The organism is Pseudomonas sp. Mn2068 (assembly GCF_049319725.1).
GTDB classification, from domain to species: domain Bacteria; phylum Pseudomonadota; class Gammaproteobacteria; order Pseudomonadales; family Pseudomonadaceae; genus Aquipseudomonas; species Aquipseudomonas gingeri.
The window spans coordinates 55,384-157,506 of record NZ_JBMOUG010000016.1 but is presented as its reverse complement, the minus strand read 5'-3'; the positions used below and the strand labels follow the sequence as shown (position 1 = coordinate 157,506).

The 102,123-nt window shown below is 63.2% G+C and carries 101 protein-coding genes (1 of these 101 only partly in view); 23 read left to right on the top strand and 78 right to left on the bottom strand.

Annotated elements, in window-relative coordinates; all coding sequences use genetic code 11:
• The 7 genes from ACL9RJ_RS27940 to ACL9RJ_RS27910 all read left to right on the top strand — a co-directional run.
• On the top strand, positions 1–228 hold a 228-nt coding region (locus tag ACL9RJ_RS27940), incomplete at its 5' end, for an OprD family outer membrane porin (RefSeq protein WP_422765864.1).
• A 209-nt stretch (positions 229–437) separates the two neighbouring features.
• On the top strand, positions 438–1,262 hold the full coding sequence (locus tag ACL9RJ_RS27935; protein ID WP_177088450.1) for an NAD-dependent epimerase/dehydratase family protein: 825 nt from the start codon (positions 438–440) through the stop codon (positions 1,260–1,262).
• A 36-nt stretch (positions 1,263–1,298) separates the two neighbouring features.
• The gene (locus ACL9RJ_RS27930) at positions 1,299–2,186 is read left to right on the top strand and encodes a glucurono-1,5-lactonase (RefSeq protein ID WP_422765863.1); all 888 of its coding nucleotides are present in this window, start codon (positions 1,299–1,301) and stop codon (positions 2,184–2,186) included.
• 81 nt (positions 2,187–2,267) lie between these two features.
• A complete protein-coding gene (locus tag ACL9RJ_RS27925) occupies positions 2,268–3,239 on the top strand; it encodes a TRAP transporter substrate-binding protein (protein ID WP_017124373.1) in 972 nt (323 codons plus the stop codon).
• 74 nt (positions 3,240–3,313) lie between these two features.
• A complete protein-coding gene (locus tag ACL9RJ_RS27920) occupies positions 3,314–3,841 on the top strand; it encodes a TRAP transporter small permease (RefSeq protein ID WP_103032909.1) in 528 nt (175 codons plus the stop codon).
• Complete coding sequence (locus tag ACL9RJ_RS27915; protein ID WP_017124374.1) at positions 3,842–5,122, top strand: TRAP transporter large permease; 1,281 nt, start codon at positions 3,842–3,844, stop codon at positions 5,120–5,122.
• 66 nt (positions 5,123–5,188) lie between these two features.
• Positions 5,189–6,118 (top strand): EamA family transporter, encoded by a 930-nt coding sequence (locus ACL9RJ_RS27910; protein WP_017124375.1) that lies wholly within the window; start codon positions 5,189–5,191, stop codon positions 6,116–6,118.
• Between the two features lie 7 nt (positions 6,119–6,125).
• Here the strand turns inward: ACL9RJ_RS27910 and ACL9RJ_RS27905 are convergent, their stop codons facing one another.
• Positions 6,126–7,055 carry a DUF808 domain-containing protein gene (locus ACL9RJ_RS27905; RefSeq protein WP_042934615.1) on the bottom strand — a complete coding sequence of 310 codons (930 nt, stop codon included), beginning with the start codon at positions 7,053–7,055 and terminating at the stop codon, positions 6,126–6,128.
• Between the two features lie 128 nt (positions 7,056–7,183).
• Here ACL9RJ_RS27905 and ACL9RJ_RS27900 point away from each other — a divergent pair, with 128 nt between their 5' ends.
• On the top strand, positions 7,184–7,792 hold the full coding sequence (locus ACL9RJ_RS27900; RefSeq protein ID WP_017124377.1) for a TetR/AcrR family transcriptional regulator: 609 nt from the start codon (positions 7,184–7,186) through the stop codon (positions 7,790–7,792).
• Positions 7,793–7,814: 22 nt separating this feature from the next.
• Here ACL9RJ_RS27900 and ACL9RJ_RS27895 read toward each other — a convergent pair whose 3' ends face one another.
• Complete coding sequence (locus ACL9RJ_RS27895; protein ID WP_042934616.1) at positions 7,815–8,255, bottom strand: GlcG/HbpS family heme-binding protein; 441 nt, start codon at positions 8,253–8,255, stop codon at positions 7,815–7,817.
• 264 nt (positions 8,256–8,519) lie between these two features.
• Here ACL9RJ_RS27895 and gcl point away from each other — a divergent pair, with 264 nt between their 5' ends.
• The 8 genes from gcl to ACL9RJ_RS27855 all read left to right on the top strand — a co-directional run bounded on the left by gcl (position 8,520) and on the right by ACL9RJ_RS27855 (position 18,013).
• Positions 8,520–10,295, top strand: a complete 1,776-nt coding sequence (gcl, locus tag ACL9RJ_RS27890; protein ID WP_042934617.1) for a glyoxylate carboligase — start codon at positions 8,520–8,522, stop codon at positions 10,293–10,295.
• Positions 10,296–10,425: 130 nt separating this feature from the next.
• Entirely contained in the window at positions 10,426–11,208 is a 783-nt protein-coding gene (gene hyi / locus ACL9RJ_RS27885; protein ID WP_177107071.1) for a hydroxypyruvate isomerase, read from the top strand.
• A gap of 40 nt (positions 11,209–11,248) precedes the next feature.
• A complete protein-coding gene (locus tag ACL9RJ_RS27880) occupies positions 11,249–12,139 on the top strand; it encodes a 2-hydroxy-3-oxopropionate reductase (RefSeq protein ID WP_422765862.1) in 891 nt (296 codons plus the stop codon).
• 221 nt (positions 12,140–12,360) lie between these two features.
• On the top strand, positions 12,361–13,656 hold the full coding sequence (locus tag ACL9RJ_RS27875) for a glycerate kinase type-2 family protein (RefSeq protein WP_422765861.1): 1,296 nt from the start codon (positions 12,361–12,363) through the stop codon (positions 13,654–13,656).
• Complete coding sequence (gene pyk, locus ACL9RJ_RS27870; protein ID WP_422765860.1) at positions 13,646–15,061, top strand: pyruvate kinase; 1,416 nt, start codon at positions 13,646–13,648, stop codon at positions 15,059–15,061. Before ACL9RJ_RS27875 ends, pyk begins: the two co-directional genes overlap by 11 nt.
• A 117-nt stretch (positions 15,062–15,178) precedes the next feature.
• Complete coding sequence (locus ACL9RJ_RS27865) at positions 15,179–16,051, top strand: urea transporter (RefSeq protein ID WP_177064851.1); 873 nt, start codon at positions 15,179–15,181, stop codon at positions 16,049–16,051.
• Positions 16,052–16,098: 47 nt separating this feature from the next.
• Positions 16,099–16,923: an ion transporter gene (locus ACL9RJ_RS27860; RefSeq protein WP_017124385.1), complete on the top strand. Its 825-nt coding sequence runs from the start codon at positions 16,099–16,101 to the stop codon at positions 16,921–16,923.
• A 91-nt stretch (positions 16,924–17,014) separates the two neighbouring features.
• Positions 17,015–18,013, top strand: coding sequence for a sulfate ABC transporter substrate-binding protein (locus tag ACL9RJ_RS27855; RefSeq protein WP_017124386.1), 999 nt, complete (start codon positions 17,015–17,017; stop codon positions 18,011–18,013).
• 83 nt (positions 18,014–18,096) lie between these two features.
• Here the strand turns inward: ACL9RJ_RS27855 and ACL9RJ_RS27850 are convergent, their stop codons facing one another.
• From ACL9RJ_RS27850 to ccmA, 11 genes are all read right to left on the bottom strand, one after another.
• Positions 18,097–18,735, bottom strand: coding sequence for a DUF5666 domain-containing protein (locus ACL9RJ_RS27850; RefSeq protein WP_017124387.1), 639 nt, complete (start codon positions 18,733–18,735; stop codon positions 18,097–18,099).
• Positions 18,736–18,934: 199 nt separating this feature from the next.
• A complete protein-coding gene (locus tag ACL9RJ_RS27845) occupies positions 18,935–19,327 on the bottom strand; it encodes a hypothetical protein (RefSeq protein WP_017124388.1) in 393 nt (130 codons plus the stop codon).
• A gap of 10 nt (positions 19,328–19,337) precedes the next feature.
• Positions 19,338–20,537 carry a c-type cytochrome biogenesis protein CcmI gene (gene ccmI / locus ACL9RJ_RS27840; protein ID WP_177088478.1) on the bottom strand — a complete coding sequence of 400 codons (1,200 nt, stop codon included), beginning with the start codon at positions 20,535–20,537 and terminating at the stop codon, positions 19,338–19,340.
• Positions 20,534–21,004: a cytochrome c-type biogenesis protein gene (locus ACL9RJ_RS27835; protein ID WP_178991514.1), complete on the bottom strand. Its 471-nt coding sequence runs from the start codon at positions 21,002–21,004 to the stop codon at positions 20,534–20,536. The genes ccmI and ACL9RJ_RS27835 overlap by 4 nt, the downstream gene beginning before the upstream one ends.
• Positions 21,001–21,537 carry a DsbE family thiol:disulfide interchange protein gene (locus tag ACL9RJ_RS27830; protein ID WP_177060452.1) on the bottom strand — a complete coding sequence of 179 codons (537 nt, stop codon included), beginning with the start codon at positions 21,535–21,537 and terminating at the stop codon, positions 21,001–21,003. Before ACL9RJ_RS27830 ends, ACL9RJ_RS27835 begins: the two co-directional genes overlap by 4 nt.
• Positions 21,534–23,507, bottom strand: coding sequence for a heme lyase CcmF/NrfE family subunit (locus ACL9RJ_RS27825; RefSeq protein ID WP_177088653.1), 1,974 nt, complete (start codon positions 23,505–23,507; stop codon positions 21,534–21,536). Before ACL9RJ_RS27825 ends, ACL9RJ_RS27830 begins: the two co-directional genes overlap by 4 nt.
• Positions 23,508–23,525: 18 nt before the next feature.
• Positions 23,526–23,981, bottom strand: coding sequence for a cytochrome c maturation protein CcmE (gene ccmE / locus ACL9RJ_RS27820; RefSeq protein ID WP_177088482.1), 456 nt, complete (start codon positions 23,979–23,981; stop codon positions 23,526–23,528).
• A complete protein-coding gene (gene ccmD / locus ACL9RJ_RS27815; protein ID WP_017124394.1) occupies positions 23,978–24,154 on the bottom strand; it encodes a heme exporter protein CcmD in 177 nt (58 codons plus the stop codon). Before ccmD ends, ccmE begins: the two co-directional genes overlap by 4 nt.
• Positions 24,151–24,909: a heme ABC transporter permease gene (locus ACL9RJ_RS27810; RefSeq protein ID WP_177088484.1), complete on the bottom strand. Its 759-nt coding sequence runs from the start codon at positions 24,907–24,909 to the stop codon at positions 24,151–24,153. Before ACL9RJ_RS27810 ends, ccmD begins: the two co-directional genes overlap by 4 nt.
• A 45-nt stretch (positions 24,910–24,954) precedes the next feature.
• Positions 24,955–25,623 (bottom strand): heme exporter protein CcmB, encoded by a 669-nt coding sequence (gene ccmB / locus ACL9RJ_RS27805; protein WP_177117861.1) that lies wholly within the window; start codon positions 25,621–25,623, stop codon positions 24,955–24,957.
• The gene (gene ccmA, locus ACL9RJ_RS27800) at positions 25,620–26,291 is read right to left on the bottom strand and encodes a cytochrome c biogenesis heme-transporting ATPase CcmA (RefSeq protein WP_167331617.1); all 672 of its coding nucleotides are present in this window, start codon (positions 26,289–26,291) and stop codon (positions 25,620–25,622) included. Before ccmA ends, ccmB begins: the two co-directional genes overlap by 4 nt.
• 159 nt (positions 26,292–26,450) lie before the next feature.
• Here ccmA and ACL9RJ_RS27795 point away from each other — a divergent pair, with 159 nt between their 5' ends.
• Entirely contained in the window at positions 26,451–28,022 is a 1,572-nt protein-coding gene (locus ACL9RJ_RS27795; RefSeq protein WP_422765859.1) for a flagellar hook-length control protein FliK, read from the top strand.
• Positions 28,019–28,348 (top strand): EscU/YscU/HrcU family type III secretion system export apparatus switch protein, encoded by a 330-nt coding sequence (locus ACL9RJ_RS27790; RefSeq protein ID WP_017124399.1) that lies wholly within the window; start codon positions 28,019–28,021, stop codon positions 28,346–28,348. Before ACL9RJ_RS27795 ends, ACL9RJ_RS27790 begins: the two co-directional genes overlap by 4 nt.
• Positions 28,349–28,483: 135 nt before the next feature.
• Here the strand turns inward: ACL9RJ_RS27790 and ACL9RJ_RS27785 are convergent, their stop codons facing one another.
• From ACL9RJ_RS27785 to ACL9RJ_RS27470, 64 genes are all read right to left on the bottom strand, one after another.
• Positions 28,484–28,876 (bottom strand): DUF2802 domain-containing protein, encoded by a 393-nt coding sequence (locus ACL9RJ_RS27785; protein ID WP_017124400.1) that lies wholly within the window; start codon positions 28,874–28,876, stop codon positions 28,484–28,486.
• Positions 28,877–29,359 carry a chemotaxis protein CheW gene (locus ACL9RJ_RS27780; protein WP_017124401.1) on the bottom strand — a complete coding sequence of 161 codons (483 nt, stop codon included), beginning with the start codon at positions 29,357–29,359 and terminating at the stop codon, positions 28,877–28,879.
• Positions 29,360–29,435: 76 nt separating this feature from the next.
• The gene (locus ACL9RJ_RS27775) at positions 29,436–30,302 is read right to left on the bottom strand and encodes a CheW domain-containing protein (RefSeq protein WP_177088490.1); all 867 of its coding nucleotides are present in this window, start codon (positions 30,300–30,302) and stop codon (positions 29,436–29,438) included.
• An 84-nt stretch (positions 30,303–30,386) separates the two neighbouring features.
• Positions 30,387–31,175 carry a ParA family protein gene (locus tag ACL9RJ_RS27770; RefSeq protein WP_017124403.1) on the bottom strand — a complete coding sequence of 263 codons (789 nt, stop codon included), beginning with the start codon at positions 31,173–31,175 and terminating at the stop codon, positions 30,387–30,389.
• A gap of 52 nt (positions 31,176–31,227) precedes the next feature.
• The gene (motD, locus tag ACL9RJ_RS27765; protein WP_017124404.1) at positions 31,228–32,115 is read right to left on the bottom strand and encodes a flagellar motor protein MotD; all 888 of its coding nucleotides are present in this window, start codon (positions 32,113–32,115) and stop codon (positions 31,228–31,230) included.
• Positions 32,116–32,126: 11 nt separating this feature from the next.
• Entirely contained in the window at positions 32,127–32,867 is a 741-nt protein-coding gene (locus tag ACL9RJ_RS27760; RefSeq protein ID WP_017124405.1) for a flagellar motor protein, read from the bottom strand.
• Positions 32,867–34,006, bottom strand: coding sequence for a protein-glutamate methylesterase/protein-glutamine glutaminase (locus ACL9RJ_RS27755; RefSeq protein ID WP_177088492.1), 1,140 nt, complete (start codon positions 34,004–34,006; stop codon positions 32,867–32,869). Before ACL9RJ_RS27755 ends, ACL9RJ_RS27760 begins: the two co-directional genes overlap by 1 nt.
• Positions 34,007–34,058: 52 nt before the next feature.
• A complete protein-coding gene (locus ACL9RJ_RS27750; protein WP_422765858.1) occupies positions 34,059–36,332 on the bottom strand; it encodes a chemotaxis protein CheA in 2,274 nt (757 codons plus the stop codon).
• A gap of 14 nt (positions 36,333–36,346) precedes the next feature.
• A complete protein-coding gene (locus ACL9RJ_RS27745; protein WP_017124407.1) occupies positions 36,347–37,135 on the bottom strand; it encodes a protein phosphatase CheZ in 789 nt (262 codons plus the stop codon).
• 22 nt (positions 37,136–37,157) lie between these two features.
• Positions 37,158–37,529 carry a chemotaxis response regulator CheY gene (locus ACL9RJ_RS27740; RefSeq protein WP_003183998.1) on the bottom strand — a complete coding sequence of 124 codons (372 nt, stop codon included), beginning with the start codon at positions 37,527–37,529 and terminating at the stop codon, positions 37,158–37,160.
• 174 nt (positions 37,530–37,703) lie between these two features.
• A complete protein-coding gene (fliA, locus tag ACL9RJ_RS27735) occupies positions 37,704–38,444 on the bottom strand; it encodes an RNA polymerase sigma factor FliA (RefSeq protein WP_017124408.1) in 741 nt (246 codons plus the stop codon).
• Positions 38,441–39,274: a flagellar synthesis regulator FleN gene (gene fleN, locus ACL9RJ_RS27730; RefSeq protein ID WP_017124409.1), complete on the bottom strand. Its 834-nt coding sequence runs from the start codon at positions 39,272–39,274 to the stop codon at positions 38,441–38,443. The genes fliA and fleN overlap by 4 nt, the downstream gene beginning before the upstream one ends.
• A gap of 121 nt (positions 39,275–39,395) precedes the next feature.
• Complete coding sequence (flhF, locus tag ACL9RJ_RS27725) at positions 39,396–40,724, bottom strand: flagellar biosynthesis protein FlhF (protein ID WP_017124410.1); 1,329 nt, start codon at positions 40,722–40,724, stop codon at positions 39,396–39,398.
• Between the two features lie 11 nt (positions 40,725–40,735).
• The gene (gene flhA, locus ACL9RJ_RS27720) at positions 40,736–42,865 is read right to left on the bottom strand and encodes a flagellar biosynthesis protein FlhA (protein WP_017124411.1); all 2,130 of its coding nucleotides are present in this window, start codon (positions 42,863–42,865) and stop codon (positions 40,736–40,738) included.
• 131 nt (positions 42,866–42,996) lie between these two features.
• The gene (gene flhB / locus ACL9RJ_RS27715) at positions 42,997–44,136 is read right to left on the bottom strand and encodes a flagellar biosynthesis protein FlhB (protein WP_103032651.1); all 1,140 of its coding nucleotides are present in this window, start codon (positions 44,134–44,136) and stop codon (positions 42,997–42,999) included.
• Positions 44,137–44,139: 3 nt separating this feature from the next.
• Positions 44,140–44,922, bottom strand: coding sequence for a flagellar biosynthetic protein FliR (gene fliR, locus ACL9RJ_RS27710; RefSeq protein WP_017124412.1), 783 nt, complete (start codon positions 44,920–44,922; stop codon positions 44,140–44,142).
• A gap of 1 nt (position 44,923) precedes the next feature.
• The gene (locus ACL9RJ_RS27705; protein WP_017124413.1) at positions 44,924–45,193 is read right to left on the bottom strand and encodes a flagellar biosynthetic protein FliQ; all 270 of its coding nucleotides are present in this window, start codon (positions 45,191–45,193) and stop codon (positions 44,924–44,926) included.
• A gap of 21 nt (positions 45,194–45,214) precedes the next feature.
• Positions 45,215–45,967, bottom strand: a complete 753-nt coding sequence (gene fliP / locus ACL9RJ_RS27700) for a flagellar type III secretion system pore protein FliP (protein ID WP_017124414.1) — start codon at positions 45,965–45,967, stop codon at positions 45,215–45,217.
• On the bottom strand, positions 45,967–46,401 hold the full coding sequence (gene fliO / locus ACL9RJ_RS27695) for a flagellar biosynthetic protein FliO (RefSeq protein WP_017124415.1): 435 nt from the start codon (positions 46,399–46,401) through the stop codon (positions 45,967–45,969). Before fliO ends, fliP begins: the two co-directional genes overlap by 1 nt.
• A complete protein-coding gene (fliN, locus tag ACL9RJ_RS27690; protein WP_017124416.1) occupies positions 46,402–46,863 on the bottom strand; it encodes a flagellar motor switch protein FliN in 462 nt (153 codons plus the stop codon).
• Between the two features lie 57 nt (positions 46,864–46,920).
• A complete protein-coding gene (fliM, locus tag ACL9RJ_RS27685) occupies positions 46,921–47,889 on the bottom strand; it encodes a flagellar motor switch protein FliM (protein WP_017124417.1) in 969 nt (322 codons plus the stop codon).
• Positions 47,890–47,898: 9 nt separating this feature from the next.
• Complete coding sequence (gene fliL / locus ACL9RJ_RS27680) at positions 47,899–48,405, bottom strand: flagellar basal body-associated protein FliL (protein ID WP_177108742.1); 507 nt, start codon at positions 48,403–48,405, stop codon at positions 47,899–47,901.
• A 261-nt stretch (positions 48,406–48,666) separates the two neighbouring features.
• A complete protein-coding gene (locus ACL9RJ_RS27675) occupies positions 48,667–50,076 on the bottom strand; it encodes a flagellar hook-length control protein FliK (protein WP_178991578.1) in 1,410 nt (469 codons plus the stop codon).
• Between the two features lie 88 nt (positions 50,077–50,164).
• Positions 50,165–50,464, bottom strand: a complete 300-nt coding sequence (locus ACL9RJ_RS27670; protein ID WP_042934657.1) for an Hpt domain-containing protein — start codon at positions 50,462–50,464, stop codon at positions 50,165–50,167.
• Between the two features lie 89 nt (positions 50,465–50,553).
• Positions 50,554–52,260: an ATP-binding SpoIIE family protein phosphatase gene (locus tag ACL9RJ_RS27665; RefSeq protein WP_177088499.1), complete on the bottom strand. Its 1,707-nt coding sequence runs from the start codon at positions 52,258–52,260 to the stop codon at positions 50,554–50,556.
• A gap of 5 nt (positions 52,261–52,265) precedes the next feature.
• Entirely contained in the window at positions 52,266–52,571 is a 306-nt protein-coding gene (locus tag ACL9RJ_RS27660; RefSeq protein ID WP_042934623.1) for an STAS domain-containing protein, read from the bottom strand.
• A gap of 88 nt (positions 52,572–52,659) precedes the next feature.
• Positions 52,660–53,109, bottom strand: a complete 450-nt coding sequence (gene fliJ, locus ACL9RJ_RS27655) for a flagellar export protein FliJ (protein ID WP_017124423.1) — start codon at positions 53,107–53,109, stop codon at positions 52,660–52,662.
• Positions 53,110–53,115: 6 nt separating this feature from the next.
• Entirely contained in the window at positions 53,116–54,474 is a 1,359-nt protein-coding gene (gene fliI, locus ACL9RJ_RS27650) for a flagellar protein export ATPase FliI (RefSeq protein WP_017124424.1), read from the bottom strand.
• Positions 54,464–55,246, bottom strand: a complete 783-nt coding sequence (gene fliH / locus ACL9RJ_RS27645; protein WP_017124425.1) for a flagellar assembly protein FliH — start codon at positions 55,244–55,246, stop codon at positions 54,464–54,466. Before fliH ends, fliI begins: the two co-directional genes overlap by 11 nt.
• Before the next feature lie 10 nt (positions 55,247–55,256).
• Entirely contained in the window at positions 55,257–56,276 is a 1,020-nt protein-coding gene (gene fliG / locus ACL9RJ_RS27640) for a flagellar motor switch protein FliG (protein WP_017124426.1), read from the bottom strand.
• The gene (gene fliF / locus ACL9RJ_RS27635) at positions 56,269–58,053 is read right to left on the bottom strand and encodes a flagellar basal-body MS-ring/collar protein FliF (RefSeq protein ID WP_422765857.1); all 1,785 of its coding nucleotides are present in this window, start codon (positions 58,051–58,053) and stop codon (positions 56,269–56,271) included. Before fliF ends, fliG begins: the two co-directional genes overlap by 8 nt.
• A gap of 15 nt (positions 58,054–58,068) precedes the next feature.
• Complete coding sequence (gene fliE / locus ACL9RJ_RS27630) at positions 58,069–58,398, bottom strand: flagellar hook-basal body complex protein FliE (RefSeq protein WP_042934624.1); 330 nt, start codon at positions 58,396–58,398, stop codon at positions 58,069–58,071.
• A 134-nt stretch (positions 58,399–58,532) separates the two neighbouring features.
• A complete protein-coding gene (gene fleR / locus ACL9RJ_RS27625) occupies positions 58,533–59,924 on the bottom strand; it encodes a sigma-54-dependent response regulator transcription factor FleR (protein WP_177116452.1) in 1,392 nt (463 codons plus the stop codon).
• An 8-nt stretch (positions 59,925–59,932) separates the two neighbouring features.
• Positions 59,933–61,126: a sensor histidine kinase gene (locus ACL9RJ_RS27620; protein WP_177088501.1), complete on the bottom strand. Its 1,194-nt coding sequence runs from the start codon at positions 61,124–61,126 to the stop codon at positions 59,933–59,935.
• 128 nt (positions 61,127–61,254) lie between these two features.
• Positions 61,255–62,730 (bottom strand): sigma-54 dependent transcriptional regulator, encoded by a 1,476-nt coding sequence (locus ACL9RJ_RS27615; protein WP_017124430.1) that lies wholly within the window; start codon positions 62,728–62,730, stop codon positions 61,255–61,257.
• Between the two features lie 171 nt (positions 62,731–62,901).
• On the bottom strand, positions 62,902–63,198 hold the full coding sequence (locus ACL9RJ_RS27610) for a hypothetical protein (protein WP_017124431.1): 297 nt from the start codon (positions 63,196–63,198) through the stop codon (positions 62,902–62,904).
• Positions 63,199–63,211: 13 nt separating this feature from the next.
• On the bottom strand, positions 63,212–63,607 hold the full coding sequence (gene fliS, locus ACL9RJ_RS27605) for a flagellar export chaperone FliS (RefSeq protein WP_042934626.1): 396 nt from the start codon (positions 63,605–63,607) through the stop codon (positions 63,212–63,214).
• 130 nt (positions 63,608–63,737) lie between these two features.
• A complete protein-coding gene (gene fliD, locus ACL9RJ_RS27600; RefSeq protein ID WP_017124433.1) occupies positions 63,738–65,210 on the bottom strand; it encodes a flagellar filament capping protein FliD in 1,473 nt (490 codons plus the stop codon).
• Positions 65,211–65,292: 82 nt separating this feature from the next.
• Entirely contained in the window at positions 65,293–65,661 is a 369-nt protein-coding gene (locus tag ACL9RJ_RS27595; RefSeq protein ID WP_042934660.1) for a flagellar protein FlaG, read from the bottom strand.
• Between the two features lie 73 nt (positions 65,662–65,734).
• The gene (locus ACL9RJ_RS27590) at positions 65,735–66,586 is read right to left on the bottom strand and encodes a flagellin domain-containing protein (protein WP_042934627.1); all 852 of its coding nucleotides are present in this window, start codon (positions 66,584–66,586) and stop codon (positions 65,735–65,737) included.
• A 231-nt stretch (positions 66,587–66,817) separates the two neighbouring features.
• On the bottom strand, positions 66,818–67,090 hold the full coding sequence (locus ACL9RJ_RS27585) for a hypothetical protein (RefSeq protein ID WP_017124436.1): 273 nt from the start codon (positions 67,088–67,090) through the stop codon (positions 66,818–66,820).
• A complete protein-coding gene (locus ACL9RJ_RS27580) occupies positions 67,087–68,379 on the bottom strand; it encodes a motility associated factor glycosyltransferase family protein (RefSeq protein WP_017124437.1) in 1,293 nt (430 codons plus the stop codon). The genes ACL9RJ_RS27585 and ACL9RJ_RS27580 overlap by 4 nt, the downstream gene beginning before the upstream one ends.
• 80 nt (positions 68,380–68,459) lie before the next feature.
• Positions 68,460–69,386, bottom strand: coding sequence for a ketoacyl-ACP synthase III (locus tag ACL9RJ_RS27575; protein ID WP_017124438.1), 927 nt, complete (start codon positions 69,384–69,386; stop codon positions 68,460–68,462).
• Between the two features lie 230 nt (positions 69,387–69,616).
• Positions 69,617–70,669: a pseudaminic acid synthase gene (gene pseI, locus ACL9RJ_RS27570; protein ID WP_103032649.1), complete on the bottom strand. Its 1,053-nt coding sequence runs from the start codon at positions 70,667–70,669 to the stop codon at positions 69,617–69,619.
• Positions 70,662–72,167: a UDP-2,4-diacetamido-2,4,6-trideoxy-beta-L-altropyranose hydrolase gene (gene pseG / locus ACL9RJ_RS27565; protein ID WP_042934629.1), complete on the bottom strand. Its 1,506-nt coding sequence runs from the start codon at positions 72,165–72,167 to the stop codon at positions 70,662–70,664. Before pseG ends, pseI begins: the two co-directional genes overlap by 8 nt.
• On the bottom strand, positions 72,164–72,874 hold the full coding sequence (gene pseF, locus ACL9RJ_RS27560) for a pseudaminic acid cytidylyltransferase (protein WP_017124442.1): 711 nt from the start codon (positions 72,872–72,874) through the stop codon (positions 72,164–72,166). The genes pseG and pseF overlap by 4 nt, the downstream gene beginning before the upstream one ends.
• A complete protein-coding gene (locus tag ACL9RJ_RS27555; RefSeq protein WP_422765856.1) occupies positions 72,871–73,491 on the bottom strand; it encodes a pseudaminic acid biosynthesis-associated methylase in 621 nt (206 codons plus the stop codon). Before ACL9RJ_RS27555 ends, pseF begins: the two co-directional genes overlap by 4 nt.
• A gap of 33 nt (positions 73,492–73,524) precedes the next feature.
• Positions 73,525–74,694 carry a UDP-4-amino-4,6-dideoxy-N-acetyl-beta-L-altrosamine transaminase gene (gene pseC, locus ACL9RJ_RS27550; protein ID WP_422765855.1) on the bottom strand — a complete coding sequence of 390 codons (1,170 nt, stop codon included), beginning with the start codon at positions 74,692–74,694 and terminating at the stop codon, positions 73,525–73,527.
• A gap of 116 nt (positions 74,695–74,810) precedes the next feature.
• Positions 74,811–77,753 (bottom strand): TIGR00180 family glycosyltransferase, encoded by a 2,943-nt coding sequence (locus ACL9RJ_RS27545; RefSeq protein WP_017124446.1) that lies wholly within the window; start codon positions 77,751–77,753, stop codon positions 74,811–74,813.
• A gap of 54 nt (positions 77,754–77,807) precedes the next feature.
• Positions 77,808–78,542 carry a cephalosporin hydroxylase family protein gene (locus ACL9RJ_RS27540; protein ID WP_017124447.1) on the bottom strand — a complete coding sequence of 245 codons (735 nt, stop codon included), beginning with the start codon at positions 78,540–78,542 and terminating at the stop codon, positions 77,808–77,810.
• 20 nt (positions 78,543–78,562) lie between these two features.
• Entirely contained in the window at positions 78,563–79,633 is a 1,071-nt protein-coding gene (locus tag ACL9RJ_RS27535) for a class I SAM-dependent methyltransferase (protein WP_017124448.1), read from the bottom strand.
• Entirely contained in the window at positions 79,623–80,534 is a 912-nt protein-coding gene (locus ACL9RJ_RS27530) for an NAD-dependent epimerase/dehydratase family protein (RefSeq protein ID WP_083875273.1), read from the bottom strand. The genes ACL9RJ_RS27535 and ACL9RJ_RS27530 overlap by 11 nt, the downstream gene beginning before the upstream one ends.
• On the bottom strand, positions 80,486–81,712 hold the full coding sequence (locus ACL9RJ_RS27525; protein ID WP_017124450.1) for a methyltransferase domain-containing protein: 1,227 nt from the start codon (positions 81,710–81,712) through the stop codon (positions 80,486–80,488). Before ACL9RJ_RS27525 ends, ACL9RJ_RS27530 begins: the two co-directional genes overlap by 49 nt.
• Positions 81,709–82,269, bottom strand: a complete 561-nt coding sequence (locus ACL9RJ_RS27520; RefSeq protein ID WP_017124451.1) for a dTDP-4-dehydrorhamnose 3,5-epimerase family protein — start codon at positions 82,267–82,269, stop codon at positions 81,709–81,711. The genes ACL9RJ_RS27525 and ACL9RJ_RS27520 overlap by 4 nt, the downstream gene beginning before the upstream one ends.
• A complete protein-coding gene (gene rfbG, locus ACL9RJ_RS27515; RefSeq protein ID WP_017124452.1) occupies positions 82,266–83,348 on the bottom strand; it encodes a CDP-glucose 4,6-dehydratase in 1,083 nt (360 codons plus the stop codon). The genes ACL9RJ_RS27520 and rfbG overlap by 4 nt, the downstream gene beginning before the upstream one ends.
• Positions 83,330–84,103: a glucose-1-phosphate cytidylyltransferase gene (gene rfbF, locus ACL9RJ_RS27510; RefSeq protein ID WP_017124453.1), complete on the bottom strand. Its 774-nt coding sequence runs from the start codon at positions 84,101–84,103 to the stop codon at positions 83,330–83,332. The genes rfbG and rfbF overlap by 19 nt, the downstream gene beginning before the upstream one ends.
• 202 nt (positions 84,104–84,305) lie before the next feature.
• Positions 84,306–87,902, bottom strand: coding sequence for a glycosyltransferase (locus ACL9RJ_RS27505; RefSeq protein ID WP_017124454.1), 3,597 nt, complete (start codon positions 87,900–87,902; stop codon positions 84,306–84,308).
• Positions 87,903–88,022: 120 nt separating this feature from the next.
• Entirely contained in the window at positions 88,023–89,600 is a 1,578-nt protein-coding gene (locus tag ACL9RJ_RS27500) for a flagellar hook-associated protein 3 (protein ID WP_017124455.1), read from the bottom strand.
• A gap of 13 nt (positions 89,601–89,613) precedes the next feature.
• Positions 89,614–91,674, bottom strand: coding sequence for a flagellar hook-associated protein FlgK (gene flgK / locus ACL9RJ_RS27495; RefSeq protein ID WP_017124456.1), 2,061 nt, complete (start codon positions 91,672–91,674; stop codon positions 89,614–89,616).
• A gap of 10 nt (positions 91,675–91,684) precedes the next feature.
• Positions 91,685–92,959: a flagellar assembly peptidoglycan hydrolase FlgJ gene (gene flgJ / locus ACL9RJ_RS27490; protein ID WP_042934661.1), complete on the bottom strand. Its 1,275-nt coding sequence runs from the start codon at positions 92,957–92,959 to the stop codon at positions 91,685–91,687.
• A gap of 13 nt (positions 92,960–92,972) precedes the next feature.
• Complete coding sequence (locus ACL9RJ_RS27485) at positions 92,973–94,082, bottom strand: flagellar basal body P-ring protein FlgI (RefSeq protein ID WP_042934662.1); 1,110 nt, start codon at positions 94,080–94,082, stop codon at positions 92,973–92,975.
• A gap of 12 nt (positions 94,083–94,094) precedes the next feature.
• Positions 94,095–94,790, bottom strand: coding sequence for a flagellar basal body L-ring protein FlgH (gene flgH, locus ACL9RJ_RS27480; RefSeq protein ID WP_042934630.1), 696 nt, complete (start codon positions 94,788–94,790; stop codon positions 94,095–94,097).
• A gap of 53 nt (positions 94,791–94,843) precedes the next feature.
• Complete coding sequence (gene flgG, locus ACL9RJ_RS27475) at positions 94,844–95,629, bottom strand: flagellar basal-body rod protein FlgG (protein WP_042934631.1); 786 nt, start codon at positions 95,627–95,629, stop codon at positions 94,844–94,846.
• 46 nt (positions 95,630–95,675) lie between these two features.
• On the bottom strand, positions 95,676–96,416 hold the full coding sequence (locus ACL9RJ_RS27470) for a flagellar basal body rod protein FlgF (protein ID WP_042934632.1): 741 nt from the start codon (positions 96,414–96,416) through the stop codon (positions 95,676–95,678).
• A 327-nt stretch (positions 96,417–96,743) separates the two neighbouring features.
• Here ACL9RJ_RS27470 and ACL9RJ_RS27465 point away from each other — a divergent pair, with 327 nt between their 5' ends.
• On the top strand, positions 96,744–97,610 hold the full coding sequence (locus tag ACL9RJ_RS27465) for a hypothetical protein (RefSeq protein WP_017124462.1): 867 nt from the start codon (positions 96,744–96,746) through the stop codon (positions 97,608–97,610).
• Positions 97,607–98,329, top strand: coding sequence for a TylF/MycF/NovP-related O-methyltransferase (locus ACL9RJ_RS27460; protein ID WP_017124463.1), 723 nt, complete (start codon positions 97,607–97,609; stop codon positions 98,327–98,329). Before ACL9RJ_RS27465 ends, ACL9RJ_RS27460 begins: the two co-directional genes overlap by 4 nt.
• A gap of 91 nt (positions 98,330–98,420) precedes the next feature.
• Here ACL9RJ_RS27460 and ACL9RJ_RS27455 read toward each other — a convergent pair whose 3' ends face one another.
• On the bottom strand, positions 98,421–99,977 hold the full coding sequence (locus ACL9RJ_RS27455; protein ID WP_017124464.1) for a sigma-54-dependent phenylalanine hydroxylase transcriptional regulator PhhR: 1,557 nt from the start codon (positions 99,975–99,977) through the stop codon (positions 98,421–98,423).
• Positions 99,978–100,277: 300 nt separating this feature from the next.
• Here ACL9RJ_RS27455 and phhA point away from each other — a divergent pair, with 300 nt between their 5' ends.
• The 3 genes from phhA to ACL9RJ_RS27440 form a co-directional block, all read left to right on the top strand.
• The gene (gene phhA, locus ACL9RJ_RS27450) at positions 100,278–101,069 is read left to right on the top strand and encodes a phenylalanine 4-monooxygenase (RefSeq protein ID WP_017124465.1); all 792 of its coding nucleotides are present in this window, start codon (positions 100,278–100,280) and stop codon (positions 101,067–101,069) included.
• 102 nt (positions 101,070–101,171) lie between these two features.
• Positions 101,172–101,528 carry a 4a-hydroxytetrahydrobiopterin dehydratase gene (locus ACL9RJ_RS27445; protein ID WP_017124466.1) on the top strand — a complete coding sequence of 119 codons (357 nt, stop codon included), beginning with the start codon at positions 101,172–101,174 and terminating at the stop codon, positions 101,526–101,528.
• Positions 101,528–102,123: the 5' portion of an amino acid aminotransferase gene (locus tag ACL9RJ_RS27440; protein ID WP_017124467.1), read on the top strand. 601 nt of this gene lie beyond the right edge of the window; the window shows 596 of its 1,197 coding nt (coding positions 1–596); it begins with the start codon at positions 101,528–101,530; its stop codon lies beyond the right edge, outside the window. The genes ACL9RJ_RS27445 and ACL9RJ_RS27440 overlap by 1 nt, the downstream gene beginning before the upstream one ends.

The following is a 102,123-nucleotide window of genomic DNA, read 5'->3' as shown; positions in this document are numbered from 1 at the left end:
GGGCTGACCCTGATGAACCGCTATATCAGCGGCGACAACGTGCACATCGGCACGGTGACCGACGGCAAGGAATGGGGTCGCGAATCGGAGCTGGCCTATACCGTGCAGAGCGGCACCTTCCGCGACCTCAACGTGCGCTGGCGCAACTCCAGTATCCGCAAGAGCTTCAGCACCAACGAGTTCGACGAGAACCGCCTGTTTATCAGCTACCCGATTTCGTTGTTGTAGCCGATCGCTGCCGATTGATCGCTCCCGCGCTCCGCCGGGAAGCGATCATGCAGCTCGAAACATTTTGAAAAATCTACAGCCCGTGGTGGCCGCCGATCAAAGCGTCCATCGCATTGACAAAGCCGTTTCGCGCTGACGATAATCCAGACTCAATGTCGTACGACAACAGACGACAAAAATAACAACAAACATTCGACCAGGGCCACGCCATGACCTCAGCGACAACCACCCCGCAGCCCTTCAATCGTCTCCTGCTCACCGGTGCGGCCGGCGGCCTGGGCAAGGTCCTGCGCGAAAGCCTGCGGCCCTATGCCCGTGTCCTGCGCCTGTCGGATATCGCCCAGATGGCGGCGCCCATCGATGACCGCGAGGAAGTCCGGCCCTGCGACCTCGCCGACAAGCAGGCGGTGCACCAGTTGGTCGAAGGCGTCGACGCGATCCTGCATTTCGGCGGCGTCTCGGTGGAGCGCCCCTTCGAGGAAATCCTCGGGGCCAATATCTGCGGCGTCTTCCATATCTACGAAGCCGCCCGTCGCCATGGCGTCAAACGGGTGATCTTCGCCAGTTCCAACCATGTGATCGGCTTCTACAAGCAGAGCGAAACCATCGACGCCCACGCGCCACGGCGCCCGGACAGTTACTACGGACTGTCCAAGTCCTACGGCGAGGACATGGCCAGCTTCTACTTCGACCGCTATGGCATCGAAACCGTCAGCATCCGCATCGGTTCATCGTTCCCGGAACCGCAGAACCGCCGGATGCTCAGCAGCTGGTTGAGCTTCGACGACCTGACGCAACTGCTCGAACGCGCCCTGTATGCGCCCAATGTCGGGCACACCGTGGTCTACGGCGTCTCCGACAATCGTTATGTCTGGTGGGACAACCATCTGGCCGCGCACCTCGGCTACCAGCCACAGGACAGCTCCGAGCCGTTCCGCGCCAAGGTCGAGGCCCAGCCGGCCCCGGCGGCGGACGATCCGGCCATGGTCTACCAGGGCGGTGCCTTTGTCGCCGCGGGTCCTTTCGGCGACTGAGCCGACGAACCATCCTCTTCAGGGAACGGAGTGCCCATGGACGCAGAATTGATTCTCGACGCCCGCAACGCCACCGGCGAAAGCCCGGTGTGGAGCGTGCGCGAACAGGCGCTGTACTGGGTCGATATCCCGGCCCGTCGCCTGCACCGCTGGAGTGCCGGGACCGGACAGACCCACAGCTGGGAAACCCCGGAAATGCTCGCCTGCATCGCCCGCTGCAAGGACGGCAGCTGGATCGCCGGCCTGGAAAGCGGCCTGTTCAGGCTGCAGGCCGATGTCGACAACGGCCTGCACAGCCGGTTGCTGGCGCCGGTCCGGCATGCCAGCCCCGGCATGCGTTTCAACGATGGCCGTTGCGACCGCCAGGGGCGTTTCTGGGCCGGCACCATGCTCCTGGACATGAGCCAGGGCCGAGCGGTCGGCGCCCTGTATCGCTACGACGCCGGGCAACAGCAACCGCTCCAGGCCAGCCTGGACAACCTGATCGTGCCCAACGGCCTGGCCTTCAGTCCTGACGGCAAGACCCTGTACCTGTCCGATTCCCATCCGAGCGTGCAGCGCATCTGGGCCTTCGACTACGACACCGACAGCGGCACGCCGCATAACCGCAGGCTGCTCGTCGACATGAACCAGTACCCCGGCCGACCCGATGGCGCCGCCATGGACGTCGATGGCTGCTACTGGATCTGCGGCAACGACGAAGGCCTGATCCATCGGTTCACCCCTGACGGTCGCCTTGACCGTTCCCTGGCGGTGCCGGTGAAGAAACCCGCCATGTGCGCGTTCGGCGGCAGCGACCTGGGCACCCTGTTCATCACCTCGATCCGCCCCGTCGGCGACCTGCACGACCAGCCCCTGGCCGGCGGCGTGTTTGCCCTGCGCCCGGGCGTCCAGGGCCTGGAGGAACCGTTTTTCCACGCCTGATGCCTTGTGCCCGGGAGCGTGGATACCGAGCACTTTTGAACGAAGCAGCCAAAAAATAACAACAAGACGGAGAATCACCCCATGGACTTCAAACGCAAGCTTCTCATCGCCGCACTCCCCCTCGCCTTCAGCTTCAGCCACCTGGCCCATGCCCTGGAAATCAAGTTCGCCGACATCCACCCGGCCGGCTACCCGACCGTGGTCGCCGAAGAAAACATGGGCAAGGCCCTGGTCAAGGAAAGCAACGGCAGCCTGACGTTCAAGATGTTCGCCGGCGGCGTGCTCGGTTCGGAAAAGGAGGTGGTGGAACAGGCCCAGGTCGGTGCCGTCCAGATGGCCCGGGTCAGCCTCGGCATCGTCGGGCCGGTGGTACCGGACGTGAACGTGTTCAACATGCCCTTCGTGTTCCGTGACCAGGCCCATATGCGCAAGGTCATCGACGGCGAGATCGGCCAGGAGATCCTCGACAAGATCACCCAGTCCGAATTCAACCTGGTCGCCCTGGCCTGGATGGATGGCGGCACCCGCAACCTCTACACCAAGAAGCCGGTGCGCAGCCTCGCCGACCTCAAGGGCATGAAGATCCGCGTGCAGGGCAATCCGCTGTTTATCGAAACCATCAATGCCATGGGCGGCAACGGCATCGCCATGGACACCGGCGAGATCTTCAGCGCCCTGCAGACCGGAGTGATCGACGGCGCGGAAAACAACCCGCCGACCATGCTCGAACACAACCATTACCAGAACGCCAAGTACTACGCCCTGACCGGGCACCTGATCCTGCCCGAGCCGGTGGTGATGTCGAAGACCACTTGGGAAAAGCTCACCCCCGAGCAACAGGCCCTGGTCCGCAAGGTGGCCAAGCAGGCGCAACTCGAAGAGCGCGCGCTGTGGGACGCCAAGTCCGCCAGCAGCGAAGAGAAGCTCAAGGCCGCCGGCGTCGAGTTCATCGTCGTCGACAAGAAACCCTTCTATGAGGCCACCGCCTCGATCCGCGAGAAGTACGGCGCGCCCTACGCCGAGCTGATGACCCGCATCGAAGCGGTCGAGTAACCCCCTCCCCACCCCATGGAAGGCCCGACCGGCTGGCGCCCAGCGCCCGGGCCGGCGGGTAACGGTGACATCCGATGAAGAATCTTGTGCTGCAGATCAACGACCGGGTCTACATGGCCTGCATCTGGGTCGCGGGGCTGGCGATACTCGCCATCTCCCTGATCATTCCCTGGGGCATTTTTGCCCGCTACGTCCTCGGCACCGGCTCCAGTTGGCCGGAGCCCAGCGCCATCCTGCTGATGATGGTGTTCACCTTTATCGGTGCCGCCGCCAGCTACCGTGCCGGCGCGCACATGGCCGTGGCCATGCTCACCGACCGCATGAGCCCGGCCATGCGCTCGGGTGCCGCCCTCATCGCCCAGGTGCTGATGGCGACCATTTGCCTGTTCATGACGATCTGGGGTGCCAAGCTCTGCGCCTCGACCTGGAACCAGTTCATGAGCGCGCTGCCGACCTTGCGGGTCGGCATCACCTACATGCCGATTCCCGTGGGCGGCGCCCTGACGCTGATCTTCGTGCTGGAAAAACTCCTGCTGGGCGACCAGAGCCAGCGCCGCGTGGTGCGTTTCGACCTGGTCGAAGAAAACGAAGGGGCTGCCTGAATGGACGCGCTGATGCTGTTGGGCAGTTTTATCCTCCTGATCCTGATCGGCATGCCGGTGGCCTACGCCCTGGGCCTGGCCGCGCTGATCGGCGCCTGGTGGATCGATATCCCGTTCCAGGCCCTGATGATCCAGGTCGCCGGCGGGGTGAACAAGTTTTCGCTGATGGCGATTCCGTTCTTTGTCCTGGCCGGCGCGATCATGGCCGAGGGCGGCATGTCACGGCGCCTGGTGGCATTCGCCGGAGTCCTGGTGGGCTTCGTACGCGGCGGCCTGTCACTGGTGAACATCATGGCCTCGACCTTCTTCGGGGCGATTTCCGGCTCGTCGGTGGCCGACACCGCCTCGGTCGGTTCGGTGCTGATCCCGGAAATGGAGCGCCGCGGCTATCCCCGCGATTTCTCCACCGCCGTCACCGTCAGCGGTTCGGTGCAGGCCTTGCTGACACCGCCCAGCCACAACTCGGTGCTCTACTCCCTGGCCGCCGGCGGCACGGTGTCCATCGCCTCGCTGTTCATGGCGGGGGTGGTCCCGGGCCTGTTGATGAGCGCCTGCCTGATGGTGCTGTGCCTGATCTTCGCGAAAAAGCGCGGCTACCCCAAGGGCGAAGTCATTCCCCTGCGCCAGGCCCTGAAAATCTGCACCGATGCCCTGTGGGGCCTGATGGCCATGGTGATCATCCTCGGCGGGATTATCTCGGGGATCTTCACCGCCACCGAGTCGGCGGCGATCGCCGTGCTCTGGTCGTTCTTCGTGACCATGTTCATCTACCGCGACTACAAGTGGAGCGAGCTGCCCAAGCTGATGCACCGCACGGTACGCACGATCTCCATCGTGATGATCCTGATCGGCTTCGCCGCCAGCTTCGGCTACATCATGACCCTGATGCAGATCCCGGCGAAGATCACCACACTGTTCCTGACCCTGTCGGACAACCGCTATGTGATCCTGATGTGCATCAACGTCATGCTGCTGTTGCTCGGCACGGTGATGGACATGGCCCCGCTGATCCTGATCCTCACGCCGATCCTGATGCCGGTGGTCCTCGGCATCGGCGTCGATCCGGTGCAGTTCGGCATGATCATGCTGGTGAACCTGGGGATCGGCCTGATCACGCCGCCGGTGGGCGCGGTGCTGTTCGTCGGCTCGGCGGTGGGCAAGGTCAGCATCGAGAAGACCGTCAAGGCGCTGCTGCCGTTCTACGGCGTGCTGTTCCTGGTGCTGATGGCCGTCACCTATATCCCCGCGCTGTCGCTCTGGCTGCCGCACCTGGTGCTGTAAGTCGCCCCTCCCCCCGGGAGCCGCCACGCCGCGGCTCCCGATCCCGGTCAAGGAAAACCGCCTGTCATGTCCGCCTCCCCAACGCAGTCCCTCTCCACCGCACTGCCGCGCCCGCTCGCGGTACTGATTCTCGCCACCCTCGCCTGTGCCTTCGCCGGCAATCACATCGCCGCGCGGATCGCCTTCGACCACGACACCGGCCTGTTGCTGGCGATTCTCTGCCGTTCCGGCGTGACCTTGCTGGTGCTCGCCGGGCTGGTGTTCTGGCAGCGGGAAACCCTGAAGCTCAAGGCCGGGACCTGGCGCTGGCAATTGCTGATGGGGGTGCTGATCGCCGCGCAAAGCTTTTGTGTCTATTCGGCCGTGGCGCGGATTCCCGTGGCCCTGGCGTTGCTGGTGGGCAATACCGCGCCGATCCTGCTGGTACTGCTGAACTGGGCGCTCGGCGGACGTGCGCCGACCCGGCAGGCGATGCTGTTGATGGGCATGATCCTGATCGGCCTGGTGTTCGCCCTGGACGTGCCGCAGCGCCTGTCCAGCCAGGACAGCGGCGAAGCACAATGGCTGGAAGGGATACTGTTCGGCTTTGCCGCCGCCAGTGTCTTTGCCTGCGCCCTGTGGATAACCGAGCACAAGCTGTCCCAGGTGCGTGGCAGCGTGCGCAGCCTGCTGACCTTGCTGGTGGTGTTCTGCGTCACCGCACTGCTGGGCCTGAGCGAACTGCTGCCCGGTGGCATCAGCCTGCCGGGCGCGCCGACCGGCTGGTTGGCGCTGGGCTGCCTGGTGCTGCTCTACGGCCTGGCGTTTTCCTTGCTGTTCATCTGCGTGAGCCGCCTGGACATTGTGCGCAATGCGCCGGTGATGAACGTCGAACCGATCGCCAGCCTGCTGTTCGGCTGGCTGATCCTCGACCAGTTGCTGAGTCGCGGGCAAGTCATCGGCGGCTTGATCGTGGTCGGCGGGATCGTCCTGCTGACCTCGCGCAAGCCGGCCTGATTCCCTGTCAGCCGCGGGTTGCGCGCCAAAGCCTGGTGACCAGCGTCACCAGGGCCAGCACCACCGCCCCGGCGACAATCCCCACTACCGCATTGAGCAGCGTCGGCACCACCACCGCGAAGCCGCCGGTCGCCGCAGCCACACCCTCGATCCAGTGATGCAGCGCCGGTACGCCATGGGTGAGAATCCCGCCGCCGACCAGGAACATCGCCGCCGTGCCGATCACCGACAGGCTCTTCATCAGGTACGGCGCGGCACTCAGCACGCCACGCCCGAGACTGCGCTGCAAAGAGGCCCAAGCACCCTCGCCGGCCTTGCGACTCAGGTACAGGCCGCCGTCATCGAGCTTGACGATACCGCCCACCAGGCCATACACGCCGACCGTCATCACGATGGCGATGCCCGACAGCACCACTACCTGCTGCATCAGCGGCGCGTCGGCCACCGTGCCGAGGGTAATGGCGATGATCTCCGCCGAGAGAATGAAGTCGGTGCGCACCGCGCCCTTGATCTTGTCCCGCTCGAAGGCCACCAGGTCGGTCGCCGGATCGCCGATCGCCTGCACCAGCCGGACATGCCCGGCCTCGTCCTCGGCCTGGCTGTGGAGGAATTTATGCGCGAGCTTTTCGAAGCCTTCGAAACACAGGTAGGCACCGCCCAGCATCAACAACGGCGTCACCAGCCAGGGGGCCAGCGCACTGATCGCCAGGGCCGCCGGGACCAGGATCAGCTTGTTGCGAAACGATCCCTTGGCCACCGCCCAGACCACCGGCAACTCACGCTCGGCGCGCACCCCGGAGACCTGCTGGGCATTGAGCGCCAGGTCGTCACCGAGGACCCCGGCGGTTTTCTTGGCCGCCATCTTGGTCATCAGCGCGACGTCATCCAGTACCACCGCGATATCGTCGATCAAGACCAGCAAACTGCTTCCTGCCATGGTGCATTCCTCGGGAAAATTGCGTTGCACAGTGTGCCGTCGGGCGTCCCGGAGGGCAATCTTGAGACTCGCGCAAGCCCGGTGCTACCATGCCCAACCGCCCGGACAGGCAAGGAAAACCCTGGTTTATGAGCACCATCCGCGAACGCAACAAAGAACTGATTCTGCGCGCAGCCAGTGAAGAGTTCGCCGACAAGGGTTTCGCTGCCACCAAGACCAGCGACATCGCGGCCAGGGCCGGCCTGCCCAAGCCCAATGTCTACTACTACTTCAAATCCAAGGACAACCTTTACCGCGAGGTCCTGGAAAGCATTATCGAGCCGATCCTGCAGGCGTCGACGCCGTTCAACCCCGAAGGCGTGCCCGGTGAAGTGCTGGCCGGCTATATCCGCTCGAAGATCCGCATCTCCCGCGACCTACCGGCGGCCTCCAAGGTCTTCGCCAGCGAAATCATGCACGGCGCGCCGCACCTGAGTCCCGAGCAGGTGGAACAGCTCAACGCCCAGGCCCGGCACAATATCGAGTGCATCCAGAGCTGGATCGACCGGGGACAGATCGCCCCCATAGACCCCAACCACCTGATGTTCACCATCTGGGCCGCGACCCAGACCTATGCCGACTTCGACTGGCAGATCTCCTCGATCACCGGCAAGGCCAGGCTCGACGACAGCGACTACGAGGCGGCGGCACAGACCATCGTGCGCCTGGTGCTCAAGGGCTGCGAACCCGATCGATAATTGCCAGCCCCGGCAACCCCGGTCAGGCTGACACCCCGGCATCCGCCGTCAGCCCCAACGCCTCGATCGCACTGATCGCGCACTGCTCGTCGATATCCGACGTATCGCCACTGATCCCGAGGGCGCCGAGCACCTGCCCGGCCTGATCGCGGATCAGCACCCCACCCGGTGCCGGCACCACGCTGCCCTGCCCCAGGCTGTTCAACGCCGCGATAAACGCCGGCCGTTGCTGCGCATCCAGCGCCAGCAGGCGCGAGCCCTTGCCCAGGGCAATCGCGCCCCAGGCCTTGCCGATGGCGATCTGCGGCCGCAGCAGGCTGGCACCGTCCTCGCGCTGCAAGGTCACCAGATGCCCGCCACCATCCAGTACCGCAATGGCCAGCGGGGCCGCGGAAATCGTCCGTCCCGCCGCAATCGCCTGGCCGGCCAGGCTGACTGCGACTTTCAAGGTTAAAGCGCTCATGGGTGCCGTCCTCATGCTGTGTTGGGAAGCCTTTGACGCTCGCCGCAAGCGTCATTCGACCCAACAAATAGAGCACAATAATAAATATTTTTGTATACAATAATTTTGCAAAAGACGCTAAACATCGTCAAAACCTCAATTTCACGGGTTCCCGACGAACGCAGTAGCCGTTTGAGAAAATGGATTGACCTGCGCCGTTCGCCGTGAATACACTCGACGCAAAGCCACTTGTATACAATTACAAAACGTAAGAGGCACAAAATAATGAGCAAAATGAGAGCAATCGAAGCCGCCGTCCTGGTGATGCGCCGCGAAGGGGTCGATACCGCCTTTGGCATTCCCGGTGCCGCGATCAACCCTCTGTACAGTGCGCTGCAAAAAGTCGGCGGCATCGATCACGTCCTTGCTCGTCATGTCGAAGGTGCCTCGCACATGGCCGAGGGCTACACCCGGACGAGGGCGGGCAATATCGGCGTGTGCATCGGCACTTCAGGGCCCGCCGGCACCGATATGGTCACCGGCCTGTACAGCGCCAGCGCCGACTCGATCCCGATCCTCTGCATCACCGGCCAGGCTCCCCGGGCGCGCCTGCACAAGGAAGACTTCCAGGCCGTGGACATCACCAGCATCGTCAAGCCGGTGACCAAGTGGGCGACCACTGTCCTGGAACCGGGCCAGGTGCCCTACGCGTTCCAGAAAGCCTTTCATGAAATGCGTTCCGGGCGGCCCGGCCCGGTACTGATCGACCTGCCGTTCGACGTGCAGATGGCGGAAATCGAGTTCGATATCGACGCCTACCAACCACTGCCGCTGGCCAAGCCCGGTGCCACCCGTATCCAGGTGGAAAAGGCCCTGGCCCTGCTCGACCAGGCCGAGCGCCCGTTGCTGGTGGCCGGTGGCGGTATCATCAATGCCGACGCCAGCGAACTGCTGGTGGAGTTCGCCGAGCTGACCGGCATCCCGGTGATCCCGACCCTGATGGGCTGGGGCACGCTGCCCGACGATCATCCGCTGATGGTCGGCATGGTCGGGCTGCAGACCTCCCACCGCTATGGCAACGCCACCCTGCTCAAGTCCGACCTGGTGCTGGGCATCGGCAACCGCTGGGCCAACCGCCATACCGGTTCGGTGGAGGTCTACACCGAAGGTCGCAAGTTCATCCACGTCGACATCGAGCCGACCCAGATCGGCCGCGTGTTCACCCCTGACCTGGGCATCGTTTCCGACGCGGCCTCGGCACTGACGGTCTTTATCGAGGTCGCCCGCGAATGGCAGGCCGCCGGCAAGCTGAAGAATCGCAGCGCCTGGTTACGCGATTGCCAGCAGCGCAAGGCCAGCCTGCAACGCAAGACCCACTTCGACAATGTGCCGGTCAAGCCCCAGCGTGTGTATGAAGAGATGAACCAGGTGTTCGGCAAGGACACCTGCTACGTCAGCACCATCGGCCTGTCGCAGATTGCCGGCGCGCAGTTCCTCCACGTCTACAAGCCACGCCACTGGATCAATTGCGGCCAGGCCGGCCCCCTGGGCTGGACCATCCCGGCGGCCCTGGGCGTGGTCAAGGCCGATCCCGAGCGCAAGGTCGTGGCGTTGTCCGGTGACTACGACTTCCAGTTCATGATCGAGGAACTGGCGGTCGGCGCGCAGTTCAAGCTGCCGTATATCCACGTCGTGGTGAACAACTCCTATCTGGGGTTGATCCGCCAGGCCCAGCGCGGCTTCGACATGGACTATTGCGTGCAGCTGTCCTTCGACAACCTCAATGCCCCGGAACTCAACGGCTACGGCGTCGACCATGTGGCCGTCGCCGAAGGCCTGGGTTGCAAGGCCCTGCGCGTGTTCGAGCCGGGCCAGATCCAGCCGGCGTTGCGCAAGGCCCAGGAGTTGATCGAGGAGTTCCGGGTGCCGGTGATCGTCGAGATCATCCTCGAGCGCGTGACCAATATTTCCATGGGCACCGAGATCAACGCCGTCAACGAGTTCGAAGACCTCGCGCTGGTCGGCAACGATGCGCCGACCGCCATCGCGCTGCTCGACTGACCGACCTTGATTGTGGGAGCGGGCCTGCTCGCGAAGAAGGCATCGAGGCGGCCAAAAGCTTCGTCGGAATGCCGCCCGGGCCCGGCCCGCTCCCACGGGATCAACGCAAACCGTTCCACAGGAGACCACCATGCCGCGTTTTGCCGCCAACCTTTCCATGCTGTTCACCGAACAGGACTTCCTCGCCCGCTTCAAGGCCGCTGCCGATGCCGGCTTCAGTGGCGTGGAATACCTGTTCCCCTACGACTTCAGCTCCGCCGAGATCAAGGCGCAACTCGATGCCCACGGCCTGACCCAGGTGCTGTTCAACCTGCCGGCCGGTGACTGGGCCAAGGGCGAGCGCGGGATCGCCTGCCACCCGGACCGAGTCGACGAATTCCGTGGCGGGGTCGACCTGGCCATCGCCTATGCCCAGGTCCTGGGCAACACCCAGATCAATTGCCTGGCCGGGATTCGCCCGCAGGGTTTCGATGAGGCCTTCCTGGAAAAGACCCTGGTCGCCAACCTCCGATACGCCGCCGACAAGCTCCAGGCCGTGGGCATCAAGCTGGTGATGGAGGCGATCAACACCCGCGACATTCCCGGTTTCTACCTGAACACCACGGCCCAGGCCCTGTCGATTCGCGAGCAGGTCGCCAGCGCCAATCTGTTCCTGCAATACGACATCTACCACATGCAGGTGATGGAGGGCGACCTGGCCCGGACCCTGAGCAATCACCTCGGCGAAATCAATCATGTGCAACTCGCCGACAACCCCGGCCGCAACGAACCGGGCACCGGCGAGATCAACTACCGCTTCCTGTTCGAACACCTGGACCGCATCGGCTACCAGGGCTGGGTCGGCTGCGAGTACAAGCCGCTGACCACCACCGAGGCCGGGCTCGGCTGGTTGAAAACCCATAACGCGATCTGAACGCATCCCCCTATGACAAGTACGACAAGAGGATTTTCTCATGGCTAAAATCGGTTTTATCGGCACCGGCATCATGGGCCACCCCATGGCTTCGAACCTGCAGAAAGCGGGTCACAGCCTGTTCCTGTCCCAGCATCACGACGCCGCTCCGGCCGACCTCGTCGCCGCTGGCGCCGTGGCCCTGGCGAACCCGAAGGAAGTCGCCCAGGAAGCCGAGTTCATCATCGTCATGGTGCCGGACACCCCGCAGGTCGAAGACGTGCTGTTCCGCGCCGATGGCATCGCCGCCGGGGTCGGCCCGGGCAAGATCGTCATCGACATGAGTTCGATCTCCCCCACCGCCACCAAGGCCTTCGCCGCCAGGATCAATGAAAAGGGCGCGCAATACCTCGATGCGCCGGTGTCCGGCGGTGAAGTCGGGGCCAAGGCCGCGACCCTGAGCATCATGATCGGCGGCGACAGCCAGGCCTTCGCCCGCGCCCTGCCGCTGTTCCAGAGCATGGGCAAGAACATCACCCTGGTCGGCGCCAATGGCGACGGCCAGACCGCCAAGGTGGCGAACCAGATCATCGTCGCCCTGAATATCCAGGCGGTGGCCGAGGCGCTGTTGTTCGCCGCGAAGAACGGCGCCGATCCGGCCAAGGTGCGTGAGGCGCTGATGGGCGGCTTTGCCTCGTCGAAAATCCTCGAAGTCCACGGCGAGCGCATGATCAAGGGCACTTTCGATCCGGGCTTCCGCATCAGCCTGCACCAGAAGGACCTGAACCTGGCCCTGGCCGGGGCCCGCGAGTTGAACATCAATCTGCCCAACACCGCCAATGCCCAGCAGGTCTTCAGCACCTGCGCGGCCATCGGCGGCAACAACTGGGACCACTCGGCGCTGATCAGGGGCCTGGAGCATATGGCCAACTTCTCGATCCACGACAAATAAGCGCGCCCTGGAGATCGTTCCCACGCGCGGCAAAGAAATGCAGCCGGTGACGCTGTGGGAGCGGGCTTGCCCGCGAAGCTTTTGAAGCGGACGCGGAGCGTCCAGTGAGGCATTCCCACGCGGAGCGTGGGAACGATCAACGCGGTGCGTCCAGTGAGGCGTTCCCACGCAGAGCCGGGGAACAATCTCTGCACCCATAACAATAAATCCGGGAGCCCGCCATGTCGGTCGATCCGCAAGCATTCCTGCGTCAGTTGTTCGCCACGGCCATCGACGCCGCCCACCCGCAACAGGTACTCGAACCCTGCCTGCCCAAGGACCGTAGCGGTCGCGTCATCGTCATCGGCGCCGGCAAGGCCGCCGCGGCCATGGCCCAGGTGGTGGAGCGCTGCTGGCAAGGGGAAATTTCCGGCCTGGTCGTCACCCGCTACGGCCACGGCGCCCCTTGCGAGAAAATCGAAGTGGTCGAAGCCGCTCACCCGGTGCCCGACGCCGCCGGTCTCGCCGTCGCCAGGCGTGTCCTGGAACGGGTCAGCGACCTCGACGAAAACGACCGGGTGATCTTCCTGCTCTCCGGTGGCGGCTCGGCCCTGCTGGCACTGCCGGCGCCCGGCATCAGCCTGGCGGACAAGCAGTCGATCAACAAGGCCCTGCTCAAGTCCGGCGCGACCATCGGCGAGATGAACTGCGTACGCAAGCACCTCTCCGCCATCAAGGGCGGCCGCCTGGCCAAGGCCTGCTGGCCGGCCAGTGTCTACACCTATGCGATTTCCGATGTCCCGGGCGACGAGGCCACGGTGATCGCCTCGGGCCCGACCGTCGGCGACCCCAGCACCTCGGCCGATGCCCTGGCGATCCTCAGGCGCCATGCCATCGAGGTTCCGGCAGCGGTGCGCAACTGGTTGCAGAGTGCCGAGTCGGAAACCGTCAAGCCCGGCGATCCGTGCCTGTCCCGCAGCCATTTCCAGTTGATCGCCCGTCCCCAGCAATCCCTCGAAGCGGCCGCGGTAAAAGCCCGTCAGGCCGGCTTCAGCCCACTGATCCTCGGCGACCTGGAAGGCGAATCCCGGGAGGTGGCGAAAGTCCATGCCGGGATTGCCCGGCAGATCGTCCAGCACGGCCAGCCGCTGGCGGCCCCCTGCGTGATTCTCTCGGGCGGTGAAACCACCGTCACCGTGCGCGGCAATGGCCGTGGCGGGCGCAATGCGGAATTCCTGCTGAGCCTGACCGACAGCCTCAAGGGCCTTCCCGGGGTCTACGCCCTGGCCGGCGACACCGACGGTATCGACGGTTCCGAAGACAACGCCGGCGCCCTGATGACACCCCAGAGCTACAGCCGCGCCCAGGCCCTGGGCCTGAGCGCCGGCGACGAACTGGACAACAACAATGGCTACGGCTACTTCGCCGCCCTGGACGCGCTGATCGTCACCGAACCGACCCGGACCAATGTCAACGACTTCCGCGCCATCCTGATTCTCGACAGCGCCGCCCATGAGAGCCCCGAACATGACGCCTGACAAGAAAGTCAAAATCCTCGCCACCCTCGGTCCCGCCACCCGTGGCATCGACGATATCCGCGAACTGGTGGAAGCCGGGGTGAATATCTTTCGCCTCAACTTCAGCCATGGCGAGCATGCCGATCATGCCCGGCGCTTCGCGTGGATCCGCAGCGTCGAGCGCCAGCTCAATTACCCGCTGGGCATCCTGATGGACCTGCAGGGCCCGAAGCTGCGGGTCGGCCGCTTTGCCGAAGGCAAGGTGCAACTGGTCCGTGGCCAGGCCCTGCGCCTGGACCTCGACAGCACGCCCGGCGATCAATGCCGGGTCAACCTGCCGCACCCGGAAATCATCGCCGCACTGGAACCGGGCATGGACCTGCTGCTGGACGATGGCAAGCTGCGCCTGCGGGTCACCGGCAAGCACCGTGATGCCATCGACACCACGGTGCTCAATGGCGGCGAGTTGTCCGACCGCAAGGGCGTCAATGTCCCGCAGGCCCTGCTGGAACTGAGCCCGTTGACGCCCAAGGATCGCCAGGACCTGAGCTTCGGCCTGGAACTGGGCGTGGACTGGGTGGCCCTGTCCTTCGTGCAGCGTCCGGAAGATATCCGCGAGGCCCGCGAGCTGATCGGCGACCGCGCCTTCCTGATGGCCAAGATCGAGAAACCGTCGGCGGTCGAACGCCTGCGGGAAATCGCCGAACTGAGCGACGCGATCATGGTTGCCCGCGGCGACCTCGGCGTCGAGGTGCCGGCCGAAAGCGTGCCGCAGATCCAGAAGGACATCATCGGCACCTGCCGCCAACTGGGCAAACCGGTGGTGGTGGCGACGCAGATGCTGGAGTCGATGCGCTTCTCCCCGGCCCCGACCCGCGCGGAAGTGACCGATGTCGCCAATGCCGTGGCCGAAGGTGCCGATGCGGTGATGCTCTCGGCCGAAACCGCTTCCGGCGACTACCCGCTGGAGGCCGTGCAGATGATGAGCAAGATCATCCGCCAGGTGGAAAGCGGGCCGGATTACCAGACCCAACTGGATGTCAGCCGGCCGCAGGCGGAGGCGACGGTCTCGGATGCCATCAGCTGTGCGATCCGCCGTATCAGCCGCATCCTGCCGGTGGCCGTGCTGGTCAACTACAGCGAGTCCGGCGCCTCCAGCCTGCGAGCGGCGCGGGAACGGCCGGCGGCACCGATCCTCAACCTCACGCCGAATGTGCAGACCGCCCGCCGCCTGAGCCTGACCTGGGGTGTGCATTCGGTGGTCAACGACCGCTTGCGACAAGTGGATGAAGTCTGTTCGACGGCCCTGGAGATTGCCCAGGCCCAGGGCATGGCGGAGCGTGGCGACACCTTGCTGATCACCGCGGGCGTGCCCTTCGGACAGCCCGGCTCGACCAACTCGCTGCAGATCGAAACCTTGATCTGAGGTGCCTGCACCGGCCTTTTCGTGGGCAAGCCCACTCCTGCAAGGGCTGAACTGTGGGAGTGGGCTTGCCCACGAAGAGAATCTCCCTGCCACAAAAAGATTCCCTGACCCGCCACCATGCAATCGAACCCCTTCAACCCGCACTGTCCCGACTGGGCCACCGCCCTGCTCAACGGCTTCAGCCAGATCGTCCTCCAGCGTCACCCGCTCTGTGGCCTGTGCTGCCTGCTGGCGATCCTGGTCGGCGCCCCGAGCCTGCTGGGCGGTGCGTTGCTGGGCGGGCTCGCCGGCCTGCTCACGGCCCAGCGCCGTGGTTATCCGAAGGCCGAGCGCCAGGCCGGCCTCTACAGCTACAACGGCGTACTGCTCGGTTTGCTGATCAGCCTGCAATGGCCCTGGTCGGCATTGCTGCCACTGCTGATCGTCGCCGCCAGCGGCCTGAGTGCGATCCTGGTCCGGCATTGGCTGGCCTGCGTCGGCGAGCGCCTACCCGCCTACACCGCACCTTTCGTTCTGCTTGGCTGGGCGCTGCTGGCCTTCGCCACGCCCCTGCCGACGATCGGCGTACCCGCATTCGAACCGCAACTGTCCGACCTGCCACGCGCGACACTCAACGGCTTCGGCCAGATCATGTTCCTCGCCGAGCCACTGGCCGGCGCGCTGATCATGACCGGCCTGTTGCTGGCCAATCGGCAGGCTGCCCTCTGGGCCCTGCTCGGCAGTTGCACGGGACTGGCATTCAGCCTTTGTACCGAACCTTCTCCGGCGCTATCGGGACTGGGCGGCTACAACGCCGCCCTCGCCGCCCTGGCCTTGAGTGCGCAACCCCGGCAACCCTGGCTGACGCTGGCCGGCGTCGCCCTGGCGATCCTCCTGGCCGCGGGCTTCGGCCCCCTGGGCCTGGCACCGCTGACCGCCCCCTTTGTCCTGGCCTGCTGGCTGGCCCGGGCCGGCGCACGGGTGCTGCTCCCGGCCCGGCTTGCGCATTGACCGCGATTCCCCCACGCTTCCCACATTTACCGTTCGGGCAGCACCTCATGAACAGCAGCAACGACTGGCGCCAACGGCTCTATGTCATGGTTTTCCAAACCGATACCGTCGCCGGCAGGCGCTTCGACAAAATCCTCCTGCTGATCATCCTCGCCAGCCTGGTGGTGGTGATCCTCGACAGCATCGAAAGCGTCCACCAGAACTTCGCCGATGCCCTGGCCTATATCGAATGGGGCTTCACCCTGATCTTCGCGATCGAATACCTGGCGCGCCTCTATTGCTCGCCACGCCCCTTGCGCTACGCCTTCAGTTTCTACGGGCTGGTGGACCTGCTGGCGATCGTCCCGGGCATCCTGGCGATCTACTACAGCGACGCCCAGTACCTGCTGATCATCCGGATCATCCGGATGCTGCGGATCTTCCGGGTACTCAAGCTCAGCCCCTACCTGAAGCAGGCCCATTACCTGCTCGATGCCCTGCGTGGCAGCAAGCAGAAGATCCTGGTATTCCTGCTCGGCGTCTGCACCCTGGTGACCGTGTTCGGCACCCTGATGTACGTGATCGAAGGCCCGGAACATGGCTTCACCAGCATTCCGAAAAGCATCTATTGGGCTATCGTCACCCTGACCACGGTCGGCTACGGCGACATCGTGCCCAAGACAGCCCTGGGCCAGGTGATCTCGGCCCTGGTGATGATCACCGGTTACTCGATCATCGCCGTGCCCACCGGGATTTTCACCGCCGAGCTGGCCAGCACCCTGCGCGGCGAACAGCTCAAGCACGATTGCCCGGTGTGCCGGAAGAACAGCCACGAACCCGAAGCCTCTTTCTGCTCCCGGTGTGGCAATGCCCTTTTCCGAAAAATGGAATAAGCACAGTACTTTTTAATCTTTAAATGACTATGCCAGCGCCGTTATAGTCGCTGGCAAAATGCCCTCTCTCTACTCGAACAAGGAATGCGCAGTGAAAAAACTCTTTGGCGCCTCACTCCTGGCCGCCGGCCTGGCCTTCGGCAGCGTGGCCCAGGCCGCCCCGACCCTGCTGAACGTGTCCTATGACGTCATGCGCGACTTCTACAAGGACTACAACACCGCCTTCCAGAAACACTGGCAGGCCGAGCACAACGAGAACATCACCCTGCAGATGTCCTTCGGCGGTTCCAGCAAACAGGCGCGTTCGGTTATCGACGGCCTGCCGGCGGACGTGATCACCATGAACATGGCCACCGACATCAACGCCCTGGTGGACAACGGCAAGCTGGTACCGGACAACTGGGTCACCCGCCTGCCGAACAACAGCGCGCCGTTCACTTCGGCCACTGTGTTTATCGTGCGCAAGGGCAACCCGAAGGCGCTGAAGGACTGGCCGGACCTGCTCAAGGACGGCGTGCAGGTCATCGTGCCGAACCCGAAGACCTCGGGTAATGGCCGCTACACCTACCTGTCGGCCTGGGGTTATGTGCTGAAGAACGGCGGTGATGAAAACAAGGCCAAGGACTTTGTCGCCAAGCTGTTCAAGCAGGCGCCAGTGCTCGATACCGGTGGCCGCGCCGCCACCACCACCTTCATGACCAACCAGATCGGCGATGTGCTGGTGACCTTCGAGAACGAAGCGGAAATGATTGCCCGCGAGTTCGGTCGTGACCAGTTCGAAGTGATCTACCCGAGCGTCTCCGCCGAAGCCGAGCCACCGGTGAGCGTGGTCGACAAGGTGGTCGACAAGAAAGGCACCCGCGCAGCGGCCGAGGAGTACTTGAAGTACCTGTGGTCGCCGGAAGGCCAGGAAATCGCCGCCAACAACTACCTGCGTCCGCGCGATCCGGCGGTGCTGGCCAAGTTCACCGACCGTTTCCCGAAAGTCGACTTCCTCTCGGTGGAAAAGACCTTTGGCGACTGGCGCACCGTGCAGAAGACCCACTTCAATGACGGTGGCGTGTTCGACCAGATCTACAACGGCAAATAACGTTCAAACCGGGCAGCAAGGCCCACTCCCACGGTATCCCTGTGGGAGCGGGCTTGCCCGCGAAGGCAATCGAACAGGCCCCCCTACATCGGTGGCTTGACCCCGTTCTCCCCCGCCGAAATCCCTGCCGCCGTCAGCTTGCCGTCCGCCCCTTGCTGGGCAAACAACACCACCTTCACACCGGGCTTGAGCAGGCTGCGATCCCCCGGCACCAGGTTGACCACCGGCACATCGTCCGGCACCACCACCTTCTTCTCGCCGCCCTTGTAGCTGAGGGTCAGGGTCCGCCCATTGGCGACCTTCAACTCACCCACGCGACCATTGGTCATAGTGCTGCCCTGTGCCAGGTCGAATGGCCGGTGACCGTCACCCGTACCGGCCAGCTCCGGCGGGAAGACATGCACTTCCATCGCCGTCAGCGTGCCATCCGGACCGGGCATCGCCGCCGTGCCGATGTAACTGCCGGGCTTGATATCCGCCAGCTTCGCCAGCGTCACGCCGCGCACCTGGGTATCCTTGGTCAGGGCGACCGTGACATCTTCGTTGGCGAGGGTATGCACCTTGAGCGCATCGGCCTCGACCGCAGTGATCTCGCCGCGTACCGCGACCCTCTGGGCCGGGGCGTCGGCGGCCTGCGCCACGCCGACAGACATCAATACCGCCAGGCTCATCGCCGAGGCCAACGCACTGCGGCGGGCCGACTTGCCGAAAATCGATTTCATGGGAATTCAGGTTCCTTGGGTAGGGGCATCAACGGTTGCAGACTCAACAAGACCGTTATAGCGCCGATCAGCAGGCTCGGGGATGAAATATCACCGCCTCGGGTTCGACTTCCTCGCCAGGGGATATGTTTGCGGACATGGCCCGGGCCGATCCGCCGACAAGCCGGCCACGCTCGCCAGGATCAGCCACTGTGTCCTGTCACTGCCCGAACTGCTTGCTCAACCCCGGCGGCACGCCGTGGACATCGGTTTCTTCCCACGGTCCGTTGGGGCTGATGGAGCGGCTCCAGCCGTTGTCCCAGCGGTAGTAGGTGCGCTGGCGGTAGAAGGTGTTGGGCTGGCTGTCGAGTACGTAGACGCCCATCTGCCCATCCCAGTGGCTGCGGCCACCCGGTGGCGGGGCGAAGGTCGCCGAGGTGCTGGGGCGTGGCTTGGCCGGTGGGATCGGCTTGCCCGGCGTCGCCGGCGGATAGGGTTGGGTGGTCGGGCCGGAAGGCGGGATCGTCGGGCCGCTCGGTGGTGGCCGATGGACCGCACAAGCGCTCAACCCCAGGACCAGCGTTAACAGGGTGAGGCGGGCGATGGCGGTCATGGCGAATTCTCTATTTGTCCGGGCTGTCGATGGTCAGGTTCTGTTGCGCGGCGGTGCTGCTGGCCAACGGCTGGCTGCGCCCGATCCACTCGCCCGCCGTCGGCTGGCCGGCGCGGGAAATCCGTGCAACCAGTTGGACTTCAGGAAAGTTCGACAGTTTCAATTGCGGCATCATCGCGTCCGCATCGCCCAGTTCGACCGTGGCCGGCAGGTCGGCAACCGTCAGCCGCTTGGCCGCCAACGGCGCCGGCGGCCCCTGGGTCGCACGGGCGAAGACAAAGACGCTGTCGCCCGGCTGGACCTTGGCTTTCAGGTCCGCGGCCAGATCTACCCGCACCTTCAGCACAGCGGTCCTGGCAACGACGGCTTCGGCGACCTTGCCACCACCTTGCACCAGTTTTTCGCTGGCGCGGTCGATGCCGCCCTGCAACGCGGCGCGGGACTGATCTTCGGGTGGCAGTTGGGCCAGCAGGCGTTTCCAGTAGTCGATGGCCTCCTGGTAACGCTGGCCTTCGAACGCGGCAATGCCGAGCAGGCCCAGGCTGGTGACTTCCTTCGGGTCGGCCTTGAGGGCTTCGTCGGTCAGCGCCTGGACCTGCGGCGACCATTGCTTGCCATCGGCGAAGTACTGCGCCTGCGCCCACTGCCCCAGCAGCTCGGGCTGGCGACCGGCAAGCCTGACCGTGCGTTCGAAGATCTTCGCCGCCTCACCCGCGCGATCCTGGGCCATATAGGCGCGACCGAGGAAGTACAGCCCCTCGGCGGAGTCCGGCTGGGCCGCGACCGCCCGTTCCAGGCGCCGGGTCATGTCTTCCATGGACTGCGGTGCCTGGGCGAATTCGCGGGTCAGTTCGACTTTGTCGCTGGCGCCGAAATGCAGGTACAGCGCCAGCCCGAGCACCGGCACCAGCACCGCCGCCAGCAGCGGCAACGGCTTGCCCAGGCGCGAAACCCGCGCCGGCGCCACGCCCTCGGTATCGGCCAGCAATTCGCGGGCGGCCTCGGCACGGCCAGTGTCCATCTGCTGTGCCGTCAGTACGCCCTCCTCCTGCTGAGCCTGCAGCTCAGCCACGCGCTCCTGGTACAGCGCCACGTTCAGCGCGGTGCGATCTTCTTCCCGCTGGGCGCGGCGATCACGCAATACCGGGATCAGCAGGAAACTCAGGGCGATCAGTAACAACAGACCTGTAGCGAGCCAGAAATCAATCATTCGTGGTTTTTATCCAGCAGGTGGTCGAGGCGCTCGCGCTCCTCGGCGGAAAGCGCGTCCGGGGCTTCGCTGCGCTGGGCGCGGCGGCGACGGACGATCACGGCGATCACGACCAGGCCGCCCAGCAGCAGCCCGGCGGGACCGAACCAGAGCAACGCGGTCTTGCCGGTCAGGGCCGGCTTGTAGCGGACGAAGTCACCATAACGATCGACCATGAAATCGATGATCTGCTGATTGTCCTTGCCCTCGCCGAGCATGCGGAAGATCTCCCGGCGCAGGTCGGCGGCAATCGGCGCGTTGGAGTCGGCGATGTCCTGGTTCTGGCACTTGGGGCAGCGCAGTTCCTTGGTCAGGTCACGGAAACGCTCGCGCTCGGCATCGTTGGCGAACTCGTAGGTATCGATGGCGGCGTGGGCCACGCCGGTCAGGGCCAGGCCCAGGGCAATGGCGGCCAACCAGCGCTTCATGGCCGGGCCTCGTCCACCAGCGACTGGTAGACCGCCGCCAGTTGTTCGCGCCAGACCACTTCGTCGATCACCCCGACATACTTGTGGCGAATCACACCCTTGGCATCGATGAAGAAGGTTTCCGGCGCGCCATACACACCCAGGTCCAGGCCCAGGGTGCCCTGCTCGTCGCGAATATCCAGCTGGTACGGATTGTGGAAATCCTTCAGCCATTTCAGTGCCTCGGCGTTGTCATCCTTGTAGTTCACGCCGTAGATCTGCACGCCCTGCTGGGCCAGTTTGTTCAGGACCGGGTGCTCGACCCGGCAGGAAATGCACCAGGTCCCCCAGACGTTGACCAGCGCCGGCTTGCCATGCAGGTCGAGCTGGGTCAGGGTCTTGTCGCCCTGCACATTGGGCAGGGAAAACGCCGGGAACGGCTTGCCGATCATGGCCGAGGGCAACTCGGCCGGGTCCAGGTACAGGCCCCGATACAGAAACACCGCCACCACCAGGAACAGCGCCAGCGGCACTACCATTATCCAACGCTTCATGCAGTCGCTCCACTCATGCCCAGTGCTTCCCGCACACGGCTCTTGACCTTGACCCGATAACGCCGGTCCAGCGCTGCCAGCAAACCACCGAGGCCGGTCAGCAGGCCGCCGAACCAGATCCAGCGGACAAACGGCTTGACGTGCACCCGTACCGCCCAGGCGCCATCGCCCAGCGGTTCGCCGAGGGCGACATAGAGGTCACGGGTGAAACCGGCGTCGATCCCGGCTTCGGTCATCATCGATTGCTGCACGGTGTAGAGACGTTTCTCCGGATGCAGCACGGCGATTTCCTTGCCGTTGTCGATGACCCGGATAGTGCCTTTGTCCGAGGTGAAGTTCGGCCCCTCGAAATGCTTCGCCCCTTCGAAGAGAAAGTGATAACCGGCCAGTTCCATGGACTCGCCCGGCGCCAGGCGCAAGTCGCGTTCGGCGCTCTCCTGGCTCGACAGCACCACGCCCAAGGCGCAGACCGCGATCCCCAGGTGCGCCAGCTGCATGCCCCAGTAGCTGCGGGTCAGGCCCGGCAGGCCCTTGACCAGGCCTTTGTGGCGGGTCTTGTCGAGAATGTCGCGCACACCCGCCAGCAACACCCAGGCCGCCAGCAGGAAGGTCGCCAGCACCGCCCAGTTGAAGTCGCCGTAGACCACGCCCGCGACCACGGCCAGGGCCACGCTGCCCAGCAGGACCGGGGTCAGCATGCCTACCAGCCATTTCACCGGGGTGTCTTTCCAGCGCACCAGCACGCCGACTGCCATCACTACCATCAACAGCGCCATCAGCGGGATGAACAGTGCATTGAAGTACGGCGGGCCGACCGACAGCTTGGCCCCGCTCAGGGCATCGAGCACCAGCGGATACAGGGTACCCAGGAGGATCATCGACGCGGCCACCACCAGCACCAGGTTGTTGCCCAGCAGCAGGGTTTCGCGGGACCACAGGTTGAAGCCGACATGGCTTTTCACCACCGGCGCCCGCAGGGCGAACAAGGTCAGCGAACCGCCGACCACGAACAGCAGGAAGATCAGGATGAACACGCCGCGTGCCGGATCGGATGCGAACGCATGCACCGAGGTCAGCACGCCCGAACGCACGAGGAAGGTCCCGAGCAGGCTGAGGGAGAACGCGGCGATGGCGAGCAGGACGGTCCAGCTCTTGAACACCCCGCGCTTTTCCGTGACCGCCAGGGAATGGATCAGCGCCGTGCCTACCAGCCAGGGCATGAACGAGGCGTTTTCCACCGGGTCCCAGAACCACCAGCCGCCCCAGCCGAGCTCGTAGTAGGCCCACCAGGAGCCGAGGGTGATACCGATGCCGAGGAATGCCCAGGCGACAATGGTCCATGGCCGCGACCAGCGCGCCCAGGCCGCGTCGAGCCGACCACCGAGCAGCGCGGCGATGGCGAAGGCGAAGGCCACGGAGAAACCGACATAACCCATGTAGAGCATCGGCGGATGGACGATCAGGCCGATGTCCTGCAGCAACGGGTTGAGGTCGCGCCCGTCCGCCGGGATCTGCGGCAGGATGCGCGAGAACGGGTTGGACGTGAGGATCAGGAACAGCAGGAAGCCGGTGCTGATCATGCCCATCACCGCCAGCACCCGGGCCAGCATCACTTGCGGCAACTGCCGGGAGAACACCGACACGGCGAAGGTCCAGCCGCCGAGGATCAGCGCCCAGAGCAGCAGCGAACCTTCGTGGGCACCCCACACGGCACTGAACTTGAAGTACCAGGGCAACGCGCTGTTGGAGTTGTTGGCGACATAACCGACGGAAAAGTCATCGGTCATGAAGGCGTAGGTCAGGGCGCCGAAAGCGAAGGCGAGGAAGGCGAACTGCCCCCAGGCCGCGGGCTGCGCGAGGCTCATCCACAGGCGATCGCCGCGCCAGGCGCCAAGCAGGGGGACGACGGCTTGCACGACGGCAAAGCACAGCGCGAGGATCATGGCCAGGTGGCCCAGCTCAGGTATCAGAAGCCCCGAAATCATCGATCAACCCTCCTTGGCGGGAACAGGTGCGGACTGGCCGCTGTCTTTGAGCGCCTTGGTCACTTCCGGCGGCATGTACTTCTCGTCGTGCTTGGCCAGGACTTCATCGGCGACCACCACGCCGTCGGCGTTCAGCTTGCCCAGTGCGACGATACCCTGCCCTTCGCGGAACAGGTCCGGGAGGATCCCGCGGTAGGTGATGGTCACGGACTTGTTGAAATCGGTGACCACGAATTTCACGTCCAGGGAGTCGCCGGAACGTACCAGCGAGCCCTTCTCGACCATGCCACCGGCACGGATCCGCGTGTCCCGGGGTGCTTCGCCATTGGCGATCTGGGTCGGGGTGTAGAACAGGTTGATGTTCTCCTGCAACGCGCTCAAGGCCAGGCCGACGGCAGCGCCGACCCCGACCAGGATCGCCAGGATGATGATCAGACGCTTCTTGCGCAGCGGGTTCACTTGGCATTCTCCCGGCGCAGACGTCGCGCCTCTTGTTGCAGGTAACGCCGGCGGGCCAGCAGCGGCGCCACGACGTTCAGGACCAGTACCGCGAGGCAGATGCCATAGGCCGACCAGACATACAGGCCATGATGGCCCATGGCGAGAAAATCGCCGAATGAAGCAAAACTCATCGGGCCGCCTCCAGCTCGTTCAACACTTCAGCCCTGACCCAACTGGCCCGGGCCTCGCGCTTGAGCACTTCGAGGCGCATGCGCAGCAGCACCACGGCTCCGAAGAAGCAGTAGAAGCCCAGCACGGTCAGCAGCAGCGGCATCCACATCTCGACGGGCATCGCCGGTTTCTCGGTGAGGCTGAAGGTCGCGCCCTGGTGCAGGGTGTTCCACCACTCCACCGAATACTTGATGATCGGGATATTGATCACGCCGACAATCGCCAGCACCGCACAGGCCTTGGCCGCACTGTCGCGGTTGGTGATGGCATTGCCCAGGGCGATCAGGCCGAAATAGAGGAACAGCAGGATCAGCATCGAGGTCAGGCGTGCGTCCCAGACCCACCATGCGCCCCAGGTCGGCTTGCCCCAGATGGCTCCGGTGAGCAGCGCCACGGCGGTCATCCAGGCGCCGATGGGCGCCGCGCATTGCAGGGCGACATCGGCCAGCTTCATCTTCCACACCAGCCCCACCACACCACAGACCGCCAGCAGCACATAGCAAGACTGGGCCAGCATCGCGGCCGGCACGTGGATGTAGATGATGCGAAAGCTGTTGCCTTGCTGGTAGTCCGGTGGCGCGAAGGCCAGGCCCCAGACCACGCCGACGCCGATCAGCAGCACGGCGGCGATGCTCAGCCAGGGCAACAGGCGCCCGCTGATGCCATAGAACCATTTGGGCGAGCCCAGCTTATGAAACCAAGTCCAGTTCATCACGGTACATCCAAGGGTCTTTGCTGGTCAGAAATCGACCAGACCTCATTATTCGCCGACGCTGATCTTCAGGCCAGCCGCTATTGCAAAAGGTGTCAGGGTTACCGCCAGGGCGGCCAGGCTGCCAAGCCAGAGCAGGTAACCCGTTGCCGGCATGCCCTGCAACGCGGCCTGCAAGGCCCCGCTGCCGAGTATCAGCACCGGGATATACAACGGCAGGATCAGCAACGCCAGCAGCAGGCCACCACGCTTGAGCCCCACGGTCAGTGCCGCACCCACGGCGCCGAGCAGGCTCAGCACCGGTGTCCCCAATAACAGTGACAGCAGCAGCACCGGCAGGCAGGCGCTCGGCAGGCCGAGCATCAGCGCCAGCAACGGCGCCAGCAGCACCAGGGCCAGGCCGGAAAACACCCAGTGTGCCAGTACCTTGGCCAAAACCAGAAGGGCCAGGGGGTGCGACGAAAGGACCCACTGCTCGAGGGAACCGTCTTCGAAATCACTGCGGAAAAGCCCGTCCAGCGAGAGCAGGACGGACAAAAGCGCCGCGACCCAGACCAGCCCCGGAGACAAGGTTTGCAACAGTTTAGTCTCGGGACCGACCGCCAGCGGGAACAACGCGATCACGATGGCAAAGAACACCAGCGGGTTGGCCAGTTCCGCCGGACGCCGGAACAGCAGCCGCGCTTCGCGGGCGAACAACAGCCCGAAGACGCTCATACGGCCCACCGTCCGAGATCGAGGTCGCGGTAGCCGGCCGGCACGCGGGTCAGGCTGTGATGGGTGGTCAGCACGATCATGCCACCGCGTTCGCAGTGGGCGGCGAGATGTTCTTCGAGCTGCGCCACGCCCTGCTTGTCCAGGGCCGTGAAGGGTTCATCGAGGATCCACAGCGGCGGACTGTCCAGGTACAGCCGGGCCAGGGCCACACGGCGCTGCTGGCCGGCCGACAAGGTATGGCAGGGCACATCCTCGAAACCGCGCAGGCCGACGGCCGCCAGCGCCTGCCAGATCGCCTCGCGTCCGGCCGGCTGGTGCAGCGCACAGAGCCAGCTGAGGTTTTCCTCGGCGCTCAGCAGATCCTTGATGCCGGCGGCATGGCCGATCCACAGCAGCGTGCGCGCCAGCTCGCCGTGATGGCCGTGCAGCGGTTCGCCATTGAGACGGATCTCGCCGGCAGTCGGCTGCATCAACCCGGCCAGCAGGCGCAACAGGCTGGTCTTGCCGCTGCCGTTGGGGCCGCTGATCTGCAACATGTCGCCGGGGCTCAGGCGCAATTCGAGGTTCTCGAAGAGCATCCGCCAGTCACGCTCACAGGCGAGCGCTACGGCTTCTAGAAGAGGGCTGGTCAAATGATCGAGGCCTTTTGCGGTTCTCAAGTCGGCCATGGCGCGGCCGTTAACGTGAGGCAGAATAAATGCTTTTGCGGCTCTATCCACAGAGCTGTGTCAATTTATGCGATATTTTGGACACACTTTCGGGGTGGCGCGGCATTATACATGCCATGCCCTACTCCAAAGAGGGCTATTTCGACAGGTTGCGACCCGATGACAGGCGAACTCAACATCACTCCCCTGGCCCAGTTGATCCAGGCCAGCAGCCGTCCGGCGGTCCTCGCCAGCGAACTGCTGAAGCTGACCCCGCCCCTCGACGGACTGATCGCTCCCGGGCAAAGCGCCAAGGCCGATGTGCTGTCGCTGAAGCAGGCCGACCAGACCTTCCAGCTGTTGCTCAAGCTGACCACCGACAATGGCCGCCAGACCACCGTGCAGGCCACCAGCAACCAGCCGCTGCCCCAGGGCACCCAACTGACCGTGACCCAACCCTCGGCCGGCAACCTGGCCATCACCGTGCAGCAGGCGCTCAGCGCCAGCGTTGCCGCCCTGACCCGCCTGGAAACCACGCAACTGCCGGCCGGGACCCTGCTGCAAGGCAAGGTCATGACCACCCAGGTGCTGCCGCAGGTGCCGGGGCAACCGCTGGTCTATCGCTCGCTGGTGAGCCTGCTCAATACCGTGCTGAGCGGCACCACCCTGGCCCTCGACAGTCCGCAACCGCTGCGTATCGGCAGCCTGCTCAGCGCCCTGGTGCAGGACTCGCAGAGCCTGAGCTTCGTGCCGCTGAGCGGCCGCCAGGACCAGTTGGCGGTGGCCCAGCAACTGCTGGCCCAGCAAGGCCGCCAGGGCTCTCTGGACAGCCTGATCAACAGCCTGCAGAACCTGCCGCGCAAAGACGACCTGCCCGCCGACCTGCGTGCCGCCATCGCCACCCTGCTCGACGATCTGCCCGACCTCGCACAGTTGAGCAACCCCAAGGGCCTGGCCCTGGCCCTGCAGAACAGCGGACTGTTTCTCGAGGCCAGGCTGTTGCTGGGACAGAACCCGGCCATGGCGCCGGACCTCAAGGGCAACCTGTTGCGCCTGATCGCCCAGATCATGCCGCAGTTACCGGACACCCCGGCCAGCAACCCGGGTGCCTCCGCCGCCGTGCTGGCCCAGGCCTTGCCGGGATTTGTCCGCAGTGCCCTGGGGGCGCTTGGGCAGGTCGGCGGCAAGGCCGAGCCCGTCAGTTTTCCCCTGCCCTCGCGGCTGCTGCAGAGCCTGGCCGGCGAAGGCGGTCTGGAGAACCTGCTGCGTCTCGCCGCCGCGGCCGTTTCGCGCCTGCAAAGCCATCAACTGTCGAGCCTGGAACAGACCGGCCGAACGCCCGACGGCAACCTGCAAACCACCTGGCAACTGGAAATCCCAATGCGCAACCTGCAGGACATCGTGCCCCTGCAGATCAAGATCCAACACGAAGAAACCCCGGAGAAGGAATCCGGCGAGAAACCCGAGCAACGCGAGCAGAAGGCACCGCTATGGCGCGTGGAACTGGCCTTCGACCTGGACCCGCTGGGCCCGCTCCATGTCCAGGCGCAACTGCTGCAAGGCAACCTGTCTGGCCATCTCTGGGCCGAGCGGCCCTACACCGCCAGCCTGATCGAAAGCGAGCTGGGGGCGTTGCGTGAACAATTGCGCAACAGCGGCCTGAACGTCGGCGAACTCGATTGCCACCAGGGCACGCCGCCACAAGGCACTCAAACCCGACTGGAACAACGCTGGGTCGACGAAACCGCATGAAGAATCCGCATACCCCGCGCCAGGCCATCGCCCTCAAGTACGATGGCCAGCAAGCCCCGACCCTGACCGCCAAGGGCGATGAAGAGTTGGCCGAAGCCATCCTCAAGCTGGCCCGCGACTACGAAGTGCCGATCTACGAGAATGCCGAACTGGTGAAACTGCTGGCGCGCCTGGAACTGGGCGACAGCATTCCGGAGGAGTTGTACCGGACCATTGCCGAGATCATCGCCTTCGCCTGGCGCTTGAAAGGCAAGTTTCCCCAGGGACAGGACCCCGATGCGCCGGCGGTGGAGAAGGATGTGACAGCCAGGGGAGACGACTACTGATGATCGCTCCCACAGGGCCTGCAGCCGTGACGCTGTGGGAGCGGGCTCGCCCGCGAAGCTTTTGAGCGGACGCGGAGCGTCCCGTAAGGCATTCCCACGCTGGAGCGTGGGAACGATCAGCGTAGGTCTAGCCCATCAATTGCGATGCAGCTTGCTCATCAGTTCCGCCTCGGCCTGGGTCAGGCCGCAGGACTGGGTCAGTTCGTCGACGCTGGCCCCCATGCCGACCAGCCGGGCAGCCTGGGCGAAGGACAGGGTCGAAGGATCACGCTGCTCCAGTTGCGCCAGCTTGTCCGGCAAGGGGCCGACCACCGCGCGCAGTTCGTGCAGGTCTTCGCCCATGCGCACCGTGCCGTTCTGGAAATTGTCGACCCGCCGGGCCAGTTCCTTGATGCGCTGGTCGCGCAACGCATCGCCCTCGGCCTGCTGCGCGGCGATCTGCCGCTGACCACGGGTGTAGGCCAGGAACATGCCCAGCGTCCCGGCCCACAACAGGGCCAGGAGGATGACTGCAACCTCAAGAATCAATCAGATGCTCTCCAGCTCGGACCATTCTTCTTCGCTCATCATCTTGTCCAGTTCCACCAGGATCAGCAACTCGCCGTTCTTGTTGCACACGCCCTGGATGAACTTGGCCGACTCTTCGTTACCGACGTTCGGTGCGGTTTCGACTTCCGACTGACGCAGGTAAACCACTTCCGCCACGCTGTCGACCATGATCCCGACCACTTGCTTGTCGGCTTCGATGATGACGATACGGGTGTTGTCGTTGACTTCGGTCGGCACCAGGCCGAAACGCTGGCGGGTGTCGATCACGGTGACGACGTTGCCGCGCAGGTTGATGATCCCCAGCACGTAGCTCGGTGCACCCGGTACCGGGGCGATCTCGGTATAACGCAGGACTTCCTGGACCCGCATCACGTTGATGCCGTAGGACTCGTTGTCCAGCTTGAACGTCACCCACTGCAGGATTGGATCATCGGAACCCTGTGAAGACGCTGACTTATTCATACCCCTGCCCCTCGATTACCGTTGATACGGTGTGTGTGCTGTCTGACGCCCGGGCGCGATAACCGCCCTGGCGCTGTTATTTGTTGGTTGGCTTGTTCAACTGCATGTGCTTGACCGCACCGCTGGCGATCAACTCGGCCAGTTCGGAGACGTCCAGCAGCGCACACATGTGTTCGATGACCGTGCCCGCCAGCCACGGCCGCTGCCCACGATGAGAGCGCCATTTGATTTCATTGGGGTCCAGGCGCAACGAGCGACTGACCTGATGCACCGCCAGCCCCCATTCGTAGCCCTGTACCGAAATAACGTATTGCAGCCCCTGGCGGAAGTCGTCGCGATAGCGATCAGGCATCACCCAGCGAGCGGTGTCCAGTACCTTCAGATTACCGGCCTGGCTCGGCAGGATGCCGAGGAACCAGTCCGGCTGGCCGAACAACGGTGTCAGCTCATGACCGGCCAGGGAGTAGATCGACCCCAGGCACACCAGCGGCACCGCCAGGGTCAGCCCGGCGACATCGAACAACAGGCATTCGAACGGCTCGGCGGCCCAATGCGGACGCGCATCACCTTCGACCGGCGGCGGCGTGATGTTCTGGGCCGGAGGCAGATGCACCTCGACCACCGGTTCCACCAGCACCGGGGCGACCGGGCGGGCCACGGGCAACTCGACGGCCACCTCGACCGGCGCCGGAACGGGCGCAAGCGCTACAGGCGCGACCAGCGCCTGGGCGGCCATGGCGTCGCGGGCCTGTTCTTCCAGTACCGCCGCCTGGAATTCATCCAGTTCGCTGACCGGCTCGGGTTCGACCGCAACCGGGACTGTGATCTCGGGCTCTGCGGCGAGCGCCACCGGCAGTTCTTCGGTCGCCTCCTGCAGCAATGCATCCAGATAGGATTGCAGCGCCACCTGCGGACGGGTCGTGATGTCGACAGGACGGTTCATCTGGATGCCCATGGAGATGCCCCGCTACAGTGACCTGTAGGGGTTATCGGCGGGACCGGCAGGCGACTTGAGCAATACATCATGTCAGGCCACCTGCGGTACGAGCTGCTGGGTCAGCAGATGTTTGAGCAATGCCCGGTAAGCCAGCACGCCACGGCTCTTGCCGTCGAACTGCGACGGCGTGACCCCGGCCCGGCTGGCGTCACGCAGGCGCGTGTCGACCGGAATGTAGCCTTGCCAGATCGCATCCGGGAACTTGTCGCGCAGCACCCGCAGGGTGCCCATGGACGCCTGGGTCCGCCGGTCGAACAGGGTCGGAATGATCGTGTAGGGCAAGGCCTGCTTGCGCGAGCGGTTGATCATCGCCAGGGTGTTGACCATGCGTTCCAGGCCCTTCACCGCCAGGTGTTCGGTCTGCACCGGCACCACCAGCTGCTGGCTGGCCGCCAGGGCATTGACCATCAGCACGCCGAGCAGGGGAGGGCTGTCGATCACCGCATAATCGAAATCCTGCCACAACTGCGCCAGGCTCTTGGCGATCACCAGGCCCAGCCCGCTCTGGCCCGGCGACAGGCGCTCGAGGGTCGCCAGCGCGGTGCTGGAAGGCAACAGGGAAATGCGTTCGTCACTGGTCGACAGCAGCAACTGCCCGGGCAGGCCTTCAGGCACCTGGCCCTTGTGCTGGAACAGATCGAAGTTGCTGTGCTCCAGGGTGTCTGGATCGTAGCCGAAGTAGCTGGTCATCGAGCCGTGCGGGTCGAGGTCGACGACGACCACGCGCTTGCCCGCCTCGGCCAGCAAGCCGGCTAAAGCGATGGAGGAAGTGGTCTTACCGACGCCACCTTTTTGATTGGCTACTGCCCAGACTCTCATTCAGTGTGTTCCTCCCGGCAAAGCATCAGGCTCGCCGAGAAATAGCGCTAAGTTATAGAGCAGGTGCCGGAGATTTGACGGCATTCTCGCGTACCGCTTGCTTTACCGCTGGCGGTGCAGTTTGTGTGCCAGCCCGCTTCAGTGCCGCATCGGGTGTCGCATGGGCGGTCCCCGTGCCGGTCAGGCTGCGGCGCACATCCAGGTTGCGCGACACCACCAGCACCACCCGGCGATTGCGCGCCCGGCCTTCCGCCGTGGCATTGTTGGCCACCGGCTGGAACTCGCCGTAACCGACCGACGCCATCCGCTGCGGATTGACCCCTTCCATCGCCATCATCCGCACGATACTCGACGAACGCGCCGAGGACAGCTCCCAGTTGGTCGGGTATTGCGCCGTGCGGATCGGCTGGTCATCGGTAAAACCCTCGACATGGATCGGGTTGTCGAAGGGTTTGAGGATCTTCGACACCTTGGCGATGATGTCGAAGGCCTTGTCGCTGGGCAAGGCGTCGCCGCTGCCGAACAACAGGCCGGAATTGAGTTCGATCTCGACCCACAACTCGTTGCCGCGCACGGTCATCTGGTTGGAACTGATCAGGTCGCCGAACGCCGCGCTGATATCGTCGGCAATGCTCTTGAGCGGATCCGCCGCACCCTGGCCGAAGGCCGCGTCGGTCTGGTCGGCGTCCTTGATCAGCGGGTCCGCCGGCTTGACGGTCACCGGCCGCTCGTCGCCGATGGGGATCGGCTTGAGGCTGCGATCGGCATCGGTGAAGACGCCGACCAGGGCCTGGGAGATGATCTTGTACTTGCCTTCGTTGATCGACGAAATCGAGTACATGACCACGAAAAAGGCGAACAGCAGGGTGATGAAGTCGGCGTAGGAAACCAGCCAGCGCTCGTGGTTCACATGCTCTTCGTGTTGGCGGCGTCTGGCCATGTCCTACTCCATCAGTCCATGAAGCCCTGGAGCTTCAGTTCAATGGAGCGCGGGTTCTCGCCTTCGGCGATCGACAGGATGCCTTCGAGGAGCATTTCCCGATAACGCGACTGGCGCAGGGCGATCGACTTCAGTTTGCTGGCAATCGGCAACAGCACCAGGTTGGCACTGGCTACGCCATAGATGGTCGCGACGAACGCCACGGCGATGCCGTTGCCCAGTTGCGACGGGTCACCGAGGTTGCCCATTACGTGGATCAGGCCCATGACCGCACCGATGATACCGATGGTCGGCGCATAGCCGCCCATGCTCTCGAAAACCTTGGCGGCTTCGATATCGCGGCTCTCCTGGGTGTAGAAATCCACCTCGAGGATACTGCGGATGGCTTCCGGTTCGGCACCGTCGACCAGCAATTGCAGGCCCTTGCGCGAATAGGTGTCCGGTTCGGCATCCGCCACGCCTTCCAGGCCCAGCAGGCCCTCCTTGCGCGCCGTCAGGCTCCAGTTCACCACACGATCGATGCCACCGGGCAGGTCGACGCGGGGCGGGAACAGGATCCAGCCGAGAATCTGCATGGCCCGCTTGAACGCGCTCATCGGCGATTGCAGCAAGGCCGCGCCGATGGTCCCGCCCAGCACGATGAGCGCCGCCGGGCCGTTGGCCAGGGCGCCGAGGTGGCCGCCTTCGAGGTAGTTGCCGCCGATAATGGCGACAAACGCCATGATGATGCCGATAAGGCTCAACACATCCATCAGAGACAAGCCTCGACCAGATGTTTGCCGATATCGTCCAGGCTGTACACGGCATCAGCCAGCTCGGCCTTGACGATCGCCATCGGCATGCCGTAGATCACGCAGCTCGCCTCGTCCTGGGCCCAGATCGCGCTGCCGCCCTGCTTGAGCAGGCGTGCGCCTTCGCGGCCGTCGGCGCCCATGCCGGTCAGCACCACCGCCAGAACTTTGTCACCATAGGACTTGGCCGCGGAACCGAAGGTGATATCCACACACGGTTTGTAGTTCAGGCGCTCGTCGCCCGGCAGAATCTTCACCGCGCCACGACCGTCGATCATCATCTGCTTGCCACCCGGAGCCAGCAACGCCAGGCCCGGACGCAGGATGTCGCCATCCTCGGCTTCCTTGACGCTGATCCGGCAGAGCTTGTCCAGGCGCTCGGCGAAGGCCTTGGTGAAGGCCGCCGGCATATGCTGGATCAGCACGATCGGCGCCGGGAAGTTGGCCGGCAGTTGTGTCAGGACGCGTTGCAGCGCAACCGGACCGCCGGTGGAAGTGCCGATGGCGACCAGCTTGTAGGCCTTGCGCTTCGGTGCGGCCGAGGTCGATGCGGCTGGCGCTGGAGCACGGCTGGCCACCGGCGTGGTGCGCACGGGAGCCGGCGCCGCGGCGCTGCTGCCAAAGCTGCCCGAAGAAGCCGGAGCGGCACTCGGCGCCGGGGTTGAAGGCGAGGCCGGAGCACTGTAGCTGCTGAAACGACGGTTGCTGCGCGAAATGCTGTGCACCTTCTCGCACAGCAATTGCTTGACCTTCTCGGGATTGCGCGAGATGTCTTCGAAATTCTTCGGCAGGAAGTCCACGGCCCCGGCATCCAGCGCGTCGAGGGTGACCCGCGCGCCTTCATGGGTCAGGGACGAGAACATCAGAACCGGAGTCGGACAGCGCTGCATGATATGCCGCACCGCCGTGATGCCATCCATCATCGGCATCTCGTAGTCCATGGTGATCACGTCCGGCTTGAGCGCCTGGGCCTGATCGATGGCTTCTTTACCGTTGGTCGCCGTGCCGACAACCTGGATGCTCGGATCCGCCGAAAGAATTTCCGAGACGCGGCGGCGGAAAAACCCCGAATCATCCACCACCAGGACCTTGACTACCATAAACACTCCGTTAGGTACGGCGGCGGACTCATGCACCGCCGCCGAACCAGAATCAAATACGCCGTGCGGCGTAACGCTTGAGCATGCTCGGCACATCGAGAATCAGCGCGATGCGACCGTCACCGGTGATGGTGGCGCCCGACATGCCCGGGGTTCCCTGCAGCATTTTGCCCAGCGGCTTGATGACCACTTCTTCCTGGCCGACCAGTTGATCGACGACGAAGCCGATCCGCTGGGTGCCCACCGAAAGGATCACCACATGGCCTTCGCGCTGCTCTTCGTGAGCGGCAGAGCTGACCAGCCAGCGCTTGAGGTAGAACAGCGGCAGGGCCTTGTCCCGCACGATCACCACTTCCTGGCCGTCGACCACGTTGGTGCGCGACAGGTCGAGGTGGAAGATCTCGTTGACGTTGACCAGCGGGAACGCAAAGGCCTGGTTGCCGAGCATGACCATCAGGGTCGGCATGATCGCCAGGGTCAACGGGACCTTGATGACGATCTTCGAGCCCTTGCCCTTGGTCGAGTAGATATTGATGGTGCCGTTGAGCTGGGCGATCTTGGTTTTCACCACGTCCATGCCCACGCCACGACCGGACACGTCGGAAATCTCGGTCTTGGTCGAGAAGCCCGGGGCGAAGATCAGGTTGAAGCAGTCGGTCTCGCTGAGACGGTCAGCCGCATCCTTGTCCATCAGGCCTTTCTTCACGGCGATGCCGCGCAGCACATCGGCGTCCATGCCCTTGCCGTCATCGGAGATCGACAGCAGGATGTGGTCGCCTTCCTGTTCCGCCGAGAGCACGACCCGACCGCTGCGGGGCTTGCCCATGGCTTCGCGATCGGCCGGCTCTTCGATACCGTGGTCGACCGAGTTGCGCACCAGGTGGACCAGCGGGTCGGCCAGGGCCTCGACAAGGTTCTTGTCGAGGTCGGTCTCTTCACCCACCAGTTCCAGGTTGATCTCTTTCTTCAATTGCCGGGCCAGGTCGCGAACCAGGCGCGGGAAGCGGCCGAAGACTTTCTTGATCGGCTGCATGCGGGTCTTCATCACCGCGGTCTGCAGGTCGGCAGTGACCACGTCGAGGTTGGACACCGCCTTGGACATGGCTTCGTCGCCGCTGTTGAGGCCCAGGCGCACCAGACGGTTACGCACCAGCACCAACTCGCCGACCATGTTCATGATCTCGTCGAGGCGTGCGGTATCGACCCGTACGGTGGTCTCGGCTTCACTGGCCGGCTTTTCCGCCGCCGCTGCCGCCGGAGCCCGCGCGGGGGCAGGCGCAGCAGCAGCGGGCGCAGGCGCTGGCTTGGCCGGCTCGGCCTTGGCTTCCACCTTGGCCGCAGGCGCCGCAGCCGGCTTGGCTGCGGCCGCTGCCGGTGCTGCCACAGCCGCCGTGGTGCCACCCGCCACTTCGGAGAACTTGCCCTTGCCGTGCAACTCGTCGAGCAGGGATTCGAACTCGTGGTCGGTGATCAGGTCGCTGCCCGCTGCCGCCGCGCTGTCCGGGGCTTTCGCCGCCGGCGCAGAAGCCGCTGCCGCGTCGAGGGCGTCGACCTTGAACGAACCCTTGCCATGCAACTGGTCGAGCAGGGCTTCGAATTCGTCGTCGGTGATATCGGAGCTTTCCGCCGTCGAGGCCGGTGCGGCCGCCGCGCTCGCCGCTGCGGCGGCTTCGGCGGCAATAGCCTCGGGGGCGAACTGGCCCTTGCCGTGCAACTGATCGAGCAACGACTCGAACTCGGCGTCGGTGATCTCGTCGCTACCCGCTTCGGCGGCGACCGGGGCTGGCGCCGCGGGCGCCTGTGCCTGTTCCTTGACCGCGTTGAGCGAGTCGAGGAGCAGTTCGAATTCATTGTCGGTGATGTCGCCGGAATCGCTTTCGGCGACCGGCTCGACGACCGCTTCCTCCACCACGGCAGCCGGTGCTTCACCAGCAGCAGCCGGCTCCGCCAGGCGCGCCAGGGCGGCCAGCAGTTCCGGGGTGGCCGCGGTGATCGGGCTACGTTCGCGGACTTCGCCGAACATGCCGTTGACCGCATCCAGCGCTTCCAGGACCACGTCCATCAGTTCCGAGTCGACGCGACGCTCACCCTTGCGCAGGATGTCGAACACGTTCTCGGCGATGTGACAGCACTCCACCAGCTCGTTGAGCTGGAGGAAGCCGGCGCCCCCTTTTACAGTGTGAAAACCGCGAAAAATGGCATTGAGCAGATCCGCGTCATCCGGGCGGCTTTCCAGCTCGACCAGTTGCTCGGACAGTTGCTCAAGAATCTCGCCGGCCTCAACCAGGAAATCCTGAAGGATCTCTTCATCGGCGCCGAAGCTCATGTGTATGGGTGCTCCTAGAATCCAAGGCTGGAAAGCAAATCGTCGACATCGTCCTGACCGGACATAACGTCTTCACGTTTATCGGCATGAATCTGCGGACCTTCACCCTTTGCCATCTGTTTTTGTGGATCTTTTTCCGCGAGGATGGCTTCGCGGTCATGTTCGATACCCGCAAAACGATCCACTTGGCTGGCCATCAGCACCAGTTTGAGCAGATTGCTTTCGACTTCGGTGACCATCTGCGTGACGCGCTTGATCACCTGGCCGGTAAGGTCCTGGTAATCCTGGGCCAGCAGGATGTCGTTGAGATCGCTCGATACCGCACGGGTCTCCTGCTCGCTGCGCGACAGGAAACCGTCGACCCGCCGGGCCAGTGCGCGAAACTCTTCGGCACCGACTTCACGCCGCATGAAGCGACCCCAGTCGGCGCTCAGGGCCTTGGCTTCCTCGTTCAGGCCACTGACCCGCGGGGTCGCGCTCTCCACCAGGTCCATGGTGCGATTGGCCGCCGCCTCGGTCAGCCTGACCACATAGGACAGGCGCTCGGTGGCGTCGGTAATCTGCGAAACTTCCTCGGCTTGCGGCATGGTCGGGTCAATCTGGAAATTGACGATCGCACTGTGCAGCTCGCGGGTCAGCTTGCCGACTTCCAGATACAGGCCGCGGTCACGGGTCTGGTTCAGCTCATGGATCATTTGCACCGCATCGCCGAAACGGCCTTTTTCAAGGCTGTCGACCAGTTCACGGGCATGTTTTTTCAGGGTCGATTCAAAATCGCCCAGTGAAGATTCGTTGTGCTCCATAGCGCCCCCGTGGCGGACTTCATCAACCGATGCGTTCGAAGATCTTTTCGATCTTCTCTTTCAGCGCCTGGGCCGTGAATGGTTTGACCACATAGCCGTTGACGCCGGCCTGGGCGGCTTCGATGATCTGCTCGCGCTTGGCTTCGGCCGTGACCATCAGGACCGGCAGGTGCTTGAGCTTTTCATCGGCACGCACGTGGCGCAGCAGGTCGATGCCGGTCATGCCGGGCATGTTCCAGTCGGTGACCAGAAAGTCGATGCTACCGCTGTTGAGGACCGGAATGGCGGTAGTACCGTCATCGGCCTCGACCGTGTTGGTGAACCCGAGGTCACGCAACAGGTTCTTGATGATCCGCCGCATCGTTGAGAAGTCATCAACAATGAGGATTTTCATGTTCTTGTTCAATTCGACCTCCAAGCAGTCTTAAACGCGTTTCAGCACCTGAACGCGCTGTTCAATCAATTCGGCACAACACTCGACTACTGCATGGAAACCACAACCGGCCGAGCCGCCGACACACCGTCAAACGCTGCATCGGTCTCGTTCGCAGTGTCCCCACACTGCCTGTCAACGCGCTCGCCACTCTCCCAAACGCCCCCGCAAGCGGGCCGCGCACTGGCTGTGTAACTGGCTGACTCGCGATTCGCTGACCCCCAGTACCTCACCGATTTCCTTGAGGTTCAGCTCCTCGTCGTAGTACAGCGCCAAGACCAGTCGCTCACGCTCCGGCAAATTGGCAATCGCATCCGCCAGCGCCGCCTGGAAGCGTTCATCCTCCAGATCGCGTGACGGCTCGAGATGAGCACTCGCGCCATCCTCGTGCAGCCCTTCATGCTCGCCGTCCTGCAACAGGTCGTCGAAACTGAACAATCGGCTGCCCAGGGTATCGTTCAAAATCCCGTAATAATCATCGAGACTCAATTGGAGTTCGGCTGCAACCTCGTGATCTTTAGCGTCACGACCGGTTTTCGCTTCAATTGCCCTGATTGCGTCACTGACCATACGGGTATTGCGGTGTACCGAACGGGGTGCCCAGTCGCCCTTGCGGACCTCATCGAGCATCGCGCCGCGAATCCGGATACCGGCATAGGTCTCGAAACTCGCACCCTTGCTGGAGTCATACTTGGTCGAGACTTCCAGCAGGCCGATCATGCCCGCCTGGATCAGGTCCTCGACCTGCACACTGGCTGGCAGCCGCGCCAGCAAGTGATAGGCGATCCGCTTGACCAGAGGCGCATAACGCTCGATCAACTCATACTGGCTGTCACGCGACGACTTGGAATACATGCGATAGCCACTGGCAGTCATAGCACTGGTCCCGCACTCGTCTGATGCACCAGACGTTCGACGAAGAACTCCAGGTGCCCGCGTGGGTTGGCGGGCAACGGCCAGGTGTCGACCTTCTGGGCAATGGCCTTGAACGCCAGGGCGCATTTCGAACGAGGGAACGCTTCGTAGACCGCGCGCTGCTTCTGCACGGCCTTGCGTACGCATTCATCGTAGGGAACGGCACCGACGTATTGTAGGGCTACATCGAGGAAGCGATCCGTGACCTTGGTCAACTTGGCGAACAGATTGCGGCCTTCCTGGGGGCTCTGGGCCATGTTGGCCAGCACGCGGAAACGGTTCATCCCGTAGTCGCGGTTGAGCAGCTTGATCAGGGCATAGGCGTCGGTGATTGAGGTCGGCTCGTCGCAGACCACCAGCAGGACTTCCTGGGCCGCGCGGACAAAACTGACTACCGAGTCACCAATACCCGCAGCGGTGTCGATCACCAGCACATCGAGGTTGTCGCCGATATCGCTGAACGCCTGGATCAGGCCGGCATGCTGGGCCGGGCTCAGGTGGACCATGCTCTGGGTGCCGGAGGCGGCCGGCACGATACGGATCCCGCCCGGCCCCTGCAACAGCACATCACGCAACTCACAGCGCCCCTCGACCACGTCGGCCAAGGTGCGTTTGGGGGTCAGCCCCAGCAGGACGTCGACATTCGCCAGCCCCAGGTCGGCGTCCAGCAGCATGACCCGCCGGCCAAGCTCAGCCAGCGCCAGGGACAAGTTCACTGACACGTTAGTCTTCCCGACGCCACCCTTGCCGCCGGTCACCGCGATCACCTGTACGGGATGCATGCTGCCCATGTTCTCTTCTTACCTTGTCTTGCTTAGACGGAAGGCCACATAACTGGCTGCGCGTTCCCGGAGGGAACTAATGCCTGGCAGACCATCGATGTAGGTGCATTGCAACGTCTTCATGATTACCTCAACCCACTCGTTTGGACGGGCTGTGGTAGATGTCAGCGAACATATCGGCCATGGCCTCTTCGCTGGGTTCTTCCTGCATTTGCACACTGACTGCGCGGCTCACCAGCTGGTGGCGGCGCGGCAAATGCAGATCGTCCGGAATCCTTGGACCATCGGTCAGATAGGCCACCGGCAATTCGTGGCTGATGGCCAGGCTCAGCACTTCGCCGAGACTCGCCGTTTCATCCAGTTTAGTCAGGATGCAGCCAGCCAGCCCACAGCGCTTGTAGCTGTGGTAGGCGGCGGTCAACACCTGTTTCTGGCTGGTCGTGGCCAGGACCAGGTAATTCTTGGCCTTGATTCCGCGTCCGGCCAGGCTTTCCAGTTGCATGCGCAGCGCCGGGTCGCTGGCCTGCAGGCCGGCGGTATCGATCAGCACCACGCGCTTGCGCAGCAGCGGATCGAGGGCTTGCGCCAGGGACTGGCCCGGGTCGACGTGGGTCACGGGTACGTTGAGGATCCGCCCCAGGGTCTTGAGCTGTTCCTGGGCACCGATACGGAAGCTGTCCATGCTGACCAGGGCGATGTTCTGCGCGCCGTACTTGAGCACGTAGCGCGCCGCCAGCTTGGCCAGCGTGGTGGTCTTGCCCATGCCGGCCGGACCGACCATGGCTATGACCCCGCCCTCTTCCAAGGGTTCGATCTCGGGGGTGACGATCATCCGGGCCAGGTGCGCCAGCAGCATGCGCCAGGCCTGACGCGGCTCTTCGATGCCGGTGATCAGCGCCAGCAGGTCGCGCGACAGCGGGCCGGACAGGCCGACACGCTGCAGGCGGCGCCAGAGGTTGGCCTGCGCCGGCTGGCTGCCTTGCAACTGGTTCCAGGCCAGGGAGCCGAGCTGGACTTCCAGCAGCTCGCGCAGGCCGTTGAGCTCGAAACGCATCGAATCGAAGACACGCTGGTCCACCGCCGGGGCCGCCGCGACAGGCGCCGGGGCCGGGCGACGCGGCTCGTCGAAAGTCGGTTCGATCAGCGGCTCGGCAGCGGTCAGCGGCAGGCCGGCGAACAACTGGCGATTGGTGGTCGCATCGCTCTCGCCCTCGCTGCGCAGGCTCAGTTCGGCCTGGGCGGTGACGATCCGCGACTGGGTCTTGCGCAGCTCGTCCTCGAGCTCCATGTTCGGTACACGCGGCGCCAGGGCCGAGAGCTTGTAGTCCAGGGCAGCCGTCAGCTCGACACCGCCCGCGATGCGGCGGTTGCCGATGATGGCCGCGTCCGAGCCCAGCTCATCACGAACCAGCTTCATGGCCTGACGCATATCGGCGGCGAAAAAACGCTTAACTTGCATAACCCACTACCTCAGCCGTTGGGCCCTACTGTCGCAACGATGGTGACTTGCTTGTTGTCCGGAATTTCCTGGTAGGCCAAGACATGCAGACTTGGTACCGCCAGGCGTCCGAACCGCGAAAGCATCGCGCGAACCGGACCGGCCACCAGCAGGATCACCGGCTGCCCTTGCATCTCTTGGCGCTGGGCGGCGTCGATCAGTGAACGCTGGAGTTTTTCGGCCATGCTCGGTTCCAGGAGAACCCCCTCTTCCGAGCCTTGTCCGGCCTTCTGCAGACTATTGAGCAATATTTGTTCCAACCTTGGTTCCAAGGTGATCACAGGCAGCTCGGAGTCAAGCCCTACAATGCTTTGGACGATTGCGCGAGACAAGCCGACACGCACTGCCGCCACCAGAGCGGCAGTATCTTGACTCTTGGCGGCATTGTTTGCGATGGCTTCGGCAATGCTGCGGATATCGCGTACCGGCACGTGTTCGGCCAGCAGGCACTGCAGCACCTTGAGCAGGTGCGACAGGGAAATGATGCCCGGCACCAGCTCTTCGGCCAACTTCGGCGAGCCCTTGGCCAGCAGTTGCATGAGCTGCTGGACTTCTTCGTGGCCGATCAGCTCGCTGGAGTGCTTGTAGAGAATCTGGTTGAGGTGCGTCGCCACCACCGTACTGGCGTCCACCACCGTGTAGCCCAGCGACTGCGCCTGGGCGCGCTGGCTGATCTCGATCCAGACCGCCTCCAGGCCGAAGGCCGGGTCCTTGGCGGTAATGCCGTTGAGGGTGCCGTAGACCTGGCCCGGGTTGATCGCCAGTTCGCGATCCGGGTAGATCTCCGCTTCGGCCAGGGTCACGCCCATCAGGGTCAGGCGATACGCACTGGGCGCCAGGTCGAGGTTGTCACGAATATGCACAGTCGGCATCAGGAAGCCGAGATCCTGGGACAGCTTCTTGCGCACGCCCTTGATCCGCGCCAGCAATTGCCCGCCCTGATTGCGGTCCACCAGCGGAATCAGGCGATAACCCACTTCCAGGCCGATCATGTCGATCGGCGTGACGTCATCCCAGCCCAGCTCCTTGGTTTCCATGGCACGGGCCGGCGACGGCAGGAGCTCCTGCTGGCGCTGCACTTCGGCCAGGGCCTGGACCTTGACCACGTTCTGTTTTTTCCACAACAGGTAAGCCGCGCCACCTGCCACCAGCGCCAGGCTGAGGAAGGAAAAGTGCGGCATGCCCGGCACCAGGCCCATCACCGCCATCAGGCCGGCGGCCACGCCGAGGGCCTTGGGCGAGGCGAACATCTGCCGGTTGATCTGCTTGCCCATGTCTTCCGAGCCGGAAGCACGGGTCACCATGATGGCCGCTGCTGTGGATAACAACAGTGATGGCAACTGCGCCACTAAACCGTCACCGATGGTCAGCAGGGCGTAGACCTTGCCGGCGTCGGCAAACGACATGTTGTGCTGGAAGATACCGACCGCCATGCCGCCGATCAGGTTGATGAACAGAATCAGCAAACCGGCGATGGCGTCACCGCGGACGAATTTGCTGGCACCGTCCATGGAGCCGTAGAACTCGGCCTCCTGGGCCACTTCCAGGCGGCGCAGCTTGGCTTGTGGCTGATCGATCAGGCCGGCGTTGAGGTCGGCGTCGATCGCCATCTGCTTGCCGGGCATCGCATCGAGGGTGAAACGCGCGCTCACCTCGGAAATCCGCCCGGCGCCCTTGGTCACCACGACGAAGTTGATGATCATCAGGATGGCGAAAACCACGATACCGACCACGTAGTTACCACCGATCACCACCTCGCCGAAGGCCTGGATCACCTTGCCCGCGGCGGCGTGACCGTCCTGGCCGTGGAGCATCACCACCCGGGTGGAGGCCACGTTCAGGGCCAGGCGCAACAGCGTGGCGATCAGCAGGATGGTCGGGAAGACGGCGAAGTCCAGCGGCCGCAGGGCATAGACGCAGACCAGCAGGACGACAATCGACAGGGCGATGTTGAAGGTGAAGAAGACGTCCAGCAGGAACGCCGGCACTGGCAACATCATCATCGCCAGCATGACCAACAGCAGCAGCGGCACGCCCAGGTTGCCCCGGCCGAGACCACTCAGATTGCTGCGCGCCGTGTTGATAAATTGAGTGCGGTCCACCGGTATTCCTCGTCACCTTGAAGCAAACTTTTGACGCTGAAAGCGTCGCAAAACCTGCTTGTGCAAGAAACCTTCCAACTCTGTGGAAGTGACTGAAAATGCGGGGGACGATCGACGGCCAGGAGAAATCTTCAGGAATCGCGGCGCAGGTCCGGTGGAATCGGCAGGTTGTCCTTGAGCGGATCCGGACGCTTGCCCTTGCCTGCGCGGAACTGGCGGATCTGGAAGACATAGGCGAGCACCTGCGCCACCGCCAGGTAGAGCCCCGCCGGAATCTCCTGGTCCAACTCGGTGGAGTAGTAGATCGAACGCGCCAGGGCCGGCGATTCGAGCAGCATGATCTCGTGCTCGACGGCGATCTCGCGGATCTTCAGGGCGATGAAGTCATTGCCCTTGGCCAGCAGCACCGGCGCCCCGCCCTTCTCGGCATCGTACTTGAGCGCCACCGCGTAGTGGGTCGGGTTGGTGATGACCACATCCGCCTCGGGAATCGCCGCCATCATCCGCCGCTGGGACATCTCGCGCTGCAGCTGGCGAATCCGCTGCTTGACCTCCGGACGGCCTTCCTGGTCCTTGTATTCGTCACGCACTTCCTGCTTGGTCATCAGCAGCTTCTTGTGGCTTTCCCAGAGCTGTACCGGCACATCCACCGCGGCAATCAGCAACAATCCGAGGGACATCCACAAGGCGCTCCAGCCCACCACCTGCAGGCTGTGGATAATCGACGACTCCAGGGGTTCATGGGCGATCCGCACCAGATCGTCGATATCCGACGACAATACCGCCAGGGCCACCAACAGCACGATGATGAATTTCGCCAGGGCCTTGAGCAACTCCACCAGGGCCTTGGTCGAGAACATCCGCTTGAGCCCGGCCAGAGGATTCATCCGGCTGAACTTGGGTGCCAGACTACCGGCCGCGAAGAGCCACCCCCCCAGGGAGATCGGCCCGATAAAGGCGGCCAGCAACAAGGTCAGCAGGACCGGCTGAACCGCCCAGAGCGCTATCTTGCCCGACTGCAGGAGGAAGATCGCCATGTAGCGCTGGTCGAGTATCACTTCCCGCGAAAGCGTGAAGTTCAGGCGCATCAACTCGGCCATGTCCTGCGCCAGCGCGCCACCAAAGACCAGCAGGCCACCGGTGCCGGCCAGCATCACCGCCAGGGTGTTGAGCTCCTTGGAGCGGGCAATCTCGCCCTTCTCACGGGAGTCCTTCTTCCTTTTCTCCGTGGGGTCTTCTGTCTTGTCCTGACCGCTCTCGCTCTCTGCCATGGCTCAGGGCGCCCGTATCAGTTGACGTAGGAACTGCAGGGCCTCGACGGCCAGCGGTTGATACTGGTTGAGGATATCGCCCAGGCTGATCCAGAGGATGAACATCCCCAGCACCAGCGTCAGCGGGAAACCGATGGAGAAGATGTTCAACTGCGGCGCGGCGCGAGTCATGATGCCGAAGGCCACGTTGACCACCAGCAAGGCGGTGATCGCCGGCAGCACCAGCATCAACGCCGCGCCGAGAACCCAGCCGAGCTTGCCGGCAATCACCCACAGATCCGTGGTCGACAGCCCGCTGCCGACCGGGAAGGTGGTGAAGCTCTCGGTCAGCACCTCGAACACCACCAGATGGCCATTCATCGCCAGGAACATCAGCGTCACCAGCATGGTGAAAAACTGCCCGATCACCGCACTGGAGACGCCGTTGATCGGGTCGACCATGGACGCGAAGCCCATGCCCATCTGCACCGCGACAATCTGCCCGGCGACCACGAAGGCCTGGAAGAACAACTGCAGGGAGAAACCGAGCAAGGCGCCGAAGATGATCTGCTCGGCAATCAGCATCAGTCCGCTGAGATCCAGCGGATGCACCTCGGGCATCGGCGGCAGGCCCGGCGCGATCACCACGGTGATAGCAAAGATAAAGTACAACCGTACCCGCCGCGGCACCAGGGTGGTCCCGAAGATCGGCATGGTCATGACCACCGCGCCGACCCGGAACATCGGCAGCATGAAACTGGCGACCCAGGTGCTGATCTGCGTATCGGTCAGCGCGAGCAGCGACATGTCAGCCGATGACCTGCGGGATACTGCCGTAGAGCGACAGGATGTATTCCATGAATTTCTGCACCAGCCAGGGACCGGCGACAATCAGGGTGATGAGCATCACCAGCAGGCGCGGCAGGAAACCCAGGGTCTGTTCGTTGATCTGCGTGGCGGCCTGGAACATCGCCACCAGCAGACCTATAAGCAGGGTCGGAACCACCAGCACGGTGACCATCAGCGTGGTCAGCCAGAGGGCATCGCGAAAGATGTCAATTGCAACTTCAGGCGTCATGGCGCACTACTCGTGAAGGTTCTAGACACCACCAAAACTGCTCGCCAGGGTACCGATGATCAGCGCCCAGCCATCCACCAGCACGAACAGCATGATCTTGAACGGCAGGGAAATGATCAACGGCGACAGCATCATCATACCCATCGCCATCAACACACTGGCGACCACCAGGTCGATGACCAGGAACGGAATGAAGATCATGAAGCCGATCTGGAACGCGGTCTTCAACTCGGAGGTGACGAAGGCCGGCACGATAATGGTCAGCGGCGCCTGGTCGGGCGTGGCGATGTCGGTGCGCTTGGACAGGCGCATGAACAGCTCCAGGTCGCTGCTGCGGGTCTGCGCCAGCATGAAGTCCTTGATCGGCCCCTGGGCCTTGAGCACCGCATCCTGGGCCGTGAGTTTCTCGGCCAGGTAGGGCTGCAGGGCATCCTGGTTCACCTTGTCGAAGACCGGCGCCATGATGAACAGGGTCAGGAACATCGCCATGCCGGTCAGGATCTGGTTCGACGGCGTCTGCTGCAGGCCCAGGGCCTGGCGCAGGATCGAGAAGACGATGATGATCCGGGTAAAGCTGGTCATCAGGATGACGAACGCCGGGATGAAACTCAGCGCCGTCATGATCAGCAGGATCTGCAGGCTGACCGAGTACTCCTGCTGTCCGTTGGCCCCGGTGCCGAGGGTGATGGCCGGGATCGACAGCGGATCGGCGCCGAACGCCAGCGGCGCGGCCAGCACCAGCGTCAGGCCGAGGATAAAACGCAACGCAGCCATCACTTCTTGTCCTTACCCAGCAATTCCATCAGGCGTTGAGCGAACTCCGGGGTCGCCGGCTCGCCATTCGGAACCTGGACCGGCTCCTTGAGCACATGCAAGGGCGTGATGGTGCCCGGTGTCAGCCCGAGCAGGATCTGCTCGTTGCCGACCTGCACCAGCACCAGCCGGTCCCGCGGCCCGAGGGCACGGGAGCCGATCAGTTCGATCACCTGCCCTTTCTTGCCCGCCGGCCCCGCCTGCTGCACCCGGCGCAACAGCCAGGCCAAGGCAAAGATGATCCCCAGCACCAGCAGCAAACCCAACACCAGTTGCGTCAGTTGCCCGGCCATGCCACCACCGACCGCCGGCGCAGCCGCCGCCGCGCTGGTCACGGGCTCAGCCGCCAACGCACTGAACGGCAACAGCAGGAGACCGCCGAGAAGCCTGCTCATTCAGCGCAACTTCTTGATGCGTTCGCTCGGGCTGATCACGTCCGTCAGACGGATGCCGAACTTTTCGTTGACCACCACCACTTCACCGTGGGCAATCAGCGTGCCGTTGACCAGCACATCCAGCGGCTCGCCGGCCAGGCGATCGAGCTCGATGACCGACCCCTGGTTCAATTGCAGGAGGTTGCGGATATTGATATCGGTGCTGCCGACTTCCATGGAGATCGACACCGGGATATCCAGGATCACGTCCAGGTTCGGCCCGTCCAGGGTCACCGGCTCGTGGCTTTTCGGCACACTGCCGAATTCTTCCATCGGCAGGCGATTGGAGCTCGGCGCGGTACCGGCATCGGCCGCCAGCAGGGCGTCGATATCGTCCTGGCCGGTTTCGCCGGATTCTTCCAGGGCAGCCGCCCACTCGTCAGCCAGGGCCTGGTCGTCAGTCATATCGTGTTCGTCAGCCATCAGTTGTCCTCGGCGGGCAGAAAATCAGTTAACACAGCACATTCTTGATCGACCCGCTCAACGGCGTTCGATCGGCTCAATCACTTGCAATGCCAGGTTGCCCTTGTGGGAACCGAGCTTGACCTTGAACGACGGCACGCCGTTGGCGCGCATGACCATGTCCTCGGGCAGTTCCACCGGAATCACGTCGCCCGGCTGCATGTGCAGGATGTCCCGCAGGCGCAACTGGCGACGCGCCACCGTGGCACTGAGCGGCACCGCCACATCCAGCACGTCTTCGCGCAGGGCCTTGACCCAGCGTTCGTCCTGGTCGTCGAGGTCCGACTGGAAACCGGCGTCGAGCATTTCCCGTACCGGCTCGATCATCGAGTACGGCATGGTCACGTGCAGGTCGCCGCCACCGCCGTCGAGTTCAATGTGGAAGGTCGAGACCACCACCGCTTCGCTCGGCCCGACGATGTTGGCCATGGCTGGGTTCACTTCCGAGTTGATGTACTCGAAATTGACTTCCATGATCGCCTGCCAGGCTTCCTTCAAGTCGATGAAGGCCTGCTCCAGCACCATGCGCACCACGCGCAGCTCGGTCGGGGTGAATTCGCGCCCCTCGATCTTGGCGTGACGGCCGTCGCCGCCGAAGAAGTTGTCCACCAGCTTGAACACCAGCTTGGCGTCGAGGATGAACAGCGCCGTGCCGCGCAACGGCTTGATCTTGACCAGGTTGAGACTGGTCGGCACATACAGCGAGTGCACGTATTCGCCGAACTTCATCACCTGAACCCCGCCCACCGCCACATCGGCGGAGCGACGCAGCATGTTGAACATGCTGATACGGGTGTAGCGGGCAAAACGCTCGTTGATCATCTCCAGGGTCGGCATGCGTCCACGGACGATGCGATCCTGGCTGGTCAGGTCGTAGCTTTTGACGCTGCCGGGTTCGGCGGCGTTTTCGGTCTGTACCAGACCGTCATCGACACCATGCAAGAGGGCATCGATCTCATCCTGGGACAGCAGGTCTTGCACGGCCATGTCGTGATCCTACTGCAGTACGTAGTTAGTGAAGAGCAACTGTTCGACCACCACCTTGCCGACTTCCTTCTGCGCCACTTCCTGCACGCTGGCAGTGGCTTTCTGGCGCAGCAACTCCTGGCCGACCGGGGTCGCCAGGGTTTCGTAGGTCTGCCCGGAGAACAGCATCACCAGATTGTTGCGGATCACCGGCATATGGACTTTCAGGGCCTCCAGGTCGCCCTGGTTGCGCGCCATCATGGTAATGCTCACCTGCATATAGCGCTGGCGGCCGTTGGCGTCCTTGAAGTTGGCGACAAACGCCGGCGCCATCGACTCGTAGATCGCCGGCTGCTTGGTCGTGCTGGCCTCGGCAGGAGCCGGTGCCGGCTTGCTCTGGGCGCTGTGCATGAAGTACCAGGTCGCCCCCACGGAGAGCCCGATCGCCAATAGCAAAGCCACCACGATCACGATAATCAGCTTGAGTTTGCCTTTACCGCCAGGTTCTTTTACCGCTGCTGCTTCGCTCTTCGCCATGCCAATAATCCGTCACTATTCGGTTTTTCACAGTCGCACGGCAAGGCTGGAGCAAGTGTTATGCCAGAGTTGGCAGAGAGGGAAAGGACAGTGCGAGGACGCCGCTCATATCGGCGCGGGCCCGGGTGTGAGCAGGCTTGTATGAGGGTGGGTTTGCGTGGGAGCGGGCTTGCCCGCGAAGAGCCCCTTGAGACCTCAAGAGGCTTCAGGGGCAAGCCCCCTCCCACATGCCACACAAACACCCACCGGCCATGAAGACAATCAGGCGTAGTAGTCGACCGCGCTGGAACCCACCACCACGCTGGCACTGGTGGCTGCCGCTTCGGTCGCGGCCGCGATGGCGATATCGTCGTCGCCGCTATCCAGGCGGCCGCCGCTGCCGTTGTTGCTGCCTTTCTGGGCCTGCTGTTGCTGTTGTTGCGGATCCTGGCCCTGGCCAGCCCAGCCACGCGACTGGTCGGAGACACTGACATCGGCCTGCCCCAGGCCCTGCTGCTGGAGCATGTCGCGCAGGCGGAACATATTGCTTTCCAGTGCATCACGCACGCCGGCATGACCACTGACGAAGCTGATCTGCGTCGCCTGGTCGGCGGCCATATTGACCTTGATGTCCAGTCGTCCCAGCTCGGCCGGTTCCAGCTGGATATCGGCGGACTTGATGCTGGCGCTCGACAGGTACATGACCCGGTTGACCACTTCCTCGGTCCAGCCACTCTGATGCATGGCCAGAGGCTGGTTGACCGGCAGCGCGTTCGCGGTTTTCGGCACCGCGGCCTGGGTCAGGGCCGCCAGGCGATTGGCGAAGTCGTCGACACGGGTGTCACTGGAGGCGCTTTTCAGATCCTTCAGGCCGTCTTCGATCAACCCCTTGAAGGATTTTTCGCCGCCCTGCTCGGTGGTCCCGGCATCGGTTTTCTGATCCACCAGCATGGCCACGCCGGCGTTCTGGTTCAGGGCCTGGTTAGGATCCGTATCGTTGTTGCTGGTGGTGGTTTTCGTAGTCGGCTGACTGGTCGTCGACACATGTCCGCCCTGCTCCATCGCCAGACGCACGGCGGGCAGGTTATCCAGCGGATCGGAATTCGGATCGAAATCACTGTCGCTGGCCGGCGGTGTCGCGGCGGCCTGCACCGGCGCCGCGGTCACCGCTGCCGCCAGGGGCGCTTCGACCACCGGTGGCTGCGCGGGAGCCACGGCCGGCGGCGCTTCCGGAACCGGCATCGGTGGCGTGACGGCAGCCTGGATCAACGCCGGATCGAGGGTCGGATCCACTGGCGTGGCATCCACCACCGGTGTATCGGTGGCGGTGTCCTTGTCGCTGTCATCAGAGGCAACCTGGTCGTCATCGGCCTTGGTCGTCGTGTCGCTGCTGGTGGTTTTGTCGGCAGGCAAGGAATTGCCGCTATCGGCAACCGCCGGCTTTGCCGCATCCCCCTTGTTGCTGGCAACCACATCCTTTTTCGCCGGCACCGCGGGAGTGCTGTCCCGGTTCGCCTTGACCGGGCTGTCAGGTGTCTTTACCGACTTGCCCTGGCTGTTCTGGTAGACCTGGGCAAAGCTGGAAGCATTGTCCTTGGGCTGCGCGACCGGTGCCGGCGGATTGCTCGCGAGGTCCGCCTTGGGTTTGGCCGCAGCGGTGGCCTGAAGAAGAGAATTGGGAGCGAGGGGCATAACACAGTCTCCGCTGCACAGGGATCGTAAAGTCAATGCAGGGAGTGGTAGCAAGGTTCGGGCCAGCTTGCCCGGATTGCCACAAAGGTCATTGCTTGATCGGGAACCGCTCGCGCTCGCGGGCGTACAGATGGCGTACCTGCTCGTACTCGCGGTCTATCCGCCCCACGAGGTCCTCGACCCCGGTCAGCGGCAATTGCGCGGCCCGCTCTTCCAGTTGCCGGCAAAGATCGGCCAGGTGCAACGCGCCCATATTGCTGCTGCTGCCCTTGAAGCTGTGGGCCGCCAGCCCCAGTTCTATCGCGTTGCTGGCCTGGTGCAACTGCCCCAGGCGTTTTTCCGAATCGTTGAGAAAGGTATCCAGCAACAAGGGATACTCATCCTCCATGACTTCCTGCAATGCGCCGAGCACATCGTAGTCAAGGTGCTTTTCCTGATTGCCGTCCACTCGTTCACTCCTTGATCAACACCTGCAAATTATGCCTGAGCCTCCCACGAAAACTCCACGTGGGCACGCCGGCCATCATTCGACCAACGGGCACAGTGACTAAGTTGCCGGACCAGGCCGACACCTCTTCCCGACAACCGATCGACCTCCAGCGGACGCGCCATGACCCGCTCGACGTCAAACCCGGCACCACTGTCCTCGACCTCGATGCACAACCGTCCGCCCTTCCCTTCCGGGACCACCTGCAGGCTCACGCGGACAAAACCTTCCTGCAAGTCGAGCAGACGCCGATTGCGTTGCTCATAGTATTGCGCAAATCCACGGACATCGCGCTTGAGGCTTGAATCCAGGCCCAGCACCCCGTGCTCCAGGGCATTGGAGTAGAGCTCGGCCAGCACGCTGTACAGCGCCCCGCTGTGGGCACGCAAGCCGTGTACCTCCATCAGCAGTTGCAGCAGATAAGGCAAGGGGTTGAAACGCCGTAGCGTCGCCGCGCGGAATTCGAAGTTCACCGACCAGTCCAGCGGACAGGATTCGCCGCTGTCGGAGTAGACCATGGTCGCCGGCAGCGCCCGCCCGGGCGCGGGCAGACTGATCTCGACCATGCTGATATCGTCACGCGCCTCGCCGCCGAACCGTGCCAGCGCCTGCTGGATCTCCTCGAACAAGCAATCCGGATCCCGATTGCTCTCGAAGACCTGATGCAGGCGCTCGACACCGAACAACTGCTCATCGCCATTACAGGTATCGATCACCCCGTCGGACAGCAGGAACACCCGGTCACCCGGGGCCATGGGGTAGACATCGATGTGGTCGTCGAACGCCTCGGCCCCCAATACCCCCAGTGGCAAGTGCCGCGCCACCAGGGGACGCCGCTCGCCCGAGGCGATATCGTGCAGGTAGCCGTCGGGCATACCGCCGTTCCAGACCTCGACCACCTGCCGCTGCGGACTCAGGCGCAGGAAGGTGGCGCAACAGAACATGTCCACCGGCAGGATGCGCTTGAGCTTGGCGTTCATCTCCCGCAGGGTTTCGGGCAGGCCGTAGCCCTTGGCGGTCATGCCGTAGAAGACTTCCGCCAACGGCATCGCACCGACGGCGGCGGGCAGGCCATGCCCGGTGAAATCGCCGAGCAGGATATGCATGTCCCCGCCCGGGGCATGGGCCGCCAGCAACAGGTCGCCGTTGAACAGCGCATAGGGTGATTGCAGGTAGCGGATATTCGGCGCCCGCAGGCATCCGGAATGCGCCACCTTGTCGAACACCGCCTTGGCTACCCGCTGCTCGTTGAGCAGGTAGTCGTGGTGCCGGGCGATCAGGTCGCGTTGCTGCAGCACCGTAGCCTGCAGGCGCCGCAGACGGTCCATCGCCTTGATCTTGGCACCGAGGATGACCTGGTTGTAGGGTTTCGCCAGAAAGTCGTCGCCGCCGGCGTCCAGGCAACGGACCAGGGCGTCGCTTTCGCTCAGGGAGGTGAGAAAGATGATCGGCACCAGCGAATCGCCGGCCAGCGCCTTGATTTGCCGCGCCGCCTCGAAGCCGTCCATCACCGGCATCAGGGCATCCATCAGGACCAGCTGGGGTCGCTGCGCCCTGAACACCTCGACCGCCTCGGCACCGTTGCTGGCAGTCAGGACTGCATGCCCCTGGCGCCGTACGATACTCGACAGCAGCAGCCGATCCGCCGCCCCGTCCTCGGCGATCAGCACCGTCAGCGACTCCTCGGCCGTTTGCATGATGCTCAAGTGATGTCGAAGAGCTTGTCGAAATTGGAAATGGCGAGGATCTTGCGCACATCCGTATTGCTGTTGATCACCCGGATATCGGCATCGTCGCCGCCGGCGTGGTCGCGCAGCAGCAGGAGCATGCCCAGGGCCGAACTGTCGAGATAGGTCGTCTCGACCAGGTCGACGATAACCGACTCGGGCGGGGTAGCGACCCGCTCGTAGGACTCGCGAAATTCCTGGTGCTTGCCGAAGTCAAAGCGCCCCTTGACCGAAATCGTCAACTTCCTGCCGTTGTCTGTTAATGCCGACTCTACAGCCATGATCCAGCTTCCTTGTCAGTGGCGATGTGTACAAGGTGTAGCACCCCGCTGACAGCAGGGCAACCGGGAGCGTCAAAATACCTGCGATTCAATAGGGACTCTGCCGCGGCAGGCGCTGGGACAGCTCATCCAGCAGTTTCTGTTCACGTTTGTCTTCCAGCTGGCGGGCCTCGTCGATGTAGCGCTGCACCAGCTTGCGCAAGCCCTCGACACGAGTATAGGCCTCTTGCCAGGCAACGCGCCCCTTGTCGAGGTTGTTCTGGTGCCAGGCCAGGCTTTGCCGCTGTTGGGCGACGGCGGTGTCGAGCTGGCTGAGAAACTGCTGGTAGCCCAGCAACCATTGGCTGGAGACGCCATGCCGGCCACGCTCGATCCACTGTTCCTGGTATTGCAGGCGAAAACCTTCGAGGTCGGCCAGCTTGCTTTGCGCCAGGCGTACCTGTCCCTGGAAATAACCCAGGCGCTGGACAGCGGTACGCTCGGTGCTTTCGGCCATCTCGACCACCGGCGCCAACCGCGCGGCACGACTCTGGGCCATGGCCGGTTAGCCGCCAGCCGCCGGCGCGAAGACCGTCGACAGATGCGCTTCGCTCTCGCCCAGGCTGACATTGTCGTTCAGCCCCTGGCGCAGGTACTGGACCATCGCCGGTTGCAGGGCGATCGCCGTGTCGGTTTCGCGATCGCCACCGGCCACATAGGCGCCGACGCTGATCAGGTCGCGGCTCTGCTGGTAGCGTGACCAGAGCTGCTTGAAATACTGCGCACGCTTCATGTGCTCCGGACTGACCACCGCCGGCATCACCCGGCTGATGGACGCTTCGATATCGATCGCCGGGTAGTGACCTTCCTCGGCCAGGCGCCGGGACAATACGATATGCCCGTCGAGCACGCCCCGCGCCGAGTCGGCAATCGGGTCCTGCTGGTCGTCGCCTTCGGACAACACGGTATAGAACGCGGTGATCGAACCGCCGCCGGCCTCGGCATTCCCCGCGCGCTCCACCAGCTTCGGCAGTTTGGCGAACACCGAGGGCGGATAGCCCTTGGTCGCCGGCGGCTCGCCGATGGCCAGGGCGATTTCCCGCTGGGCCTGGGCAAAACGGGTCAGTGAATCCATGAGCAACAGGACATTCTTGCCCTTGTCGCGAAAATACTCGGCGATCCGCGTGCAATACATGGCCGCCCGCAGGCGCATCAGCGGCGCATCGTCGGCAGGCGATGCGACCACCACCGAACGCTTGAGCCCCTCCTCGCCGAGGATGTGCTCGATGAACTCCTTCACTTCCCGGCCCCGCTCACCGATCAACCCGACCACGATGATGTCGGCCTCGGTAAAGCGGGTCATCATGCCCAGCAGCACACTCTTGCCGACGCCGGTACCGGCGAACAGGCCAAGACGCTGCCCGCGGCCCACTGTCAATAATCCGTTGATACTGCGGATGCCCACGTCCAGCGGCTGGTGGATCGGGTCACGATTGAGCGGGTTGATGGTCGGCCCGTCCATCGGCACCCAGTCCTCGGCCTTCATCCCGCCCTTGCCGTCCAGCGCCCGACCGGCACCATCCAGCACCCGCCCGAGCATGCTCATGCCCATCGGCAGGCGCCCGGTATCGGCCAGCGGCACGACCCTAGCGCCCGGGGCGATACCGGCCACGCTGCCCACCGGCATCAGGAACACCTTGCTGCCGGAGAAGCCCATGACTTCGGCTTCGACCTGCACCGGGTGATAGCTGTCGTCGTTGATCACCAGGCAGCGGGCGCCCATGGCGGCCCGCAGGCCTTCGGCCTCGAGGGTCAGGCCGACCATGCGCAGCAGGCGGCCTTCGAGAATCGGCTGGCCCGGCAGGTTGATGGCATCGGCGTAAGTACCAAGACGCTTGCCGAAGCTGGTTCGCTCAAGGCGCATCGGACAGGTCCGGGGCGCTGTTCGGGGCATGGGGCTCACCCAACTCGAGCGTCAGGTCGGGCTGGGCCGGATGCAGGGATTGTTCGTGCAACTGGTCGAACAACTGGGCCAGCGCCTGCTCGATACGGGTCTCGACGCTGGCGTCGATCCGGCTGTGCTCGGTTTCGACCCGGCAACCGCCGGGCAGCAGGGCCTCGTCCTCGACGATGCGCCAGGTCGCCTCGTGGCGCTCGCGCAAGGCCTTGACCTGTTCGAAGTCCTGGGGATTGATGTACAGCCGCACGTTCTCGGCGCCCAGCGGCAACAACTTCAGGGTTTCCCGCAGGACATGCTCGATCTGGCTGGAGTCGGTCTTGAGTTCACGCTGGATGACCTGGCGAGCGATATGCCCGACCAGGCCCACCAGGCTCTTCTCGATCTGCTGGTCCTGTTCGGCGATGGGCGCGAACAGATTGCCCATCAGGGCCTCCAGGTTGACCAGCTTGGCGCTCAGGGCGACCTCGGCTTCCTGGCGAACCCTGATCTGGGTGCTGTGGAAACCTTCCCGCTCGCCCACCGCGAAACCTTCGTTGTAGGCTTCCTGGCGAATGCTTTCGAGCTCTTCGAGGGTCAGCGGCTGGACTTCCTCCAGCGGCACTTCCTCCATCTCGGCCGGCGGCTCTTCCACCGGCTCCGGTTCAGGCTCTTCGACATGCGGGTCGAAGCTGGGCAACGACCACAGGTCGAAGCCGCTCACGTCCCGCGCGCGGATCAGGTCGGTTGGATCAGTCATGGCTTGATCCTTAGATCATCTCTTCGCCGCCCTTGCCACCGAGCACGATTTCTCCGGCTTCGGCCATACGGCGGGCGATGGTGAGGATTTCCTTCTGGGCGGTTTCGACGTCGCTGACGCGCACCGGTCCCTTGGCCTCGAGGTCGTCGCGCAGCAGTTCGGCCGCACGCTTGGACATGTTCTTGAAGATCTTTTCCTTGACGCCCTCGTCCGAGCCCTTGAGGGCAAGTACCAGCACGTCGGAAGAAACTTCGCGCAACAGCGCCTGGATACCGCGGTCGTCGACATCCGACAGGTTGTTGAAGACGAACATCAGGTCTTCGATCTGCGTCGACAGGTCCTCGTCCACTTCGCGGATCGAGTCCATCAACTGGCCTTCGATCGAGCTGTCGAGGAAGTTCATGATATCCGCCGCACGCTTGATACCGCCCAGGGTGGTGCGGGCAGCGTTGGAGTTGCCGGAGAACTGCTTCTCGAGAATCTGGTTGAGTTCCTTGAGGGCCGCCGGCTGTACCGTGTTCAGCGACGAGACGCGCAGGATGATGTCCAGGCGCACCTTGTGATCGAAGTTGTTCAGCACCTCGCCGGCTTGGTCGGGATCGAGGTAGGCCACGACGATGGCCTGGATCTGCGGGTGCTCGTAGCGGATCACGTCTGCCACGGCGCGCGGTTCCATCCACTTGAGACTGTCCAGGCCGCTGGTGTTGCCACCGAGCAGGATGCGGTCGATCAGGCCGTTGGCCTTGTCCTCGCCGAGGGCCTGGGTGAGCATCTTGCGGACATAGTCGTCGGAGCCGACGCCCAGGCTGGTCTGGTCGCCGACGATCTCGACGAACTCGCTCATGACCTGCTCGACCTGCTCGCGATGCACGTTGCGCATCTGCGCCATGGCCACGCCGACCCGCTGGACCTCCTTGGGCCCCATGTGGCGCAGCACCTGTGCGGCATCGGTGGAACCCAGCGACAGCAGCAAGATCGCGGCTTTATCGACCCGGGTCAGCTTCTGGGTGACGGCGGCGTTATTACTCATCGGCGTTAATCCACTCTTTGACGACCTGTGCCACACGGCCCGGATCTTCGGCTACCAGACTCTTGATGGCGTTCAGTTGAGCGTCATAGCCTTCGCTCGGGCTTGGCAGGAGGATGCTTTGCGGACCGCCGAGGCTCACGCGATCGTTGGCCAGTTCGCCATGCAGACCGCCCATGCCACCGAGTTCGACATCGCTGCCCAGGCCCGCCAGTTGCTTCTTGCCGCCGCCGGTGATGTTGTTGAGCACCGGACGCAGCACACCGAATACCAGCACCAGGATGAACAGCACGCCCAGTACCTGTTTGACCACATCCCAGAACCAGGGTTGCGAGTAGAACGGGATATCGGCGATCACTTCCCCGCGCTCGGCGGAGAATGGCACGTTGATCACACTGACGCTGTCGCCGCGGCTGGCGTCGAAACCGACGGCATCCTGGACCAGGCGGGTAAAGCGCGCCAATTCGTCGGCGCTCCATGGCGCACGGGTGGTTTCGCCGTTGGCGGCGTTGACCTTGACCTGATCGTCGACCACCACGGCCACCGACAGGCGGGTCAGGCGACCCTGCTGCTGCTTGGTGTGGCTGATGGAGCGGTCCAGCTCGAAGTTCTTGGTGGATTGTTGACGCTTGTCCGCCGGATACGGCGCCAGCATCGGCTGGCCGGTGGCCGGGTCCATGATCTGCTGGCCGTTGGCATCGAGCAGCGGCTGGCCGGGTTGCACAGGCCCCGACGACGCGGTGGCGCCACCGGTGGTCTGCGGTGCCGAGGCCGGTGCCGGAGGCTGGTTGCTCAATGCCCCGGGAACCCCTTGCGGACCGTTGCTGGCAGTACGTTGTTCGGTGGTCGACTGCTCGCTGCGCAGCGCCGGCTGATCCGGGTTGAACTGTTCGGAGGTCGACTCGACCGCGCTGAAGTCCACATCGGCGGACACTTCAGCCTTGTAGCGATCGTTACCGAGGATCGGCTGCAGGATATTGTGCACGCGCTGGGTCAGCATGCTTTCCATGCGACGGCTGTAGTCGAACTGCTTGCCGGCCATGGTCAATTCGGAGTTTTGCGCCTGGTCGGAGAGCAGGTTGCCCTTCTGGTCGACCACGGTGATCTGCGACTTGCTCAACTCGGGAACACTGGTCGCCACGAGGTTGATGATCGCCACCACCTGGCCCGGCTCCAGGGAACGCCCGGAATACAGCTCGACCAGTACCGAAGCGCTCGGCTTGCGTTCGTCACGGACGAATACCGAACTCTTCGGAATCGCCAGGTGCACACGCGCACCCTTGACATTGTTCAGGCTGGAAATGGTCCGCGCCAGTTCACCTTCAAGGCCGCGACGGTAACGGGTCGCCTCCATGAACTGGCTGGTACCCAGGCCCTGGTCCTTGTCGAGGATCTCGAAACCGATATTGCCATCGGTGGGCGTCACACCGGCCGCGGCCAGTTTCAGGCGGGCACGGGACACGTCGTCTGCCTTGACCAGCAACGCACCGGAATTCGGTTCGACGGTGTAGGGAATATCCGCAGCCGCCAGGGTTTCCATGACCTGCTTGGCGTCCATACCGGCCAGGCTGCCGTACAGCGGCCGGTAGTCGGGTTGCTGGGACCACAACACCACGGCAAAGCCAATCGCCACGCTCGCGGCCAGGCCGACCATCAGGCCGACCTGACGCAGCATGGTCATTTCGGAAAGGTTTTCCAGAAAGGACAAACCAAACAGCGGCGGTTTGCCGTCTGTCGAACCGGCCTTGGCCGGTACGTTATCGGCGACTGCTTCAGCCATGACTCAATCTCGTCCTTAAACCGGCATCTGCATGATGTCTTGATACGCCTGGACCAACTTGTTGCGCACCTGGGTCAGGGCCTGGAACGAGACGCTGGCTTTCTGCGAAGAAATCATCACGTCCGTCAGGTCCACGCCGGTCTTGCCGATCTCGAAGGCGTTCGCCAACTGGCCAGCGGCCTGCTGGGTGTCGTTGACCTTGCCGACGGCCTTGCCGAGCAGATCGGCAAAGCTGCTACCGCCCATTTCAGGCGCCGCCACAGCCGACTTCGGTTGAGCCATGGCGTCCATCTGCATGGAACGCATGTCCAACATCAATCGATTAAATTCAATACCCTGGCTCATGGACTACTCTCTCCGGCGACCTGCAATTTTTTGACACTCGTGCAGCGGTTAATGAGGTGTTAGCAACAAGGGTGCCAGCTCCTTGTCGCCTCTGAACAAAAACCGATACACGACCGTAAAGCCGATAAATCGACTCAACTGGCGAATAAATAAGCCTCGACGTCCATGCCGGCATCGCGCATCTGCGCCAGTTTGTAGCGCAGCGTACGCGGGCTGATACCCAGGCGTTCCGCCGCTTCCTTGCGACGCCCGCGCTCGGCGCGCAGGGTGTCGATGATCATCTGGAACTCGCGCCGACGCAGGTCGTCGCCCAGGGCCCCGGCGGACTCGGCAGGCGCCACTTCGCTGGCAACCGTCTCGACCAGTGGCGCGCGCATGACCGGCAAGGGTGCACAACCGAGCGGCCCGGCCAGACAGAAATCCTCGGCCTGGATCAGTCCGCCCTGCTGCAAAATCAACGCACGCTGGATCGCATTGTCGAGTTCGCGGACATTGCCCGGCCAGGCGTACCCGATCAGGCAAGCCTGGGCCTGGGGCGACAATCTAACGGCGGCATGCTTCATTTTTGCGCTGTGCTTGGCCAGCAGGCGCTCGGCCAGCGGCAGGATATCGGCGGTGCGCTCGCGCAACGGACGCCAGGCCAGCGGAAACACCGACAGCCGGTAATAGAGATCTTCACGGAAGCGCCCCGCCGCCACTTCGCCGGCCAGGTCACGGTTGGTGGTGGCCACCACGCGGATATCCAGGGTGATCGGCTTGCGCGCGCCCACCCGCTCGACTTCACGTTCCTGCAGCACCCGCAGCAGCTTGGCTTGCAGGCCGAGGGGCATTTCGGAAATCTCGTCGAGCAGGATCGTCCCACCGTCGGCCTGCTCGAACTTGCCCGCCTGGGCGGCGATGGCACCGGTAAACGAGCCCTTCTCATGCCCGAACAGGGTCGCCTCGAGCATATTGTCGGGGATCGCCGCACAGTTGATCGCGACGAACGGCTGGTCGGCACGATGGGATTGCTGGTGGATATAGCGCGCCAGCACTTCCTTGCCGGTCCCCGACTCCCCGGAGATCAGCACGGTCGAATCACTGCGCGCTACCCGCGCCGCCAGTTCCAGCAATTGCGCACTGGCCGGCTCTGCCGCAATCGGCCCTTCGCTCTCCACCGCGCCCAGCCGCCCCAGCGCATGACGCGCCACCAGGTCGAGCAACGCCTTGGGCTCGAAGGGCTTGACCAGATAATCGGCGGCGCCCTGGCGCATGGCTTCCACCGCCCGCTCGACCGCGCCGTGCGCCGTCATCAGCAGCACCGGCAGCAGTGGCTGGCGCGCACGCAGCAAACCAAGCAACTGGTGCCCGTCCATGCCTGGCATATTCACATCGCTGACCACCAGGCTGAACGATTCCTGCGCCACCGCCTCCAGCGCCTCCTCGGCACAGGCCACCGCACGGAACTCATAGCCGGCCAGCAGCAGGGTGTCCGCCAGCGCTTCGCGCAGCGCCCGATCGTCCTCGACCAACAGGACCTTGATCATCCCGATCATCATTGTGTCTCCATGGCGCCGGGAATCAGCGGCAGGCACAACATCGCGCAGGTGCCACGCCCCAGCCGTGAACGTAATTGCATGTCACCCTGGTGCGCCCGGGCAACGGCCTTGACCACGGTCAGGCCGAGGCCGGTACCGGTGGTCTTGGTGGTAAAGAAGGGTTCGCCCAGGCGCGCCAGCACTTCGGGTTCGATCCCGCTGCCATTGTCGCTGACACTCAGGCGCAAGGTATTGCCGCGGCTGTACAGGTGCACCTTGAGGCGCACGTCGCGGCCGCTGGCCTGCATGGCATTTTCAATCAGGTTGAGCAGCGCCCCGACCAGGGTATCGCGATTGCACAGCAGCTCGCCGTCATGGCTGTCGCACTGCCAGCGGATCGCCACACCCTGCACATGGGTCTGCGCGGCAGCCTGCAAGGCCTGCAGCAACACCTTGGGCGCCAGTCGATCGGTCAGCGGCAACTCGCCACGGGCAAACACCAGCATGTCGCGAACCTGATGCTCAAGCTCATGCAGGCGCTCTTTCAGGCGTCCGGCGAAACGTTGCTGGGTCTCCACCGGCAAGGCCTGTTCGGTGAGATGGCTGGCGTACAGCAGGGCCGCCGACAGCGGGGTGCGAATCTGATGCGCGAGGGAAGCGACCATCCGCCCCAGGGACGACAGCCGCTCATGACGAGCCAGCTGATCCTGGAGGCGACGGGTTTCAGTCAGGTCATTGAGCAGCACCAGTTGCCCCGGTTCGCCTTCCAGCGAACGCGTGGCAATCGACAGCCGTCGACCGTCCTTGAGGGAGATTTCATGACCGTCGTCTTCACGAGGAGCAAAGCAGCGGGCGATCACCTGGCGCCACAACTCACCTTCCAGCGGCGAACCCAGCAGCTCACGGGCGGCGGGGTTAGCCTCGCTGACAAAACCATGGGAGTCGATCACGATCACGCCGCCCGGCAGCAGGTCGAGCAGGTTCTGCAGGCGATTGGCCAAGCGTTCCTTTTCCGCCAGCTCGGTCATGCGCTGGGCACTGACCACGGCCAGCTCGCCCTTGAGCTCGGTGACCCGCGCCTCGAGCATGCTGTAGGAATCGGTGAGTTGCGTCGACATCTGGTTGAACAGGTTGAAGGCCTGCTCAAGACCCAGCCGGCTTGCCTGCTCTACGGACGACGGTTGCCCCGGGACTTCAGGGACAGGAGACATCTGGGCGGCTTGGGGCATCGTGCTCTCTCGCTTGACTGACCGTCATTTAAACGGAACGTTGCGAGAGACTTAGCAATACCCGTGCCTAAAAAAAACCGCCCGGTTTTCAGTGACTTGAAAAACAGGCGTCAATCATCCGCCTGTTCATCACCTTCACGACGGCTCATGCCGTACTTGCGCATCTTCTCCACCAGGGTGGTGCGACGGATACGCAGGCGTTCGGCGGCCCGTGCAACGATGCCGTTGGCATCGTCCAGCGCCTGCTGGATCAGACCCTGCTCCAGGCCCCCGAGGTAGTCCTTGAGGTCCAGGCCTTCGGGCGGCAGCATCGCCGAAGTACTGAAGTCCGGCGTATGGCCGTTGATCGCCACGCGCTCTTCCAGGTCGCTGCGCAGGCTGTCGACCATCTGCTCGTCTTCATCGTCGACGTAGCGGAATTTCTTCGGCAACTCGACCACGCCGATCACCCCGTACGGATGCATGATCGCCATGCGCTCCACCAGGTTGGCCAGTTCGCGAACGTTACCCGGCCAGCCATGACGGCACAGGGACATGATCGCCGCCGAGTTGAAACGGATCGAACCGCGCTTTTCGTGCTCCATGCGCGAGATCAATTCGTTCATCAGCAACGGGATATCTTCGACCCGCTCGCGCAGCGGCGCCATTTCGATCGGGAAGACGTTCAGGCGGTAGTAGAGGTCTTCACGGAAGCTGCCGACCTCGATCATGCTTTCGAGGTTCTTGTGGGTCGCGGCGATGATGCGCACGTCAACGCTCTGGGTCTTGTTGCTGCCCACGCGTTCGAAGGTGCGCTCCTGCAACACGCGCAACAGCTTGACCTGCATCGGCAACGGCATGTCGCCGATTTCGTCGAGGAACAGGGTACCGCCGTTGGCCAGCTCGAAACGTCCGGCACGGCTGGTGATGGCACCGGTAAAGGCACCTTTCTCATGGCCGAACAGCTCGCTTTCCAGCAGTTCCGCGGGGATCGCCCCGCAGTTGACCGGGACAAACGGCGCGTCACGGCGCTTGGAGTGATAGTGCAGGTTGCGCGCCACCACCTCCTTGCCGGTGCCGGACTCGCCCAGGATCAGCACGCTGGCGTCGGTATCGGCCACCTGCTGCATCATCTGGCGGACGTGCTGGATGGCGCGACTGGTGCCGACCAGGCTGCGGAACAGGTTCGGTTCGCGCTGACGACCACGCTCACGCGCCTGGTCATACATCTCGCGATAGACCTGGGCACGGTGCAGGGAGTCGAGCAACTTGCTGTAGCTGGGCGGCATTTCCAGGCTGGAAAGCACCCGGCGACGCAGGTCCTCGGGAAGGTCGGTGGAAGTATTTTCACCCAAAAGCAGAACCGGAAGGAACTCATCCCAGGTTCCGAGTGTCTTTAACAAGCCCGATAGCCCCGACGGCGCATTGACTGTCCCGATCAGGACACAAAGCACCTCGCGGCTGGAAGCCAAAGAGTCGACCGCCTGCTGCCAGTCAAGGCTGGCGCAGGACAGATTTTCTTCGCCGAGAAAATTTAAAATCACCGCCAGGTCGCGGCGGCGAACGCTATCGTCATCGATCAGCAGAATTTTGGTTTCACGCCACATGCAATAGCAACTTCCCTAGTCAACTCGATGCCCGGGATGGGTGGGCAAGCTAGACGCCCGAGGTGGGATATCACCTTCAAAGACGACTTAAACCTGAAAAACAGCACTAGTTAAGTCAAAAATTCGTACGCAGTCAAATTTATGGCGCAATACGCTTCGATTAACCCTGCGTTAACCGAACAGATGGTAAACCTTTGCCGCGTTCTGCGCTTGCTGGATCTGTTGCATCTCGTCGACTATCGCCTGTCTTTCCGCCATCGCCGTTTCCAGCAACTCGCGATAGACATGCAGCAGCTCTTCCAGGCTGCTGCGCAGGGCATCTTCATCCAGTGAAGCCTCGTTGAGCACGTCTTCCATGCAGGCACGACAGGCCAGGTCCAACTGGGCAATGCTCCCCCAGTCGCGCTCGGCCAAGGCCCTGACAAGGGCTTCGCGGGTATCCTGGATACGCTGCAGTACGAGGTTCATGAAGATGGACTCCTTAAAACTGTGGACCCGGGGTACCGATGGCGTCCCAGCCTTCTTTGACCGTGCTGAGCAGGCCTGAGACTTCATCGAGAATCTTCGGATCGGACGTGATATTGGCCTCGGCCAGGCGCTTCATCATGTAGGTGTAGAGGCTGTCCAGGTCAGCGAGCGCATCCGCCTGCTTTTCCAGGTCCAGGCCTTCGCGCAAGCCGCCGACAATGCCGATGGCCTTGCCGATCGCCACGCCCTTGGCGGGAATATCCTTGCGCTCTATGGCGCCCTTGGCCTGCGCGATGCGGTCCAGGCCACCTTCCATCAGCATTTGTACCAGGCGATGAGGACTGGCCTCGGAAGTCTGTGCTTGAGCACCCACCTTCTGATATTGCCGAAGGGCTAGCATCGGGTTCATGTTCTACCTCGTCACAACTCAAGAGTTCGTATACCCAGTGTATCGCCTTTGAGTCAAAAAACTTTAACCCAAAAGGCAAAAACCCGGCGCGCGGTAAAGCGTAGCCGGGTTTTTGGCGTCAGCCCAGGAACTAGCTGGACTTCTGCGCGTTCAGGGAGCTGAAGAACGAGGTGATACTGTTCGCCGTCGCCTTCATTTGCCCGACCAGCAGGTCCATCGCGTTGTACTTGGCGGTCAGGGTTGTCGTCAGGCTCTTGACCCGCGCATCCAGTGCCGATTGCTGGCTCAACAGGCTCTTGGCCGTGCTCTGATAGCTGGTGTTGCGCTGATCGAGCATGCCGCCCAGGCGCAAACCGGTGGAGAGCGGCGTGCCCAGATACGGGTTGAGCGTATTGCTCAGACGCGACAACAGGCCGTTGCTGGAGTTGGTGCCGTTGAACAGTTGCTGCACCTGCCCGCTCATGCCGTTGGTGGCCATGGCCTTGTTGAAGGCGGCAGTATCCAGGGCCAGGTTGCCGGAGTTACTGGCGTCATTACCCGCCACCGTCAACACCCCCAACTGCGACAGCACAGCCAGCGGACCACCCGCGCCCACCGCCGTGAGCTGACTGCGGATATCGGAAATCAGCGCGCGCGGCATGGAGTCGCCGGTGAAGGCTGCCGCTACAGTCAGGTTGCCATCGGCATCCGCGGTCGCCTTGGACAGGCTGTTGATGGTGTTCATCAGGGTGTTGTAGGAGTCAATGAACGACTGGATCGACGTCTGTAATCCCGAGGTATTGGTCGTCACGCTCACGTTCGAGGTTCCCGGAGGCGTGCCTGCGTCAGCCGAGACCAGATTCATCGTAATGCCGCTGATCGCACCGGTAACCGTGTTGCTCTTGCTGGAAACGGCCAAGCCGTCGACAGTCAGGTTGGCATTCTTGGCAATCCCGTTGACCGCCCCGGAACTCGAAGCCGAGGGGTTCGCCCCCATCTCCTGGGTACCATCGATTTCCAGCCCGGCGATGCCGCTGACCGTCAGGTCGGAGCCCGCGCCCGTCTTGTTCGAGCTGATGACCAGGCGCGACGAACCCGAGCTGTCGGTCACGATGTTGGCCGAGATACCGTTGGTGCCCTGGGCCGAGTTGATCGCGTCCCGGGTGCTCTGTAACGTGGCATTGGCCGGAATCGTGACATTGTAATCAGTGCCATTTTGACTGATTTTCAGGGTACCACTCGGAATGGCACTGGACGCACCGCCGGCAAAAGAAGCACTGGCTACTTTCGAACTGGTGGCCAGGTTCTTGACGACAACGGTGTAGTTACCCGCGACCGCCGTATTATCGGAAGTGACCGTCATCACCGACGAAGCACTGGATGTCGCCGCATACCCCGCGAATGCCGGGGTCGTCGTGCTACTCAGCGTAGTAAGCGTTGCCTGGAATGCGGACAGCGCACTCTTCAGGGACGCGATGCCGGAAATCTTCAGCGTGTTGGTTTTTGTCGCGCTATCGATCTGCGTCTGCTTGGCCGATTTGTCGGCGTTCACCAGAGCGGTCACGATCGAACCGATGTCCAGGCCGGAACCCAGGCCCGTACCCGGTAAAATTGGACTTGCCATTTGCCTCTCCCATCAGGTTGCTGCCAGTCTTTTGGCCTTTACCAGCACCCAAAGAACGTACAAACACTATTCATGCCAGCTATCAGACTTTGGCGTCGAACAACACATGACTGGCATTGCTGAGGCTGTCTGCCAGTTTGAGCGCTTCCGCGGAGGGGATCTGTCGAACAACCTCACCCGTTTCGCTTGCAATCACCTTGACGATGACCTTTCCAGAGTGCTCGTCGATGGAGAACTCCAGATTGCGCTTGATCGACTGTACGAACTTCTCGATCTCCTGCACCGCCAATTTCAGCTTGTCACCATCCGAGCCCTGGCTTTTGTCTGCCGCGGGATCAGCGACACTGGCGACTTGAGGAGCAGCTTGAGGCGCCTCTGGCGGTTTATCGGTCACAGTGGTCGCTGGCTTGGGAGCCGGATAAGACAAGTTAAGCTTTACGCTCATGTCCATGTCCATCACCTCCTAACGTAAAAAAGCGAGAGAGCGCGACCAGCACACTCCCCCGCCGAAACTCATTCCGAAATTACTGAAGCAGCTTCAGTACAGCGGAAGGCAGTTGGTTAGCCTGGGCCAGAACAGAGGTGGAAGCCTGTTGCAGGGTCTGCTGCTTGGTCAGGTTAGCAGTTTCTGCGGCGAAGTCGGTGTCTTGTACGCGACCTTGTGCAGCAGTGGTGTTTTCGTTGATGTTCTGCAAGTTCTGGATGGTGCTGGTCAGACGGTTCTGCGAAGCACCGAGGCTGGCACGGGTAGCACCGATGGCAGCGATTGCAGCGTCGATCGCGGTGATCGCGTTGTCGATGTTCGAAGCGGCGGCGGCGGAGGTCGCACCGGTCAGAACTACAGTACCGCTACCTACCGACAGGCTGGCGGCGTCGAACTTGGAGCTCAGTACCAGGTCGATGTGGTTGGCCGAACCGGTGTTGGCGCCGACTTGCAGGGTCACAGTACCAGCCGAGCCGTCCAGCAGGTTCTTGCCGTTCAGGTTGGTGGCAGCCGAGATACGAGTCAATTCGTCAGACATCTGAGCGAATTCAGCGTTGGTAGCGGTCTGGTCAGCAGTACCGTTGGTACCGTTACGTGCTTTAACAGCCAGTTCACGCATACGCTGCAGGATGTCGGTCGAAGCTTGCAGAGCGCCTTCAGCGGTCTGGGCTACGGAGATACCGTCGTTGGCGTTCTGGATGGCCTGGGTGTTACCGCGGATCTGGGCACCCATACGGTTGGAGATCTGCAGGCCGGCGGCGTCGTCTTTGGCGCTGTTGATTTTCAGGCCGGAAGACAGGCGCTGCATGGAGGTAGACAGGGCATCGGAAGCGCGGTTCAGGTTCTTCTGAACGTTCAACGACGTGGTGTTGGTGTTTACTGTTAAAGCCATGACGAAATCCTCGTTGGTTGGGTACTGCGGCTTCCGGCCCTGGCAACCGCCGGGTGTGGCCTAGAGAACCTTCGTAATAGTTATCGTCGGGATAGCAGGTTGCTTGAGGGCTTTTTTCAAAAAATTTGCCATCAACCTGCCACCCCTCGAAAAACAAGGGCTTAGCGCGCACCCGCGAGGGAAAAATGGCGCCAGAGAACTGCCCTGAAACGAGAATTTGCCAACAATGCCTCAACGATCGGCCTGAACCGCCTCCAGCAGCTCAATCATTTCGTACTGCAGGGTATCCGCCAACCCCAACCAGTCCTGACGTTCCTGACAACCGAGCATCAGCAACAATAGCCGTGTCCATGCCTGCTGATGCACGGACGATGCCTCGGACAACAGCGCCTGGACGCCATCGAACAGCTCGACCATCACCAGCGCCGCCTCGACATCGCGCCCGAAGCGGAACAGCGCCGAACAGCGCCAGGCCTCCTTGAGGCTGTATTCGAAGGACTTCATTGGACGAACTCCTGGTCGAAAGCGGTACCGATGATCCGCGCGCCCGCACGACTGCTGTTGAGGAAACGCACCTGCGGATGCCTGGCGATATAACGCTCCAGCTCGCAAAGGTAACGGCGGAAATTCAACTGCGTCCTGACCCGCTGGCCATTGCCGTCCTGTACCCAGTAACGGGCTTCGTTGACACCCGGACCGAGTTCGCCGTCCTTCCAGCCAGCGTGGGTCTTGTTCATCGGAAAGGCGAAGTCGGCGCCAAACAGCGTCACGCTCCCCGCCCCCATCTTCACCGCCAGGTCCACGGCCGGGTGCAGGACACTACCACCGACATACAGCACGCCCCGCCCGACCTGCTGGCGAACCGTCTCATAGACAGGGCTGAGGGAATAAGCCCCATAACGCGGCCCCTTCCAGGCTTCCAGCACCTGAGGATCGCTCATCGGCATATAGACCAGCGGAATATCGGCGGACGCCTCGGGCGGCAGATGCCGGAAGCTGATGCGCTGGTCGACGCTCACCACCAAGTCCGGCCGGATACCTTGCTCGCACAAGGGGCGATAGGCGGTATCGACGCTGATGAACAGCGGTCGCCGCGCCTGCCCACGGATGGCCCGCAGCTTGTCGAACTGCTGCTCCAGGCTCGGCCCCGTACCGATCACGTAGATGTGCTGCCTCGGCCGTGTCGCAAACAACTGCGCGACATCGCGATCAGCGGCAAAGATCTCGCGACTGTCGCGCAGACGCTGGAGGATCTCCGGCGATTGCGGGTCGAACTCACGATTGTTGAAGCTCAGATGCACCTCGCCGACCAGCCGATCGCGCATCCGGGCGTTGAAATCGTCGGCCAGGACCAGCTCGGCCGGCAGCGCAAAGAACGGAAAGAGGATTTCCGGGTGATCGGCGGCATAACTCAACTCGACCCGCGGATCGGCGAGCCATTGGTCCTGCTCCAGCAAACCGAGCACCTGCTTGAACAGCGCGCCATTGAGAATATGCACAGCGAGGCGCTGCAAGCCCGGTGCCTCCAGTAGCACCTGCTGCAAATCTCCGAGCCCGGTGCCATAGACATGCACTTGCGCGCTGCCGGGCGGCAGGCTGGAAGCCTGCAGGCGCGCTTCGGCCACCCGGTCGTGACGGCTGGTCAGTTGCACGCCGCCGACACTCAGGGTCGAGCCCTGCCCTTCGACCAGCTCCAGTGCCAGGCTATCGCCATCTTCGGCCAACAGCCGGGGCAGCAACCCCGGCCAGCGCGCCTCGATGATCCGTGCATTCAGCTCAAAGCTCTCGCTCATGTCGCCTCGCTCAATATCCGCGCAAAAAAATAGCGCTCAAGGTTAACCTACCCGGAGCGCTACTTTGCGACCTTGTCGGATCAAGGTCGATGAATAATCGCCGAGCCCCACGACAGGCCGACACCGAAACCACTGAGGGCGACGCGCTTCCAGGTGGAATCGAGGACATGCTTCTCCAGCAGCAGCGGAATGCTCGAAGACACAGTATTACCGGTCTCGACCATGTCCTTGATGAACTTCTCCGGCTCGCCCTCGAAACGACGCGCCACGGCATCGACAATCGCCGCACTGCCCTGGTGGATGCAGAACGCATCGATATCGGCCGGCTGCAGGCCGGAATCATCGAGCAGCTCGTGCAAATGCGCCGGGACCTTCAGCAGGGCGAAATTGAACACCTGGCGCCCGTTCATGAAGAACACGCCGTCGCTGACCTTCAGGTGCGGCGCACCGGCACCGTCGGTACCGAACTTGGCCTTGCCCAACTGCCAGGGTGCGTCTTCGCCCATCCAGGTCGCGGTCGCGGCATCACCGAACAGCATGGTGGTGTTGCGATCTTCCGGATCGACGATCTTCGAATACGGGTCGGCGGTCACCAGCAGGCCGTTCTTCAGGCCAGCGGCTTCCATGAAACCTTTCATGGCATAGATGCCATAGACATAACCGGAACAGCCCAGGGAAATATCGAACGCCGCCACGGTGGTCGGCAGGCCGAGCTTGTCCTGGACAATGGCCGCGGTGTGCGGCAGGCCTTCCTCGTCACCGTTCTGGGTGACGACGATCAGCGCATCGATGCTCTCGCGCTTGAGTTCGGGGTTGTTGGCGAACAAGGCGTTCACGGCTTCGACACACAGGTCCGAGGTTTCCTGCCCGGCGTCTTTGCGCGGCAGGAAGGCTGAACCGATCTTGCCCAGGATGAATTCTTCATCCTTGGCGAATTTGGCACCCTGAGCGTAGTTATCCACGCCGGCTGTCGGCACGTAACTGGCAATGCTTTTTATGCCAATCATTATGGCTTCCCAATAATAAACAGCTGAATATCACCGCTCGCAGGAATCGAGGGGCGCCGATCAACAGGGATTTGCCGTCACTCCAAAATGGAGCAGAAACGGCGCAATCGAGGGGCAATCACCGACCGAAAAGGCTCAGGCGCCCGCATCCCCGGCAAATACAATACAGTGAAGATGCGCGTTATGACTCACAGGTCACGCTTATTTTGCCCGAATGCGTGCGCGAGGGGTTATTCGATCAGCGACCAATCCAGCGGTGTGCCGCGTTTCAGGGACATGCGGGCCTTGCGCCCGAGCACGCCATCGACATGTTTCGGTGCCAGCCCCAGCCCGGGGCGGATGGCCCGCACGTTTTGCGCGGTAAAACATTCACCCTCGAGCAGGTCCTGCACGACATAGAGCGAGCGGCGGTAGACCAGGGATTTCTGCTCCGCCTCGGTGGCGCCGTAGCGCACCTGTCCAAGCGCCTGCCAGGCCCGTTCGGTTTCCACCACCAGGCTGGCCAGTTCCGCCGGTTCCAGGGAGAAACTGGCGTCCACGCCACCGGCGGCACGATCCAGGGTGAAATGTTTTTCCACCACCGTCGCCCCCAGGGCCACCGCCGCCACCGAAACCCCCACGCCCATGGAATGGTCGGAGAGCCCGACCTGACAGCCGAACAGCTCATGCAGGTGGGGGATCGTCCGGATGTGGCTGTTGAGCGGCGACGCCGGATAGGTACTGGTGCACTTGAGCAGCACCAGGTCCCGGCAACCGGCCTCGCGGGCGGCGCGCACCGTTTCATCCAGCTCGGCGACACTGGCCATGCCGGTGGAAATGATCAGCGGCTTGCCCGTCGCGGCCACCCGGCGAATCAAGGGCAGGTCGGTGTTTTCGAAACTGGCGATCTTGTAGGCCGGCACGTCGAGACTTTCCAGGAAGTCCACGGCGCTTTCATCGAACGGCGTCGAGAAGGCCAGCATGCCCAGCTCCTTCGCCCGGGCGAAGATCGGCGCATGCCATTCCCAGGGCGTATGGGCCTTCTCGTAGAGGTCATAGAGCGAGGACCCGGCCCACAGGCTGCCAGGGTCCTGGATAAAGAACTCGCCCTCCGCCAGGTCCAGGGTCATGGTATCGGCGGTGTAGGTCTGCAGCTTCAGCGCATGGGCACCGGCCCTGGCCGCCGCCTCGACGATCCGCAGGGCGACGTCCAGCGACTGGTTATGGTTGCCGCTCATCTCGGCAATGATGAACGGCGGCGCATCCGGGCCAATCGTTCGCTGGCCGATCTTGAAACTAGTCATGAACCTGATCCTTCACTACACGCTCGAAACGGCTGGCCGACTGGACATAGCCGCCATGACGAAACAATTCGATCGAAGCCGGATTATCCGGCAGTACCTGCGCCTCAATCACCGTCACTTGCGGCCAGTGCCCGCACACAACCTCTTCGCCACGGGCCAGCAGCGCCCTGCCCCAGCCCAGGCCCGCCCGGCCGTCAAGCAAGTACAGCGAGACCTCGGCGCGGTTGACCGCGAGGTCGTAGCGCAGCACGCCCACCGGCCCCTCTTGCGCTTCGGCGACCAGCAGCAGGCATCCGGGGTCGCGCAGCTTCGCCGCCAGCCAGACCCGGTGCTCCTCCCAGTCGATCGGCGCGGAGTTCAAGGAAGCGCTGCGCACCGACGGCTGGTTGCGCCCCTCAAACAACAGGCGCGCATCCTCCAGCGTCACTTGCCGCAGCTTCAGGGCTGAACCGGCCAGCGCCACGGCGAATCGCCGCGCGCCCAGGCCATCGACCAGGCGCCGCGAGCGTTCGGCCAGGCTCTGCCGCAAGCCGATATTGCCCAGCACAAAACCCACCGCCTGTTTCAGACCGTCGACACTTATCGTCTGGCTGGTGCCGAGATAGATATGCATGCCAGCCGCGGCCAGGCGCTCGGCGTTGGCCTGCTGGTTTTCCGCGACGGCGATGCACAGGGTCGGCAATCCCAGGGCGGCGCGCTCCCAGCTGGTGCCGCCGCCGGCGCCGATAAACAGATCGGCCTGGGCCATCAGTGCGGCGAAATCTTCAACGAATGTCTGCACCCGCCATAACGGACGATCCGCCGCCATGGCCTGCAACTGCGCCAACTTCGGATTGGCGGTACCGGCGACAAAGTCCACCTGCAGATCATCGAAGTCCGCCAGTGCACACATGGCCTTCCAGGTTTCGCCGGCGCCGTCGAGCCCACCGAAATTCACCAGCACCCGCTGCGCCTGGCTTCTGATCGGCACCGGCGCACGCTGGAAGTCATCACGGATCAGCGCATAGCGCGGCCCCAGCAACTGGCGACAGGGCTGCAAGGCGCGCCGGGAAAAATCGCGATCGCTGGCGGTGAAGTTCTGGTCGAAAAGGATATCCACCGCATGCTGGCGGTTGTTCAGGTCATCGATGGCCGCGATCTGCCGGCCCCATCGGCGAGCGGCTGTCTGCCAGTGATGATCGAGTCCGTAATGGTCGACCACGATCCAGTCAAAACCGCGATCGCCTGCCAGGCAGGCTTCCAGGGCAGCGATATCGGCCTGCCAGGGCAACAGCGCTTCGATACCCAGGGTCGGATTCTCCCCGCAATACAGGGGCGGCAGCACCAGCGCGGCAAACCCCTCCTGCGCCAGGCGGGCAAAGGCGTTGCCGGGCAACTCCCGACAGGCGAACAGCACTTCGGCGCCCATGTCGCGCAGCACCCGGGCCAGGGTCAGACAACGCGCGACATGTCCGCTGCCGATGGCCGCCGAGGCGTCGGCACGCACCAGCACTCTCACGATTCCAGCTCTCCGGCCGCCTTCAGGGCCGCATACAGGTATTCCGCCCGACGCCAGTCCTCGGGGGTATCGATATCCTGGACCAGATGGCGCGGCAAACGCACCGGCAGGCTCTTCTCGGAAAACAGCACATCGCCGCGCAACCAGGCGGCACTGCGCCCCCAGTAGAATTGCCCGGCATCCTGAAAGGCCGGCGGCAGATCCTGGGAGCGGGTCTGCCGATGCTCGGGGTAAAGCGCGGTCAGCGCCCCTTCGTCGGTCAGGGTCAGGGCCCGCTGGATCGGAAAGCCGAACTCACAAACAGAAAACGCAAAGGATTTTTCCCCATGCCGCTCCAGCAGCGCCAGGCCCTCGCGCAGGAAACGGGTTTGCAGGAGCGGTGCCGTGGCATAGAGGCAACAGGCGTAGTCGAAGGTCTCGCCCTGTTGTTCCAGCGTCTCGATGGCATGCACGATCACCGCCGCCGTGCCGGTGAAATCGTCGGCCAGGGCCGCCGGCCGCACGAAAGGCACCAAGGCTCCGTGCTCACGGGCCAGGGCGGCGATTTCCGGATCGTCGGTACTGACCATGACCCGATCGAACAGGCCGCACGCCAAGGCGAGCCGAATCGAACGCGCGATCATAGGCTCGCCGTGGAACAGCTTGAGATTCTTGCGCGGGATGCGTTTGCTGCCACCCCGCGCCGGAATGATCGCAATCGCACTCAAGGGCGTTTTTCCAGGAGGAACCAGTTCACATCGTCAATCGGGAACTGCGGATCGCGGTGATAACCGAAACCATAGTCCAGCAACTGCAGGTCCCGATAGCGATCGAGCATTTCCCCGGCGAAGTCACGCTTGAACAACTTGCCGTTGTTGCCGCGATAAGGCACCTCGACGGGTACCGGATTGTAGTACTCGGCAATCAGGATATAGCGTCCGCTCAGTGCGTACAGTTGCTCATAGGCGGCCGCCAGCAACTCGGGCGCCAGGTGAATCAGCACGCCCTTGCTCAGGGTCAGGTCGAAACGGCGCTCGCGTGGGTAGTCGAACAGCGAGCCCTGCCAGATCTCGGCGATACCCAGGCTGCGCGCCTGCTTGCAAGCCCTGGCGTTGATCTCGACGCCCTGCAGGGCACAACCAGGCAGGAGCCGGTGCAGGGCCTGCAGGTTGTTCCCGGTATTGGTACCCAGTTCCAGCAGGCTGCCGAGCCCGGTGGTTCGCGCCAGGGCCTTGGCAAACAATGCCAGGTTGGCGGCGATCAGCGCCGGCCCCTGGTTGCGGCCCACGTATTCATCGCCGAACTCGCCACGCCAGAAGACTTCCTGTTCGCTGAACTCACGCATATCTGACTCTTATCCTCGGAGCATTGATCGTGTTTAACCGACAAGCTTGCGTAACTGTTCGACCACATAGTCTTGCTGTTCTTCAGTGAGCAGCGGGAACAACGGCAAACTGATCGCTTCGCTGAAATAACGCTCGGCTTCGGGAAAGTCGCCGTCCTTGAATCCCTGCTCACGGTAATACGGCTGCAGGTGCACGGGAATGTAATGCAGGTTCACACCGATCCCCGCCGCCCGCAGTGTCTCGAAGACATCGCGCTGGGTGACCTTGACCCGATCCAGTTGCAAACGCACCACGTACAGGTGCCAGGCAGACTCGGCACCCGCCTGCGCGGCTGGCAGGATCAAGGGCAGATCGGCCAGCAAGCGGTTGTAACGGGCCGCCAGCTCCCGCCGTCGGGCGACAAAGCTGTCGAGCCGCGCCGTTTGCGAAAGGCCCAATGCCGCGTGCAGGTCGGTCATCCGGTAATTGAAACCCAGCTCCAGTTGCTGGTAGTACCAGAGACCGTGCTCGGGCACCTTCATCTGCGCCGGATCGCCGGTAATACCATGACTGCGCAGGCGACGCAGGCGTTCGGCCAGTTCGGCGCTGTTGGTCAGGACCATGCCGCCTTCGGCCGAGGTGATGATCTTCACCGGATGAAAACTGAAGATGGTCATCGCCGCATGGGCGCCGCAGCCCACCGGCCGACCGAGGTAGGAGGCGCCTACCGCATGGGAGGCGTCCTCGATCAGGATGAAGCCATATTGCTCGGCCAACCCGGCGATGGCGCGCATATCGCAGCTCTGGCCGGCAAAGGCCACGGCCACCACCACCTTGGGCAAGCGACCGGCCACTGCCGCGGCTTCCAGCTTGTGCGCCAACAAGCGGGCATCGAGGTTCAGGGTCGAAGGGTCGATATCGACAAAGTCCACCTCGGCGCCACAGTAGCGACCGCAGTTGGCCGAGGCGACAAAGGTGTTCGGGCTGGTCCACAAGCGGTCACCTGGCCCCAGGCCCGCTGCCAGGCAGGCAATGTGCAGGGCCGCCGTGGCATTGCACACCGCCACCGCGAAGTCGGCCTGGCAATGTTCCGCCAGTGCCGCCTCGAACCGTGGGATGGTCGGCCCCTGGGTCAGCCAGGGCGACTTGAGCACCTCGACCACCGCGTCGATATCTGCCTGTTCGATACTCTGGCAACCATAAGGAATCTGGTACGGCGTCATGGCAACAGCTCCAGCGGGGACCGATCCGGCGTCCAGTGAATGAAATTACGCCCGAACGAGCCGGTGCCACCGGAGATGAAAATCGATTTGCCGTTGAACATGCCGTAGGTCCTTTTTTAAACCAGCAACTGCGACCAATCCACACCCTTGGCCATGCCGAGGGTGAAGCCTTTGCCAGTCAAGGCCAGGTTGGCGTTGTAGGCAGGATCGGCCTGGAACGTCGCCGACCATTTCTCGCGCAAGGCCGCCAGGGCCGCCGGCGCCTCGGGCAGGAGACCGGGGTGCAGGACCTGTACCTGCGGCGTCCACGACACCAGGTGGCCGGACTGGCCGAGCTTGAGGCACAGGTCGACATCGGCGAAGGCCTCGGCGAAATCACTCTCGTCCAGCCCCCCGACCGCTTCGAACAGCGCCTTGCGCACCATCAGGCATACCGCCGACACCGCCGAATAGTTCTGCTCCACCATCAGGCGCTGCATATAGCCCTTGGCATCCTTCTTCTCGCCGATGAAAGGCGAACCGACACCGCCATTCAGGCCGAGCACCAGACCGGCCTGGGACACCTTGGTATCGCGGCTGTAGAGCTTGGCCCCGACCGCGCCGATTTCCGGTCGCAGTGCCTGGTTGAGCAGGGACTCGATCCAGTTGGGATTGACCACCTCGCTGTCCGCCGCAAGCAGCAACAGATACTCGCCGGTGGCCTGACGCGCTGCCGCGTTGCAAAACGCCGAACGGCTCGACCAGTCGGATTGCAACACGCTCACCTTGCCGGCCTGCGGCTGCTCGCGGAGCCAGTTGGCAAGTGCCTCGGAGTCGTTCGCCTGATCGGCCAGCAGTACTTCGAAGTTCAGGTAGCGGGTTCGTTGCAGAACGGCCTTGAGGCAGCGCTCCAGCTCGCCGAAGCTCGCCTGGCCATGAAGGATGATCGACACCCGCGGACGCTCGGTATGGCGATAATCGACAAAGTAGCTGCCCGGCTGCGGCGAACTGACCATTGCCTTGTAGCCCCGAGTCCCCAGGTGACGCATCAGCGCCAGGCGTTCGTGGGCGTTCTCCTCGTGCGAAGGCACACTGGTGATCAGCAGTGGCTCGTCCAGGTGAGCCAGCCCGGCCATGCCCCCCTCCTCTATCAGGCGCAGCAGCAGATCGAACTCCAGTGCCTTGCTGAAGTCGGCCTTGTAGCCGCCGACGCCCAGCACGACCTCGCGCCGCACCAGCCAGTGCCGGGCCATCAGCGCCGGTACGCTCTGCAACAGATCGAGGTTGAAGTCCGGCCGGAACACCTCGATCAGCGCGCCGTTGGCATCGCGCTGGATTTCATCGGTCGCCACCGCGCGACACTCGCCGGCGTTGCGCAATTCCAGGCCGGCCCGCAACAGGCCCGCCGGCGTGAATTCGTCCCCGGCCTCGGCCAGCAACAGCCAGTCGCAAGGCAGTTGGGCAATCGTCTGGTTCAGCTTGTCGACCAGATTGCCCGGCGTGACCCGGACAAAGTGCAGGGTATTCTGCAGCGTGGTCGCCGCCTGCGGTTCGCCCGTGGTGAAAACCACGATCCGGAAGGCCATGCCATGCCCTTCCAGCAGGCTGTCGAGCGTCACCTGCAACTGACCGACCTCATCCTCCAGATCCAGTACCAACAGACCGAAGACCGGGCCGCTGCCCTGCTCGCGCCGATACCCGGCGATCGCCTCCAGTTCGCCGGCAACCGGCTCGCGGGCTTGCAGCCAGTTCAGCAGGCGCCCCGACGGCATTGCCTCGAAGGTCGACACATTATCCTCGGTGCACAGCGCATCCAGCCGCTCGGCCCAGGCGGACATATCCCGCGCCTCGTCCTCCTCGCCCAGCAGTTGCAGTTGCGCGGCCAGGCGCTTGACCAGCGGACGGTTGAACAGGTTGATGTCCTGGGCCAGCCACAGGCGATCCACCACGCTTTCCGGGGTGTCGTTGTTGTGCGCACGCATCAGCGCCCGCTGACGGGTCCACACGCCTTCCAGCCCTTGCAACTGGACACGGCCGGCCGGCATCGCATGGATCAGGAATTCGAACCAGGTCAACTGATCGAAGAAGGCCTGGTTGTAGTAAGGCATCTCCATGTACTGCTTGGGTCCGAACCGGCGTTGCGGGCCCTCCTTGATGCTGTTCCACGTCGAATCGAAGAGCAGTTCCACGGTCAGTGCCCGCCCGCTGCGCAGGCTGTCGACCATTGCCTCGAAGCTTTCCAGGGCGAAGGCCTTGGTCTGTGCCGTATCGAGGCCCTCGATGGCGGTGGGCAGCGTTGCCAGGAAATCGGCAAAGGCCTCGCGCTCGGCGACCGACTTGGCATCGGTGTAGCTCAAGGAGTGGTAGACCTCGGTGCTGTGCTCCGAATCGCCGTAGTTGACCTCGCGGACCACATAGGGGATCGGCAGGATCCGTGCCTTGGCCCGTGCCAGCATGTAGTACACGTGACCGATTTCCTGCCACTGGAAACTGGTGCCTTCCGGCAGCGCCGAGTGCCAGTCGCGCATCAGCGCGGTACGGTGCACGGCATAGAATGGAGGCAGATACTGGCGCATGTACTCCACCACCCGATCCTGGGCCCGCTCGGAGGCGTAGTCCTCGCAGACCTTCTTGTCGCGACGGTAGTAGCCGACGCTGCCGGCCATGGCCAGGTACATCATGCAATAGCCATGGCACATGCCGTAGTCCAGGTTGGCCTCGAGAAAGGCCACCGATTCGGCCAGCGCGTCATGGACGATGAAGTCGTCGTCGGCGGCAAACACCATGTAGGGCGTCTGCACGCTCATCACGCCATGGGCGAACTTGTTCTGCAGCTTCCAGTAGTCGTACTGCGGTACATGCAGGTACTCGACCGAGTCGTAGCCGTGGGCAACCCCGGCATTGGCCACCGGGGACGAATCCAGCACCAGCAGTTTGCAAGGCAGCGCGCCGTAGAACTTCACCGCACGGCGCAGGAAGGCCGGCCGGTTATGGGTGACCAGCACGACCGTCAACAAATCGCCGAGGAACTGCAGGTCCCCCTGCTGCCGTGCCTGCTCAGATACGTACTTGCCTTGCATAAACTTTCCCCAAAACTGCCGAATCGACCCATGAACCCAGGATGATGTTGTTACTCAGCGAACCCGACGCAGGTAGCCGTCCGGTGCAACGGTGACCAGCAACTTGTTTTCCAGTTGCTTGTCGATCTCGAAATCACGGTTCTCTTCCAGGTAGGCCCAGACTGCGGTCTTCGGGTTGTCACCCGGCCCCCATGGACGATCCGGGAAGAACTCCGGCGGCATGTCCTCGACCACGGTGTCCATCACAACGCAGTAGCTGCCGACCGAGACTAGCGGCGCGTACAGGCGCAGCTCTTCCAGCACGTGATCGTGGGTATGGTTGGAGTCCAGGACCAGGATCACCTTCTTGCCCTCGGCGGCAGCGCGAACCTGCTCGACGGTCGACAGCTCGATGCTCGAACCTTCGATCATGCTGATGCGCTTGCTCATCGGGTGGCTTTCGATGGCTTCGCGGTTGTGCGGGCGAATGTCGCGGTCGATACCCAGCACCTCGCCATGGCCTTGCAGCTCCAGCAGCGAGGCGTAGTAGATGATCGAGCCGCCATGGGCAATACCGCACTCGATGACCAGGTCTGGCTTGACCTGCCAGATGATCTCCTGCATCGCCATCATGTCCTGGGGCAACTGGATGATCGGCCGGCCCATCCAGGAAAAGTGGTAGCTGTACTTGTGCTTGGCCGATTCATTGAAGAACTCGCGGGCCAGGCCCTGGAGTTTTTCGTCCTGGCCCTGGGCGGCGATTTCAGCCTGGCATTCGGCTTCGAAGGCTTGCATTACGGTCTTGGTCATTGTTCGGTCTCGGCAAAAGTTCATTGAAAGGAGGCGCTGTCGACGGCGTGGTAGACATAACGTCCACCGGTCATGCGCTTTATTTCTTCGAGGTAATTGGAATTCATCACAAACAGGTTGGCCCCGATGGGCAAGGCGTCCAGGGCTTCCTGCGGTGACGACACACGGACACCGCTGAGTGGCAGGTAACGCCCCTGCTTGGCCGGGTTGATATCCACCACCTGGTCGACAGCCACGCCCGCCCGTTGCAGGAACAACGAATAGATCACGCCCTTGGACGACGCCCCCCAGATGCAGGAACCCTGCTCGGGTGCCTCGCGGATAATGCGGATGGCCTTGTCCAGGCTGGCGGTGAAGTGCTCCGGCAAGTGCTGGCGCACCACCGGTTCGCTCGGTGTCAGGCGCAGGCTGCCGAGGTCGGCGACGATATACAGGTACTGCCCGCCAAACAGATGGCCGGCCTCGTGCACGGTGCCGAACAGGCGGCGCAGGTCGTCGAGGCGGAAGTAATTGACATGCTCATAGAAGAGATCGAACCAGGCACTGTGCTCGACGATCCAGTCGAAGCATGGCACCTCGATATAGATCTGCCCGCCCTGGTTGGCCTCGGCCATGGCGGCCAGGAAGGCCACCGGGTCGGCGATATGTTCCAGCACATGGCGCAGCACCAGGGCATCGGCCGCCAGCCCCAGGCCACGGGTGAACGGTGCCTTGATCACCTCGGGGTTACTGCCTTCGTACGCCGGGTCGATGCCCGTGATTGCATAGCCCAGGCCGCGCAACAGTTCGAGGAAATAGCCCTTGCCACAACCCACCTCGATCAGGCTCTGCCCCTTGAAATGGCGGGCAATGATGCCCTCCACATCGTTCAGGTGCTGCTGGAACTGGCCGGAATGTGCCTGTTCGTTCTGGTAATCGCTGTCGTAGCTCAGTTTGTCGGCATCGAAGGCCTGGTTGAAGATCAACCCGCTGACCTCGTCCTGCACCAGCACGATATCGGCGCTGGCCGAGGCCCTGGCCGAAGCCGCATCGGCAAAGGTACGGTTCTGCAGGACCGGCAGATCGCTCGCCCGGTACAACTCATGCGCCATGTTCGCCTCCCAGTAACTGTTGCAACCGCTCGGCCACGCCCCAGAACGCCATCGGTTCGTGGCTGGCGTAACCGTAGTGACCCAGGTTCAGCGTGATCGATGCCCCGCGCTCGCGCAGACGCTGCTCAACCAGGGTCCTGACCGCTATCGGCCGGCCGCTGGCGCAGTTGACCACACCGGAAAAGTCCCGTTGTTCCAGAAGCCGCGCGAGATGACCGGCAGCCACTTCGATCGGCAGGTAATCGCGTAGCTGCTCGCCCGCCGACATGTTGAAGTGGCTGTCGCCGGCCTCGATGGCACGGTCCAGGCTGGCCAGCAAGCTGCTGGGGTTCTGCCCCTCGCCGTACAGGTAGAACAACCGCGCCCATTGCAGGTTGAACGGCACCTGCTGGCGCAGCGCCTCCAGAAACAGGCGCAGGCTGTTCTTGGCCAGACCATAGGGATTGCTCGGCTGTGCCGCCACCGCCTCACTCAGCGGCCCGCTCTGCAGGCCATACTCGAAACAGGTGCCAGTCACCAGCACCTGGGGGATACCGGCCTCGACCGCCTGCTTGATAAAGCGGTAATCGGCGAACAGGTTGTGTTCGAAGTGAAACAGCGCCTGGTAGTTCGGCAGCCCGGGCCAGGCCAGATGAGCCAGGACATCGATGCCGTCGGTCAGCGCAGCCACGTCCAGGTCCCCGGCGTGCACGTCGGCGGCAACCAGTTCCACCGCATCGGCCCATGGCAGGCTCCGGGCGGCTTCGGGATGACGGGCCACGGCGCGAACGGAATGGCCACGCGCCAGCAAGGCCGTGACCAGATGCCGACCGACAAAACCGGTCGCTCCCGTCACCAGCACCCTGAGGCCGCTCACAGGACCGTCAACTCGGGCACGGCAACCACGAAACGCCCGCCCCATTCACGTACGACCGCCTGTTGCTGGCTGACTTCCTGCAGCAGGTTCCACGGCAACACCAGCACGTAGTCCGGCTTCTCGGCCTCGATGCGCTCGGGCGAGACCACCGGAATGCGGCTGCCCGGGAGGAATTTACCCTGCTTGTGCGGGTTGGCATCGGCCACCCAGGCCAGCAGGTCAGCCCTGACCCCGGCGTAGTTGAGCAGGGTATTGCCCTTGGCCGCCGCGCCATAACCCACCACGCGCTTGCCTTCGGCCTTGGCCTGCAGGAGAAACCGCAGCAGGCCATGCTTGATGTGTTCGGCGGCCGGTGCCAGGGTGGCGTAGAACGCCGCGGTCTTCACGCCGGTGGCCAGTTCGGCCGCCAGAACCTGCCCGACCACCGGCTGCACCGCACGCTGCGAACCATCGGCGCGCTGCACGAAGACTCGCAACGAACCGCCATGGGTCGGCAGGCCGCTGACGTCGAAGACTTCCAGGCCGTTGCGTGCGCACAGGGCCTGCACCGCGGTCAGTGACAGATAGGAGTAGTGCTCGTGATACAGGGTATCGAACTGATGCCCGGCCATCAGGGCGAGCAGGTGCGGAAACTCGAAGGTCGCCACGCCCGCAGGCTTGAGCAGGGTGGCGAAACCCTGGAGGAAATCGTTGATGTCCGGCACATGGGCCAGCACATTGTTGGCCGTCATCAGGTCGGCCGACCAACCCTCTTCGCACAACTGCAACGCGGTGTCGCGGCCGAAGAACAGTTCACGGATCTCCAGGCCCTTGTCCCGCGCCGCCTGGGCGGTGCTGCGGGTCGGCTCGACACCCAGACAGGGGATGCCGCGCCCGGCCACATATTGCAGCAGGTAGCCATCGTTGGCGGCCACCTCCACCACGCGGCTGTCGGCGCTCAACCCGAAGCGCTCGACCATCTCGGCCACATAACGCTCGGCGTGGGCCAGCCAGGTGCTGGAAAACGAACTGAAGTAGGCGTACTCGGCATCGAACAGCGTATCGGCGCGGGTGTAGTCCTCGGTCTGCACCAGCCAGCAGCTCTGGCACACCGCGACTTTCAACGGGACCCAGGGCTCCGCCTGCTCCAACTGGTCAGCCCGCAGGTAAGCATTGGACGGCGGCGAAGTGCCGAGATCGATCAACGGCAAGACCAACGGGGTGCCGCAACCTCGGCAGTTCATAGACGTACTCCAGGGAAAGACGTGTCGAGCAGCGGATGACCCGCATCCCTGGCCGACAGATTTTTGACAGCCTCGGGCCAGGCAATCGCCAGGCGCGGGTCGAGCACCGACAGGCCACCCTCGGCGTCCGGCGCATAGTCGGCGCTGTGCAGGTACAGCAGCTCGGCGTCGTCGCTCAGGGTCTGGAAGCCGTGGGCGAAACCGGCGGGCAACAGCAGGCTGCGACCGTCTCCGGCGCGCAGGTGCTCGGCGTGCCACTGCAGGAAGGTCGGCGAATCCGGACGCAGGTCCACCGCGACATCCCAGACCTCGCCCCGCAGGCAGGTGATCAGCTTGGCTTCCGGAGCCTGGGCATTCTGATAATGCAGGCCGCGCACGCTACCGCGCTCACGGGTGCAGGAATGGTTGATCTGGCGGACATGAAAAACCTGGCCAAAGGCACTCAGGCTGCCTTCGCAAAACAACCGGGAAAACTGCCCGCGCTGATCGGCGTGCCGTTTGTGCTGCACACTGAACAGACCCTCGAGGGGCAAGGGGTGAATCAGCAATTCGCTCACAACGCCCCCCGATAGAGATCCAACTGCGCCAGGGTGAAGGCCCGCATGTCCGCGCCGTTCTTCCACGCCAGGTGCCAGTCCAGGGTATGTTCCAGGCATTGCTGCAACGACCAGCGCGGTTGCCAGCCAAGCAGTTGCCGCGCGCGGCTGCTGTCCAGGCGCAACAGCCCTGCTTCGTGCAGCTCGCTCGGCTCGACCCGCAGGCCCGGGGCCTGCGGCCAGCGCCCGGCAAGCCGCCCGACCACGTCGCCGACACTGCACATATCGTCTTCACCTGGCCCGAAGTTCCAGGCCCCGGCCGATTCCGGCCCGCGCTCATAAAGCGCGGCCGCCAGTAACAGGTAGCCGGCCAGCGGCTCCAGCGCATGCTGCCAGGGGCGCACGGCCTGTGGATAACGCAAGGTCACCGGCTCATCCGCCGACCAGGCGCGGAGCACATCCGGAATCAATCGCTCCGGTGAAAAATCGCCGCCGCCCAGGACATTGCCCGCCCGCGCTGTCGCCAGCGCCAGGCCATGCACGTCGTAGCGCCCGGCGGGAAAGAAGGAAGCCACGTAGGACTGTGCCAGCAACTCGCAACAGGCTTTGCTGCTGCTATAGGGATCGTGGCCACCAAGGGCTTCGTTTTCCCGATAGGGCCATGCCCATTCCTGATTGGCGTAGACCTTGTCGGTGGTCACCAGCACGCAGGCACGCACGCCACCCACCTGGCGGATCGCCTCGAGCAGGTTGAGGGTGCCCATGACGTTGCTCGAATAGGTACCGAGGGGATCGCGATACGCCTCACGCACCAGTGGCTGCGCGGCCAGGTGCAGGACGATTTCCGGCTCGGTCTCGGCGATCAGTTCCAGCAACGCACCGAGGTCACGCAGGTCGCCGCGCCGGTCCTTGATGCCTTCGCCGACCCGCGCCAGTTCGAACAGGTTCGGCTCGGTGGCCGGGGCCAGGGCAAAGCCACTGACCTCGGCGCCCAGGCTTTGTAGCCAGAGCGCCAGCCAACTGCCCTTGAAGCCGGTATGGCCGGTCAGCAGGACCCGCTTGCCACGCCAGAAAGCCGGGCTCAGTCCCACTGCTTCCATGGGGCCTCCCCGCTCTGCCACAACTGCTCCAGGTGATTCTTGTCGCGCAGGGTGTCCATCGGATGCCAGAAGCCATCATGCTGGAAGGCATTCAACTGCCCCTGGGCAGCCAGCCCCATCAGCGGCTCGGCTTCCCAGACCGTGGTATCGTCGCTGATCAATGACAAGACCTTGGGCGACAGGACAAAAAACCCGCCGTTGATCCAGCCACCGTCGCCACGGGGTTTTTCGATGAAGCCGCGGACCATGTCGCCATCGCGCTCCAGCGCACCGTAACGCCCCGGCGGTTGCACGGCGGTGACCGTGGCCAGCTTGCCGCTGCCACGGTGGAAGTCCACCAGCGCACCGATATTCAGGTCCGAAACGCCGTCGCCGTAGGTGAAGCAGAAGGCCTCTTCGTTTTCCAGGTAACGGCCGGCGCGACGCAGGCGGCCACCGGTCATGGTTTCCTCACCGGTGTCGATCAGGGTGACGCGCCACGGTTCGCTGTAATTCTGGTGGACGTCCATGCGGTTGTTGGACATGTCGAAGGTGACGTCGGAGGTGTGCAGGAAGTAGTTGGCGAAGAAGTCCTTGATGGCGTAGCCCTTGTAGCCCAGGCAGATCACGAAGTCGTGGATACCGTGGGCCGAGTACTGCTTCATGATGTGCCAGAGAATTGGCTTGCCGCCGATCTCGATCATAGGCTTGGGCTTGAGGTGCGATTCCTCGCTGATCCGCGTGCCCAGGCCACCCGCCAGAATTACTGCCTTCATCAACGTCCCCTTCTTCTTCATCATCACAGGAGCTGCTCGGGCCCTGTGGGACTTCCCAGACTGCCGGGTCAAATCGTTCGCAATGGCTCAGGGCCGATTGGCCGTGCCGCCAAATGCACGATTTATGGCGATATGAAGGGGGACTTGCAGGAAACGCGCCAGCTCCGCGGACGGAGCCGGCGCAATACATCGGGGACACGAATCAGTCGGCCAGCCAGCCGTTTTCCCAGTAGCGCAGGTTGTCGCCACGCAGCATGTAGTCCCGCAGCACGATCTCACGCAACTCATCGCCCATGCGGTAGCTGGCATCGGGATCGGCCAGGTGCATGCGAATCGCCTGCAGCCACTCGTCCGTGGTGTTGGTCTTGATCTTCGTGCACGGCAGATACCCGGTATAGGCCTTGGTATCGGTGCAGATCACCGGATAACCACAGGCGCCATACTCCAGCAGACGCAGGTTGCTCTTGCAGTCGTTGAAGATGTGGAACTCGAGGGGTGCCAGCGCCAGGTCGAGGTTCAGGCTGGCCAGCTTCGCCGGGTAGATCGCCAGGTCGATCACCCCGTGGAACTCATGCATATAGGGGCGCAGATCATCGGGGCACATGCCGAAGAAGACCCAATCCACCTCATTGGCCAGTTCCTTCACGACGTCGGCGATGATCGCTAGGTCGCCGGCGTGACTGGTCCCTCCGCCCCAACCCACCCGCGGTTTTTTTGAGGTCCGGCGCTGGCTGCGCAAGCCGTTCCACAGGTGCGTGGCCAGCATGTTCGGCACCACCCGGATATCGCTGTGCATGGAAGACAAGGCGTCCGCCAGGGGTGCGGTGGAGACCACCACCCGATCGCACATGCCGATGCCGCGACGCACCAGGCGCTCCATTTCGTCCTGGTCGGGCAGGTTGCGAATATGTCCGTTCTTGCGCGGCACGCTGATGACATAGTCATCCAGCTCATAGATACGGCGGGCCTGGCTGTAGGTCTTCAGACCGGTGATTTCATCAATCGGTTGCGCGGCGTAGCGACCCTGCAGAACGATAACGTCAGGAGACTGACGCTCGACCTCGATAATCGAAGGCAAGTTGTAATACGTCTTCCCCACTGCCCGCCCCGCCGCTTCCAGCTCGATCAGCGGCTGGGTGACGCGGTAATGGCCGATGGCCGAGGCATTTACCGGCAATGCCATGATCCGTGGCAGATAACGCCCGGAGAAGGCACTCCAGCCCGTGCGCAGGCCCGGCTCCAGGCTGAAGCTGGAGCCGCCCAGGCTGTCCAGCGTCAGGCTGGGATTGTAGGCCGGATCGCGGGCGACAACGGGCAGCCAGCGCTTGTAGAACGTCTCTTCTTCCAGGGCGCGCTGTTGCTGCTGCTCGGCCTCCAGCTGTACCGCCGGTTGCGCGCCCAGGGCCAACTGCGCATGGGGCGTCCAGACCACCAGGTGACCGCTCTGGCCGACCCGCAGACACAGGTCGACTTCGTTGAGGGACTGGCCGAACTGCTGTTCATTCAATCCGCCCAGCTCATCGAACAGCGACTTGCGGACCATCAGGCAATCGGCGCCCACCGCACTCAGGTCATGCACGACTTGCAGCCGGTACATGTAACCAGCCGCATGCATCGCCTCGCCGTAGAACGGTATGCCTGCCGGGCCACGCAGCCCGAGGATCAAGCCCGCGTGCAGCACGCGTCCGTCGGGACTGAACAGCTTGGCCCCGACCACGCCGACTTCCGGGCGCTGGCCGTGGTTGAGCAACTCGTCCAGCCACTCACCCTGGGTGATCACGGTGTAGGGATTGAGCGTCACCAGGTATTCGCCACGCGCCTGACTGGCAGCGAAGTTGCGCACCGCCGCCGCATTGCCCTGTGGCAGGTACTCCAGTACGCGCAGGCGGTCACTGCCCAATTGCGCCATGCCGGCCAACCAGGCCTGCGCTTCGGCACCTTCGCTGCCATTGTCCACCAGCAACAGTTCGTATTCGGTGTAGAGAGTCTTTTCCAGCAGGCTTTCGACACAGCGCTGCAAGGCTGCGCACTGGTCCTTGCTGACAATGATGATCGACACCAGCGGCCGCGACGGGTAGTGGTAGTCGATACGATTGAGCAGTCGCCCCTCACCGGGGCGGACCTCATGCTCGACCCCCAGTCGCTCCAGGTGCGCCTGCACGACATACGGGTTGAGCTCGACCAGTTCGGGCAAGGACAACCATCGGGACAGGGAAAACGCCGACTCCAGCTGAATCTCGGCAATATGCTCCACCGCCCGCGTGCCGTCGCTTTCGACCATCCGCCACAGCACGTCGTGGGGCGCCAGTTCGGCGCAGCGCACGTCGAAACCACCATGGGCCAGAAAAGCTTCGCGCTGGAACGCCAGGGCACGCCCGACATAGGGGTAGCTGCGCATGAGATCGAGGTTGAAATCCGGCTTGAACACCGGCTCCGTCGATTCACCGGCCAACAGGCCGCCCTCGTCGCTGTAGATACAGCGGGCATTCGGCGAAATCACGATACGCTCGGCCAGCACCAGCAAGGCCGGCTCGGGCAGGCGGTCACCGGCACGCAACAGATAGAACCAGTGGGCTTCATCGAGCTGCGCCAACAACCCGTTCACCTGCTGGCGCCAGTCCTCCTCCAGAGGCAGGCGAAACACCCGGCCGTCCAGCGTGGCCTCGGTACAGGCACTGGACAGGACCAACGTCAGCTGGGGTGCGTAGAGCTGCTGTGCGAGGCTGTGCAGGGTCATTTCCAGATCGGCGCTACCGCCCGGCTCGTCAATCACCACGGGCACGATCTTCGGCTGCCAGGGCCAGGTGCTCAGCGTATCCGGCAACAACTTGCGCTGAGGCTCGGTCAGGGTGCGGCACGCCAGCCATTCGGCGTAGAGCTGGGCGAAGCTTTCGCTGGCGATACCGACGCGCCAGTGCTGGGTGGTCTGCCGGGTGCCGAGGGTCCGGCTCAGGGGCAGCTCTTCCCAGACCCGCGGCAGGACCCCGGCCGTTGCCAGGGGCACGTAGCGTACCCAGCCCGGGGCCGGAGCCTTCTCGCCGCTACGGGCCTTGAGCATTTGCAGCAGCCACTGCATTTCCGTGGCGGCGGCATCCTTCATCGCCTGCTGGCGATTGATCCGCTCGGGGTACAGGCGCTCGATGCTCAGTACATTGTTCAATACAGCCAGGCTGCCACGCCGGAACAGGCAGATATACAGCGCCAGGTCGAGGGACGCGACAAAACAATGCCCGGGCTGGGTCAGGGCCGGCAGCAACTCGAGCAGATCGTCCCGACGAAACAGCGCGCAAGTCAGGCCGCCGAAAAAGTTGACCGGGAAGTTCTCGCAGATGGCCAGCAGGTCTTCGGCCTTGAACAGCCCGGAAACCGGCGACAGGGTGCTGTTCTCCAGGCGCGAAGGCAATTGGAGATCGTCGGCATCCCAGTAGAAGCGCTGTGCCAATACCAGGTTGGCCTCTGCATGATCGATAAAGACCTGGGCCTGCTGCTCGATAATCCCGGGCAGCAGTTGATCGTCGTCCAGCAGGAACTTGATGTACTCACCCGTGGCCAGGTCCAGGCACGCCTGCAGATTGCCGATATAACCCAGCGGCTGCGGATTGCGCACATAACGCACGGCCTTGCCGGTCCGTTCGCTCAGCGCCTCTACCGCCTTCTCGATCTCATCGCCCGGACTGTCATCGCACACGATGATTTCCAGGTTGGCATAACTCTGCGTCAAGGCGCCGCCCAGGGCCCGGGGAAAGAACCGTGGGTTGGAAGCGGGGATGACGAGACTGACAAGGGGGGTGGTGTTCACGGCGGGACTCTCAAGCGACGGGAGCGCGCCTGCGACGGCAGCGTCCCTGGAGCCGCTGGCCACAGCGGCGGGTATTCGAGGGAGACAGCAATCGGGCGCTTGCGCGCCCGATTATGATTCCTAGATCTTGTTGAACAGGCCCAGCTGGCTGATTTTGCTGAAGGCCAGTTGAGCGGCCTGCAGCATGGTCTGCTGCAAGGTGAGGCGGGTCATCACCTCGGCCGGATCGGAGTCCCTGATCGCCTGCTGGCTGCTGGTGTTGGCCAGGGTGAGGCTTTCGTTGGTCGCTGCCTGTACATCCATCGCCGACCCACGCGTACCGACAGTGGTCGTCGCACTGCCCACCTGGTTCATCGCGCTGTCGATGTTACTGATCCCCGCATTCATCGTTGCCAACTGCTTCTGCTGGGCCGTCGGAATGCCGTCGCTCGGGGTATTGAGGGCATTGATCATCGAGCCCAGGGTGTCGAGGATATTCTGGGTCTGGTGATCGTTGGGTTGGACGATGAACTGATCGCCCGTATTGGCCGCCCCACTGAAGGTGAAGGTGACACCGGCTGCCGTTATCGTCTGCGCGGCAGGCAGCGCGGGCATGGTGCCCGAGGAGACCGGTTTGCTGTCCGCCGAGATCGGCGCGGCATACAGGTCATAGGCCCCACCGGCACCAAACTTGATGATTGCCCCACCATTCGGGAAAGTACTGGCGTAGGCCGCCTGGTTGGTGGTGGTCGCACCGGTGATCACCGAGGTCGAGGTGTTGCCCGGGCTACGCGAGGTATTGAAGGTATCCGGTTGTACCGCCAACGTGAAGGTGTGGCCGGCAATCACGGTGTCCGGGACATCACCGGACTTCAGGTTGATGTTCAGGCCCAGGTCGATGCCACGGAAGTTCACCGACTGGTTGGCGCCGTTGCTGTTGCTGATGACGCCGTTCTGACTGGCCTCCGAGGTCACGTCGTTGCCGCTGGCGTCGGTGATCTTCAACTGCGTGCTGCTGAGGAAAGTCACGGTGTAGGGCTGGCCCGCGGCGAACTTGGAATCATAGGTCGCACTGTTGCTGACCTGGCCGTTGGACAAGCTCACGCGACCATCGTCCACCGCCGGGGCGGTCATGGTGACATTGGTTCGTGCGGTGTTGATGGACTGCTGGAAAGCCTCCCAACCGGTAATATTGCTGCCCAGCGACAAGTTGTCGCCGACCTGCAGGCTCAAGGTGGACTGGTCACCATTGTAGCTGTAGGTGCCGTCCGCGTTCGCGGTATACGGCGCGGTGTTGGTCTTCGAACCGCCAAACAGGTAGTTGCCGTTGGAGTCCTGGCTGTTCATCAGCCCGAGAATCGTCTGCTGCAACTGCCCCAGCTCCTGGGCCGCGGCCTTGCGGTCGGCATCGGTCTTGCTGCCGGTGTTGGCGGCCACCGCCAGCTCACGGGCGCGCTGCATCGCCGTCTGGATCGAATCCAGCGCCGTTTCGGTCTGACTGTATTGGGTCTTGAGTGCGGAAGCGTTGGTCCCGTACTGCGTCAGCGCCGCGCTTTGCTGGCCCAGTTGCAGCAACCGTGCGGCGCCAACCGGATCATCGGCAGCGGTGTTGACCTTGGTCAGGCTGCTGGCCTCGGCGGCGCTCTTGAGGGTGTCGTTGTAGCCACGCTGATAGTTGGCAGCGGTCGTTTCGTAATACTGGGCGGTGGAAATGCGCATGAATTACGACTCCTTAAAGACTGTTGATCAGCGTGCTGAAAGTTTCCTGCGCCGCCTTGATGATCTGCGACGAGGCGGTGTAGTACTGCTGGTACTTGACCAGGTTGCCGGTTTCTTCGTCGAGGTTGACCCCGGACAGGGAATCGCGCGCGCCCTTGGCGTTGGTCAGTACCGTGGTGGTCGCATCGCTGTCCGACTTCGCCGTGGCCGCCTTGGTGCCGACATTGGAAACCAGCTTGCCATAGGCGTCCGACAGGCTGATGCCGCCGCTCGCGGTGCTGGTGTCGACGGTTTTCTTGGTCTGCAGACCGACCAGGGCGGTGCTGTTGCGGTTGTCCGAGGAACCCGCGCCGGTCATGGACATGGTGAAGCTTTCGCCAGCTTTCGGATTGCCGCCCACCGTGGTCTGGACCGTGAAGGTCTTCTGCACGTTGGGCGTGACAGTGGTGTCCATCACCGGGTTGCCCGAGGCGTCCACCATGTTGACCTTCAGGTTCAGGGTGTTGTTCTGGCCCGGTACGATGGTACCGGTGCCCATGACATTGCCCTTGGCGTCGGTCAGCGTGTAGCTCTGGGTGCCCGCAGCGGCCCCGGTACCCGGAGCACCGAAGACGATCTTGGCCGGCAGCCCGTATTTGATGGCGTCCTGCAACTGCGCGTTGTTGGTTGCATTGCTGGTGCCCAACTGGTCGACCAGGGTCGGCTGGGTATAAGTCCCGCCGTTGTTGGCACTGGTCACGCCGGTCAGGGGCGCGGCAGCGGCGATGGTCTTCGAATCGGTCATCACCGTCTGGATATCGCTGGCGCCGCTGCGGGTCGGGGTGATCTTGAAGCTGTCACCCGCGGTCATCGCCGTGGCGCTGTTGGGATTGAGGGTGAAGCCATCGATGACCGGCGGCGGCGTGGTCGCCGTGCTGAAACTGCCCATGTCGGTGCCGTCGGAACGCTTGACCGAGTAGTTCGTGCCGCTGGTGAAGGTCACCTGGTAGTCGTAGGTGGTCAGCGCGCCGGTGTCGCTGATATTCACGTTCAGGTTGCCGGACGCCGGATTGTTGGTCGACTTGGCGATGCTGCGCTGGCTGACCAGGGCCGCACTGTTGATGTCGTTGAAGATCGCCGAACCGAAGTTACCGTTCTTGTCGATACCCTGGGCGTTCTGCTTGTTCATCTGGTCGGCGACGACCAGCGCCACGCGCCCCAGTTCGTTCAGCGCCGGGTTCAGCACTTCGTTGCGATAACGGATCAGGCCGCCCATTTCGCCACCGGTCACCGAGTCGGTGATATCGATGGTGCTCGAGGCACGGTTCAGTTGCAGCGAGGAACGGCTCGGGTCGTCCTTGCTCGGCACGGCCGAAATGGTATTGGTGCTGTTGCCCATGACCAGCGGCTGGCCGTTGGCGAGGTAGACGTCGTAGTTGGAGCCACGCTCGGTCACCGAGGTGCCGACCAGCTCGGACAACTGGCGGACGGCCTCGTTGCGCTTGTCCATCAGGTCGTTGGGCGCGCCGGCGGACGGGGAAATCCTGGAAATCTGGTCGTTGTAGCTGGCGATGCTCGACGCCAGCTTGTTCACCTGGTCGGCCATGTCCGCCAGGTTGGTGTTGATCCCGGTGTTCTGGTCGTTGAGCTGCTTGGCGATGGTGTTGAACTTGTCACTCAGGGCCTTGGCACTGCTCAGCGCGGTCTGACGGGACGGATCGTCGGTCGGCGAAGCCGAGACCGCCTGCAGGGAAGTGAAGAACTTCTGCAGGGAAGCGGTCATGCCGGTGTTGGTGTCGGACAGCATCGAGTCGGTCGGCGTGACCTGGGCCAGGTACGACGAGGTATCGCTGTTGAGCGAGGTCGCGGTATGCAGCTGCGATTCCAGGTACGAACTGTAGACCCGGCGCACATCGGCCAGGGTGGTCCCGGTGCCGATGAAGACGCTGCCGTACTTCTGCGAGGCCGCGGAGCTCTGCACGGTTTGCTGACGCGAATAACCGGCGGTATCAACGTTGGCAATGTTGTTGCCGGTAGTCGATAGAGCCGAGCTGGCCGCGTTCAACCCCGTCATCCCGATATTGAGCAGACTCATGATTCAGACCTTATAAATTCGTGGAAGCGCCCGCCGCAGCGTAGTTCTGGTAGCTCTTCATCGTTTTTGCTATTTGCGAAATCTTGCTGGCGTAGTCCGGGTCGGTTGCATACCCGGCCTTTTGCAGCTCACGTACAAACTGTTCTGGGTTATCGGCCGACTTCAGCACATCTTGATAGCGATTGTTGCTTTGCAGCATCGTCACCAGATCGTGGAAGCTGTCCTGGTAGGACGCGTAGGAACGGAAGTCCGCCGTCTCCTTGACCATCTGCCCATTCCTGAATTCGCTGGTGATCGCCCGGGCCTGCGGCCCCTGCCAGCTGCTACCGGTCTTGATGCCGAACAGGTTATGACTGCTGCTGCCGTCCTGCTGGCGCATGACCGACTTGCCCCAACCGGTTTCCAGGGCCGCCTGGGCCACCAGGTAACGCGGATCGACACCGATGCGCTGGGCCGCCTGCTGCGCCATGGGCAGCATGGTGGCGACAAATTCATCCTGGGAACTGAACGCCCGCTTGGCCGGTGCCAGCGGTGGCTGGGCCACGGCACGCCCGTAGACCTGCATGGTCCCGGTCGGCATGGCCAGCCAGTCGCCATTGACCACGCCATCGCCAGCGCCAGCGGCAGGCGTGCGTTGCGGCAGGACATTCCTGGCCTGCGCGGCCTGGGCGCCATCCACCGACGGGACGAGCCCGGCCAGCAGGCGATCCGCCAACTTGCTCGGCAATGCCAGGCGTCGCGCGTTGAGCTTGGCGACATCGTTGCGCATCGTGCCGTCGGCAGTGTTCTGCGTGCCGACCCGCGACGCCCACAACACATGCTGGCCGTTGGAACGCACGAACGGCGAACCCGGCGTCGCCGTCGCGGTGCCCGCGGCAATCGGTGTCTCGACCGGCTTCTCGAGCGCGTCCGCGGGCGGTCCGGCCTTGAGCCCGCTGTCGGACGGCCGCGAGGATTTTTCCTTGGACATCTGGCGCATCAAGACATCGGCCAGACCGATACCACCACCCTGGCGGGACATGGTCACCGCCAGTTGCTGGTCATACATTTCCTGGTACTGCTTGGCCGCCGGGGTATTGAGCGGATTGTCCTGGCCCAGCACTTCGGTGGCCGAACGCATGGACTTGAGCATCTGGCTGAGAAACAGCGACTCGAATTCCTGCGCGACCTTGCGCAGGTTGCCGTCGCTGTTGCGATCGCCGACCTTCAGGTTGTTCAGGCGATTGAGGTCGGTATAGGCCCCCGAGTCGCTGGTACTGACGATCCCGCTCTTGCGAATATCCACCATGGAAACGGCCTCAGATCACAATCAGGTCGGCTTGCAGCGCGCCGGCCTGTTTCAAGGCTTCGAGGATCGCCATCAGGTCGCCCGGCGCCGCTCCCACCTGGTTCACCGCCCGGACGATTTCGTCCAGGGTCGTGCCAGGGCCGAACTTGAACATCGGCTTGGCTTCCTGCTGGGCATTGACCCGCGAGCGTGGGACCACGGCCGTGGTGCCATTGGACAGCGGGCCCGGCTGGCTGACGATCGGGTCCTCGGTGATGGTCACCGTCAGGCTGCCGTGGGTCACCGCCGCCGGCGAGACCTTGACGTTCTGGCCGATCACGATGGTGCCGGTGCGCGAGTTGATGATGACCTTCGCCACCGCCTGCCCCGGATCGACCTCGAGGTTTTCCAGGATCGACAGGTAGTCGACACGCTGGCTCGGATCCAGTGGCGCGGTGACACGAATCGAGCCGCCATCGATGGCTTGTGCCACGCCAGGGCCGAGCATGTCGTTGATCTTGTCGACAATGCGCTTGGCCGTGGTGAAGTCGGAGCGGTTGAGGTTCAGGGTCAGGCTGTTGCCCTGGTTGAAACCACTCGGTACCGCACGTTCGACGGAGGCACCGCCGGGAATACGACCGGCCGACGGAACGTTGACGGTGATCTTCGAGCCGTCACGGCCCTCGGCGTCGAAACCACCCACCACCAGGTTGCCCTGGGCGATGGCGTAGACGTTGCCGTCGATCCCCTTCAGCGGCGTCAGCAGCAAGGTACCGCCGCGCAGGCTCTTGGAGTTGCCGATGGAAGAAACGGTGATGTCCACCACCTGGCCCGGCTTGGCGAAAGCCGGCAGGTCGGCACTGACCGAGACCGCCGCGACGTTCTTCAACTGCACGTTGCCGGAACCCGGCGGCACCTTGATGCCGAACTGCGACAGCATGTTGTTGAAGGTCTGCAGGGTGAACGGGGTCTGGGTGGTCTGGTCACCCGTACCGTTGAGGCCGACCACCAGGCCATAACCGATCAACTGGTTGGAACGCACGCCGGAAATGCTGGCGATGTCCTTCAACCGCTCGGCCTGGACACCGAAGGCGGTGGACATCAGCAGCACAGCCGCCATCAGATGCTTGAAGTTGAACATGGTCATCGGCACCTAGAAAGGCCAGAGCGGGCTGAGGAAGAAACGGTCGAACCAACCCGGCTGGCTCGTATCGGCGAAGGAGCCGGTCCCCGAATAGGTGATGCGCGCATCGGCCACCCGGGTGGACGGTACGGTGTTATCGGTGGCGATGTCGTCGGCCCGGACCAGGCCGGCAATCCGCACCAGCTCGTCGCCGGTGTTGAGGGTCATCCACTTCTCGCCGCGTACCGCGATGATGCCGTTGGGCAATACGTCGGCCACGGTGACGGTGATCGAACCGGTCAGGCTGTTGCTCTGGCCGGCCTTGGAAGTACCGTCGGTGGCACGGGTGCCGCTGTAGCCGGCGTTCAGGCTCAGGTCACCGCTGCCCAACGGGTTGTTGGTATTGGGGGTGCTGCCAAACAGCGAGGTCAGGCCGATGTTGGTGGCGCTTTTCTTCGACAGGTTGGAGTTGGCGTTCTTGCTCGCCTGGGTCGCCTCGTTCAGGGTGATGGTGATGATGTCACCGACCCGGAATGCCTTGCGGTCGCCATACAGGTTCTGCTCGAAACCGGCCTGGTAGATCGAACCGTTGTTCGCTGCCGCCGGCAACGGGGTGCGCGGCAACACCGGCGCATAGTAGGGGTCGTTGGGCTTGGGCGGCGGACTCACGCACCCTGCCAGCGCAGCAATCCCACTCAGCGCGAGAACAGAAAACAACCGATTCATGACCCTTACCTCACGGTGTTGCAGGCGACCCTCAGGCCGCCTCATAGACTTGATTACAGATTCTGCGCGACGAACGAGAGCATCTGGTCGGCGGTGGAAATCACCTTGGAGTTCATTTCGTAGGCACGCTGGGTGGTGATCATGTTGACCATCTCTTCCACAGTGCTGACGTTCGAGGTTTCCAGGGTGCTCTGCTCGGTGGTACCGAAACCGTTGAGCCCCGGCGTACCGACCTGTGGCGCGCCGCTGGCGGCGGTTTCCAGGAACAGGTTGCCGCCCACGGCCTGCAGGCCGGCGGGGTTGATGAAGTCGGCGGTCTGCAGGTTGCCGATCACTTGCGAAGCCGGGTTGCCAGCAACGGTGATCGATACAGTGCCGTCCTTGCCCACGGTGAAGGTCTGGGCGTTGTTCGGGATCACGATCGCCGGCTCCAGGGCAAAGCCGCTGGCGGTGACGATCTGGCCGTTGTTGTCCAGGTGGAAGGTACCGTCACGGGTGTAGGCCGTGGTGCCGTCCGGCTGCAGGATCTGGAAGAAACCGCGTCCGTTGACCGCCATGTCCAGCGGCTGGTCGGTGGTCTGCAGGCTGCCGGCGGCGAAGTTCTTCTGCGTGCCGACGATGCGCACACCGGTACCCAGTTGCAGGCCGGACGGCAGTTCGCTGTCCTGGGTCGACTGGGCGCCAGGCTGACGCTTGATCTGGTACAGCAGGTCCTGGAATTCGGCGCGATCACGTTTGAAGCCGGTGGTCGAGACGTTGGCCAGGTTGTTGGAAATGGTGGTCAGGTTGGTGTCTTGCGCCGCCAAACCTGTTTTTGCAACCCATAGTGCCGGAAGCATTCTGTTCTCCTTCGCGCGCCTGTTTTACGGCGCTACGTTGTGGTGATTAGCTGATCTGCAAGACCCGAGCCATTGCCTGGTCATCGTCTTTGGCGGTGTTCATCATTTTGATATGCAGCTCGAATTGCTTGGACAAGGCCAGCACCGAGGTCATTTCCTCGACGGCATTGACGTTGCTCGCCTCGAGGAAACCGGAGACCAGCTTGACGTTGGCATCGACCACCGCCGGCTGGCCGTCCTTGGTATGGATCATCCCGTCCAGGCCCTTGGTCATGTTCTTCAGGTCCGGGTTGACCAGCTTGATGCGGTCGACCACCGCCACCACACGCGGGCCCTCACCCATGGCGCGGATACTGATGGTGCCATCCTCGCCCACTTCGATCTTCGACTCGGGCGGCACGGCGATCGGCCCGGCATTGCCCATCACCGGCATGCCGTTGCCGGCGCGCAATACGCCCAGCGCGTCAATATTCATGCTCGCGGTACGCACGTAGCCTTCGCTGCCGTCGGGAGCCTGCACCGCCACCCAGCCGTCGCCGCCCACGGCCACGTCCAGGTCACGACCGGTTTCCTGCATCGCGCCCGGAGAGAAGTCGGTTGCCGGCCGCTCGGACATGGCAAACGCACGCGCCGGAAAGACGTCACCGAACACCGGCATCGAGCGGGCCTGTTCCAGGTCACGCTGAAAGCCGCTGGTAGAGATGTTCGCCAGATTGTTGGCATGAGCCTTTTGCGCCAGAGCATTCTGGCTGGCGCCGGTCATTGCCACGTAAAGGTACTTGTCCACAGTCTTTCCTCTTTCTGACGGACGTTTGCCGCCCACCGCTGTACTGCGAGAGCCCTAGCAATTTCTGCACCAACTTGTTTTTTGAACAACACAACCCAACAGGGCCGGGGCCCGGGCAACAAACATGGGTTTTGCGCATGCCGGCTAGAGACGAAAAAACGGCGGAGTTATGCCGCTGGCGGCAAGTATCAGTCGGGTTACACATCGATCAAGCATTAAAGCGCCAATCGGGAACGGACCTTGCAAGCCCCAGCAGCAAGTGACTGATTTCAGTTTGCCAAGGTGCTGCCGACACCTAGATCAGCCAGAGTATTCAGGAGGGCTACCGTGAACCTGTACATCAACCAGCTACAGAAAAAGGCCGACTTCAAAGAAGCCATCTATTCAGGATCGGTATTCCTGGACACCCAACTGGCGGCGACCAGGGAACTCTGTGGCTTCGCCAAGGAAAGCATCACGGCAGCGTTCGACGGTGAAACCGATCACCAGTCGCTGCACAAGATGATGGCCGTCGCAGAGTTCGTCAGCCGGGTGACCCGCCTCAAGGGCCAGTTCACCAACAGCCAGCGCGTCAAGGACCTGATCCTCGGTTTCATCCATGAGATCGGCCTCGACCCGCGCGAATACATTTTTGACGTTCCGCGCCTGCGGGTCGTCCCCAATTACAATTACCTGCACGCCGGTGTCAGCTACGCCTACAAGCCGCACCGCGATACCTGGTATGGCAGCGTCGACTGCCAGATCAACACCTGGATGCCGGTCTACACCATCGCGCCGGAACAGACGATGATGATCAACGCCGCCTACTTCGACAAGCCGGTGCTGAACACCTCGAAGGACTGGAGCCTGAACGACTGGATCAACAACCAGCGTCACAAGGCCAAGGACAACCTGACCGAAGAGGTCCGCGTGCACCCCGTGCCACTGGGCGATATCGACGGTTCGTCGGAAGTCCGGATTGCCGGCAACACCGGCGAGATGCTGACCTTCTCCGGCTCCCACCTGCACGGCACCGTGCCCAACTACACCGAGCAGACCCGCTTCAGCGTGGACTTCCGCCTGATGCACCTCGACGACCTGCTGCACAAGCGCGGCGCGCCGAACGTCGACAGCGCCTGCCCGGACGTCGGGGCCGGCTTCAAAGATTACTTCCACGCCCACGACTTCTCGAATTTCCAAGGAATCTACCAATGACCAAGCGCCGCCTCACGCCTGCCGAAGCCGAATACAACGAAACCCGTGCCGGTGTACTCAAGCGGGTCGATGCCGAGTATGTGGCCGATGCACCGTTCGTCTTCGCCAACCGCATCAACGTGACCGCCGCCTTATCGCGCATGGAGCTGTTCAAGAAGGTCATGGATATCCCTGGCGCGATCGTCGAGTGCGGCGTGTACAAGGGCAACTCGCTGATGCTCTACATGCACCTGTCGATGATCCTCGAACCCTACGCGATCAACCGCTCGATCGTCGGTTTCGACACTTTCGAAGGCTTCACCAGCATCAACAAGGACGAAGACCCGGCCGATATCAACGAGACCATGTTCTCCGATACCGACCAGTCGCTGATCCAGGACATGATCAATGCCAACGACCTGCTGCGCCCGGTCAATCGCATCCCACGCTGCGAACTGGTGAAAGGCGACATCTGCAAGACCGTGCCGGAGTTCGTCAAGACCCGTCCGGACCTGGTAGTGGCCATGCTGATCCTCGACACCGACCTGTACGAGCCGACCAAGGTCGCGCTGGAAACCTTCCTGCCGTACATGCCAAAGGGCGCCATCGTGGTTCTCGACGAAGTCGCCTACCGCAACTTCCCGGGCGAAACCAAGGCGCTGCGCGAAGTGTTCGACATGAACAAGATCGAACTCAAGCGCCTGCCGTTTGACTCATGCGTGGGTTACTTCCACATCTGATCGACATGAGGATCTGATTGGTGTGGGGCGGAGCGGCTTCGCGAGAGAGCCCCCCCCCCGAGGCTGCTGAAAGCTTCGCCCCCACACCGGCCTACTCGTGCTTGCCAACGTCATGGGCCTTCAGCTTGTTGGCAATGGTGGTATGGGAAACCCCCAGCCGCTTGCCCAGCAAACGACTGCTCGGATGCTCCGAATACAGGCGCTCCAGCACCGCCTTCTCGAACCGCCCGACAATCTCGTCCAACCCGCCCTCCAGGGAAAAGTCCCCCAGGGGCTGGCGTACGCCGTAGTCCGGCAGGCGGATATGCTCGACCTTGACCAAACCGCCGTCACACAGCGAAACCGCCTGGAACAGCACGTTCTCCAATTGCCGGACGTTTCCCGGCCAGTGGTAATGACTCAGGCGCTCCATGGCCGCCGGTGCCAGTTTCGGCAACGGGCAACCGATCTGCCGGCTGGCCTGGTCGAGGAAGTGCTCCACCAGGGGCGTCAGTCCGTCCAGGCATTCGCGCAGGGGCGGGATGTGCAGCGACAGCACATTGAGACGGTGATACAGGTCCTGGCGAAACTCGCCCCGGGCGCACAGTTCCGACAGGTCGACCTGGGTGGCGCAGATCACCCGCACATCGAGATAAACCTCTTCGTCGCTGCCGACCCGGCGGAAACCGCCATCTTGCAGAAAGCGCAGCAGCTTGACCTGCAGGCGCGGGCTCATCTCGCCGACGCCATCAAGAAACAGCGTGCCGCCGGCCGTCAGTTCCAACAGCCCGAGCTTGCCTTCCGCGCGTGCGCCCTCGAAGGCGCCAGGCCCATAGCCGAACAGCTCGGTCTCGGCCATCGACTCCGGCAACCCCGCGCAATTGAGCGCCATCAACGGTGCCTGGCCTCGCGGACTGGCCAGGTGACAGGCGCGCGCCAGCAGTTCCTTGCCGGTACCGGTCTCGCCCTCGATCAACAGCGGCGCATCCAGCGGCGCCATGCGCCGGGCTTCGCGCACCACCGCCGCCATTACCCGCGAGCTCTGGAAGATACTGTCGAATCCACGCAACTCCTGCTTGCGCACGTTATAGATCCGCTCCCCCAACTGATCGGCCCGGTGCAGCGTCAACACCGCGCCGGCCATCGCCTCGCTGTCGTCATGTTCCGATTGCAGGGGGGCGATATCCGCCAGAAAGATGTCACCCTTGACCTTGACCCGCAGGCCATTGATCCGCGACTTGTTGGCCCGCACCAGTTCCGGCAGGTCGAAATCCGGCGCATAGCGGGACAAGGCAATCCCCGGCACCTCGTCGACCCGCACGCCGAGCAGTTGGGCCGCCGCCCGGTTCGCCGCGACGATCGAGCCGCCCATGTCGATGGACAGCACCGGGAACTCCAGCGCCCCCAGCAGCGCGTTGAGTTCCATATGCCGGCGCTCGCTGGGCATCAAGCCGACCCGCTTCACACCAAACACACCGGCGATGGTCTCGAACTTCGGCCGCAGGGCCTGGAACTGCAGATTGATCAGGTTCGGGCAATGCAGGTAGATGGCATTGCCCTGGTCACCGCCGACCTCGCCCCGGGCCACGTTGATGCCGTAGTCCACCAGCAGGTTGAGAATGTCGCGAAGGATGCCGATGCGGTTCTGGCAATGCACTTTGATACGCATGGAAAGACCCAGGAAGGTGGTCGGGACTGCATCGCGGGGGTTCTTCCGCCCGATTCCAGGCAATTTTTTTCGTTGCCTTGCAGTTTTTCGTAAAGATTACGTGACGGATATCCACTTCGTCACCCCGCGCAAGCCCCGTCATCTCGACAAAAGCCGATATTCGTAACGAATACTTTACGATTTAACCACCCGAGGCTCGCCAGCTTGGCCCCCACCCCCGATGCATTTCCTGCCGGCGCGGATCAACACTAGGGATAACGCTGGACATAACAAGAACGATCCCTCTAGCAGGAGAGCTGTATGAAGCAGACGCAATACGTGGCTCGAGAGCCCGATGCGCAAGGGTTTATCGACTACCCGGCCGCCGAACACGCGGTCTGGAACACCCTGATCACCCGTCAGTTGAAAGTGATCGAGGGCCGCGCGTGCCAGGAATACCTGGACGGCATCGAAAAGCTCGGCCTGCCCCATGACCGGATTCCGCAGTTGAGCGAAATCAACGCCGTCCTGGCGGCCACCACCGGCTGGCAGGTGGCCCGGGTACCGGCCCTGATCCCCTTCCAGACCTTCTTCGAGTTGCTGGCCAACAAGCAGTTTCCGGTGGCCACCTTCATTCGTACCGAAGAAGAACTGGACTACCTGCAGGAACCGGACATCTTCCACGAGATCTTCGGCCACTGCCCGCTGCTGACCAACCCCTGGTTCGCCGAATTCACCCACACCTACGGCAAGCTCGGGTTGCAGGCCAGCAAGGAACAACGGGTCTACCTGGCGCGCCTGTACTGGATGACCATCGAGTTCGGCCTGGTGGACACCCCGCAGGGCCGGCGCATCTATGGCGGCGGCATCCTCTCCTCGCCCAAGGAGACGGTGTACAGCCTGTCCGATACGCCCGAACATCAACCGTTCGATCCGCTGGAAGCCATGCGCACCCCGTATCGCATCGACATCCTGCAGCCGATCTACTTCACGCTGCCGAACCTCAAGCGGTTGTTCGACCTGGCCCACGAGGACATCATGGGCATGGTCGAGCAAGGGATGAAGCTGGGCCTGCACGCCCCGAAATTCCCACCCAAACCCAAGGCTGCCTGATCCGCGGCTTTTGCCATTACCTGAGCCTTTCTCGCCCGCGCACTTTCACCGAGCATGGGCGGGTGGCGTCCACCGAACAAAAACGAGCCACAGGAATACACCATGAACACCTTGAACCAAGCCCACTGCGAAGCCTGCCGCGCCGATGCCCCACAGGTCAGCGATGAAGAACTGCCGGTGCTGATCAAACAGATTCCGGACTGGAATATCGAAGTTCGCGACGGCATCATGCAGTTGGAGAAGGTCTACCTGTTCAAGAACTTCAAGTTCGCCCTGGCCTTCACCAATGCCGTCGGCGAAATCTCCGAAGCCGAAGGCCATCATCCGGGCCTGTTGACCGAATGGGGCAAAGTCACCGTTACCTGGTGGAGCCACTCGATCAAGGGCCTGCACCGTAACGATTTCATCATGGCGGCACGCACTGACGAGGTCAGCAAATCCGCCGAGGGCCGTAAATAATGCATTTCACCGCCATCGCGCGCGTCCCTGGCGATCCGATTCTCGGGTTGCTGGAGGCCTATGCCCAGGACCCCAACCCGGCCAAGTTCGACCTCGGCGTGGGGGTCTACAAGGACGCCCAGGGCCTGACGCCGATCCTGCAGTCGGTCAAGCTGGCCGAGCAGAAGCTGGTGGACGGGCAGATGACCAAGTCCTATATCGGCGGCCATGGCGACCTGCGTTTCGGCAGCCTGTTGACCGAACTGGTCATGGGCGCCGACTCGCCGCTGATCGCCGGCCAGCGTGTCGGGGCCACCCAGACACCGGGCGGCACTGGTGCCCTGCGCCTGAGCGCGGACTTCATCGCCCACTGCCTGCCCGGGCGCGGCATCTGGCTCAGCGATCCGACCTGGCCGATCCATGAAACCATCTTCGCCGCCGCCGGCCTGAAGATCAGCCATTACCCCTACGTCGACGCCGACAACCGCCTGGACATCGAGGGCATGCTGGCCGCCCTGGAGCAGGCGCCCCGGGGCGACGTGGTGCTGTTGCACGCCTGCTGCCACAACCCGACCGGTTTCGACCTGTCCCACGACGACTGGTACAAGGTGCTGGA

Excerpts from the sequence above, each read along its gene's own strand:
- fliM (WP_017124417.1), bottom strand. The coding sequence starts at position 47,889 with ATGGCCGTGCAAGACCTGCTGTCCCAGGATGAGATCGATGCCCTCTTG.
- fliO (WP_017124415.1), bottom strand. The coding sequence starts at position 46,401 with ATGAGCAGGCTTCTCGGCGGTCTCCTGCTGTTGCCGTTCAGTGCGTTG.
- ACL9RJ_RS27910 (WP_017124375.1), top strand. The coding sequence starts at position 5,189 with ATGTCCGCCTCCCCAACGCAGTCCCTCTCCACCGCACTGCCGCGCCCG.
- ACL9RJ_RS27740 (WP_003183998.1), bottom strand. The coding sequence starts at position 37,529 with ATGAAAATCCTCATTGTTGATGACTTCTCAACGATGCGGCGGATCATC.
- flgG (WP_042934631.1), bottom strand. The coding sequence starts at position 95,629 with ATGCTTCCGGCACTATGGGTTGCAAAAACAGGTTTGGCGGCGCAAGAC.
- ACL9RJ_RS27580 (WP_017124437.1), bottom strand. The coding sequence starts at position 68,379 with ATGAGCGAGAGCTTTGAGCTGAATGCACGGATCATCGAGGCGCGCTGG.
- rfbF (WP_017124453.1), bottom strand. The coding sequence starts at position 84,103 with ATGAAGGCAGTAATTCTGGCGGGTGGCCTGGGCACGCGGATCAGCGAG.
- ACL9RJ_RS27615 (WP_017124430.1), bottom strand. The coding sequence starts at position 62,730 with ATGTGGCGTGAAACCAAAATTCTGCTGATCGATGACGATAGCGTTCGC.
- ACL9RJ_RS27540 (WP_017124447.1), bottom strand. The coding sequence starts at position 78,542 with ATGACCAAGACCGTAATGCAAGCCTTCGAAGCCGAATGCCAGGCTGAA.
- ACL9RJ_RS27860 (WP_017124385.1), top strand. The coding sequence starts at position 16,099 with ATGAACAGCAGCAACGACTGGCGCCAACGGCTCTATGTCATGGTTTTC.
- fliH (WP_017124425.1), bottom strand. The coding sequence starts at position 55,246 with ATGACTGATCCAACCGACCTGATCCGCGCGCGGGACGTGAGCGGCTTC.
- ACL9RJ_RS27455 (WP_017124464.1), bottom strand. The coding sequence starts at position 99,977 with ATGCGTATCAAAGTGCATTGCCAGAACCGCATCGGCATCCTTCGCGAC.
- ACL9RJ_RS27460 (WP_017124463.1), top strand. The coding sequence starts at position 97,607 with ATGACCAAGCGCCGCCTCACGCCTGCCGAAGCCGAATACAACGAAACC.
- ACL9RJ_RS27670 (WP_042934657.1), bottom strand. The coding sequence starts at position 50,464 with ATGGAGGATGAGTATCCCTTGTTGCTGGATACCTTTCTCAACGATTCG.
- ACL9RJ_RS27675 (WP_178991578.1), bottom strand. The coding sequence starts at position 50,076 with ATGCCCCTCGCTCCCAATTCTCTTCTTCAGGCCACCGCTGCGGCCAAA.
- fliN (WP_017124416.1), bottom strand. The coding sequence starts at position 46,863 with ATGGCTGACGAACACGATATGACTGACGACCAGGCCCTGGCTGACGAG.
- ACL9RJ_RS27535 (WP_017124448.1), bottom strand. The coding sequence starts at position 79,633 with ATGGCGCATGAGTTGTACCGGGCGAGCGATCTGCCGGTCCTGCAGAAC.
- ACL9RJ_RS27770 (WP_017124403.1), bottom strand. The coding sequence starts at position 31,175 with ATGAGAGTCTGGGCAGTAGCCAATCAAAAAGGTGGCGTCGGTAAGACC.
- phhA (WP_017124465.1), top strand. The coding sequence starts at position 100,278 with ATGAAGCAGACGCAATACGTGGCTCGAGAGCCCGATGCGCAAGGGTTT.
- ACL9RJ_RS27905 (WP_042934615.1), bottom strand. The coding sequence starts at position 7,055 with ATGGCAGGAAGCAGTTTGCTGGTCTTGATCGACGATATCGCGGTGGTA.
- ACL9RJ_RS27445 (WP_017124466.1), top strand. The coding sequence starts at position 101,172 with ATGAACACCTTGAACCAAGCCCACTGCGAAGCCTGCCGCGCCGATGCC.
- ACL9RJ_RS27590 (WP_042934627.1), bottom strand. The coding sequence starts at position 66,586 with ATGGCTTTAACAGTAAACACCAACACCACGTCGTTGAACGTTCAGAAG.
- fliF (WP_422765857.1), bottom strand. The coding sequence starts at position 58,053 with ATGGCTGAAGCAGTCGCCGATAACGTACCGGCCAAGGCCGGTTCGACA.
- ACL9RJ_RS27895 (WP_042934616.1), bottom strand. The coding sequence starts at position 8,255 with ATGAGCGCTTTAACCTTGAAAGTCGCAGTCAGCCTGGCCGGCCAGGCG.
- ACL9RJ_RS27595 (WP_042934660.1), bottom strand. The coding sequence starts at position 65,661 with ATGGACATGAGCGTAAAGCTTAACTTGTCTTATCCGGCTCCCAAGCCA.
- flhF (WP_017124410.1), bottom strand. The coding sequence starts at position 40,724 with ATGCAAGTTAAGCGTTTTTTCGCCGCCGATATGCGTCAGGCCATGAAG.
- ccmA (WP_167331617.1), bottom strand. The coding sequence starts at position 26,291 with ATGGCCGACTTGAGAACCGCAAAAGGCCTCGATCATTTGACCAGCCCT.
- ACL9RJ_RS27795 (WP_422765859.1), top strand. The coding sequence starts at position 26,451 with ATGACAGGCGAACTCAACATCACTCCCCTGGCCCAGTTGATCCAGGCC.
- ACL9RJ_RS27750 (WP_422765858.1), bottom strand. The coding sequence starts at position 36,332 with ATGAGCTTCGGCGCCGATGAAGAGATCCTTCAGGATTTCCTGGTTGAG.
- fleR (WP_177116452.1), bottom strand. The coding sequence starts at position 59,924 with ATGATCAAGGTCCTGTTGGTCGAGGACGATCGGGCGCTGCGCGAAGCG.
- ACL9RJ_RS27585 (WP_017124436.1), bottom strand. The coding sequence starts at position 67,090 with ATGAAGTCCTTCGAATACAGCCTCAAGGAGGCCTGGCGCTGTTCGGCG.
- fleN (WP_017124409.1), bottom strand. The coding sequence starts at position 39,274 with ATGGGCAGCATGCATCCCGTACAGGTGATCGCGGTGACCGGCGGCAAG.
- ACL9RJ_RS27755 (WP_177088492.1), bottom strand. The coding sequence starts at position 34,006 with ATGGTAGTCAAGGTCCTGGTGGTGGATGATTCGGGGTTTTTCCGCCGC.
- pyk (WP_422765860.1), top strand. The coding sequence starts at position 13,646 with ATGACGCCTGACAAGAAAGTCAAAATCCTCGCCACCCTCGGTCCCGCC.
- pseC (WP_422765855.1), bottom strand. The coding sequence starts at position 74,694 with ATGACGCCGTACCAGATTCCTTATGGTTGCCAGAGTATCGAACAGGCA.
- ACL9RJ_RS27575 (WP_017124438.1), bottom strand. The coding sequence starts at position 69,386 with ATGATTGGCATAAAAAGCATTGCCAGTTACGTGCCGACAGCCGGCGTG.
- ACL9RJ_RS27835 (WP_178991514.1), bottom strand. The coding sequence starts at position 21,004 with ATGAAGCGCTGGTTGGCCGCCATTGCCCTGGGCCTGGCCCTGACCGGC.
- ACL9RJ_RS27935 (WP_177088450.1), top strand. The coding sequence starts at position 438 with ATGACCTCAGCGACAACCACCCCGCAGCCCTTCAATCGTCTCCTGCTC.
- fliR (WP_017124412.1), bottom strand. The coding sequence starts at position 44,922 with ATGTCGCTGCTCGCGCTGACCGATACGCAGATCAGCACCTGGGTCGCC.
- fliL (WP_177108742.1), bottom strand. The coding sequence starts at position 48,405 with ATGGCGAAGAGCGAAGCAGCAGCGGTAAAAGAACCTGGCGGTAAAGGC.
- ACL9RJ_RS27865 (WP_177064851.1), top strand. The coding sequence starts at position 15,179 with ATGCAATCGAACCCCTTCAACCCGCACTGTCCCGACTGGGCCACCGCC.
- hyi (WP_177107071.1), top strand. The coding sequence starts at position 10,426 with ATGCCGCGTTTTGCCGCCAACCTTTCCATGCTGTTCACCGAACAGGAC.
- ACL9RJ_RS27660 (WP_042934623.1), bottom strand. The coding sequence starts at position 52,571 with ATGGCTGTAGAGTCGGCATTAACAGACAACGGCAGGAAGTTGACGATT.
- ccmB (WP_177117861.1), bottom strand. The coding sequence starts at position 25,623 with ATGAGCGTCTTCGGGCTGTTGTTCGCCCGCGAAGCGCGGCTGCTGTTC.
- fliJ (WP_017124423.1), bottom strand. The coding sequence starts at position 53,109 with ATGGCCCAGAGTCGTGCCGCGCGGTTGGCGCCGGTGGTCGAGATGGCC.
- ACL9RJ_RS27915 (WP_017124374.1), top strand. The coding sequence starts at position 3,842 with ATGGACGCGCTGATGCTGTTGGGCAGTTTTATCCTCCTGATCCTGATC.
- ACL9RJ_RS27930 (WP_422765863.1), top strand. The coding sequence starts at position 1,299 with ATGGACGCAGAATTGATTCTCGACGCCCGCAACGCCACCGGCGAAAGC.
- ACL9RJ_RS27665 (WP_177088499.1), bottom strand. The coding sequence starts at position 52,260 with ATGCAAACGGCCGAGGAGTCGCTGACGGTGCTGATCGCCGAGGACGGG.
- ACL9RJ_RS27545 (WP_017124446.1), bottom strand. The coding sequence starts at position 77,753 with ATGCAAGGCAAGTACGTATCTGAGCAGGCACGGCAGCAGGGGGACCTG.
- fliP (WP_017124414.1), bottom strand. The coding sequence starts at position 45,967 with ATGGCTGCGTTGCGTTTTATCCTCGGCCTGACGCTGGTGCTGGCCGCG.
- ACL9RJ_RS27525 (WP_017124450.1), bottom strand. The coding sequence starts at position 81,712 with ATGAACTGCCGAGGTTGCGGCACCCCGTTGGTCTTGCCGTTGATCGAT.
- ACL9RJ_RS27850 (WP_017124387.1), bottom strand. The coding sequence starts at position 18,735 with ATGAAATCGATTTTCGGCAAGTCGGCCCGCCGCAGTGCGTTGGCCTCG.
- ccmI (WP_177088478.1), bottom strand. The coding sequence starts at position 20,537 with ATGATTGATTTCTGGCTCGCTACAGGTCTGTTGTTACTGATCGCCCTG.
- fliI (WP_017124424.1), bottom strand. The coding sequence starts at position 54,474 with ATGCGCCTTGAGCGAACCAGCTTCGGCAAGCGTCTTGGTACTTACGCC.
- ACL9RJ_RS27745 (WP_017124407.1), bottom strand. The coding sequence starts at position 37,135 with ATGGAGCACAACGAATCTTCACTGGGCGATTTTGAATCGACCCTGAAA.
- ACL9RJ_RS27900 (WP_017124377.1), top strand. The coding sequence starts at position 7,184 with ATGAGCACCATCCGCGAACGCAACAAAGAACTGATTCTGCGCGCAGCC.
- fliS (WP_042934626.1), bottom strand. The coding sequence starts at position 63,607 with ATGAACCCGATGCTAGCCCTTCGGCAATATCAGAAGGTGGGTGCTCAA.
- ACL9RJ_RS27775 (WP_177088490.1), bottom strand. The coding sequence starts at position 30,302 with ATGAACCGTCCTGTCGACATCACGACCCGTCCGCAGGTGGCGCTGCAA.
- motD (WP_017124404.1), bottom strand. The coding sequence starts at position 32,115 with ATGGCCAGACGCCGCCAACACGAAGAGCATGTGAACCACGAGCGCTGG.
- ACL9RJ_RS27705 (WP_017124413.1), bottom strand. The coding sequence starts at position 45,193 with ATGACGCCTGAAGTTGCAATTGACATCTTTCGCGATGCCCTCTGGCTG.
- flhB (WP_103032651.1), bottom strand. The coding sequence starts at position 44,136 with ATGGCAGAGAGCGAGAGCGGTCAGGACAAGACAGAAGACCCCACGGAG.
- flgH (WP_042934630.1), bottom strand. The coding sequence starts at position 94,790 with ATGAATCGGTTGTTTTCTGTTCTCGCGCTGAGTGGGATTGCTGCGCTG.
- ACL9RJ_RS27555 (WP_422765856.1), bottom strand. The coding sequence starts at position 73,491 with ATGCGTGAGTTCAGCGAACAGGAAGTCTTCTGGCGTGGCGAGTTCGGC.
- flgK (WP_017124456.1), bottom strand. The coding sequence starts at position 91,674 with ATGAGTCTGCTCAATATCGGGATGACGGGGTTGAACGCGGCCAGCTCG.
- fliA (WP_017124408.1), bottom strand. The coding sequence starts at position 38,444 with ATGACTGCCAGTGGCTATCGCATGTATTCCAAGTCGTCGCGTGACAGC.
- ACL9RJ_RS27500 (WP_017124455.1), bottom strand. The coding sequence starts at position 89,600 with ATGCGCATTTCCACCGCCCAGTATTACGAAACGACCGCTGCCAACTAT.
- pseI (WP_103032649.1), bottom strand. The coding sequence starts at position 70,669 with ATGACTAGTTTCAAGATCGGCCAGCGAACGATTGGCCCGGATGCGCCG.
- ACL9RJ_RS27530 (WP_083875273.1), bottom strand. The coding sequence starts at position 80,534 with ATGGGGCGGGCGTTTCGTGGTTGCCGTGCCCGAGTTGACGGTCCTGTG.
- fliD (WP_017124433.1), bottom strand. The coding sequence starts at position 65,210 with ATGGCAAGTCCAATTTTACCGGGTACGGGCCTGGGTTCCGGCCTGGAC.
- ACL9RJ_RS27620 (WP_177088501.1), bottom strand. The coding sequence starts at position 61,126 with ATGTCTCCTGTCCCTGAAGTCCCGGGGCAACCGTCGTCCGTAGAGCAG.
- ACL9RJ_RS27780 (WP_017124401.1), bottom strand. The coding sequence starts at position 29,359 with ATGAATAAGTCAGCGTCTTCACAGGGTTCCGATGATCCAATCCTGCAG.
- ACL9RJ_RS27925 (WP_017124373.1), top strand. The coding sequence starts at position 2,268 with ATGGACTTCAAACGCAAGCTTCTCATCGCCGCACTCCCCCTCGCCTTC.
- ACL9RJ_RS27880 (WP_422765862.1), top strand. The coding sequence starts at position 11,249 with ATGGCTAAAATCGGTTTTATCGGCACCGGCATCATGGGCCACCCCATG.
- ACL9RJ_RS27760 (WP_017124405.1), bottom strand. The coding sequence starts at position 32,867 with ATGGATGTGTTGAGCCTTATCGGCATCATCATGGCGTTTGTCGCCATT.
- ACL9RJ_RS27830 (WP_177060452.1), bottom strand. The coding sequence starts at position 21,537 with ATGAAGCGTTGGATAATGGTAGTGCCGCTGGCGCTGTTCCTGGTGGTG.
- ccmD (WP_017124394.1), bottom strand. The coding sequence starts at position 24,154 with ATGAGTTTTGCTTCATTCGGCGATTTTCTCGCCATGGGCCATCATGGC.
- fliG (WP_017124426.1), bottom strand. The coding sequence starts at position 56,276 with ATGAGTAATAACGCCGCCGTCACCCAGAAGCTGACCCGGGTCGATAAA.
- rfbG (WP_017124452.1), bottom strand. The coding sequence starts at position 83,348 with ATGGAAGCAGTGGGACTGAGCCCGGCTTTCTGGCGTGGCAAGCGGGTC.
- ACL9RJ_RS27790 (WP_017124399.1), top strand. The coding sequence starts at position 28,019 with ATGAAGAATCCGCATACCCCGCGCCAGGCCATCGCCCTCAAGTACGAT.
- ACL9RJ_RS27845 (WP_017124388.1), bottom strand. The coding sequence starts at position 19,327 with ATGACCGCCATCGCCCGCCTCACCCTGTTAACGCTGGTCCTGGGGTTG.
- ACL9RJ_RS27485 (WP_042934662.1), bottom strand. The coding sequence starts at position 94,082 with ATGTTCAACTTCAAGCATCTGATGGCGGCTGTGCTGCTGATGTCCACC.
- ACL9RJ_RS27875 (WP_422765861.1), top strand. The coding sequence starts at position 12,361 with ATGTCGGTCGATCCGCAAGCATTCCTGCGTCAGTTGTTCGCCACGGCC.
- ACL9RJ_RS27610 (WP_017124431.1), bottom strand. The coding sequence starts at position 63,198 with ATGAACCTCGTACTGCAGCGTATCCAGGATACCCGCGAAGCCCTTGTC.
- fliE (WP_042934624.1), bottom strand. The coding sequence starts at position 58,398 with ATGAGCCAGGGTATTGAATTTAATCGATTGATGTTGGACATGCGTTCC.
- gcl (WP_042934617.1), top strand. The coding sequence starts at position 8,520 with ATGAGCAAAATGAGAGCAATCGAAGCCGCCGTCCTGGTGATGCGCCGC.
- ACL9RJ_RS27920 (WP_103032909.1), top strand. The coding sequence starts at position 3,314 with ATGAAGAATCTTGTGCTGCAGATCAACGACCGGGTCTACATGGCCTGC.